Source organism: candidate division TA06 bacterium B3_TA06 (genome assembly GCA_005223075.1).
Taxonomy (GTDB): Bacteria; Hydrothermota; Tepidihabitantia; order B3-TA06; family B3-TA06; genus B3-TA06.
Window position 1 is genome coordinate 1 of the sequence record NJBO01000002.1, and the last position, 115343, is coordinate 115343.

Genomic DNA, 115343 nt, shown 5'->3' on the forward strand with positions numbered 1-115343 from the left:
TTACCCCCTGGCCGCGTTCGGCGGCTACCGAATAGATTCCGTCGCGTGTGTATGATGGTGAGATGTATTTTTCGTCTTTCTTGATAAGGGCCTCGAACTTTGGGCCGGGTAGCTTCTTTATCTCAGGCTTGGCCATAACGCCTCCGGGTTTTGTGAACTTCTGCGGAAAGTTTACGGATTAAAACCACACAGTCAAGAAGACAGGATTCTGAGGCGGGATAGTCGTCACGTCAGGGGATTTTTCGATACTAGAACTGTTCAATGATATTAAATGAATTTTATTCACTTTAGGTATTGACAAACTTATGGAATCTGTTTATAATCGGGCGGCGGCTCATGAAGAGCCTGCTTAAAAATAAAGGAGAAGAATCATGAAACGTAAGATCCTAACCCCTGTTGTCCTTGCAGTGGCACTCCTGCTGGTTGCCAGCGCGGTGTGGGCCGAGTCAAACTGGGAAGGCACATTCTGCGAAATAGATCCCTCCCAGTTCCCAGGGATATCAGGAACCTGGAAAGGAACATTCCACACCATCACCACCCCCTCGACTTTCCCTTATTTCTTAGGCACCTGGGACTCAGATGGACACAGTGGTGCTTGTGGTGGAATTGCTCTTCTAGGCACCGCCGCAGGCGACTACTGTGTCGTAAATGGCTGGGCTGAAGTAGACGGCGATACCCTCTACGACTGCTGGAAAGGTTCTTTTAACGAAAAAACCGGTCTAGCCCACGGCACCTGGAAAACAGAACTCTACTACGGCGAATGGGAAGGCAGGATGCTTGAATAAGCCCTTCGATACCCGGCGGGAGTTTAAACCTCCCGCCTTTTTCCTTCTGCCGGAAAGCTTCGTTATCAGAGGTCTAGCCATAAGACCTCCATGATTGCTCAGGTCTATACGTTACGGGTGTTACGGGCAGGTGTGTTACGGGGTCAAGCAGATCGAAACATAAGACACTTGACAACCCGGTGATAAAGGGTATTATAAATTAAGTGAGGGGCGCTCACAGGGGGCGTCCCGAGAGGCAAAAAGGAGGAACCATGAAAAACCCACCCGCAACACCCGTACCCATACGGGGCATTTTTACTATTACTCGGAGCCTGCGCTCCGGTCGCAAGGACATAACACCCGTAACACCCCTGATCTTAATCATAGCCGGATTGCTGGCAATCACTCCTCCACCTCTCCACGCAGGGTGGATACGTTACTACGGAGATAAGGATGCTGGTCTTTCCGTTCAACAGACTACTGATGGAGGTTACATCATCGTCGGCCTTAGAGACCACAATACTAATATTTGGTTGCTCAAGACCGACTCCGAAGGCGACACCTTGTGGACTCGCACCTACGGAGGAGAAGCGATGGATCAAGCCTACTGCGTGCAGCAAACCTCTGACGGCGGCTACATAATTGTTGGGATGACCAGGTCCTTCGCCCGTTTGGGTAACCAGGATCTTTGGCTTCTCAAGACCGACTCCGAAGGCGACACCTTGTGGACCCGAATCTATGGGGTGGATGGAGGTCTATATGATAATGATGAGGGGAGCTTCGTGCAAGAAACCCCGGATGGGGGCTACATCGTCATAGGGTCCCAGAATGATACTGATGGATTGGCCACCAACTTTTGGTTACTCAAGACTGACGAAGCAGGCGACACACTTTGGACGCGCATCTATGACTTGACGAAAAGAAGAGCCTGGAACTGGGGTTCATGCATTCGGCAAATCGCGGACGGCGGCTACATATTCACTGGATACTCAACCTACCCTGATAGTCTACATGTGGTTCTCTCTCTAGTCAAGACCGATCCAAACGGCGATACCTTGTGGACGCGTCTATATGGAGAAGAAGCTGGTGCGTTCGGCACCTCCGTTCAGCAAACCCCTGATGGCGGATACATAATCGCTGGGTTTAAGGCAATCCCCGAGCCGCCTGATCACTGGGTGAAGTATGATTTTTGGCTCCTCAAGACGGATGAGAATGGAGATACTTTGTGGACACGCATCTACGACTGGGAAGAATCGGATCAAGCCCAAAGCCTTGATCAAACAATGGACGGAGGATACATCATTGTCGGGTGGAAAGGTAACGCATCACCAACTGGTCTTGCCTATATGTGGTTGGCTAAAACCGACGAAGCAGGCGATACCCTTTGGACGCGCACCTTTGGGGAGCGCAATGGTTCAGGTCAATGCGTTCATCAGACCCTTGACGGTGGCTACATCATCACCGGGGTGCTGGATGGGAATCTTTGCCTGATCAAGACCGACTCTCTGGGCGATACCACCGAGGTCCCTACGGTTTCCGAGAGCCTACCTCTTGAAACTGAGACCAACTGGCATATCGTTTCCTCCATTGGCCGCAGCATCGTTCTTCAATACAAAGACCTGCCCCAAGGCTTCCACGCATCAGTATTCGACGCCACAGGCCGCAGGGTGGATGAGATACACTCAGGCCAAGCGTCCGGGATCATCGCCTGGGGCGGAGGATACGAGCCTGGTGTTTACTTCATCAAGGCGATTTCAGATAATCCAAGCACGACTCGAAAGGTAATTCTAATCCAGTAATAGGCGGGCCGACCTGAGGCGAAACGCGCGGTCAAGATCGCGAACGTCGGTCCCTACAGTTTCACTCTGCGATCTTTTACCCTAAAGGGCACAAGTGTCCGAAGGAGAAAAGAAGCATTTAACGGGGCGCTCACAGGGGACGTCATGGAAAGGTAGAATAGGAGGAATGATGAAAAGACTATCCGTGATTTTAACTCTCACGGCTGCGATGCTAGGTTTTATTCCTTCACACCTGGCCGCAGCAGACGATGTAGTAGATACCCTGGGGTTCATAGTGAAGACTCAAAACGCTGAAGCGCTAGAGGTGCTTGTTGAGGATAAAGGGCTGGAAATCGGCCCGCTGATTACGTATCCGAACCCTTCAGATGAAGTTCTTGAGGTGTTCGGGTGCTACTTCATCGTGACCATCCCCCAGGAATTACACTCGATTCAGAACAGCATCGTTGATGAGCTTGAAACCCTGCCAGGGGTTGAGTACGTGGAGCCGAACCTAAGTATACCGGTTGAACTTCATGTTGAGCAAGGAACTATGCAAGAGTCCTTTCAAAACCCATTCAACATGCCAGACACGTTCGACGACCCTTACACACCGAACGATCCTATGTTCCCGAACCAATACGGCCCACAGATTACCAAGGTAGATTGGGCGTGGAACCTCTCAACCGGCGAGGGTGTGAAGATAGCCATACTTGATGCCGGTTTCGATGTACATCATGAAGACTTGATTGATAACTTGGATCTAGAGAACGCTTACGACTTTACAGACGACGATACTATCGTTGATGGATTGCAACATGGAACTTGGGTTACAGGAATTGCAGGAGCAAAAATAGACAACGGTATCGGAATAGCCGGTGTTGCAGGTAACTCTTCTATTCTGCCTTTGCGTGTTATAGGGGGTAGCGGACAGTTGCATCCTTACCTTGTAAAAGCAATTATCTATGCGGCGGATAAAGAGGCAAGGGTGATTAGTATGAGTATAGGAACCATCGTCCCTTCCCAGACGACCGAGGATGCAATAGATTACGTCTGGGAGCGAGGGGTATTCGTATGTGCCAGCGCCGGCAACTCAAACAAAGATGAGCTTCCGTATCCCGCGAGCTACGGACACGTAATGTCGGTTGGAGGCACGGATTCGGAAGATGAAAGATGGGATGATGGTGATCATGGTTCAAATTTCGGATCAAACGTTGATGTCTATGCTCCGGCAGACTCGATCTTTACAACCGATCTGGACGATAGCTATGGATATCCATCATTCCCTTCCGGTACTTCCTTTTCAGCTCCTCACGTTGCGGGTTTAGCTGCCTTGATATGGGACGTACATCCTGATTGGACAAACCAGCAGGTCTGGGACAAGATAATTGAAAGTGCAGACACCATAACCATTGACAAGGGCAAGGTACTGCGCATGAACGCCTGCAAAGCGCTGGATATAGTTCCCGGAATCACCGAACACCCAGTGGCAGAAACGGCGGAATGGAAGGTACTCTCCTCGATTGGTCAGCGGATCGTCCTCAAGTACCATGATCTCCCTCAAGGTTTCCACGCCTCAATCTTCGACGCCACAGGACGTAAGGTTGACGAGATAGAATCCCCGGCTCAAAAAGGGGTTTTGACTTGGGGAGAAAATCACAGCCCTGGCGTTTACTTCATTGTGCTTGGCGACAAAGAGGTGTCAGTCCAAAAGGTTATCCTGATAGAGTAAGAGATCAGCGAGCTGTGACAAAAGGGCAGGGGTATCCTTGAGAATCCAGGCACGGGAGTAATTCCAGGTGTTAAAATATCATTATATTCCCGGAGACAAAAACTGTGAATCAGGATGCCTTAACGGTCTTGGACAGTCTGCATTATACTCTTAATACCCTTGACAGAATCTTTTATTGGACTATAATCCGTTACCAACCAAGGAGGAAGAATCGTGAAAAAATATCTTATCGCTCTAGCCCTTTTAATCCCCGTAATAGCCATGGCTGGCGAACTCAACATGGCTGTAACCGACGATTTCGTCAACTCGGTCAAGGCGGTTGAGGAGAATGTTGAGGAAGCCGGAGAGTTGTTGGACAACGCAGAGGAAACCTTCTACACCCTTGTCGACTTAATAGTAGAACTTCCCGAAATCAGCACTCCTAAAGAAGAAGTAATGGCGGTACTCGATAGCGCCACAAAGAAAAAGGACATAAAAGCCGCTGAGGAGCTTTACGAGAAGTACCTGGCGGAAACTGCGGCACGTGAAGAAGCATTCCTGGAACTGTGGAACAACAGCGAAACCAAACAAGGGATCGTAACCTACTTCAACAATCGCAAGGAGATAGCTCTTTCCATCAAGGAAGACGCACAGAAAGCCCTTGAGATAGATATACAGGCCTTCAAGGACCTCGCTGATCTACCAGAGAAATTCAAGGCTGCCTCAGAGGATATCGCCAACCAGGTCAAAGCAGATCCCACGGCCGCCTTTTCGGCCAAAAAGGTACTCTCTGCGATAAAAGAAGCCAATGAATCCCTCAAAGCCACCAAGGAAAAGGCTACGCAACAGAAGGAAACCGCTGGGAAACTTCTGAACTGGCTGAAGGACCTGGTGAAGACGGAAGAATAGGGCCTTATCCGTTGAGAAAATCGAAAAGAGCGGGACTTTGGTCCCGCTTCTTCTTTAAGGATCTCATTTAAGATCACCCCGCAGGGGGGCTATTGCTTGTTTCTAGGGTTTATGCGATCAAACCGCGCTCGCGCAGAAGCTTTGCAACCACCGCCTCAAGCTCGGGCAGCACCGCATCGTCGAGATCGTAGTAGACCCGGGTTGAAGGCTTGGCGATCTCAATCACCTTCCGCAGATCAATCGGCGTACCGATAACCACCGTATCAGCAGGGACGGCGTCTATTGATGCCTTCATGTCATGAAGCTGTTCAGGACCGTAACCCAGGGCAGGCAGCAAGGGTGCTGTCTGGTTGTAGCGCTCAATCGTTTCCTTAATCCGCCCCTTCGCGTAAGGGATGGGATCAACGATCTCAGCCGCCCCGAACTTCTTGGCGGCAATTGTTCCCGCACCTATCTTCATGCCGCCGTGGGTGAGCGTGGGGCCGTCCTCTACCACCACAACCCTCTTGCCGCGGATGAGACTCTCGTCCTCAACCTTAACCGGCGAGGCGGACCTGATGATTCTGGCCTTGGGGTTCAGGCGATTTGCCGCCTCTTCCACTTCCGCAATCTGTTCTGGTGTGGCGGAACCGATCTTGTTTATCAAAATCATATCAGCCATGCGGAAGTTCACCGCACCCGGATAGTAGGTCTGCTCGTGACCGGCGCGCAAGGGATCGGCAAGCACGATGGCGAGATCAGGCCGATAGAAGGGGATGTCGTTGTTCCCGCCGTCCCAGATCACCAGCTGGAACTCCTTCTCGCACTCTGAAAGGATCGCGCCGTAGTCCACCCCAGCAAAAACGGTGCTGCCTGCCCGGATGTGCGGCTCGTACTCCTCGCGCTCCTCTACGGTGCAGTTGTGGCGGTCCATGTCCTCAATTGTATCAAAGCGCTGCACCGCCTGAGCGGCCAGATCACCGTAAGGCATGGGATGGCGCACCGCAGCGTAGCGGATCTCGTACTTGACAAGGATTTTGGCGACCGCACGCGAGGTTTGGGACTTGCCCGCACCGGTGCGCACAGCACACACAGAGATCACCGGAAGCTTGGATGAGAGCATGGTGCTTTTCGGACCCATAAGCCTGAAGTCTGCACCTGCGGCAAGTACTGTAGATGCTCTATCCATCACATACTCGTGACTTACGTCGGAATAGGCAAACACAACCTCGTCCACATCATACTTCTTGATTAAATCAACCAACCTCTCCTCCGCCTCTATTCCTATCCCTTCAGGGTAAAGCGAACCTGCTAAACTCGAAGGATAACGACGGCCCTCGATCTCGGGAATCTGGGTTGCGGTGAACGCCACAACCTCGTAGTTCTCGTTGTTTCTGTAGCATACATTAAAGTTATGAAAGTCGCGTCCCGCAGCACCCATTATGATAACACGTTTGCGCATGAAAACTCCTTTTTGAAATTCCAGAGATTGCCTGCTCGGATTCCAAGCATACGGATTAGAACCTGTTTGTCAACTCCTTGAGGAATTGTGGCCGTTTTTCCATTTAAGGACTTGAAAAATTGCCAAAACCGAGTAAGATTGTTGCAAGGAGCAATTCAAAGCAAAGAGAGGTGGTAAATGGTATTATCGAGCCTTATACTGACATTAGTAGCAGGTGCAGGAAGCGGAGTGAGTTTCCATACTCAACTGCAGTATACACCTGCCCTACTGACCAAGGGGGAGGATTATGATCGAGACCCTTCCATTGAGGCGGTGATCAATCCCTACGACGCATACTACTTCTCTCACAGGGTTTCAGCTAAGGTCGGTCTGGAGGCTTTCGGCGGGTGGGAGCTGCGGGCAATCGGATGTATCTCGCAGTCTATCATACCTCATGCGTTTCATGTCGCGAGCTTTGACGATGGAACATACCCGCGGATTCCATACACGCTCTGGAGTTCCCGTGAGGTAAGCGTGGGCGGCGAGCTGGGACACGCCGTGCGATTCCGTAACGGAAAGGGGGATATTTACCTCGGCCTGGAGAGGGTTTGGACTGAGGTGCACGGCGAAGGGGTATTCTACCTGGATACAATAGTGGATACCTTCCCGATGTTTACCCACGGCAGCGGCATTCAAGGCCATATAGGCGTAAAGATCCCTCTGGTGACATTTGGTTGCTTTGCTCTTGGGATGAATGCCCTGTTAATGGGAGGCAACATCCCTCAGATACCGGACAGCATCCCGGAAGGCTCGGTGTGGACAGGTGCTCACGGCCTTCCCAGGTGGGGATTCGGTGTGGGCTTAAGCCTTGGTTATGATTCCCGCAAGAATTTGGATTACCTGCCCGATTTAAGATTGAGACCTCATCTCAAGGACTCTTCTCGCCTGGTCCTGAAACCGGCAAAGAGATGCTTTCTGCCTCCATGGATCATTCAGGGTGCTGCTTCCTGGGGCTGCGGGTTGGTGGGCGGCTCTCTGGCCAGCCTGGCTTCCCTGGCCTGGGGAGGAAACGGCATGGGGCTTGGGCTTAATATCTTCTCCTTGTGGACGGGCGACTATCCAGGCCAAAGGATCTCTGTTGCCGCCTGGAGCTACCTGGGGGTTCCTTGCGGGGCCATGCTGGGAACGGCCCTTGCCAGCAGAAGGGTTAAGCCGGGCGGCGACTGGCGGTGCGTTGCATTAGGAGCTCTAGCAGGTGACGTTCTCAGCTTTTCCATCGCCCAGGCCTATCTTCTTATCGCCGGCCCCCCTTGGCGCTACAGCCCTGAGGGAGCCCCTCCTCCCACAGGAAGAGGTAGTTCGACTTTCTACGGGGTGGTCTTGCCTTTGTGTTCTACCCTTCCGGCGATAGGCGCGGTTGTGGGTTATAACCTGAGTGTTCCCAAGGTCGAATCGCTGGAAGAAGACATGGGTTACCGACCCTCCTGGACCGAGCATTCAAGGGAGAGTTTTGTAAGTGAGTGGAATTCTTCACCTAGCAGCGAACCAACAATGAGGCTTACTTTACTGAGAGTGAGCTTCTAAAAACCATCAAAAGTAAGGGGGAAGTGATGCTCACAAAAGGGTGCATCTTGGGTTTGACAAGCTGTCAAAAATGTGTAGATTGTCATAAAGGGACATGACATGAATAGAAAGGTGTATATAGGAAGAGGTCCTCACACTCCCCGTTGTGATCTTTTAGTAGGATATACGTATAGGTGTATCGTGTTGGTGGGCAGTCCTTTGATAAAGAGTTTAACCCTAACCTGGAGGTGAACGGAACCTAAAACTGCAACTAAAAACCAATGTATAAACAAGCATGGAGGAGAAACAAAATGTTTAGGAATAAACACCTCACAATCCTGAAGGCGCTTTGCGCCTTCCTCGTGCTCACTTTTTTCGTACCCGCGACACTTTATGCCGCCGAAGGCGAGACCTGGATCGTCTTCGAGTGCAACCGACCCAACCCAGATGCGGAAGGCCGCACCTACTGGGATATCTGGAAGCTAGATCCGGATGGAGATGGTTTACAATCAGACGATGGTCTCTTTGGTTTTGCATTAACTAATGACCCTAGCAACGAGTGGGATCCCACCTACTCGGTTGAGAATCAGACAGTGGTCTTCGTTTCTGATAGGAACGGCTGGCCCCATCTTTACAAGGTCAGCATAGACGGTGGATACTGGGAGGGATTTCTATTCGGGCAGTACTGCGCCGTTGACCCATGTTACAGCTTTGACGGCACCAGGATAGCCTACGCCTCCAACCAGAACGGTAACTGGGATATATACACAATGGATACGGACGGATACAATAAAACGCAGATTACCACAGACGCGGCGGATGACCGCAGCCCGTGTTTTTCCACTAATGGAAACAAGATATACTTCATCAGCAACCGGGATGCAGGGGCTATAGGCGACTGGGAGATATACGTGGTGAACAGCAGCGGGGGCACCGCAACCAAGGCGATAGTGAATGCTCAGGGCCAGCCGTTGCTTCTGGATTACACCGAACACGATCCCTGCTGCAGCCCTAATGATCCTGACATCATCGTCTTTGCCACTAACAAAGCCACGACAACTTACACTGAACCGGTGAACCGCATCAACTTCGAGTTGTTTAAGTATTCAATTTCCGGCAAAACTTTGATCCGCCTCACGGAAAGTTGGAATGATCCGGCTGGAGTATCAAAACAACTTTGGAACAGCTCTATGCCGTGCTTTTCGCCTGACGGCCAGCGCATCGCCTGGTCGGCTGATAACTGGACGAGACAAGGGTGGCAAGGTAATCTTCCTGAAAACCGTCCTTATAACAACAGTTTCTGGAAACCTGATTTTGACCAAGGTTCTATTCACCAGATCTGGACATGCGAACTCGATCATATAAATAATGACCATTACTACTTTCCACCTTCATTTTGGGGGTGGGAAAACGGACCTGTCGGCGTTGGATATGGTGATCATAAAGGTCATCAGCACCACAAGCACTACAACCCTTCTTGGGATAACCAACCATAGGAGAAGAGATGGTCAAACGTTTATTCTCATATCTTGCTCTGCTTGCAGTTTCATTAACTCCCTCAATTAGTTATGCTTCTTGGGAAATTCTTGACTTACCTACCGACCGGGGTTTCGGCGCTATCTGGGCAATAGACGAGCAAACCATCTTTGTTTCGGGACATCAAGGACTCTGGAAGGCATTCGACGGCGCAACTTGGTCAATAGATAGCGGTTACCAGTCAAACATGATCTATTTTGTTGATGATACCTTGGGGTTCCTTAGTGGTAAGACCCTTACAACTGATGGCGGCAGAACATGGCAGAAAGGTGATACAGTTAATGGTCATGGAATCCAACAAATCTTTTTCCCACCGGGGCAAAGTTCTTTGGGGTACGGTGTCCCTTACTTAGGGAATATCCGGAAAACTGAAGATGGCGGCTGGCATTGGGAAGTCTTACCTACTTTTCCCGACATTTTTCCCACCAGCGATGAAGAAGTTCATACGTCACACATTTGTTTTCCAAGTGATCCCGATACCGGCTATTTAACCGCCGAGATATGGCAGATCATTTCTCTTGATCCATTTGAAGCAGAAACGTACCACAGCTACTTCAAAACCACGGACGGCGGGCAGAGCTGGGTTTTGAGCGGGGAAGGGCTTTGGAACGACGAATTCAAACCTTATCTCGTTGACTTTCCACAGAACCCAAGCACAGGCTATATGGCTGGCTATGGTAAAGTATTCAAGACCACCGACGGCGGTGAAACCTGGGATACGATTTTCATAACCTCTGAAAGTTACCCTAACATCTACGACATCTGCTTTCCTGAAACTGACCAGGTAGGCTATGTTCTGAACGACACGATGGTTCACAAAACCACTGATGGAGGTAAGGCCTGGCGAACGTTCGGGCTGGGCAAGGACACCGTTTTCCTGCGTTGTCATTTTCTCAACAACTTGGTAGGCTTCATCTCAGGCACCGGCACCACCGCCTACAATCTCCTTTACACCCCCGGCTTCGTCCTCAAGACCACCGATGGGCTTTTAGGGATAGCGGAAGAGGATTGGGTTGAGGTTGAACCTTCGGACATCAAGGTTATTTCCTCAATCGGTCACTCGATCGTCCTGTGTTACTCCAACTGTCCCCAGGGCTTCCACGCTTCCATCTACGACCCCTGTGGCCGCAAGGTTGACGAGTTGCACTCAAGTCTGACTGAGGGCACCCTCACCTGGGGGGAAGGTGCGCCTTCCGGGGTTTACTTCATCCAGGCCAGTAGTGGCAATCCTGCTGTTCGAGTAGTAATCGTGCGATAGGAGGAGGATATGCTTTGGAACAGTTCGATGCCGTGCTTTTCGCCTGACGGCCAGCGCATAGCATGGTCGGCTGATAACTGGACAAGACAAGGTTGGCAATATGAGAAAAATCCCGATGGTTCCTATCCCAAGAGTTACTGGAAACCTGATGGGGGGCAAGGTTCTGTTCATCAAATCTGGACTCGAAGGCTGGACCAGCCTGATCACCACTATTGGTTCCCGCCTTCTTACTGGGGATGGAACGACGACGAACAGGAACCATGGCCTTGGGGGCCACCAGGGCCGGGCCATCAGCACCACAAACATTACAACCCATCGTGGGATGAGCAGCCATAGGAGGAGATGATGAAACACTTGTACTTAATCGCTTTGATGCTTACAGGTATAGTGAGTCCTTCGCTCGTGCAAGCCTCCTGGGAAATCCTAGATTTGCCAACGGATCGTGGTTTTACCGCAATCTGGGCCATTAATGAACAAACAATTTTTGTTATAGGCCATCAAGGACTATGGACTACTTTTGATGGAAAGGAGTGGGTTTTAGACAGCACCTATCAACCAAGCTATATCTACTTTGCAGATGATACGCTGGGTTTTCTTTGGGGCAGCATTCTAACCATAGATGGAGGACACACATGGCGAAAGGGCGATACAGTAAACGGCAATGTGGTTCCTGTTCATTTTGCTAGAGGTCAGAGCCTTGTCGGTTACGGCTTGGGTTACGATTACGCATGTAAAACCACGGACGGTGGTTGGCATTGGGATCAACTTCCCCCTCTACCAGACGTATATCCAGGTTTCGATGAAATCATTTCGCCTGACGATATTTGTTTTCCAAAAGACCCTGACACAGGCTACCTGACTGTGACATGCATTAAGCAGTTATCTGATGGTGAGATAGAGTATCACAATAGCTACTTTAAGACCACGGACGGCGGCCAGACCTGGGTATTGAACGAGGAAGGACTTTGGAATGACGATTTCAACCCTCGCTATATCGATTTTCCTCAAAACGCTAGTGTAGGCTACATGGCAGGCGGAGGCGGTAAGGTTTACAAGACCACCGACGGCGGAGCTACATGGGATACGGTGCTCAAGGATCGCCCTTATATCGTCAGCATGTGCTTCCCGGAAAGCGACCAGGTTGGCTATGTATTTGGTGATTCAGTAGCCCACAAGACTACCGATGGAGGCAAGACCTGGAAAGAAGCTGTGATTACACACGATTCTACTTTCTACAAATGCCACTTTATCAACGATAGTGTAGGGTTCGTTACGGGTCATAAGAATATGACTCTCTGCATGCCCTACGACCCCGGCTTCGTTCTGAAGACCACTGACGGGCTGCTGGGGATAAGTGAGGATGACTGGGTAGATGTGGTGCCTGAGCTTGTGGAGCTAAGTGCCCCAGCCCTCTTCAGCCGCGAGCTTGCGTGTCGCTACCAGGCAAGGGAGTCGGGGCGTATACGATTGACACTTTTTGACGCCGCAGGCCGTGAGGTGCAATCTCTCGGCTGGTGCGAGGTAGGATGTGGAGAGGGTTCCTTAAGCTTTAACGGAGCCTTGCTCCCGACAGGAGTATATTTTATCCGGGTGGAGTTTAGTTCCGCTCAGGGAAGCCAAAATCAAAAACTGCGGGCCGTGAAGGTCCAATGATTTAAGGAGGGAAAGATGATACACAAAACCTGTAACTGGAAAACTGCATGGTTAATAGTGTCCATGTTTCTGCTTACTTTTACTAGCAAGGTCGCGGGTGAAGAGTTCGATAACCGTTTTCTATTAGGGGTCTATAGTGACAAAACCTATCACTCGTTAGATGAAACAAGACACGACGAACTACACTTGAATCTTCTTTTTGGGACGACCACAGGAGTTGGTACATACAGTAGTTACTGTAGTGAAGATCCTAGACCACAAAATGCTGTATTCTTTTATGCGGGTGAATCGGATCGTCTGGAACCGGCAGTAACCACACCAACAACTCTATCTGAATGGAAGAATGTAACTGTTGATGCTGCTTTGAGTAGATATCCGGGCAGTGGGACATTAATACACAGAATGTCTTGGCACTTGGGTGAGGAGCATCCTGAATTCTACGATCCCTTATTTTATGATGGCATGAATTTCCTAATCTCTGAGAAAATACCTGCTAATGAACTGGCCACTTTCTGTGCTACCTTTACTGTTCGGCCTGACATCTTTTTAGGTGTTGAGGGGCTGGACCTGGGTTGGTATTATTTCGAGCCATTCCTCACCATTTACAAAACAACGGACACTTACTATCAAGATTCCCTTCAGAAGTATTGTGTAGATGTGTACGACTTGGTTGCAAAAAAAGTAAAGAATTACCGACAATGGGGATTCTGCCCGAATCTGCAATTAGGAGTGATTCTGCAGGGTTTCTATGATAGCGATGAAAACGGTGACCCCAGTGACCCTGATGGACATCGCCTACCCACTCCTGAAGAAATGAGCTTTGAAGGATGGCTCACTTTATCTCGGGGAGCTAAAGCCATGCTGTATTATCTTTATCATTACTCGGATGAAGGTACTCCTAGTTCTCAAATAGGTTTGATAAATTCAGATCGTTCACCGAATAGCACTTTTGACCCAGCTGCTGATTTCTACGCGCAGATTAAAGCCATAGACGATAATCTAAAGGGCGCTCCCTACAACTACGCCAACGGACTCTACGAAGTTGAGCTTGCTAAGTACAAATCTATTCGTGGAGACATGTTGACCCCTGAGTTTTTCGTACGCGAAATCATTGTTGATCCGCCACCGGGTAAGACAAAAGATCACGTTTACACTGAACTTAGCTTGCACTACTCCCCATATGGGCACAATTTCTTCCTTTTGCTTAATCGTTCCCTCCACCTTAGCGAACCGGTTGAATACGACATAACACTGTTGTGGCAAGGGGAAGGAAGTCCCATCGTCATAGATCTTACTTCGGGAGAAACAATTACCCCTGGGGTTCCTGTGCAAGGTGATGAGTTTATGATTCACGTGACCCTTGATCCAGGAGAGGCCGGTTTCTACATAATAACCAATAGCAGTGGAGGTGGGACCGAAAGGGAGCTCTACCTTTGTGGCGAATGGAGAAATCGCGGGGTTGCTCCCTGGGAGCAAATGAATCCGCAAGATCCCTCTGATCACGGGTACGCGCATTGCAGATGGGAGTGGCTTAAAGGCAAACCTTTAAACCTGACTGGAATGAGCACATGGAAACACCCCTGTGGCGTGGAAGATTGGGAGCCTGGCCCCTACGATTTTATTCGGTCCATCAATCTGAATTGGGGCTATTTCTACGATAGGATGGACGCGGACTGCATGAACTATGTGAAGGTAGGCGAACATTCCTACGGAGACGATCTCAGTGATATCGAAGATGGCTTGGTCGGGACTAAATCGAACGAGATCACGATACAAGAACCCGAAGGTCCCGAGCCTGGATGTCCAGAAGTTTACACCTTCGTTGAGCAAGATACTGCAACCTGCACTTATTCGTTCATGGAAAACAACACAATATTGCCTTTTTCCGAAACGGCTGTGACTCTAGAAGAGATTCGTTTAGACCTCTTGAAGATTGATGTGCTTAATATCCATACAGGACATTACTACCTCAACATCCGAGAAAACGACGACGAAGAAACCTATCTTTATGGTGCGACACTGTGGGTGGTGGACCATCCCGAGGGTACGATAGTCGCTACCTCGTCAGATAGCAACATCTACGTCTACTCTGACGTAGCCAAGCCGCTCACGTGCGTGGATCAGAGTAGTATCGATCGCTATGAGGAGGTCGTCTATCGAGACGATCAGGCTTTCATCGGATCGGACAACTCTTATCTCACGGTTAGCTTCCCCAATACTAGCTGGATCAATAAAGGAATACTTATACTAACAGGTCTGCCTGACGGGATTGCGGAAATCGATTGGTCCAAGAACTACTACTGCCTGGTCCAAAAATCAAATGGTCAGGGCGGCTGGATTCCTTCAGGTGAGGCGTTTGCCCGCAAGAACCCGTCACTGTGGTTGGTAGATGTATCTGACGCTTCCGATACCACCTTCCGCATCGATTGCTTTGGTGATTCCTGCTGTATCAACTATGTAGCCCTGGTTAAACTGGAAGACAATGGCTGGACGCAAACCGAAGCCCCGATTGATTCCGCAATACTTTGGATTGTTGATCCGCCCGGTACAGCTCCTGTTGGAAGTAATGTTGAGGATTTAATTTCTGATCCCCAAACTGCTGGGATTATTTCACCATGCGGACAGTTGGCACTTTCCTTTACCGAGGTTCCGCCTGACACTACCTGTCAGCGCGATTTCGTCCTCCAAACATCCGGCTATTACATCCCAGGCATCGGTGGTGGAGATGGCGGCGAACAGAGTACCACACCATCTTTGTGTTTCGATCTGGAGGTCCAGACGCTTCACGGTTTAAGGAAGGTCATGCTGATAAACTACGAGGTTCCGGTAGCCACCGACGTAAAGATTGCTATCGTGGACGTTGCGGGGCGCGTGGTAGCAGAGCCTTTGAAAGAAGAGGTTACACCTGGCAGGCATCAACTGGAGTGGAACTGGTGCGACGACGCTGGGCGAAAGGTTGCTTCAGGGGTATACTTCGTCAAGATGGTTGCAGGTGAGTTCACGGAGGTGAACAAGGTTGTTTTGACAAAGTAAAACTGCTCTATTGACTTGGAGTATTTAAAAGATAGACTTGCGGGATGAGAGATAGCCTTTCTTTCCGTATTTAGTTAAGTAAAGAGGACATAATGGTGAATTTTGTTTTTTGGCTGAGTGCTATTTGTTTCGCCGCACAGCCTATTGTTTCTTGGCAGAAGGTGATTGATAATGGTGATGAAGATAGGTTCCATGGCTTGGACCTTTACAATGGGGACGTATATGCCGGTGGTGAAAGATACTTTGGTGAGAGCTTTGAGTACGATCTGTGCTTCTTTGTATTCGATAGCGAGGGTAGTGAAAAGCAGAGAACCTTCTATTGGGAACGCAATGGGCGAGATGAGTGGGGGAACGATGTTGCCGTGTTATTTTCGGGTAATGTCGTGGTTGTGGGAACTTATGAGACAACCGGACAACCCGGTTGGTATACGGTATGGTTCTCGCCTACAGGTGAATTTCTTCACTACGATTCAACTTATGCGGAAGCGAACTATTCATACAACGCAACGTGCATTGCAGTATCGTTGGACGATACTTGTTACGTAAGTGGCTGGAGTAGTAAGGACTTAAAAAATGTACGAATGGTTAAATACAGTCCCGAAGGAACCAGGATATGGCGAGAATACTTCCATGGACCAGATATAGGCGACGCTGTGAGTATCGCGCTTGACTCACGAGGATCGGTTTTCGCGTTGTGTAAATCTTTATGTTTGTGGGGCGGCTGGACAAAAAAAGGGGATTCCTTAGATTTCGTTAATAAATACAGCACCAACGCGGCAGAAGGAGCGGCTATACGGATTAACTCAGCGGATCACGTATTTATAGCCGGAGACGTGGAGGGTTCAGACAGGGACTTCATGCTTCTTAAGTATCGAACCGATGGAGAGCAGCTATGGTATACCCACAAGGCTTACGATCTTGGCGGAGAGGAAGAATGCCGGGACATGGCATTAGACCCCATATCCGACTGCTATCTTGCAGGTTGGCAGCTAAGAGGCGAGGATGAGGATATAGCCCTGGTCAAGACCGACTCGGCAGGCAAGATGCTGTGGTCATGGGTGGATACTGTCGAGGGTAAGCAGGAGATCGAGGCCATAGAGGTTGACGAAGAAGGCTACATCTACCTTGCAGGTTCGCATCACAACGGCGATAACTGGGACATGCTGGTTATGAAACTCCGCCAGCCCTTAACCATCTCCGGCAGAGTCACAGACTCGGCAGGCAAGCCCATGGAGGACATACCTGTCGCCCTCACCGGTGACACCACGGTTGAGGTCTTAACCGACACCGGGGGTTATTATACCATAGAGGTCTACAACGGCGGTGAATATACGGTATCTCCCAACCTCCCTGGCTGGACGTTTGAGCCCTCCTCCCATACTTACTCGCCGCTTGCGCACAGAGAATTCGATCAGGACTTTGCCGACGGCAAATGGACAGGGGTAGGTGAGCAGTCCATAGAGCGATCGCCTTCCTGGAAACTTATATCTTCCTGCGGAAAGGAGGTGGTTCTTAAGTATTCCAACTATCCGGAAGACTTCCGTGCTGGCATCTACGATGCTTCAGGCCGCAAGGTGGACGAAATTCACGCCTCCGCTGGCGCGTCGTCCGGTACTATCACGTGGGGTGAACATTACGGGCCAGGGGTGTATTTCATCTACGGCCAGTCTAAGCGTTCCTCAATCATCCAGAAGGTGATTCTGATCCGATAGACAAGGGCAAGGGGTTTAAACCCCTTGTCAACCCTATGCGCGTCCCAGGGGTATGTTATGGGTTGACATACCCCTAAAATCAGTTAAAATTAGTAAGGATTTTACTTGCCGAGTTATGGTTTTGGATAAGTAGAGAAAAATGTCCCTCAAGGAGGGAGAATGCAGAGATCGAGAGTTATCTTTGCCGTACTTATGCTGCTGGCGTTGCCGGGATTAGGAGTAAGTACAGCAGCCGCCGACAGCCTTGACATAACCCCTTACGAGATAATCTCGCCGGAGAGAGTCCAGCAAGATCCTTTCAGGCCTCGGGCGTGGTTCGCTGAACGCGGAGGCGTAGAAGTCCAGGAGCCGTCTTTGATTTGCCTTATTGTAGATCTGAGCTCTCAAGACTCGGTATACATAGACTCCATCCCTCTGTGGAGAGTGAAACCTTATGACACCATAAAAGCAACGTTTGACGAGACTGATCCCGCGCCCAACATCTACGAGATCACCTTCTGGGCGGAGAATGATTGGCCCACAAATATCAGCTACCCGCCGCTTGTGGACACCTTCTACTACAAAGTAGGTATAACGGAAACCCCTGTCCCCGGCGAGTTCAATCTGGACCCAGTCTCCCCCGATCCGACTACACGCTCTGTTACTGTGAGTTTCTCTCTAGGGCACCCTACCGAGATCACCCTTTCCGTCTATGACTTAACCGGTAAGATTGTAACCACGCTTGCGTCCGGAACATGGAACCAAGGCAGACACTCTGTGCGTTGGTATCCTTCGAACGCGCCGCCTGGCGTTTACTTTCTGCGACTTAGGACACCTGGGTTCTCAGCATCCCGCAAGGTGGTACTGCTGAACTAGATTTTTTACAACTCAGAATAAGTGTCTGCGCAGGGTTCAGGGTATAAAAAACTTGACGTGCACCTATAGATAATTATAATCGGGCAATCTGGTAAAAGGAGATCACAATGTTGCAGATAAATCTCTGGGCAAGGAGGACGCTTGCCGCTACGGTTTCCCTTTTTGTAATCTTGGCAGGCTGGCTTCCGGCTGCAACGGTTACCCCCCAGGAGGCTACAAAAGCGGCAATGACCCACATCCAATCCATGACCAACGTATGGAGCCAACTCCCATACCTTGAGAATCAAACCATCACCGTAGACAAACTCAAAGAGCTGTGTGAAACTGAATCAAACCAGCTTCTGGGTTACGTCGCCGAGCTAACACCAAGAGGATTCGTGGTACTTTCTGGAAATACCCAGCTCGCCCCGATAATTGCCTATTCGTATCGCTGCAACTTCCCATGGGAAGGGAATGCGGATAATATCCTGCGTTGTATGCTAAAAACCGACCTCGCTTTAAGAGAAAAAGCCGTCTCTATAACGGACGCAAACATCTTAAGTGCGAACAACTCTTCATGGGAGAACTACCTTGCGGGCGAAGTATTGCTTGAGCTAACCGGGCAGTGGCCCTCTCCAGGTTCCACCCACACGGGTGGATGGGTTGAAACCACCTGGCGTCAAACTTACCCTTACAATGCCTACTGCCCCAAAGATCCGGGAACAGGCAAGCGATGCGTGGTGGGGTGCGTTGCCACGGCGATGTCCCAGATCGTAGACTATCATTCCGATAGAAGAAACTACATGAGCGACATTCAACTCTACCGCTATGACAGATATGTCTCAATGATGACAAGTCCATATATACGCATTGACCAGGATTCCTCTACATACGACTTCCCCTCGTTCAACGCCCTGAATGGATACCTGGAAGATTTGAGGAATATTTACCTTGCAGATTCCACCCCGGGTTATTACGATGTTGCCGCGCTTGCCTTCACCTGCGGCATCTTTGTCAAGATGCACTACTCAAGCAGTGGGTCGGGAACCAACGTAGATCGCGTTTCATTCGCCTTGATGTTCAAATTTGGATACCCATCGGCGATGAATGTGGACAAAAACACAGCGTGGTTCTACGACACCTTAAGCCAGAACATGAAAGATGCCCTGCCTGCAGAGCTTGGTATACACTATCCGGACGGTTCATACGGCCATGCGATCGTCTGCGACGGACTGCGTGAGATTGAAGGCGAGGACGACCAGTACCATCTGAATTTTGGATGGGGACCCGACAGCCCTGGTCCGATCACAACCGCATGGTACGTCCTACCTCAAGGGATGCCTCTCGGATACAGGGTGATATCAGGCGGAGTACTATCCATCAGACCCCCTGAAGGCTCCTACGTAGCGGAGCGCGCAGAACCACATCCTTGCCGGTTCTTTATTGAACAACTCTCCCCTACCCTGCAGATCGCTCCGGCTGCACTCACCTTATCTTACGGACTCCCCTGCCCTGCAAGGGTGCGTTTGAAGATATACGACATCAACGGCCGGATGATCAAGACCCTCCTGGACGAAGATATGCCTGCCGGTTACCATCAAACAGAATGGGACACGCGAGACAGAGAGGGCCGCGAGGTCGCGTCCGGGATCTATTTCTGCGTGCTCGAAACAAAGGAAGGAATTTACAAGACAAAAGCCGTCGTAATACGATAAGAGCTTCTTCGGGCTAGGATAGTCACTAACTCCGCTGAGTTGGTGATGACGTAAACTGCTCCTTCCTCTCCATGGTTGATACATCTTCCAGCAGCACAGGCTCAGCGTGCCCCAGTCGGGTGCTCCAGTCTGTACTATTGTATCCGAACGGACGCTTCTATTTTCGACATCATAGGCCGCAAGGTTGATGAGATACGCGCCTTCGGCCAAAGCGAGACGGTAACTTGGGGCAAGAACCACAATCCGGGGGTCTACTTCATAGTGCCGAGTGAGGGTAAGGCGTCGGCACAGAAAGTCATCTTGATAAAATAACCCCCTTCCCCTAACCCCTACCCGACGGCCCCAGACGGTGGGATTAACAGGGCACACTGTCCCACCAGGGGAGGGGAATTAGATAGTAAGCGGGCCGACCTGATACCCTATGGGGCACTCAGTACCCCAAGGGGCACGCTGAGGTCGGCCCCTACATTCTCAGGCGAAAGGGAGCATTAAAGATCGCCACCATCCCTTCGGTCGCGATGACTAAGATGGTGTGTTACGGGTACGGGTGTGTTACGGGTGTTATTTCCTTGTGAACGGAGCGTAAGCTCCGAATAATTATGAGAATGCCCCGAAGGGGTACGGGTACGGGTTGACAGAGGGGTTATTTTCGGATAAGCTTACGGGCTAGAGCTATTGTAGGAGGAAGTCCATGTGGGAGAAAAAACCACGTTACGAACGACAGTTGATGCCGGGTGAAGTGCTTTTCCATGAAGGGGATACAGGCGAGGTGATGTACTTCATCCGCAAGGGCAAGATCAAAATCTCCGTAGGTGAGGAGGATCAGGAAAAGGTGTTTGCGGTGCTTAAGGAAGGTGATTTCTTCGGCGAGATGGCGGTGATTGACGGCAGCCCGCGATCCGCCAGCGCCACCGCAATAGAGGAAACGGACCTCATAATTATCGACAAGGAGTCGTTCATCTCCAAGATCAACGAGAATCCGTTGGTCGCTTACGTCATCGAAACACTTACAAAGCGGATTCGCATCCTTGATGAGCAACTCAAGTATCTTACCATCAAAAGCGACGAGGAGCGTATCATCCACTTCATCCTGGCTCGCGCCAAGCAACAGGGTACGCCGATGGATGAAGGGGTAAGCCTTGATGAGATCTCCACTGAGACTATCGCCCATATCACCGGCGTTGACATCAAAAAGGTAGCAGAATACCTGAAGCGCCTGGAAGATGTGGAGCTTATCAAGGTAGGCGACGATGAGATCATCGTGCGCAGCATCCCGGACCTGGATGAATACATCCGCTACCTCAAGCTGCGCGATAAGTTCAAGAAATAGCGAACGAGAAAAAGAAAGCCGATGACGAATGCTAAGATTTAATCATAGTGGTGTATCTCATTCACAGGTTCCCTCCTAGTTAAAGACCGCTTATGAGTAACGCAAACTCCGAGGCAAAAGGCAGGTCAAATGCATTAAGGCTTCTTGAGCGTCTTGCCCCTGTTGTTGAGGAGAAGAAAGAACTTGAGGCCAAGCTGGCCGATCAGGCAGTGATCTCCAATCCAAAAGAACTGAAAAACCTCTCCTACCGGTATAAGAGATGCGGGCAGATACTCTCCGTCGGAGAGCATCTGCAAAGCACCCTCAAGGAGCTAGCGGCCGCAGAGGAGATGCTTTCTGCAGGAGAAGAAGATGAAGGCTTTCTGGATACCATTCGGGCGGAGATTGCTAATCTTGAGAGAAAAAGGGATCGGCTGACAAGCGAGCTGCGTGCCTTGCTGATCCCGCCCGACGAGCGCTGGCAGCGCAACTGCATCATGGAGATACGAGCTGCCGCCGGTGGAGATGAGGCAGGTCTCTTTGCCGGTGACCTTTACCGCATGTACACACGTTATCTCGAACGCCGGAGATGGAGCCAAGAGGTGCTTTCTTCAAACACCACAGGGATAGGCGGCTTCAAGGAAATCGTCTTTCTTGTTAAAGGGGAAGAAGCCTTCCGTTACATGCGATTTGAATCCGGCGTGCACCGTGTTCAGCGCGTGCCTGAGACCGAGGCCTCGGGCCGCATCCATACATCAACCGTAACCGTGGCAGTGCTCCCTGAAGCCGAGGAGCAGGATCTGGCTATCGATCCCAAAGATCTTGTGATAGAAACCTTCCGCGCATCGGGCCGTGGCGGACAGCACGTGAACGTCACCGACTCGGCGGTACGCATCAGGCACAAACCAACAGGTCTGGTGGCAAGCTGCCAGGACGAGCGATCACAACATCAAAACCGCGCGAGGGCCATGCGCATCCTTCGGGCAAGGTTGCAGGATCTCATGCGCTCAAAGGAGGAGGCACGAGAGGGAGCCGAACGCAGGGGGCAGATCGGAACAGGCGAGAGGAGCGAGAAGATAAGAACCTATAACTTCCCTCAGAACCGGGTGACCGATCACCGCATCAAGGCGAGTCTCTACAAGCTTGGTGAGATACTTGCAGGCGACCTGGCAGAGTTTCACTCCCTCCTTCTTGAAGAGGAGGCACGGCGTTATGTCCAGAACGGCGATTGAGGAAGCCAGACAGGCTTCAGCAAAAATTCCCTGGCAGGAGAGGCTCTTGTTATTAGAACACGTCGCCGCAAGATCGCTGCCCGAGCTGGTGGTTGATCGAGCATACCTTACCCATGAACAGAAGGAGCAATTGATTGATCTGGTGAAGAGGCGGGAGGAGGGTACGCCTCTCGAGATTCTGGTTGGAACCGCCTCCTTCCTCGATTTCGAGTTGGAAGTCAGACCAGGGGTTTTCATACCAAGACCGGAGACGGCTGAGCTGGTAGAACGAACAGTGGATGAATTAGGCAAAGCTCCCAAGGTGATCCTCGAGCTTGGCACAGGCACCGGCGCAATCGCAATAGCCCTGGCGCGAAGCTTCCCAGAAGCCAGCCTGATCGCAACCGACATCTCCCCTATTGCCCTGAGGTTAGCTGAGCGAAACGCAGAAAGACTGAAGGAGCATATTCAATTCGTCATGGGCAATCTCTTTGAGTTTGAGGGTGCCTTAAAGCTTGAAGGAAGACTGGATCTTTTGATCTCCAATCCTCCCTATATACCCACCGATCTCCTTGCCTGGCTGCCTGGAGAGGTGCGCAACTTCGATCCTCTCATAGCGCTTGACGGAGGGTCTGACGGCTTCAGGGTAGTAGAAAGGATCCTTGATAAAGCGGAAAGGTTCCTTGCTCCTAAAGGGCTTGCAGCCATTGAGATAGACCCACTGCTTGAGGAGCCCCTTGAGCGCTACGCCGAAACCTCACCCCTGCAGTTTAAGAAGGTGGTTGACAGTTACGGGAATCTGCGTTTTCTATTTGTGAGGAGATCATGAAGATAGCGGTGGTTTACAACAAGAAAAAGCCCAACGCTACTGAGATCATCAAACGTATCGAGGGGTGGGCTAAAGAGAAGGGGCACAAACTTCTGATCTCCGCCCCACTTGATGAATCCGTAGATTTTCTTCTCGCGCTTGGAGGCGACGGAACGATGCTTCGGGCGGTCCGCGAGGCGGAAGAACTCCAGGTGCCCATAATGGGCATAAACCTGGGCGGCCTCGGTTTCCTTACCGCGTTCCCCTCCTCAGAACTGGAAACAGCCCTCGAGGACCTGGGGCAAAAGCGGGTTCGGATTGAGGAACGGATGCTTATTCGCGTGAGGTGGAGAAAAGAGGAGTTCTTCGCCCTCAACGACGCCACCTTCAACATGAGCTCGGACGCGCGCGTGATCGAGCTCTCGACCTACGTGAACGGTGAGTTCCTGACCCGCTTTACGGGCGACGGCTTGATTGTTTCTACGCCTACCGGTTCGACCGCCTACTCACTTGCCGCGGGCGGGCCTATACTCGATCCACGGCTTGAGGCGATGATCCTCACCCCTATCTGTCCACACGCCCTATCGGCAAGGCCGATGCTGGTCCCGCCCAACTACACGGTTACAGTAGAGGTAGGCTCCAAGAACCCTCCGGTGATCCTCACAATCGACGGACAGGAAAGACGCCAGTTAGAGACAGGCGAGAATGTTGCCTTCTGTAGGGCCGAACGTCACGCCCGGATCGTAATGCCCCAGGATGTTTCATTCTTCCAGATCCTTCGCCGAAAGATGCGCTGGGGAGGCATGCGCGATGCTTGAGCGGCTGCGTATCCGAAACTTCGCTTTAATCGATGCGGTGGAGCTCAATCTATCAAAGGGACTCAACGTACTCACAGGGGAAACCGGCACAGGAAAATCAATACTTCTAGGCGCGCTGTCGGTCGTGCTCGGTGAGCGTATAACGGATGAACTTTTTCGATCGGATAAAGACCCGCTTGAGGTGGAGGCGTCGTTCAGCGTCGATGATCTCAAGCTTCCCGACTGGGTAGGCGCCGATCAGGAAGGCGTGCTTCTTATCCTTCGCAGCGCCCTCAAAGGCAAGCGTGCTGCCAACTTCGTCAACCAGCGTCAGACCACCCAATCAGCACTCTCGAAACTGGGCGACGATCTCGTTGACATCCACGGCCAGCATCAGCACCAGCTTCTCCTGAAACCGGCCACCCACGGAAGATTCTTCGATGCCTACGGAGAGCTTGAAGAACTCAAGGAACGGTACGCCGCAAAGTTCAACGATTATCATAAGCTGCTTGATGGGATCAAGAGACTGAAACGCGATCTTGCCCAGCGCCGCGAGCAGCGTGACTTTCTTGCCTTCCAGCTTTCAGAGATCGCAAAGCTCGATCCCAAGCCTGGTGAGGTTGCAGAACTCAAGAGAGAGCAGGAGCTTTTGGCCTCGGCCGAACGCAGGGAAAAGATGGCAAGTCGGTTGATTGAACTCGTCTCCGAGAAGGAGGCTTCCATACTTGAAGGGCTGGCGCTTGCAACCCAGATGCTTAAGGATCTGGCAGCACTGGATCCATCACTTCAGGAGACGCTCAAAACCCTGACAGAGGCCGAGGTGGCAACAGACGAGGTGTGGCGAACACTGGTGCGCTACCGCTCCTCAATCGAGTACTCACCCCAGCGGCTGGAGGAGATAAACGAACGGTTGTTCGCCTTCGAGAAGCTCTGGCGCAAGCATAACGTCGACGAGCAGGGACTCGTCAGACTGAGGGCTGATCTGGAGACCAAGCTTTCCTCTATCGAGCTGGACGCCGAGGAGATTGCCGAACTTGAAAAGGAAGAAGCCAGGCTCCGCGCTGAGGTTGTGGGGCTTGCACGCGAACTCTCCGAGGCAAGAGAAAAGACCAGGGAGGAGTTCCAGCGTGCTGTGGAAAACCAGCTTGAAGGGTTCGCCATGCCCAAGGCCCGGCTGGCTGTTGAGTTTCCGCGGTCCAATGACCCCGACGGTTTGTATGAAGAGAATGGGGTTCGCTACCGGCTCGCTGAGAACGGCCTTGAGGAGACGCAGTTCCTGTTCTCCGCCAACCCGGGGGAGACGCCGAAGCCATTGGCGCGGATAGCCTCGGGCGGCGAGCTCTCGCGCATCATGCTCGCTTTAAAGACGGTCCTTGTAGACTCAGACCAAGTACCGGTGCTGGTCTTCGATGAGATTGACGTGGGGATAGGTGGAAGAACAGCGGAGACGGTGGGCAAACGCCTCAAGGAGCTCGGCAAGAGAAAACAGATCCTTCTCGTGACCCACCTTCCACAGATCGCGCGCTACGCCGATCGTCACTTCCGGGTGACCAAGGAGGTCAGGAAAGGAAGAACCCTCACCCGCATCAAAGCGCTGGACAGGAAAGGACGTGTGGAGGAACTTGCCCGGATGCTGGGTGGAGAGGAGATCACCGATACAGTGCGCGCGCACGCAAAAGAACTCATTGAGGGCACCGAATGACACGTACCCGTAACACCCCCCGTACCCCTTCGGGGCATTCTCATAATTATTCGGAGCTTACGCTCCGCTCACAAGGAAATAACACCCCCCGCAACACATCCCCTGACACCCTCCCGGATGCAATGCCACAGGTGGTTAAAAACCCATGGCGTTTCTGGACGGTCCCCAATATCCTTTCCCTTATTCGACTCGCTATGCTTGCACCAACGGTCTGGGCGCTGGTTACCCAACGCAACCTGTTGGCCTTCATCCTGTTCGTGGTCTCCTCTGCTACCGATGCAGTGGACGGGTGGATCGCCCGTCGCTTACATCAGGAAAGCGAGTGGGGAAAGGTACTCGATCCCCTCGCCGACAAACTCACCCTGAACACACTTGCCATGATCATGGCATTCCAGGGAAGGATACCGCTCTTTCTCGCTCTCATAGTACTGATAAGGGATGCAATTATCTTGGGAGGTGGCCTGGTGCTCTTGACCTCAAGAACCTTCGTGCCTCAATCCAACTGGCCGGGCAAGATCACCGGCGTTGCGTTCTTTGCTATGCTTTGCGCCGGCTTACTTGATGCCCGCTGGCTGCTTCGTGGATTCCTTGTCCCGCTGGTAACCGTCCTGGTGTTCATAACCGTTGTCGTATATACCCACACCTTTTTTCAACGCCTGAATCAAAAGTCCAAGGAGGGATAAGTATGCTGGTACTTGTCGTAAGCGATCTACATGGCCATTCTGTAGAGCCTTTAGTAGAGATTGAAGGTGTGGATCTTCTGTTGATGCTTGGAGATGTAACAACGGGTGCCGGTCTTGAAAAAACCAAGGAGCGGATTCAGACCCTGCGAGGAGCCTATCCCGCACTTTATGTGATCTCCGGGAACTGGGAACGGCCCCAATCCGCAGCGTGGTTTCAAGCCGAAGGCCTCAGCCTTGATGGACGTGCAGAAAGGTTTAATGGACTACTTCTCTTCGGTTTAGGTGGCTCAATTCCCACACCGTTCAACACCCCGAACGAGTTCACGGAGGATGAGTTGGCCGATAAACTGACATCCTGTCCTGAGCCAGAAGAGGATGAGCGGCTCGTGATCTGCTCGCACAATCCCCCATACGGGGCCTGCGACAGGGTGTTTTTAGGCAAGCGTGTGGGATCGAAATCCTTACGGGTTTTTATAGAGAAGCGTAAACCTGACCTCGTGTTATGCGGGCACATCCACGAGGCAAGAGGAATCGAAAACATAGAATCAACGATTGTTCTAAATCCAGGCAGCGCCCCAAAGCACTACGCCCTGATCCGAATAGAAAAAGATATCTCCGTCAACCTCTATTGAGAAAAACGAAGGTCGACCGGAATCACTCTGAATATCTTTTCTCTTGCGATCTTTTGCCTGCAGGGCAAAAGGAGCACTATTTATTCCGACAACGGATAAAGAAGGCTATCGACCGGTTGTAGGTTTTCTCCTCTTCCAGGGTGAAGTAACAAGCCGGCAGCTCTCCTTTGTCACGATGGTAGGCTACGCACTCGCAGCAGCGCCCCTTGCGCGGGCATGGCTCGTAGGTGCAGGTGCACTCAACATCATTATCGCACTCGCTCATCTGCTTCTTCCTTTGGCTTAGATCATATCCTTTAAGGAGGGTAGTGTCAACCCTTGAACTGACTCAAGACTTGCTTATACTCCGGCAATCATTGGAGGTCTTAGATGCATATTCTTTGTTTGCTAAGTGTATTCCTGCTTGGGGGAGTCGAACTTGACACCGAACCGGCGTGGAAATCCAACGACAACGACTACTCCACCGGCGGGATACTGGCCGATATTGACTCAGACGGTGATCTTGATCTGGTAACCGGCAACGGCAACGACATGGCCCGAAATCCAAATAAAGTTTATTACAATGAAGACAACATCCTTGAAGAAACGGCATCATGGATCTCAGCCGATTGGAGCTACAATGGACATATATCGCTTGGAGATATGGATGCCGATGGGGATCTTGACTTGGCGGTGGCAGGCTTTGCCTATTACATAAGTTGGCAATCCGATCCTTCGCGTGTTTATTTGAACGAAGAAGGTACATTTACTTCGAACCCTGTCTGGTTAGGCGGCAACACTTTGCAGGCGTTTTCCTGCGACTGGGGCGATGCGGACGCAGACGGCGACCTTGACCTTGCAGTGGCTGCAGGTAACAGTTATATCCCGAAGAAACAAAAGATAGTGATCTTCAAGAATACGGACGGCGTGCTCTCGGCTGAACCGATGTGGGAATCAGCGGATTCTGACTACAACATGGACGTATGCTGGGTTGACGTGGACGCAGACGGCGATCTTGACCTGGCTGTGGGAGGATATGAAACGAACCGGATATACTTCACCGAAGAGGGCACCCTTAACACAGAGGCTGAGTGGGTATCGGCTGATGCCCATCACACCATCCAGATCGCTTTTGGTGATTTCGACGCAGATGGTGACATGGATATGGCTACCGCAGACAACAACCAGATGATGGACGACGAAAGCCGGGTACGCATCTACCTTAACCATAACGGAACGCTGGATACACTGCCATTTTGGGAGTCGAAGCTGTGGCAATATCAATCCTGCGTGGCCTGGGGAGATGTTGATGCAGACGGCGATCTTGATCTGGCCGCAGGCGGCTGGTGGGAACCGGTAACGGTATACGAAAACAACGATAACTCATTCGATTCTCTGCCGAGCTGGTCGTGGAGCCCTTTCCCGAATGAGAATCTCGTCTGTGAGCAGGTAATCTGGGGCGAGGTCGACAACGACAACTGGAAGGAGACCACCGAGAACTTCGGGACTATATCTGCAGGTCATGCAATCTACCCCTCCCACTTCCCGGCGTTGGATATCGTTGAGGTTAAGATCAATGGATCGGCTGCATCTCCAGGTGGGTTTTGCTGGAATCCGGCCGACGGTTGGATTCAGATAAACCAAGAGGGTTGGGTAGAGGTAACCTACCGCTATTCTAAGTATCCTGATCTTCTGGTAACCAACTGGAATCCCCCTACAGGAAACTTCCTCTTCCTCAACACAGCCGAGGATACAAATGCAGTTGCCGAACTGCCTCCTCCTGAACTTCCTGTCCAGCTTGAAAAGACAATACTGATCCGAGGAGAACCCATCAGGCTTATGGCTTCCACTCCTCAAAGGATAGAAGAAATCTCCCTCTACGACGTGACAGGCAGATGGCTTTCCAGCTTTGCTCCAGGGGATTGTCGTGAGTTAATTGCCCTTCCCTTCGAGACCTCAAGACTTCCTCGCGGGGTGTATTTCCTCCACGTCCTAATCAGGCAGAAACCAATCACCCTGCGCTTCCAGATTGTGTGAGCATTAACAAGGCTGCCTTGTGATCAGCCATGTTCGCTTTTAGCCGAGATTACGTAAGAACCCTAAGGCTGTAACAAAGCGGCCTTGGTTATCCGCTGGGCCGTAGAAAATTCCTCTGATTCCTCGTCCGTTCGCCGCTCACGCCACCCCAGTGTGTAGATATAAACACCAGGCGCTGGACGGTGACCACTTTCCGTCAAACCGTCCCAGTGAGCCTCAAAGATGCCGCCGAACTCATAGAAAACCTCGTCTATCAGTGTACGGATGTGCTCGCCGGCTCGGTTGTAGATGCGAAGCGTCACCAGTCCCGCACGAGGGATGCTGAACGCAAACGTCGTTGAGCCGCTGAACGGGTTCGGGTAGTTGTGGATATCCAATACAGGCTCGAAGCGCGTCATGATAAGAACGCTGTCGTTCACCAGAGTAGGATCGTCGGTGTAGTAAGTCCGGATCCACACTATCCTGTGTTCGGTTACCGTGGTGTCGAACGCACCTGCTATACTGCCAAGCTCCTCGTGAGGCCTCACAACCAGACGCGCCACTACCATCTTGGCAGAATCCACAGATCCCAGATCAGGAACGCCGTCATTATCCTCGTCCAGGAGAGGGGTTCCGTCCTCAAAGCTCAGGGTATGGCTCCAACCCAGATCAGGTGCCGCGTAGCTGCCGATGTCGATAATGTCATACGTGCTGCCGAGATTGGTTACCCGAAGCAGGTATACCGCCTCCTCGCCAGGACCGATTATCGTGCCCGTGTCCGGCTCGATATCCAGCGCCACTATGTTTCGCGTGCGTGTTACCACTATCGCGCTGTCGTATACCGTATCGCTGATCGAGGAGCGAGCGTAGACTATGGTTGAATCGAAAAGACCCGGAAGCGCCCAGTAGGGCGGCGTCACGTCAAGATACAGCATATCAAATCCAGGAACACCCCCGACAAGACCGGCCAAGGTGTCCAGATCAGGGATGTCGTCACCATCGGTGTCCGCAAGATCGTTGATCCCGTCCTTGTCAACAAGCCGGTGAACCCAATCCGATTGACCAGGTTCAAAGGTAATGTCCGGAACGTCAGGACCGTTGCCGTAATTGGAAACCTTTAAAGGATAGCGAATCGTCTGACCTGAAGGAACCGAATCCAACGTGTCGGGGATGATAAGTAGATCTGGAACAGCGTTAACCGTCACGATCAGAACCGCGGTGTCGGCAACCAGCTCCACAGGGTAAAGACGCGAGGGGTAGTTCACTGAGGCCCCAGCGAGGTGGATAACAGCGCTGTCACCAGCCATAGCTGTATCAGGAACATCAACACGAACCTGGAAGGGAGCCGGTATCTCCTCAGGAAGAACATTCGGGACGTCAGGGTTGCCGTCACCATCACTATCACTAAGACCGACCAACTCAACCGGCCACGTAACAGGATCCTTGTTAGAGCTCCAGGTAAGATTGACCGTATCCTCGCGGTAAAGGCTCGTGTTTAGCGCATACACCGAGAATACCGCCGACTCATCAGGATAGGCGGACTCACGCACCGTATCCGGACCTACCTCAATACTCACCTCGAGGATAGTAGTCACAAGAAACGCTGTATCCAGTCTGGTAGTATCCCGCATGGATACGACGCTGAAGAAACAGGTATCCATAGCTCCGAAAGGCACGGTATCCGAGGGGGTCACGTCGGCTAGCACAAGAACGTTCCCGCCCTTAGGCAAGGTGTCGGTATCGGGGTTGCCGTCGCCGTCAACGTCAGGCAGGGTGCGGCCCAGCTCGTCGGAAAGGGAGGTGCTGAAGTTTAAAGAATCGCTGTTCTCTGTGAAGATGTTGATAACGTCCCATATGTTGCCGTTGTTCTCGACGTAGACCTCGTAGGCGCCGTCATCTGTTTGGCTGGTGGAAACCAGACATTCGGTATCCTTAAACTGATCCGGGTAGGCGGCAACAGCCGGGTGTATCGCAAACCAGAGAGGCAAGAAGTCTGACCCTTGACGATCAAGGCAGCTTCCCATAGTCGCCACCCCTTCAGAAGTAGTCACATGGTAGATTGCAACTGCATCGGCATCGTCCAGCGGACAGGAGTAACGGTAGAACTCGCCCCTGTCAAGGGTTCCCTCGTAGATGGTCGTCTCCTCGTTCCCTCCAGACTTTGGGGTTCTTGTTACCTTTACATCGGTACTGTCGGAGAATGCAATAACGTGAAGCCGGGAGTAAATAAGCCCAATATCAGACCATGAAACGGAGGCCTGAAGCGGAATATAGAACTCCTTTCCAAGCCCTAAACCGTCGCGGTCAATCCCTCGAACCATGTAAAAAGCAACGTGGTGTATTCCGAAGCTTGTCCATTCGGTCTGTGAAACAGAGATATCCTTGTCCGCGTGGATGTAAAGCGGCCTGCCCCCCGTAGGTAATGGAACTGCAAATCCCTTAATCTTGCCTCTCTTCTCACAGAATATCCTTCGAATTGTATCGGCAGGATTATTAAGATCAGTAACCGTTACCCATGTTTCGTCTTCCCAGGGAACGAATTGAATATCCTGGGGGGCAGTTCCCCACATATGTTGGTAGGTCATGAAATCCCGGCCAGTGAAAGTTCCGTTGAACGCAGGTACGTACATCCCGTTAACGCCGCAGGAGGTCATAGTTGATACAGGACGTGTGGCCTCTACTGAGTAAACTATGGGAGGAACATCTCCCCCCTCACGCAAGTAGTACTCGGCACTGTCAAGATCACCCTCCCAGATAACCGTTTGGTTTTCCATATTCCGGACAACCACATGGGTATTATTGTGATAGGCAAAAACAGCCAGGATCGCTTCATTAGCTGGGATCCCAGTCGACTTCGGACCTACGGACAACAACTTCGTACTGAGCGGACGACTATTCTGATCCACCGCATACCAGGTGCCTAACCCCCTCACGAAGGGATCGCCGCTGAGAACCGAGAACTCTTTGCTACCCAGAACCTCATATACTCCCCACGGTATGTCCTTGACAAGGACATATTCTTCGTTCATGAGAACGCCGGACCAAACTGAGTCGCCAGCGTCATTAAGAATCCTACAGTAGTTACTGTCCCCGTAGGAGAATATAACAATATCGCCGTAGGTGTAGGCAAAGGTAGCAAAGGTATCTTCCTCCTGGGGAATCATCGGAAGATCAAGTTTCCCTACGTAATGGGTTTGCTCCACAGTTCCCTCAAATAAAGGTGCTGGTCGGGTAGTATCCCTTTCCACATAGTCTTGCACCAATACATCGCTCGGCTCAACCGCCTGAGCCAGCCCGATTTGCACCCCCCCTAAGAGCAATATGCTCACTATTACAACAACACGCCGCATTGCTTCCTCCTAACTAAGGTTTAATTACCATAAGGATACCCCCCCAAAGGGAATTGTCAAGCCCCTTGACAGAATTCCAATCAGGCATAGAGTTGGGCATGCCCGCACCCGTAACACCCGTAACACCCGTAACACGCACACCCTTAACTCTCAGGAAGGATCGGGAAGGAATCCCAAGGATTTGTGTAAAAACCCACACCCTCTCCCCTGCTGACGAGATCGGCGAGGTGGTCGAGCGCTACGCGGCTAGGTATCTAAAGCCGGGCGACATCGTGGTGCTTGCCGAATCGCCTCTGGCCATCACCCAGGGCAGGGCGATACCAGTAAAGCAGATGCATCCCAGACTTTCGGCAAGGATACTGTGGCGGTTCGTGCGCAAGGTTCCCTACGGTGTGGGCCTACGCAATCCTTTCTCAATGGAAGCTGCAATTGAAGAGTGTGGTGTGTTACGGGTATGGTTCGCGGCGATCCTAGGTGGATTCTTGAGGATGCTGGGACGGAGAGGCGATTTCTACAGGATTGCGGGAATCCAGGCGCGGATGATTGATGCGGCAGGAACATCACCTGTCAAGCCCTACGACGAGTGCGTGCTCAAAGGGCCTAAAGAACCCTACGAGGTGGTCAAGGGATTAAAGAACCGCTTCGGGGTTGAGTTCGCGATAATGGACATAAACGACATCGGCGGCTCCTGGGCGGTTGCTGCGACTTCGAGGATCAACCGAGCGGCACTTGAGGAGCTGATGCGCGACAACCCCATGGGTCAGGGCACCCAGCTGACGCCGATTACGATCGTGAGAGCAAGAGGAACCGAGCTGCTCTTAGACTAGCGGATAATCACCTTCCTTCGCAGCCTTTGACTTCCTCCTTCCCGGACAGAAACGAAGTAGACCCCTTGAGACAGATGGGATAGATCGATCTCCGCACGAGGTTCCTCTATGATCTCGGACAGAACCCTGCGGCCAAGAGCGTCGAAGATGCTAATAGAAACATCATCTCCACTAGTATCACCAAACGATAGGTAAAGTGTGTTACAGGCAAAATTCGAGTGTAGCTCCAAGGCCCCTTCCTCCTCCAGATGCTCTTCAACAAAAGTCCCACGCACAATCGTAACTACAGTGGCCGAATCGTAAACCGTATCGTTGATCGAGGAGCGAGCGTAGACTATGGTTGAATCGAAAGAACCCGGAAGCGCCCAGTAGGGTGGAGTCACGTCAAGATAGAACGTATCAAATCCCGGAACGCCCTCAACAAGACCGGCCAGGGTGTCCAGATCAGGGATGCCGTCACCATCGGTGTCCGCGAGATCGCTGATGCCGTCCTTCGAAACAAGACGGTGAACCCAATCCGGTTCGCTTGAGGTAAAGGTGATGTCAGGTACATCGGGATCATCCCCAAAATTGAGAACCTCAAGAGGATAACGAATGGTTTGCCCCGCAGGAACCGAATCCAACGTGTCAGGAACGATAAGAAGCCCAGCAACAGGTAATGGCAACGCGTATATTCCGGAAGCCATTACTAATAAGCACACCCCCATCAACACAAAGCGCTTCATCGCTCCTCCTTTATACTCAGAGTTCTTTACTTACAAACGACCACCTTACGGGTGATGCGCCCGCTCTGCCCTCTCTTAGCTGAGATAAAGTAAACACCCCGGGGAAAGCCTGACACATCTATACTTGCCTGCGATTCCTGGATAGTCCTGGATAAAACCCTGCGGCCTGTTACATCGAATATATCAAGCTGGAGTTCTTCTCTAGCAGGATTCAAAACGTATACCACATCCTGCCCAAAGGCGAACCTAAGCTCGAAATGAGCCCCCACAAAAGGTTTCTCGCTCACGGAGCCGGGAATAATCCTGGTTATAAGAAATGCCGTATCACACTTGGTCGTATCACGGGAAGAGACCACTCTGAAGTAACAGGTATCAACAGTCCCAACCGGCACAGTATCCGAAGGGATGACGTCAACAAGCACAAGGGCGCTTCCGCGTCTAGGCAAGGTATCGGTGTCAGGATTGCCGTCGCCGTCAACGTCAGGCAGTGTGCGGCCCAGCTCGTCGGAAAGTTCGGTTACAAAATCAGGATCCAGGCTGTTCTCTGTGAAGATGTTGATAATGTCCCATACGTTGCCGTTGTTCTCGACACAGACTTCGTAGCAACCCTGGTCGGTCTCAGAAACAGGAACCCCGGGGTAAGTCTCTCTAAACTGATCAGGATAGGCGGCAACAGCCGGATGGATCCCAAACCAGAGAGGCAAGAAGTCGGAGCCCTGGCGATCAAGGCAGCTTCCCATAGTCGCCACCCCTTCAGAAGTAGTCACATGGTAGATTGCAACTGCATCCTCATCGTCCATCGGACAGGTATAACGATAGAATTCACCTCTGTCAAGGGTCCCTTCATAGATACCTGTTTCGTCCCCACCGTCTCTTGGAATCCTGGTCACTTTTATATCGGTGTTGTCAGAAAAAGCTATAACGTGAAGACGAGAATAAACGGGCCCAATAGCAGCCCATGAAACGGAGGCCTGAAGAGGGATATAGAACTCCTTTCCAAGTCCCAAACCATCGCGGTCAATCCCTCGAACCATGTAAAAAGAAACGTAGTCTGTGCCGAAGCTTATCCATTCGGTTTGGGAAACAGATATGTCCTTGTCCGCGTGGATGTAAAGTGGCCTGCCCCCCGTAGGTAATGGAACTGCAAATCCCTTAATTTCCCCTCTTTTCTCACAGAATACGTGCCAGATCGTATCTGTCGGATCACCCAGCCGGGTAACGGTCACCCGTGTTTCGTCTTCCCAGGGAACGAATTGAATATCCTGGGGGGTAGTTCCCCACATATGTTGGTAGGTCATGAAGTCCCGGCCAGTGAAAGTTCCGTTGAACGCAGGTACGTACATCCCGTTAACGCCGCAGGCGGTCATAGTTGATACAGGACGTGTGGCCTCTACTGAGTAAACTATGGGAGGAACATCTCCCCCCTCACTCAAGTAGTACTCGGCACTGTCAAGATCACCCTCCCAGATAACCACCTGGTTTTCCATATTCCGGACAACCACATGGGTATTATCATTATAGGCAAAAACAACCAGGATCGCCTCAAGATCTGGGCTAAAAGTTGACTTCGGACCTACGGACAACAACTTCGTACTGAGCGGGCGACTATTCTGATCCACCGCATACCAGCAGCCTAACCCTCTACCAAAAGGGTCACCGCTGAGAACCGAGAATTCTTTGCTGCCCAGAACCTCATATACTCCCCACGGTATGTCCTTGACAAGGACATATTCTTCGTTCATGAGAACGCCGGACCAAACTGAGTCGCCAGCGTCATTAAGAATCTCACAGTAGTTAATGTCTGAGTAAGAAAATATCACGATATCCCCAAAGGTATAGGCGTAGGTGGCAAAGGTATCTTCACTTTGAGCGGTATATCCCCATTGGGATACCTGGGGATTTGAAACCATCCCCAGGAGACTAAAGATGATAAAAAAGCACATCATCCCTCCTTGGTTTTGTTTATTGAAAATACTACGAGTTAATTGAGGATTGTCAAGCCTTGGACTAGTAGATTATGACCCTGCGTATGACGCGCTGGCTCTCCACTATCCGGGCGGAGAGGAAGTAAACGCCCGGTTGAAAATGCGAGACGTCAATCAGGGTCCGAGGACCGTCAAAAACCTCTTTATAGATACTGCATCCCAGGACGTCGAAAAGCTCCAGGTGAACCTCCCCCCCAAACGAATAGTTGAGCGCCACGAAAAGCACGTCGTGCGCAGGCTGCGGATAGACCTCCAGGCAATCTGCAAAAGTGGTGTCGCTTCCTTGAACATCTTCGTCAAAGACCTGCTCACTTGCCTCACTAACCCCAACCCACTCCTCGGAGGTAACCTCCCCTCCATCACCCCCTGAGATGTTAAGCATCGCCAAAAGGATCAAAAATTTCATCTCTACCTCCATACCCTTTTCATATACTAAGATAAGCAATAATCGTGCCAAGCCCTCCTGAAAAATAAGTTCAACAGATACTTGACTTATCGAAAAAGAGGATGTTACGATGTAGCACAGAATGTCACAGAATTACATAAAAAGATAATTCCTTCCTCGTTGACATAGACTTTCTTGCGACTAGAATCTCCCAATGGAGAAAGGATTCTTCGCCGACCTGGGCAGGATGCGGTATAAGCCAGCCTGGAATTTCCAGCTGAAGCTGTGGCAGATGCGTGCCGATGAGCAGATTCCCAACACCTTGATCTTTGTGGAGCATGAGCACGTGATAACCAGAGGCAAGTCGGCTGATGATAAGAATCTGCTGTATTCAGAGGAGGAGTTGGCAAAGCGTGGAGTTGATCTTCATTCAGTAGAACGCGGCGGCGACTTTACCTATCACGGCCCGGGTCAGCTTGTTGGATACCCTATTTTTCACATAAAAAAGGGCCTAGCCGGTATCCGGCCATTGGTGAGGAATGTTGAGAACGCCGTATCCCAGGCGATGGAGACGTTCGGGATCACCTCAAAGGGCTCGATGGAGATACCTGAGAAGTATCCGGTGGGCGTCTGGGTTGGCTGTGAGAAGCTGGCGGCGATCGGCATCGCGGTGAAGAAATGGGTTTCATTCCACGGATTTGCATTAAACGTATCCACCGATCTGGATATGTTTAAATTGATTATACCTTGCGGATTGACCAATAAAGTGGTCACCTCGATGGAGAAGATTTTAGGGCAAAAACCGGGCTTTAAAAGGGTCAAAAACGAGGTAAAAAAAGCGTTTTCCGAGACCTTCGAGATCGAATTTGAGGAAAGGAAGATGGAGGATTTTGCATGATGCGCAAACCAGACTGGCTCAGGGTGAAGCTGCCAGGCCATGGCGAGTACAGGGATGTTGATAAGATATTGAAAGATCTGGACTTACACACCGTTTGCCGCTCGGCGCGCTGCCCCAACATCGCCGACTGCTGGGGGAAAAGAACGGTAACGATTATGATCTTAGGGGATGTGTGTACCAGATCCTGCAGGTTCTGCGCGGTAACCCCAGGTAATCCAGGGGGTTATGTAGACGAAACCGAGCCTGGCCGCGTGGCCGAGGCGGTTAAACGAATGGGATTGCGGTATGTGGTGCTGACCTCGGTTGACCGGGACGATCTTGCCGATGGCGGCACGGAGCATTTTGCACGCACTATCCAGCTGATCAAGGAGCAGGACCCGAACGTTCTGGTGGAACCCTTGATCCCTGATTTCGGTGTAGGGGCACGGCATGCCGTGCCCTCCCGTCTCAAAAAGATAATTGACGCGAAACCTGACGTTATCGCCCACAACCTTGAGACAGTGGAGCGGTTGACGCCTCATGTAAGGGATCGCAGGTCAAGTTACACATTATCGTTAGATGTATTGAAAACCTTGAAAGAACTTGAACGTGGTACCATGACCAAATCAGGAATAATGGTAGGATTGGGCGAGACCGACGATGAAGTCTACCAGGCGCTTCAGGATATGCGGGGAGTAGGGGTAGAGATCGTAACCATCGGCCAGTACCTGCAGCCTACCAAGAGGCATCTGGAGGTTCAAAGATTCGTCACTCCGGAGCAGTTCGCCGAGTATGAGCGGAGAGCGTTGGAGATGGGCTTTTTATCTGCAGCCTGCGCGCCCCTGGTTCGTTCCTCCTATCATGCTGCAGAAGCTGCCTCAATCATACGAAATCGCAAGAGGATAAGGGATGAAAAACCTACTTAATTATTCTTCTTGGGGTCCCCGCGACGGTGCAAAGCAACGGCGTGGGGTGAATTCATCATATCATGCAGCGGATGTTGCCGTTCTTATAAGGAATCGTAGTTCTCGTAGGGGCCGGTCTTTAGACCGGCCCGGATATGGAGATTAATATAGCGGGCCGACCTGAAGGTCGGCCCCTACGTTCTCCACTCAGGTAGGTGGGTGATAACCGCATAACCACCACACTCAAGATTATGCCCCATATGAGATCGCCCCCCTCCCTTTGGTCGCTTGCACCCCCTTCGGGTGGTCGCGATGACAATTAGGCGGGCTTTCTTTTTCCCCTCCCCCTACCCCCTCCACCAAGGGAGGGGGATTTTATTCCTCCCCCTTGATGGCGTCAGTGCCCCCGTCGGGTAGGGAGGTGACCTCTGCGAAACAGAGGTCGGAGGAGGTGAATAAAATGCGGGCTACTCGCAATGACAAACAAAACGGGCCGACCTTCAGGTCGGCCCCTACGAGCTTGTACTCCTAGTCGGATTGACCTTTCCCAGGTGGACACAGCTCGTTAAATATCCAACCAAGGTCCATTACGTCAAGCTCTCCGCTCAGGTCAAGGTCGGTGCTGTCCAGGGTGCCTCGACATTCGTGGCATTCATAGACGAGCTTCAGGAACTTGCCCCCCACCAGTCGGGGAACCTCGTTTCGCCTTTCTTTACCATACCAAGTGAATACATCCCGGCCACCTTTAGCACTATTGCACCTTCGGCAACACAAAACAAGGTTATGTATTTCGTGAGTTCAATAATGAAGTGCAACACCTTGGAAAGCGAGAGGGATTTCGTTATTCTGAGGATGTATGCACTCAATCTACCGACATCTTGGACTGGAGGAGCGTGAGGTGACAGCGTGCCCCTTGAGCGCTTTATGCGCTCATAGGGTATAGAGAATATGCTTAGAGATGGGCGATCCATACGCGAGATGGCGCAGGTTTTAGGAAGGAACGCCTCCAGCATCTCGCGGGAGCTACGGCGCAACCGCTCACCAGTCCACGCGAGTTACCTTGATCATCGCGCCCAGGAGCGTGCGGATAGACGCAGGTCAAACGCAAGCCGCAGGATGCGATTGAAGAGTGATAAGATCAGGGATTACGTGGTGTCCAAGCTCAACCAAGACTCCTCGCCAGAGCAGATAGCTGGAAGGATCGAGATAGATTGGCCTGGTCTATCTATCAGCCACGAGGCTATCTATCAATACGTCTACCATCCTTCCACCCCCAACCGAGGAGAGCTCATCGGTTGTCTGAGGCGTTCTCACAAGAGACGCAAGAGGAAGGGTAGGGCACCAGACAAGCATAGGTCTAAGATAACGGGTAGGGTGGGCATAGAACAAAGACCATTTGAAGTCGAGACCAGAGCCAGGTTTGGGGACTGGGAGGCAGACACCTTGATCTCACGCCGGAGCAGGGCGGCTATATTAACCATGGTAGAACGCTCAAGCAGGTTGGTTCAGCTTGAAAAGTTGGATGCTAAGACCTCTACTCTGACATCTCAAGCTATCATCAGCCGCCTGCTGTGCTTTCCCAGAGACTCCAGGCATACTATCACCTTCGACAATGGCCCGGAGAATGCTGAGCATGAAGGAGTCTCCCAATCCACAGGCATAAGCTGCTTCTTCTGCGAACCTTACTCTTCGTGGCAGCGAGGAACCAATGAGCACACCAACGGACTGGTAAGGCAATACTTGCCAAAGAAGACCGACTTCGCTATAATCAGTAGTGAGGAAATCAAGTTGATAGAGTCAAGGTTAAACAACAGGCCCAGGAAATGCCTGGGCTTTAAAACCCCACTCGAAGTCGCTAACATATGTGTTGCACTTCAACGTTGAATGTAGGTTTCATTAATTTTGCAATCCGGAGGAGCATTAATCTTCTGTGGAATTATATGATCCCAAGTTAAATCCTCGGTGGCGTCGCAGTAAGAACACCTTTTTTCTTCAAACATCTTCTGATCTTCCCGAACGACATCCGACCACTTCTTCCGCCCCATTTGCAAGTCCTTGAATGTTTTCATGATAAACCCGTATTGCCCTTCCATCCCAGCAGATCGAGCGATCAACTTCGCATACTGCCAGAAGATAAGATCCCGGACAGTCTTTACAGCTTTAGGCGGCATAGATTCCTCCTCGTGACATACCACTATATCCGCAACCGCAAGCTTGTCAACTCTTCTTCTCCCCCCCTCTTCCCTGAAAGGCTTCAAGCACCTTGACCAATCCACACAAAGCCCTATAATTCAGAACGTGGGACAAGCTGAATCCCATGTAAGGAGGAGTTAAATGAGTAACACCTTTGGCTCAACCGATGAGCTGCTCGATTTTGCGATCGCTAAGGAAGAAGAGGCCAACCAATTCTATACCAACCTGGCGACACGGGTAGAGAAATCCCCCATGCGCGAGGTATTCGAACGCTTCGCCGCCGAAGAGCTCAAACACAAGGCCAGGCTGGAGGCGATCAAACATGGTAAGCTGCTCTTATCCGCAGAACAAAAGGTTGCCAATCTCAAGATCGCCGACTATCTTGTGGAGATCAAGCCAGAACCCGACGAAACCCTTGACTATCAGAAAACCCTGATGATCGCGATGCAACGCGAAAAGGCATCATTCAAACTCTATACCGACCTGGCCGCGATAACCGACAACGCGGAACTGCAGGAGACGCTCTTGGGCCTTGCGCAGGAGGAGGCAAAACATAAGTTGCGCTTTGAGATCGAATACGACGAGCACATCCTGACCGAGAACTAACGCTTCAGGTTATCTCTCGTATGTAGGAGACAGGAGGATAGGAGAGGCAAAAAACCTCAAATCCAAGGAGGATTTTGATGGCAGACAACGAAACGAAGGTAATTGAAGCCTTTAAGAAAGCAGGCGAACCCTTAAAGGCCGGACAGGTGGTAGAGGCCACAGACATCGATGCCAAGGAAGTGGGCAAGATCATCAAGAAACTCGCAAAGGAAGGCAAGCTTATCTCCCCGAAGCGCTGTTACTACGGACTCCCCTGATGCTGCTTGTAAAATTATCAGGCACGCTGAAGCGCCCTCTTTACCTTTTACTTCCCCAGACCCGCCGTTAAAGGAGTGGAAAGGAAAATAGAGCAAATGGCAAGCATAAATGGAACAAAAACCGAACGCAATCTCTTGACCGCGTTTGCCGGCGAGTCGCAGGCCCGCAACCGATACACCTACTTTGCGAGCAAGGCACGCAAGGAAGGCTATGTTCAGATAGCCGACATCTTTGCCGAAACCGCCAATCAGGAACGCGAACACGCCAAACGTCTCTTCAAGTTCCTCGAGGGCGGCGAGGTGGAGATAGCCGCAGCATTTCCCGCAGGCGTAATCGGGACGACGCCTGAGAACCTTAAGGCCGCAGCCGCAGGCGAGAACTACGAGTGGACCGAGATGTACCCCGGTTTCGCCAAGCTGGCCCGCGAGGAAGGCTTTGAGGGGATCGCAGCGGTTTTCGAGGCGATCTCGGTTGCCGAAAAACAGCACGAGAAGCGCTACAATGACCTTCTGGCCAACATCGAGGCGGGCAGGGTCTTCAAACGAGATAAACCGGTGATCTGGCGGTGCCGCAACTGCGGCTACCTGCACGAAGGCACCGAAGCCCCACAAGAATGTCCAGCCTGCGCCCATCCCCAGGCCCACTTCGAGATACTTGGTGAAAACTGGTAACCCGTAACACCGTAACACGCCTCCACTCCCACGGGGATTTCGCTTCTAACAAAACCATAGTATCAAGGGTGCATTGATGGTGCGCCCTTCCTTTTTGTTACCTTGACAACCCACCACTCTGAGGTTATCCTGAGCAAACAAGGAGGCAGCATGCGTAAGATAATTATTCTGATCCTTCTAGGAGCGGCTATAGCCGCCGCCGATCCATTCAACACCGTCACCGCCTACACCCTACCCCCTCAGATTGGCTACATCGGGCCGAACGTGCCGGTTACGATACCCCTAGAAGAAGGAGGAGACATCTCCATCGCCCCGGTCCTTTGGGCAGGCTATGGAATCTTCCCTCGGTTCGATATGACCTTGATGATCCCGGCCAGTATCTACGAGGGCGAGTTCAATCTGGGCGACGCAATGCTTGAGTGGCGTTACGAGCTGATCTCCTATGAGATGTTAAGCGTCTCGCCGGTGTTCGATGTATTCATACCCATGTATTCCGGTGGTTCGTTGAGCTTTGGCCCAGGGGTGATGGCAAGCGCTGGGTTTCCCGCCCTGCAGTTACATGCGAATCTCTTCTACACTACTGACTTCAAGGGTTCGGCAGGCGAACTGGCTTTTCTTACTGCTTCTGAATACTGGCTATACGAAAGCTTCTCACTCTATACAGAACTTAACCTCTATTACTCGCTGGACGCAAAGGAAGGCACAGTTGAGTTCTGGCCCGGTGTAAGCTGGTATCCTACCAACTGGTTGAACATAAATGCCGCCCTTGGTATCCCCACTACCCTGGGCTATCTCTCCCCCGGCCTGGCGGCGTACGTGAGTTTTTAAGAAAAACCTGAGATTAAAAGAGGTTTGTGTTACGAATCTTTGCAGACGTGCCACAAACTCGTCAGAGTTATATCGCACTCGTCACAAAAAAGCTGGTCAAAAGCTGGACAAAAGCTCCCCAAAAGCTGGTCAAAAAGTGGACAAATCAAGGACAATTTTCCCGGGTCCCCATAAAGCTACGAAGTAGATTTACGGGGTAAAAAAAGCTGGTCAAAACCCCGGGGTCCCCGCAAAAGCGCGAAGCGATTTTGTGGGGTAGAAAAAGGTGGACAGGGACGCGACTGCGTCGCGATTGCAAATATCAAATTGCAAAATGCAAATTTTAAAATGATGGTGCGGCTGCGGAGCAGACGTCTGGGGTTAAAAATTCGGGTAATTTCGGGTTGATTTATTATAGGGGAAGCGGTTTCCCCGCTCCCTTTATCCCCTTATTCATCTCAGCCCGCTTTTTTAATCGGGCCTTTTACCCTCACTCTTCAGAACACCTTGAGGAGATTCGTAGGGGCGTACCTTTAGGTGCGCCCGCATGATTTAATCGGGCCGACTTGACGCGTAGCGGCGTCTGATCGCCAAAGTCGGCCCCTACGAGCTTACTTATTCCTTTTGATCATCTTCTCCGAACGGTTTTCTTTCGGGTTCCGTGAGTATTTATGAACATCATCTCCATTAGGATTAGGTCTTGGAGTTGGCACGGGCTGTTTGTGTTTTTGAGAACCATTCTCAGATTTTTCTTTTTCTGGCATTTTAACCTTCTTTCGTATGGTTAGGTGTCGAAGAAGAGGATTGCTCAGATGGTGGCTCGGGACGTCTCGAAGTAGGATTATCAGCATCCGGATTGGGCTTAGGAGTTGGCAAAGGTTTATCCGGCTTACCTGATGGCTTTTTAGGCCTGTCTTGATCAGGCATTAAAACCTCCTACTAAAGAAAATACAATTAATACAAGATTCGTAGGGGCGTACCTTTAGGTGCGCCCGCATGATTTAATCGGGCCGACTTTCAAGTCGGCCCCTCTCTCCGTGCCAACGAAAAGCACGGCGGAAACCAAGGTCTTCGGCCTCTTTGATAGTCCATACATATGTCTCTCCTCTTTCCCTCTCAACCTTAGTCCTGTCGTATTGCTGATCAAAAGGAAGATGATAAATCTTTTCACCCGTCTGACGATTCACATTGCATTTGACTAAGGGATAATCCTCAAGTTTGAAATTTTCTATGACTTCCACTCCAAGAACCTCGGCAAACCTATGAGCTACAGGCGAAAGTTCGGTGGTTGTCATAAAAACAGACTTCACTTTTAACTTCTTTTGAAACAGCTCTAAATTCTGGGGACGTTGTTTTCGTTCTTGCTCTACTCTATACATCATGGTAGTCCCATATAGCTGAGCGATGTGCTTTTCATATATTGTTCGCCATCTAGCCCAACATTTGCATTGAACGATGTGAACCTCTTTGCCTTTCTGGGCAATAACATCCCGACCTAAATCTTCTTCTCTATACAAGACTCCAGATGGCAATACCTTATATCCTTTCTCCCAATACCACCATGCCACATATCTCTCGTAATCTCTTCCTATTTGCCACCTACTTTTATGAGGACGCCGACGCCAATTATCAAGAGCACGTTGAAGGCGCTCTTGATGGGAAAGTTCTTCCTTAACCGCCTCCCCCTGCCAAAAAACTGCCGGATCAACACCTTCTTCAATCTCCTCTTCTTCTGGAAGGTTCAAGGTAGTAGCAATCATTTCGTCAATTGTTTCGCCTTCAAAGTCGAAAAGATGCGGAAGGATACTCTGCCAGTAACGAAGTAAGTATTTAGCCCGACGCCATCTCTTTTCTGCCTCCCGTCGTTTATTTGCAATGTCTCGAATTTCTTCCGCAGCCCTAGGTGCCGGATGCGATTTGTTTTCTAAATAATCTGCTCTACGTAAATCTTGAAGGTAAAAATAATCTGCGAATACTTCCCCGAGCCAAGGCATCCCTCTTTTGCTTTCTTCAATTATCCTCTGAACTTCCTCTTGCTTCCTATTTATCTCTGCTTCCTTTTGTTCTATTGTCACTTTCATCCTAGACCTTCGCTCACTAATCTCCTTTTTCTCTTCCTCCATCATCTGTTTAATCTCCTCTTCTCTCTGCTCCATCATTTTTCCCATCCTAAACTTCTCATCGGCTACAAGTCTTTCCCTTTGTTCAATCTCCATCTTTAGCTTCTCCATATTCGAACGGAGTTCTTTAATCTCTGCCAATTTGCTTACCAGTTGTCTCCTCTGGCGATCTATAGTTGCAGAGAGTTCTCTATTTCGATTTTCCAAATCAGTAAGTCGCCTTTTTCGTCTTTTAACACTTCGGATTATCGATGATATACCCCATATCAAAAGACCTAAAGCAACTAAAATCAGTAAAACCCAACAAATTGGTCCCTCAAACATCTTTCGACTCCTGCTAGAATTCTTCTAGCCCAGAACTCCCACCTGAACATATCAGCCCTCTAATCATAAAATTATCTTATACTCGGATACATCTTTGTCAAGTGGATTTAAAGCCTCGCTGGCGAACCTTAAGGTTCGCACTACATGGATAGAGAGGGCCGAAGCCCTCTCTGCTTTTCTTAAAAGGCTCCTACCTTGTCCTTATGTTTCCTGAGTTCCTGTTGTCATGGCGATACTTGGGCCATGACGATGAAGCCAATCCCTTGGATTTGCTGGTAATCGCGTAGAGATTCTTGTCATCCGCCCCGAAGTAGATCGTTCCGTCGTCAGCGAGCGCGAGTGAAGAATATATCTCTCCGTCGGCTTCATATGTCCACTTAAGCTTACCTGAGGGATCAAGCGCATAGACGTTGTGATCGGGCGAGCCGAAGTAGATTGTCCCGTCCAAGCCGATTGTCGGGCCGATGTTTACGTCACCCTTTGTCTCGTATTGCCACTTGACTTCCCCCTCCGGGGTGAGCGCGTAGAGGTTGTTGTCAGCCGACCCGAAGTAGACGGTGCCGTCTTTGGCCACCGCACAGGAAGACCATATCTCATAGTCGGTCTTGAACTTCCACTTGAGCTCGCCTGAAGGGCTAAGTGCGTAAAGGTAGCCGTCCCTGGACCCGCAGTAGATGGTTCCGTCCATGCCAATCGCAGGGGAGGCCCGCACCCAGTTCCTGGTCCAGTATCTCCACTTACGCTTGCCGTCCGGGGTAAGGGCATAGATGCAATTGTCCTCCGAGCTGACGTAAATCGTCCCATCTACACCGATCGCAGGGGTAGTCGCTATGAAATCGCCGGTCCTGTACTTCCACTTGAGTTCGCCTTTGGGGGTAAGCGCATAAAGGTAACGGTCAAACGAGCCGAAGTAAATCGTCCCGTCTGAACCGAACGCAGGGGTTAACGCCCTTCCCTTGGTCTTGAACTTCCACTTTAGCTCGCCTTTGGAGGTAAACGCATATAGGTTCTTGTCGTTCGCCGCAACGTAGATCGTCCCCTTGGCATCGATTGCCGGTGCATGCACACCATACTCGATCTTGTATTTCCATTTGACCTTCCCTGAACGGGAGATGGCGTAAAGGAAGTTGTCTATAGCGGTAACGTAGATCGTCCCGTCTTTACCGATCACCGGGGTTCCTACCTCATCACCAAGCTCGCATTGCCACTTGAGCTTGCCCGGTCTCTGACAGGTAAGCAGCCCCAGAGCGAGCGCTGTGCCTAACAGAATAAGCAGTGCTTTTTTCATCTTTCCTCCTCATTGTGTTGGTGTTGAAGGATTTTTATCAAAGCCCTGGCAGGGCGGACTGCTAACGCAACCATCAAGTTTCCTCCTTGATACTGTCTTATGTTGAGTGTAATCGGAAACACGGACGTTGTCAAGTAAAAGGAAACAAATAGACTCTTATGAGAGAAAGCCCCAGCCGCGTATGTGAACTTCTCTTAAGAACACCTTGAGGAGATTCGTAGGGGCGTACCTCAGCGTGCCCCTTGGGATACCGTGTATCCCATAGGGTATTAGGTCCGCCCGCATGATTTAATCGGGCCGACTTTCAAGTCGGCCCCTACGAGCTTTAATCATAAAATTATCTTATACTCGGATACATCTTTGTCAAGTGGATTTAAAGCGTGTAGCGCGAGGCTTCAGCCTCGCTGGCGAACCTTAAGGTTCGCACTACATGAATAGCCCGTAACACAAGGCGCGCCCTTAATCTCTTCCGGGGTCCCCGCGACGTTGCAAGGCAACGGCGTGGGGTGCATCAGTGGGTGATGGTGATGCGGCGGATGGTGTCCGGAGGAATACCCTCGTCTTCATTACCGTTGCGCAACTGCATCACCACGTCCATGCCTTCGATCACTCGACCGAATACGCAGTAGTTGCCGTCAAGGTCAAGCGCCGGCTCAAGGCAGATGTAGAACTGACAAGACGCGGAGTTCCGGGCAGCGCCGCGTGCCATGCCAACCGCACCCTTAATATGCGATCGGCCGCTTTCCTCGTAGTCTATGGTGTAACCTGCGCTGCCCTGACCGGTGCCCAGAGGGTCGCCGCCCTGAATCACAAAGCCGCCGACGTAGCGATGCCAGATAAGGCCGTCGTAGAAGCCCGCATCTGCAAGCCTGATGAAGTTGCGCACAGTGTTCGGCGCCTCCATTGAATAGAGCTTGAACGTAAAGCTTCCCTTGTTGGTCTCAACCACAGCGCACTCGTTCCCGGTGAGCTTGACCGGATTGCTTTTCACGCGAAGCGCAAGCCCCACCCTCTCCTTGGCAGAAAGGTTGTAGGTATCGGGTATCGAAGGCTGAACCGCCTTAACACACGCAAGTCCTGCAAGCAGAACCAGGGACGTGAATCCGGCGAGGCGAACAAGCTTCATGACCTCAGTCCCTTGAGATCGTTATCTTTACGATCTTGTCGCCGCGGCGGAGTTCATTGACCACATCCATGCCTTCGACGGTCTTTGCGAAAACCACGTAGTTGCCGTCAAGCCCGGGCTGGGGTGCCAGGCAGAAGTAAAACTGACAACCTGCCGAGTTGAGGTCTTGACCGCGAGCCATACCCACGGCACCGAGTTCGTGCTTGCGGTTGTTGTGTTCGAAGGCAATATTGTACCCGGGGTTACCCGAACCACTGTTAAGCGGATCGCCGCCCTGCAGTACAAAACCCGGTTCGTAACGGAAAAAGATCAAACCATCATAGAATCCTGATTCGGACAGCCGGATGAAGTTGCGAACCGTGTTCGGGGCATCCTTCGAGTAAAGCTTAACCACAATCGTTCCCTTGTTCGTCTCGATAGTGGCCTTCTCATTACCCTGAAGCTCGATATCCTCATCCTTAACGGCAAGTGCAACCTTAATGCGATCCTGCGGGGTAGCCGTAGAATCCCACAGGTGGCGCGTGATCCCGAAAGGACCGGGCTCCGCTTTAGTAACGGTTGGTGGCGGCAACGGTTCCTGTTTGGGCTCCTCCTTTTTCTCCGCCTTGCTACAATAGATCATGGCAGCGGCAAGAATACCCATCAGTAAAACACCGATTGTCTTCTTCATAGAGCCTCCTTTGGTTTGGTGATGATACATAGGAACCCCAAAAGGTCAAGTCATTAAACCTCATTAGCTTGACACTCCAGAAGCACACTGTATAATTCGCGCAGGAGTTGACCTTGAAACAGGATCTCTTAAAGGAAATCCGCCAAGCTGAAAAGGAAGCGGCCAGGATGATTGCGGACGCAGAGGAGCAGGGGCAAAAGGAACTTGCAGAACTTGCCGCAAAGCACGAGAAGGAAAGCGCAAAGCTCGCTCTAAAGCGAGAAGAAACCCTGGCTCAAACGAGGGAGCGCGCTCGCGAGGAAGCACTTAAAGAAGCCAAGACAATAGGGGCTGAGGCAAAGAAACAAGCAGAGAGCTTGCGCAAAAAGGCAGCACCCAAGATTAACAAAGCGGCAGACCACGCCCGGAAGAAAGTCCTGGAACTGTGGGAACAGCAAGGGTAGAAAAAATACTCATAGCGACCCATCTTGATGAAAGGGATGAGTTGCTCCGCAGACTGCAGGAGGAGGGGATTCTTCACATCTCGAAGTTTGAAGAAGAAAGGCCAGATAAAAAACAACCCGAGACCGTTGTCCCTGATGCCGGCGAGGCAGAGCTCAAGCAAACCCTCGTTGGTCTGAATCAGGCTATAGGCTTCCTTTCAGGATACGCACAGAAGCGCAAGGGCGGAGTTTTTGCGGGCAAGCCTTCACTTCCTGCAGAAGAGTTCCGCCGCCGGGTTGATGAGTTGGATCTTCCGATCAAGCTGAAGCGAGCCTCCCAATTAAGCCAAGCCGCCTCCCGGCTGGAGACCGAGGAACGACAGCTCCACGCAGAGCTTGAAACTCTTACCCCATGGAGACCCATGAAGCACCCGCCTTGTGAATATACGAACCTGAAACAAACCCACGCTCGTTTCGTCTTCGTATCCAGCAAGGAGGAGAAAGAAGCGTTCGCTAAATCGCTTAAGCCTCTAACGGCAAACTATGAGACCGTAAGGCGGGAGGGCGAGACCGAGTACGCGGTGATACTTTTCCCAACCAACGAAGAAGAAGCCGTCGAGGATACGCTCAAGGCAACCGGCGTCAAGATGATCCAGCTTTCAGGGTTCGCAAAACCCCCGACCGAGGAAATCAAAGTAAGAAGGAAACTTCTGGCAAAGATAGGCTCAGATAGGGAAAAATTGACATCCCAGGCTCGCGAGATGAGCGCCGAGCTTTCAGGACTCCAAACAGCACTCGACCTCTACGGAAACGAGGGTTTGATACGCGAGCAGCACGAAAAGATGCTTGCCACCGAGAAGGCAGGGCTTATCGAAGGCTGGATACGCAGCTCTGATCGCAAGAGACTTAAAGAGATTGTGGCAGGTTTCGAGGCGAGTGAGGTTCGCAGCATCAAAGCGAGGAAGGGCGAGCGGGTGCCCGTAGCCCTGCGCAATCCGCCCTGGTTAAAACCCTTCGAGCTGATCTTAAACATGTACGGCACCCCTAACGGACGCGAAGCCGATCCCACACCACTCATGGCTCCATTCTTCGCCCTCTTCTTCGCTTTGTGCATTAGCGACGCAGGATACGGGATAGTAATAGCCGCGGTAACCGCGTGGCTTATCTGGGGTCGCAGGATTCGAAACAACCTTATCTGGATACTCTTCTACGGAGGGGTGCTGACAATATTTACCGGTGCGGCCATGGGTTCGTGGTTCGGCAACATGCCCGATATGCTCGAGATCCCATGGCTCGTGGGCTTCCGCGACGCGCTTACCTGGTTCGACCCCTTAAAGAACCCCATGCCGTTCTTCTACATATCGCTTGGACTTGGCTACTTCCAGATGATGTTCGGAATGGCGGTTGACGTAATAGACGGTCTGCGAACCGGTGAATACGGGTCGGCGTTGTTTGAGACCATGCCCTGGTTCCTTATCTATCTCGGCATCCCATTGATGATTGCGACCTCCATGAGCATCTTGCCCAAGATTCTTTTCACACCGCTATTGATCGTCGTGATTGCAAGTCTGGCTGTCTCGTTTGTTCTATCCAATCGTCCTGGCCCGACCTCTGTAACAAGCGCCATACTTCTGTGGGCGGCGATGACCGCAGCATTTCTTGCCGCAGCAAAGGTCTTCGGTTTGCTTGCGCTTCCGGGAATAATCCTCAAGGCGCTTCTCATTGGAACCATCGCCGCACTCTGGCTCTACACTGTCTTCAAGGGACTCTCGGAGAAGACCCTGCGCGCCGCAGGCGTTATATTCGGCGTGCTCGGACTCGCGGCAATTATTCTATACGTAGCCGGGGTGATTCAGGCTAACCTATTCCTGGCCGCTGTATTCGTCCTCAACCTGATCTTCACATTCTCAGTTCTCAAGGGCTGGGCATCGCGTATCGTATGGGGCGCTTACAGCCTCTACTCCAACACAACCGGTGTGCTGGGGATCATCCTCTCCTACGTTCGCCTAATGGCCTTGGGGATGGTAACCGCCGGAATCGCAATGGCCTTCAACCAGATCGCCTGGATGCTTGGGGGAATCCCTGTGGTATCTGTTATTCTCATGCTCATCGTGCTTGTTATCGGTCACGTCTACAACCTCGCGATAAGCGGCTTGAGCGGATTTGTGCATACCCTTCGTCTACAGTATGTGGAGTATTTCCCCCGCTTCTTTGCAGGCGGAGGGGCAAGATTTGAACCATTTGAGTTGAAAACCCGCTACGTAAAAGTTACAAGGAGGACTTAGATGGAAATGGGTCTTACATACGGAATTCTGGGAGCCGCAGCCGCGGCGATCCTTGCAGGGATCGGCTCAGCTATAGGAATTGGCTACGCTGCTCGCGTGGCCAACGGTGTTCTGGCCGAGGATCCGGACAAGTTCGGTTCACTGTTTATCCTTGTGGTGCTGCCCGGCACCCAGGGGTTCTACGGGTTCCTGGGAGCATTCCTGATCATCCTCAAGCTCGGGCTTCTGGGCGGCGGCGTTCCTGACACCCTGACCATGTGGGGAGGTCTCCAGCTCCTCTTCGCCTCCCTGCCTGTGGCGTTCGCCGGACTGCTCTCCGCTATTCACCAGGGTAAGGTCTGTGCCTCAGGCGTGGAGATGGCTGCAAAACGCCCCACGGAATCAACCAAGGCGGTGGTCTACGGTGCCATGGTCGAGACCTACGCGGTGCTTGGACTTCTAATCACCATCTTCCTTCTGCAGGGGATCAAGCTCTAGCCCATGCCTCGCGACAAGGTAAGCGCCAAGATAGAAGCTGACGCAAAGGCACGCGTTAAAGAGATCCAGGCCGAGTTTGCCGAACGCTGCAAGAAGCTGGAGACAGAGCATGAAGGACGCAAGAAGGCCTGTAGAGAAGAGACCAAAAGGCTTGCCGCGGCTGAAGAAGAACGTCTCAAGAGGGAGATACTCTCAGAGGCACGACTGACGGCAAGGAGGGAGATACTTGCAGCAAAGCACCAGCTGATAGAAGAGACCCTGAAGCGAGCGGCAGAAAAGTTCACCAAATCCAGGAACTATCCAGCCCTGCTTGCGAGGATCGTTGCAGAACAAGGCAGCCGAACCCAGGTGCTGCTCTCTGCGAGTGACTGCAAGCGTTTTGCAAAATCTGTCTGGGCAAAGAGGGCGGATGAGGCACCGATCAAGGGCGGCGTAATCCTGCGGACATCGGCAAGAGACCTGAACTTCAGCATAGATGCCGCGTTCGAAGCGCTGGGCGAGCAGCTCAGCCTTGAGGTATCCGATCTCCTGTTCCCGGATTCCGTCTGTAGCAAAAAACTCTCCAAAAAGAAATAGCCCCACTGAATGTTTAAAGGCCCCGCTCAGGCGGGGCCTTTTGATTTATGAGAATAGACTCTTAACGCTTACGCCTTTTGCGGAACCGCAGCCTGGAGCGAAGGGCCAGGCCGGCCACGAAGGCGAAAGGCAATATGGGGAAGATAATCAGGGCAGAATAGTACTGATTGTGACTTTCTGCATCGTCTTCAGCATAGGTGAAAACCAGATCCGAATCTATATCCCCCGGATCGTAGTAATAGGAACCCAGTCTGGTTATAAAATCGCCTTCCTTGCATACCTCGGCGACAAAAGGATAGTTCTCCTTTACCGCTTCGTACTCGCGACCGTTCAACTTGTTTGCGTAGTAATACTCGAGATTAATGCCGGCGTTCTGCTCCAGCTTGACACGGTGCTCGGCGATTACGTGGATGAGCAACCCGTAATCGTAACGGTAATCGTAATCCGGATTGACGCTCAGGGAGGTAATCCTCATCGGATAAACTATCTGCGACGAGGTAAAGGTAAACTTGACCGGCTGCACGTTTATGCTGTTGTCGCGAGGGATATCCTGAACGCTGAAGGCAACGAAAACCCAGTCCCGCTCTATATAGTCTCTAAACACCTCGCGAGCCTTAACCGTGTCCGAGGAGTCGGCAACCCAGTAGTCGTTTTCCGCAAGCCAGGTAAAAAGGGTGTCGGGATCGTCGGCCTTGATGATTTCGTATGAAAGCACCCCCACGCTTCCTTCCTCGATTATCCTAACGCCGTAACCGTCGTAGTAACCACCATCGTAGATAACACCGCAACCAAAACCTCCGTAACTGGGTCTGCACATCTCCTCGATCTGCTCAAAAACCGCGATCGTGTCTTCTTCAATCGCAGGCCTGGAGGGGAATGGAACTATCCATCCGAAAGAGCCCGCGTCGCTTGCAACATTGATCAGAAGGTGCAGAATCTCCTGACTCCCTTCATACTCAATTATAGCGTACTGGTAAGGCTCTCCGACATAAATCCCTGGGGGAGGAAAGATGCCCCCCATCCGCCCAAAGCGTCACTGCAAACGCACTGACCACCGAAAGAATCAAAACCCGTTTCATAACCTCTCCTTGGTTGAGTTTCTCTGACAATACTCAAAAACACCCTGCCTGTCAAGTCATCAACTTCCAATCGTTGGAAGAATACACCCACATAGTGGAACAGTTAGATTGCTGAGTTTAAGTATATTGAGGGAGAAAGTAGGGGCCGGCCTAAAGGTCTACCCCTGCTTAAAGAATCCATTAAATCCAGCAACGCATGTCTGGCAAAAGACGACGGCACTTCACGACTTGACATAAGTCTCAAAATAACTATAATTATATGTTCGTTGCCACAAATGGCAGCGAGACAGGAGAAAAACTACATGCGTTTATTCATAGGAAACCTTCCCCATTCTTATAATGAGGAGAAGGTACGTGAGATCTTTGCCGAGCATGGCGAAGTATCCAAAGTAGCGGTTCCAACGGATCGTTACACCAATGCGCCTCGCGGCTTTGCTTTTGTAGACATGCCGAATGACGAGGAAGCCAACGCGGCCATAAGTGCCGTTAATGGAACAGAGCACGATGGTCGTGAACTCAGAGTAGAAGAAGCCCGTCCCCCGCGCGAGGGTGGTGGTCGAGGTGGCTACAACCGCGGCGGCGGCGGAAACCGCAACCGCTGGTAAACCAACAAAATACCTTTCTCGTCATTCTTGACAGTTAGTTGATCGAGATCGAGGGAAAGTAAAAGCGCCAGTCTTTGGACTGGCGCTTTTCTTTTTTATTCAACTTCTTCTCACTCAACCTTCAGGAGGGTGTGGAGCAGATAATGACCCGAATATTTCAACTAATCTGGAATTCCTGAGCCAAAAATCCCCTGATTCCCTCAATCATTGATTTAACTTGTTTCTCATCGAAATCATTGAAATCTCCGTGAGCGGCAGAATTTCCAATAGCAAGCCATGATTGGATTTGACTCCTCATTGGTTCACCATACCGACCCATTTTTTTAAGCTCGTCGTTTATCTTTGAAGCTTTCTGCGAATCATCGATGGTTTCCTGTCTTGCAATTCGTCTCAAGGTATCCTCAAGCGCAACTCTTGCCAAAACTGCTGCTGGATCCTTGAATCCCTTTTCATTAAGGTATTGGGATTGATCCAACACAGAGCTAAAGATTTCGCCTGCCACAATGAACTCTTGTCTGATTAGAAACCCTCCTTTCAGATCACTCAAAGCCCCTTGAAGCACAGCTTCAACTGTTTCAAGTACATCGAATAATTTAAAATCACTATCTATAGGTTCATTTCGAGATAATCCTTCCAGTTCCTTATAATAATCACTAGCCTGCCCACATGTTATCTTAATAATATTTTTAGTTTTCAATTTCAAGGCATTTACTTTTGGAGTCTCAATGCCACCTCCTTTACGAGATTCCAATATCTGTTGAACTTCTTCTAAAAGTTGTTCCAACCTATTTACATAACGTTGGTGGTTAGGATTTAACATAGCCATTCCTCCATCTATCAATAATACCCTTGACCGAGTCTTTGTCAAATGGTTTCTTCCCCCGAAAAAAATCGTCATCGCGACCGATCGAAGGGAGGGTGGCGATCTCATGGCACTTTGTTGAAAACACAATGGAATGTGCTATGGGATTGCCACGCAAGCCTTCGGCTTGCTCGCAATGACAGTAATAGAAAGCCCGCGTTATCGATCTTATTCGGGCCGACCTAATACCCTACGGATGTATAAACATCCGAGGGGCACGCTGAGGTCGGCCCCTACGTTATTACAGGACACTACTTCTTTTTCTTTGCCCTCTTCTTCTTTGCCGGGCGGAAGCGGCCGATCTTCAAAATCTTGCCCAGGTTGGCGTTGGAATCAACCTTGGGGACGATCAGAGGCTTAGCGCACGAGATAAGGGTGGTCACTCCGGGTCCGTGGCCGGCAAGCAGACAGTCGGAATGGATCACGATGCCGACGGTCACCGCTCCCTTGCGCCAGCTGCGGCCGAAAACGTTGTCGTGATCCGTGATCGCAACGAAGTCGCCGAAACGAAGCTTGTCAAGACCGAGCTCGGCGATCTCTTCGCGGTCGGTGGTCATGATGTCGTAGTCGCCTGTTCCCATCGAGGTGGAACCCACACCTGAACCCATGAGATGGCCGGGCACTATCGCTACAACCGGGACCTGGATCTTGCCGCCTTTAAGTTCACGGATGCCCATCTTCTTCAAAAGACCGGGATCCAGGTTGGTAACGTGGATGTCAGGGTACTCCAAAAGCTTAAGTCCCTGCCCCCAGGCGCGGACAAGGAACTTGTCGTCCATGTTGAGCTTGGCAAGCACGTCGTCGGCAAAATCTATCATAACGTGCTCTGCCCCGCCGTGATGTCCGGTAACTATACCTTTTTTGCCCTTGGCGTCGCCTGAGACAACAATCGCCTCGTTGCCAACGCAGGAGTAGAAATGATATGAGGTGTTGGGAGGATCGTAGCGCTTCTCGGCGTCCACCAAGGTGGAGACGCCGGGTTCAATGTGGTCACCTGCCCAGCCGAAGGCCGTATCACCAATCTTCACGTTGTAGCTGATACCGCCGATACTGGGCAAAAGGAAGGCCTTCCCCTCCGCATCTACCGAGTGACCTCTTCTACCCGAAGGATAAGACACCTTACCCTGCACCGAGAGCTTAACCACACGATCCGCGTTCGTTCGCAGCATAAGTCCTCCTTGGAGTCTAGAGTTTAGATTGAGAATTATATTAATAACTCCGGGGAGGTCAAACCTGCCCTCACCCGAGGCAGCACTTTCCGGGGCACCTTATTATCACCCTAGTCAGAAGCCTTGCACGCGACCTCATGAGATGCTTGACAAACCCCGTTGTTTGCCGTAGACTTTGGTCTCAAAGTCATCTAAGGAGGATGCAAATGGCTCTTTTCGACGAAGTGAAAAACCTGATCGTGGAGCAGCTCCACGTACCGGCTGAGAAGGTAACACCTGAAGCCAAGTTCATCGACGATCTCGGTGCCGACTCCCTGGACACGGTCGAGCTTATCATGGCCTTTGAAGAGAAGTTCGAGATCGAGATACCTGACGAAGAGGCCCAGAAGCTGGAGACGGTCGGCAAGGTGATGGAATACCTGGAGTCCAAGCTCAAGGAAAAGTGATCCGGCGCCCCGGCGAAAGGATTTGCAATGGATCGCCGAGTCGTAGTAACGGGCGTCGGGCTTCTGACCTCACTGGGTCACGACGTCCCTGCCACCTGGGAGAAGTTGCTCGCGGGTGAAAACGGCATCCGCCGGATCAGAGGTTTTGATCCGTCGGACCTTGATGCCCAGATCGCGGCCGAAGTCTTGGACTTCGATCCTGTAAAACGCATAGATTTCAAGCAAGCCAGACGCATGGACCGATTCAGCCAGTTCGCCTTGTGGACAGCAAAGGAGGCGGTTCCCGATTCAGGGATAGAGTTCGGCAAGGAAAATCCTGAACGCTGCGGTGCACTCATCGGCGTCGGTATGGGTGGGATAATCGTGTGGGAAACCGAACACGAAAAGTTCCTGGAACGCGGTCCTAAACGAGTCTCCCCTTTTCTGATCCCAATGATGATCCCGGATATGGCCTCAGGGCTTATCTCCATAGAGTACGGCATCCGTGGCCCCAACTTCTGTACGGTATCGGCATGTGCATCAGGTGCACACGCGCTGGGTGAATCTTTCGAGCTAATCAAGCAAGACAAGGCCGAGGTGATGATCACAGGCGGCACAGAAGCAGCAATCACCCGATTCTCCGTCGCCGGCTTTACAAACATGAGGGCGATCTCCAGACGCAACGACGAACCTGAACGCGCCTCAAGACCATTTGATGCTGACCGTGACGGTTTCGTGATAGCAGAGGGAGCAGGAATCCTCGTGTTGGAGGAACTGGAGCATGCCCGCAAACGCAGCGCCAAGATCTATGCAGAACTTGCAGGATACGGGCTTTCAGGCGATGCCTTTCACATGACCGCCCCTGATCCTGAGGGCAAGGGACCGCAACTTGCGATGCGTATGGCCCTTGACGAAGCCGAGCTTAATCTTCAGGATGTAGACTACATCAACGCCCACGGAACCTCGACAGAATTAAACGACCGAATGGAAACCAGGGCAATTCGGAGTGTTTTCGGCAATCATGCGGACAAGCTATGGGTCTCCTCATCCAAGTCGATGATCGGACATCTTCTGGGCGGCGCAGGCGGAGCTGAAGCGGTGATAACTGCACTCACCGTAAAAGAAGGCAAGGTTCACCCTACCCGCAACCTTGAGAGACCGGGCGAGGGCTGTGATCTTGACTACATACCAAAACAAGCGCGGGAAAAGGAAATCAAGGTAGCCTTATCCAACTCGTTCGGTTTCGGGGGCCACAACGTAACGTTGGCGTTCAAGAAGTTCGAAGAATGAGATTCATAGTCTGCATCAAACAGGTGCCTGATACTACCGAAGTGCGGGTCAACCCTGAAACGAACACCCTGATCCGTGAAGGCGTTCCAGCAACAGTTAACCCCTTTGACCTGTACGCGGTCGAGGAAGCCTTGCTTCTAAAGGAGAAGTTCGGCGGTGAGGTTATTGCCATCTCCATGGGACCTCCTCAGGCCGAGGAAGCGTTGCGCGAGGTGATCTCCATGGGAGTTGACAAGACCATTCTGATCTCCGATTCCAAGTTCGCCGGGGCCGATACATGGGCAACCTCGCTGACCCTCGCCGCTGCCATCCGTAAGATCGGTGATTACAACATCATCTTCACAGGAAAGCAAGCCGCAGATGGCGACACCGCACAGGTAGGGCCGGGTATCGCAGAGTTCCTCGACATCCCTCAAGCTACGTTCGTAAGAAAGGTGGATGAGCTGAACCCTGATAAACAGACTATAAGATTGCAGTCGATGTGGGAGGAGGGATCTGAACGCTTAGAGCTTCCCCTCCCCTGCCTTATTACGACGGTCAAGGAACTTAACGAACCGCGTCTACCCAGCCTGCGCGGCAAACTTACGGCAAAGAAGGCCGAGATCCCGCTCTGGAGCTTTGATGAGCTTGCGGTTGAGAAAAAACACGTGGGCCTTGCAGGTTCTCCCACCCAGGTAATCAAGGTCTTCCCACCTCCACCTCGCGCTGAAGGAGAACTCTTCGCAGACGCAGACCCGGACGAAGCTGCACGCATCATTGCGGATAAATTAACCGAGAAGGGGCTGCTCTGATACCATTACGTATTGACTACGATCGCTGCACCCTTTGCGGCGAGTGCCTGCCCGCATGTCCGTTTGGTGCCCTGAGGATTCGAGATGATCGCCTATATGTGCTTGAGACCTGCAACTTGTGTGGGGCGTGCGTACCTGTCTGCCCGGAGGATGCCTTATCAATAGAGGAAGTTAAACGAACTAAAGAGATCGATCCCAGTGAGTGGCGCGGCGTGTGGGCCTTTGCAGAGCAGCGGCGGGGCGAGATTCAATCCTCGACTTACGAGCTTTTGGGATCGGCCAGGGGGCTGGCTGGAAAGCTCAACGTGCCGGTAACCGCAATATTGCTCGGAAACGAAGTGAAGGGACCTCGCTCGCTCCTTGCGGCCGGGGCCGACGAGGTGCTCTACGTTAAGAATGAGACCCTGGATCACTTCGGGGTTGAGCCTTACTCGAAGGCTATCGCCGACCTCATTTCCGAGCGCAAGCCAGAGATCGTTCTCGGTGCTGCGACCTTCATCGGGCGTTCGCTTCTTCCGCGCATCGCGGTGAGAGTGCATGCCGGGCTGACCGCGGACTGCACCGGGCTTGATGTCGACACCGAGAAGCGGCTCCTGCTTCAGACCCGCCCTGCGTTCGGCGGAAACATCATGGCCACCATCATCTGCCCCCAGCACCGACCACAGATGGCCACCGTGCGCCCTAAGGTAATGAAACCTCTGGAAGAACCCTACAACTCAAAGGGCAAAGTCTCTGAAATCTCGGTGGATTCGGCATCCAACCGTGTTCGCTTCCTTGAGTTCGTGGCCGACGACACCTCTCAGATCAACATCGCCGAGGCCGATATTATCGTCACCGGTGGAAGGGGGCTGCAGGATCCGAAGAACTTTGCCCTCATCGAGGAGCTTGCCGGTCTCCTCGGTAGTGCGGTTGGCGCATCACGTGCCGCAGTAGACGCGGGCTGGATCAACTACTCACACCAGGTCGGTCAGACAGGCCGCACCGTCTCGCCCAAACTCTACATCGCAGTAGGGGTGTCAGGCGCCATCCAGCACCTTGTGGGGATGCAGTCATCGGACTACATCATCGCTGTTAACAAGGACCCAAACGCACCTATCTTCAAGGTGGCTGACGTAGGCATAGTGGGCGATCTGTTCGAGGTCGTTCCGAAGCTGATCGAGGAGATCAAACGCCGCAAGGGGGAATAACATTCCCTAAAGCCACTATGCAGGGCACTATCTCAAAAGTAACCCTGAATCCGCTTGATTCCAGCGATGTTGTCTATCGAGAGGTGCTGTATCCTTATAACCGAAGCTATGGCTCCAGATAATGACAAGAATCCCCAGAAAGGATGTGGTGCGTGTTACGAGGTATTACGGGGTGTTACGGGGTGTTACGAGGTGTTACGGGGTGTTACGGGTAGGTGTAACCGGTCGGGCAGGCTCAGGCAAGTCAACCTTTGCCCGGATGCTTGCCGAAAACCGAGCCAGCATCCTGGATGCAGACAAGATCGCATGGAAACTATACTCCAATCCTACTGTCCGCAAGAACCTCGCCGAAGCGTTCGGCAGGAAGATCTTCAACAAAGAGGGGGCCGTTGATCGAAAAAGCCTGGGGGAAATCGTCTTCACGAACCCGGAAAAGCTAAAGCGACTGAACGCCATCATCCACCCTCTGCTTGTGGGCGAACTCAAACATCGGATAACCCGATCCTCTCAAAAAGTGGTAATCATAGACGCAGCCCTTCTACTTGACTGGCCTCTGGCTCGTGAATGCGATCTTCTGATAGCCGTCCTCGCCCAGGAAGATATCTCGGTTGCCAGATTAACAAAGAAAGGGACAAGCCCAAACCGAACCAGGGCAATACTGGCAACCCAACGCCCAGAGCAAGAGTTTCGCACACTCTGTCATGTGGTAGTAGAAAACAACAAGGATTTGAGTGAACTAAAACTCAAGGCCGATAAGATTTGGCAAGAAAGGATTAAACCTTTACTCGACACTTAGCGTCCCAGACGGAATCACAATTTGATATTAGGATAGTGTTCCGGATTACCTACATTCAACGTTGAAGTGCAACACCGAGGTTAGCGACTTCGAGGGAAGTTTTAAAGCCCAGGACACTTTGCTCCGTGTCCATCGCCCTTTGGTCTGAGTCTGTTGTTTAGCCTTGATTGCTCCGTATACGTCGCCCTCCGGTCTATCAACTTGATTTCCTCGCCACTGATTTTAGCGAAGTAGCGTAGGGGCCGACCTTCAGGTCGGCCCGCTTTTATGATTTGGATGACTCGCAGACAAAGGATTAATGAAGGTAACCATACAGTTCGTTAAGGAGGCTTAGACTCCTTGAGTGATATGACCACCTCCTTGCGAAGCCGTCATACGATACCTTCTTTCAAACATTTCGAGTAGATTTCCGGTAAGGCAATGCGAACACTTGACAAGTTACAGAAATCGGATAAACTTCTCCATCAAAGGAGGATGCATGAAAAAGTTGCTCTTGCTTATCCCTCTCGTTGCAATGATTGCGCTCAGCGGATGCGCGTGGCAAGCCGTTTCTAAGGTCCCCCCACCGAAAGACGTATTCATGACAACCGGCGACATGAAGGACGGCGACTACGAACCAGTAGGAATGGTTAGTGCGATGCGCATCGAACTGGCATTCAGCTGTCTCGGTATCCTGCCCCCTCTCTATCCCATGATAGGGCCACAGGCACAAGACTTGCTTTTTGAGCAGCTGGCCAAGGAAGCCAAGAGGATGGGTGCCAACGCCGTAATCAATATAAGAACCTCTGTCATACCTGCCCCGATCATCCCAGGGCTTATCTGGATACCTGTGGTTAACATGAGCGGCATGGCGATCAAGATGTAGGCTTTCAAAGATTCAAAGAGGGTGCCCAGGCACCCTCTTTTTTCTTACCCCACTCGGTCGCTTCACGACCGAGCGGGGACCCCTGAACTATTTAGACCTGGCAATCCGAAGATATAACCTTGCGAAATACAAGTTATGCATTATCAGGTCTTACAAGGATCAACATAACCTCCAGACCCGTTGACAATCCGCACTTTCTGATTAATATCAACGAATGGAGCTTTCGTTTGATCTCTCAAAATCCACTCGCAGGGCGTTCCGCTTCAGCGAACTGGATGTCCCTGAAAGGAAGATATCGGAGTTCATACCTGAGCGCTATATTCGCAAACAAGATGCCTTGCTACCCGAGGTTGCCGAACCCGAGCTGGCCAGACATTTTGTGCACCTTTCCACCCTCAACCACCATATGGACAAGGGCTTCTACCCCCTGGGCTCGTGCACCATGAAGTACAACCCAAAGATCAACGAGGATGTTGCCCGTCTTGCGGGATTCGCAGACCTTCATCCCCTGGCACCGGTGAGTATAACTCAGGGAGCGCTTCAGTTGATGTATGAGTTGGAGAAACTTCTTTCCGAGATCTCGGGATTCGATGCGGTAACCCTCCAGCCCTCGGCAGGCGCGCAGGGGGAGCTTTGCGCAAACCTTATCACCCGTGCCTACTTCAAACACAAGAACGAGAATCGAACCAAGGCCATTATACCCGACTCGGCACACGGCACCAACCCTGCAAGCGTAATACTTTCAGGCTTCGAGTCCGTAACCGTGCGTTCAAATCCTCAAGGCCTTATTGATCTTGAGGATCTTGAGAGCAAGCTCTCGCCGGATACAGCACTCATCATGATCACCAACCCCAACACCCTTGGACTCTTCGAGCCCGATATCTCCAAGGTGATCGAGAAGGTGCACTCGGCAGGTGCCCTTGCCTACCTTGATGGAGCCAACCTCAACGCACTCATGGGGATAGTCAAGCCGGTCGAGATGGGCTTTGATCTCATGCACTTCAATCTGCACAAGACCTTTTCCACGCCGCACGGCGGCGGAGGACCGGGATCAGGCCCGGTTGGAATGACCAAGGAGCTTGAGGCATTCCGACCCGTACCGGTAACGGAAAAGCATGGTGAAACCTACCGCCTGAACTATGAACGGCCGCTCTCCATCGGCAAACTACAGGCCTTCTACGGCAACTTTCTGGTGATGGTCAAAGCCTACACCTACATCCGGATACTCGGTGCTTCCGGGATAGCCGATGTGTCCAGAAACGCAATCCTCAACGCGAACTATGTAAAAAGCCTTATTGAGGATGTTCTAGAGGTGCCACATCCCCAACACTGCATGCACGAGTTTGTAGCATCGGGCAAGGCACTGCGCAAATTTAATTTAAAAACCACCGATCTGGCGAAGCGTCTTTTGGACTACGGCTATCATGCACCTACCATCTACTTCCCCCTGATCGTCTCCGAGGCGTTGATGGTTGAGCCGACCGAAACCGAGACCGTAGAAACCCTTGAGGGCTTTGCCGAGGCTATCCATCAGATAATGCAAGAATCCAAAATCAACCCCGAGATGCTGCGTCAAGCACCTCACACCACCCCGGTGGGACGACTTGATGAGGTGCGAGCAGTCAAGGAACTAGATGTTTGCTTCAGACCTGACCGAGAAACGCAAGGCTGAACTCTGCACGAAGATTGCCGAGAAGGTCGTGCGGTTTCGCCTTTCGCCCTTGGCGATTCTTATGATTGAGTCTGTCAAACCGCTGAGCTTTTTGGGGAACCAGCTCATGGTCTTCTTCGCGCCTATGGTGGGTGCATTTACATCCAGCCCTGTATATGAGGAGATGACCGCGTTCCTCGAGGAACGCTCAAACCTCGAGATGCTGATCCAGAAAATCGAAGAGATGGAGAACGAATGGGTGAAGAAAGAAAAAGAAACCAAGGAAGCGAGGAGGAAAGCAAGGAGGGAAAAGCGTGGCAAAAGCAAGTAAAAAATTTAAAGAAATAGAAACAATCCTGGCTACGGATTGTGGGTCTACCACCACCAAGGCTATTTTAATCAAGAAGCAAGGTGATGAATACCGGCTGGTGGTGCGGGGTGAGGCACCCACGACGGTAGAAGCTCCTTTTGAGGACGTAACCCGTGGGGCCTTAAACTCCATAAGGGAGGTGGAGGAGCTCACCGGGGAAAAGATACTCGACGGTGAAAGGATAATCAAGCCGGCCCGGTCGAAGAAGGAAGGGGTGGACGTTTATATCTCTACGTCATCGGCGGGCGGAGGCCTGCAGATGATGGTCGCAGGGGTTGTTCTGACCATGACCGGTGAGAGTGCGGCACGTGCTGCACTTGGAGCCGGCGCAATCGTGATGGACGTTATCGCCTCCAACGACGGCAGGCTGCCCCACCAGAAGATCGAACGCATCAGGCACCTTCGGCCTGACATGATACTCCTCTCAGGCGGCGTGGACGGCGGAACCATCTCACATGTGGCCGAGTTAGCAGAGTTGATCCGTGCAGCCGATCCGAGACCGCGTTTCGGCACCACCTACAGCCTGCCAGTGATATATGCGGGCAACAAGGACGCCCGTAAGATAATCCTCGATACACTTAAGGAAGCCACTGAGCTTGTGGTTGTCGAAAACCTACGACCCGTACTTGAACGTGAAAACCTGGGGCCGGCCCGCGACAAGATCCATGATCTCTTCATGGAACACGTGATGGCTCACGCACCCGGCTATAAGAAACTCATGGCCTGGACAGACGTACCCATCATGCCGACACCTGGTGCAGTGGGACTTCTTATCGAAAGAATAGGCAAGCGGCAGGGAATCGACGTGCTGGGCGTTGACATAGGGGGAGCGACAACGGACATATTCAGCGTATTTCAGGATAAGTCTACAGAGGTAGAAAACCCTGAGCGAGTCTTCAACCGCACGGTAAGCGCCAACCTTGGGATGAGCTACTCGATCTCCAACGTGCTGCTGGAGGCGGGGAACGAGAACATCCTGCGATGGATCCCTTTCGAGGTTGACGTTACTGAGCTTAGAAACCGCATCCGCAACAAGATGATCCGTCCAACCACCATCCCGGCGACACTCGAGGATTTAAAGATGGAACACGCGGTGGCCAGGGAAGCCTTAAGGCTGGCACTCAAACAGCATAGGAGCATGGCTGTAGGACTTAAGGGCATTCAGCAGGAACGCTCAATCGCCGACGCCTTCTCCCAGAAAATCTCAGGCGAGACGTTGGTCGACATGATGTCGCTTTCTCAGATTGTTGGATCAGGCGGCGCACTTTCTCACTCCCCGCGTCGAGCTCAGGCCGCGATACTGATGCTCGATGCCTTCCAGCCCGAAGGAATAACCCGCATGGCTGTGGACTCCATCTTTATGATGCCCCATCTCGGAGTCCTCACCGAGGTCAACGAAAAAGCGGCACAAGAGGTGTTTGAAAAAGACTGCCTTATCCCTCTGGGAACAGCCATCGCCCCTGCAGGAGAAGGCAAGAAAGGCGCTGCTTGCTTGAAGGTCATCTTCAAACCCCAAAAGGGGAAGCTTCAGGAACTAACCCTCAGGTATGGGGATCTTGTAAAGCTACCGGTGGGCGTGGACGAGAAAGCAAAAGTAGAACTCTATCCCGAACGCGGCTTCGACGTAGGAGAAGGCTCGGGCAAGAGCCTTGAGGCTCTGGTCACCGGCGGCCAGGTTGGAGTCATCATTGACTGCCGCGGCAGACCTCTCCGGCTGCCGGAGGATAAGAATGAACGCATAAATGCGCTTCGGCGATGGACCGAAGCTATGGAAATGTATCCTGCATGAACGTAATCATCCTTCTTCTTCTAACGCAGATAGGCAGACCGTTCCTAGCACGAACGGCGATTGAACCTTACGAGAACGCACATCTGGTGATGCTTCTTTCAGAAACCATAGATACCCGCACCACCCCCACCATAGCTGAGGGCTCCGGTAGTCGGTTCATCGTCAAGTTTGACAGCCCTCCTACCAACGCTGAGCGATCTCTTCTAAAAACAGCCGGATTCACCATCGAAGGCTACATTCCCCACTACGCGTATCTTGTAAGCGGGGAAACTCAAGCTGTCCAGGAGCTGTTGGACGCACAAACCATCTCCTGGGCTTCAACCTACGAGCCGAGATGGAAGCTGGCTCCAGGGCTTGCGTCAGGTGAAGATCACACCGATACCCTTCACGTTTTGTTGTTTGCCGACGCTGACCTTGCGGCCACTGTCCCTCTGGTGGAGGATTTAAGCGGGGTGGTTCACTCTGCCCACGACGGCGTCAACAAAACCCTTATGATCTCGGTAGATAAGGATCGCCTCCTGGAGATCGCGGCTCTTGACGCGGTACGCTGGATCGAGCCCTTCTACGCACCCCGCTTCCACAACAACCAGGCCCAGTGGGTTCTTCAGAGCTGGCAGGCGGAGATCCGCAGCCTTTGGGACAGGGGTCTGGACGGTGAAGGCGTGGTGCTAAGCACCGGTGATTCCGGTATAAACACCGGGCACGTGGCGTACCGTGACTCTACCATTGAGATTACCGACTGGGGGAATTTCCCCACCCACCGCAAGATCATCGCCTATCAGCCATCGGCCCCTGGGGCAACATTCGGTGATACACCCGCTACAGAATACCACGGGACCCATACCGGGTGCACGGTGTGCGGAGACGACTCCTACTGGGGCAAAGAGGCTCCTTACGACGGTATGGCTCCCAAAGCCAAACTCTACTTTGTAGATGTGGGAGGCCCATCGGGAGCACCAGCTTACCCCTCGGACTATAACGACATGTACGAACTGCCCTGGAGCGGCAACGAGGGAGGCAAAGCCAAACTCATGTCCAACAGCTGGGGCTCGGGCGGCGCTTTCAACACATACGACATCTCCTGCCGACAGACCGACGAGTTCGTGTGGGATCATCCCGATTTTCTTATCCTCTATTCTGCCGGCAACGTAGGCGCCTTAGGGGTAAGCCCCCCATCTACAGCGAAGAACGTTCTCTCAATCGGCGCAACCTTTAACGGCGCCTCTGCCAATACACCCTTTCTTATATCAAGCATGGGGCCTACCGACGACGGCCGCATCAAGCCTAACCTCACCGCCCCTGGAATTCTTATATCAGCTGACGGGGCCTCACAGGAAAACTATAAAGACGGAGCGGGTACAAGTATGTCCTCACCCGCGGTAGCCGGTACATGTGGCTTAATCGTCCAATATCTAAGGGAAGGCTGGTATCCTTCGGGTGCCCCATCTTCCGCCGACGGCATCGAACCATCCTCCGCCCTGCTCAGGGCGATGCTTGTGAGCTCAACCATTGCTGACTTCCCCGGCAATCCCATCCCTGATCCTACAGTGGGCTGGGGACGGGTCTGCCTGGACTCGGTTCTCTACTTTGCAGGGGAAGAAAACCGGCTCTATCTGGATGATGGAACCCTGGGGATAGAGACCGGCGATGAGGCTATCTACAACGTGGACGTTGAAGGCAAAGACTGGCCCTTGAGGGTGACGTTGGTTTGGACCGATCCGCCCGCTGATCTGGCGGCGGCGAAGAAGATCGTTAATGATCTTGATCTTGAAGCAATGTCCCCTTCCGGCGGTATATACAGGGGCAACGTCTTTGCAAATAACTTCTCACAGACAGGTGGTTCTGCGGATGCGACAAACCTCGAGGAGTGCCTTCGCATCAAAAACCCCGAAGAAGGAACCTGGACCGTGCGCGTGATAGGGACGAACGTCCCCGAAGGGGCTCAACCCTTTGCCCTGGTCATCACCGGCGATATGGCCAAAACAGGAATAGATGAGGGAGAAGATATCCAAACGTCTCTTGACCTTAATGTAGCCCCCTTCACAGATCAGCTGATTATTCGACTCTATACACCCCAGGCGGGAGCACTCACTTTAGAGATGTTCGACCAGACAGGACGCAAAGTCAGGACTTTGATAGATGAACGCGTGCATCCTGAGGGAGAGGCAACTTACTCATTTAGCCTGCGGGGTTCCTTGCCCAGCGGCGTCTACTTCCTGCGGTTGAAAACCGCTGGAAAACAAGTTACCACCAAGGCCCTGCACCTTAAATAAGAAGGGGGGTAACGAATGCTGGATTGCAGATTCATCAATTCAGCTGAGGAGGATGAAAGGTTTACTTGCATCCAAAAGAAGGACAGTGAGAAATATTAGAAGTAACCCTAGCCTAGGAGGCAACTTATGAGAAAAGCCTTTGCTTTACTCTTCTTACCGTTTCTGCTCCTGGCCGCGACAGGACCTTTGATAGACGGTCAGGTGCTACCGACGGCAACCCATCTTTACAGGGATCCTACGGTGATCCATCTCCCCTGCGGGATCGATCTTGATACCCGCGATGCGGAACCGACACTTCCTGCAAACCTCATGCTTTCAGCCGAGCAGGAAGGAATCGGCACCTACCTTGTTCAGTTTGACGGCCCTATCTACTCGCACGAACGCCGTGCCCTTGAACAGGCAGGGGTAATCATCGAGGGCTACCTGCCTAACTACACCTATATTGTTCGGATGGATCAGGCTACACGCGCCAAGGTAGAGATCCTACCAGGAGTGGGCTGGGTAGGTAACTACGAACCCGGTTACAAACTGTGCCCTGAGATTGACCTTGAAGGCGGCATCCCAGAGAAATTGGTGGTAACTCTTTATGCAGGCATCGATGGCGAAGTCATCCGCGATGCTGTTGAGGCCATCGGAGGAGAGATGCTTGAGTGGCAAGCCACCGACTTCCAGACATTCGTCCACATAATGCTTGCCCCCCAGAGGCTCCCCGTGCTTGTCCGCGAGCCGCAGATCAAGTGGATAGAACCTTTCTGTCAACTCTATCTCTACAACGGACAAGCCCAGTGGGTTATCCAAACCTGGGAAGAAGACAACCGCCGCATCTGGGATGAAGGAATAACCGGAGAAGGCCAGATCCTCGCCACCCTTGATACTGGGATTAAAACGACCCACAACTTCTTCCGCGACCCCTCTGTTGCTATCACCGACTTCGGGAATTACCCCACCCACCGCAAGATCATCGGATACCAGAAAACCGTGTTTGTCCCCGAGATAACATTTGGCGACGAGATCGGACACGGCACCCACACCGCCGGATCGGTCCTGGGCAACGATCAGCCGGTAGGAGGCTCAAGCGTTAATATCGGCATGGCTCCGGACGCCAGGATCTTCTTCCTCGATGGAGGCGGTGGAGGTGTAGGAATCATCACCTCGATAAGCCTTGAGTACAGCCTCAGTATTGCCTACAACGGCAACAGCGCAGGCGGTGCACGAATCATCTCAAACTCATGGGGGAGCCCAACCCGTGCCTACAACCAAAGATGCGTGGAGTCCGACCAGACCATGTGGAACCGCCCCGACTACCTGGTCATGTACTCCGGCGGTAACACCGATCAAAGTCAGTATACAGGCTCCCCGGCAAACGCCAAGAACGTCATAGCCGTAGGAGGATGCCTGAACGGCACCGCAGCTAACTTCCACTGGAGTGGAAGTGCGCAAGGACCTACTAACGACGGCCGCATCAGTCCTGACATAGTGGCACCAGGTAAAGATGTAACCTCCTCACATAACAGCGGCGATGCCGCCGAAGTTACATGGTCGGGAACCAGCATGGCCGCTCCAACAGCGGCAGGCAACGCTGGCCTTATCCGCCAGTACTTCACCGACGGCTGGTATCCCTCAGGTAGTCCCAGCTCTCAATCTGGATTTAACCCCTCGGCCGCTCTTCTCAAGGCAATGATGATCAACTCGGTAGAAACCGACTTCCCTTCAATCGAGGACAGGGTCCCTTCCAATAGGGTCGGCTGGGGAAGACCGAAACTGGACAACGTGCTTTACTTCCCCGGTGATTCTCGCAAACTTGCCATCGTGGACTTCGATGAAGGACTGGCGACAGGTTACCAGTTCCTTGGCAAAGTGGATGTATCCGGCAGCAGCGAACCTATTCGAATCACCCTGAACTGGACAGACTATCCGGGCCAGCTGTATGCCTTTCCAGCCCTGGTGAACGATCTTAATTTGGAAGTTATATCTCCGTCGGGCAAGGTCTATCGCGGCAATAACTTCAGTAATAACGTTTCTGTGGAAGGCGGCGATTTTGACACCAAAAACCCGGTCGAGAACGTCTTCGTTGATTCCTCTGAAACCGGGGAGTGGGAGATTCGCGTCCATGCAAACAACGTACCTGCAGGTCCTCAGCCGTTTGCCCTTGTCGTAACCGGCGAACTTGGCAACCTCATCACGTCAGCCTCAATCGAAGATGTGATGGTGGACGACGACGGCCAGTCCAACCCTGACGGCAACATGGATCCGGGCGAAAACGTAACCCTCTATGTCAAGCTTATAAACGCAGGCAGCGAAAGCCTTCACAACGTGACGGCAACGCTTTCGAGCGCATCCTCCGACGTCACCATCACCGACAACAGCACAAGCTACGGAACCATCAACGCCGGTTCTTCCGCTGAGGGCGATGGTTTCGGCGTGAGCGTTTCCTCATCCGCTGTCGTCGAGACATGGGTCGAGTTCGAGCTCAGCCTCTCCTCCACAGAACTCTCAGGCGATCTGGGAGGCTTCGAACTGATGATTGGTACGCCGACTTACGATTGGGTCAGCCATGATGTTGGTAATGTCAAACTCACCGTGACAAAACAGGGCGCGATCGGATACCTGGGTGATGAACCTAACGATATAGGCGACGGCTTTCGCTTCCCGAAAGACGCCTTCACCAGCTGGCTCTATCATGCAAGCTTTACAGCCGGTAACTCCGCCGACTATCTGAACGACCGGATGTTTAACGGAGCGGACTGGGAAGTAAACACTAATCCAGACGGTATGGTAATCATCGGCCGTCGCGAGTACTCCGACCAGGACAGCCGCGCGATCTACACCGATGCCGGCCACCCCAGTGCCAAGGGACTTAGAATCTGGCAGTACGGATACGCATGGAAAGGAACGGACTTCGTAATACTCAAGTTCGTCCTTGAAAACACAGGAGGCTACGATTTGAACGACATGTACGCGGGAATCGTGGCGGACTATGATATGGGATCAAACTCTGCAGACGACCTGGCCGGGACAGATCAGAGCCGTAATCTGGCTTACATGAAGGAATCCACCACTGACAATCCGCATGTCGGCATACAGCTGATGTATGGGAATAAATCCAACGTAAGCGTGATCTCCAATCCTGATTATGTCTGGGACACCTGGGACGACGATATCTGCTTCAGGTTCCTCAACGGTGACCTGCACTTCGAGTCCTCCTCAAATGATACCGACTGGTCGATTGTTGTTTCCGTCGGTCCTATCAACCTTGCACCCGGTGCAACCGATACAGTGGGATTTGCAATGATTGCCGGTGAAAGCCTTGCCGACCTACAGTGGAATACCTCAGACGCAATAGATAGATGGGAATCCCTGGCTATTGAAGAAGAACACCCCACTACACCTGTTACTCTGGATATGCACCTTTCTCCCAGTCTCTTTACCGGAGAAGGATCCATCCGATTCAGCCTGCCTGCCACTAGCAATGCCCGTCTTGACGTATTCGATCTTGCCGGTCGTAAGGTGATCACGCTGGTGGACGGCAATCTCACCGCTGGCCAGCACGAGATATACTGGAACGGGAGCGACCAGAAGGGTGCCACGCTATCCAACGGCGTCTACTTCATCTCGCTTACCACCGACGATGCAAAGATTGTCCAAAAAGCAGTCATCGTGAAGTAGCTATCGAGATAAAAGAGACTTCAACCCTGGAGGGGGCCTCGGCCCCCTCCTTCTTTCATATCCTTAAGAAGAGAAAGAGGTAGATCTTAACTTGACCGAGATTAGTGTTACGGGTTGACAATCCTTCATGCGAGCCTAGACTGAATCATGTCCGCCTCAAGATGGCAAACACGCAAGTATCTGCTCCTGGATACGAGCGTAATCGTAGACTACTATCTGCCTGAAACATCCACCTCTACAAGTACCCCGAAAAGGATAGCGAACATAATTGACTCGATCAGGAGCAAGATAGCCAACATACGGATATTTGTGCCTAACTTCTGTATCGTTGAAACCTATTCCGTATTTGCAAAGTGGCGTTTTGGCGAAAGAATCCTGCCCCATGGTAAGCCCATCTCAAAGAAGAGATACGATGAAGTCAGAAGAATGTTCCGCGAGGATACCCACAACGGAAAGATTATCGAACAGTATGAGTTGTCTCGATATCACGTTATAGCCGCGGATTTAATATCGGTTGTGGATTACCACTACCAGTATTTCCGTCGAACGAAGGGCTCTTCTAAGAAATCGAAGTTTACATCCATTAATGTCGCCGATACCTTAATAGGCGCTATGGGCATATGGCTTGTAAAGCAACACGGGCAAGGGAATGTTGCAGTAGTTACTGCAGATCAAAGAATAGACGCTATCATCGGAAAAGCCCAAAGGGTATCGGCAACTGCCCTGAAAAAGCTCCGGCTACGCGAGCTTGCCGCTTCCATAGATCTGGAATACACTCCGGAGATATTCCCCAAGGTTTTTTACCTCGAGGAAGCTTCAGACAACGAGTTAAGGGAGTTCTTCGGCAAGTGGCCTCTGCCTGTAAGACAAACCGAACTCCCAGTCTAACCGCCAAAACAGTTGACGACCTGTGCTCTGCAAATATACTAACGCAATGAGTAGAGGCAGAGGAGATATATGCCGGCAAATCTAACCCCGCAGTATAAGGAGGCAGAGCAGCGCTACAAGGAGGCCATCACCAACGAGGAGAAGCACGTCGCGTTGAAGGAGATGATCGCACTTCTGCCAAAGCATAAGGGAACCGAGAAGATCTACGCCGACCTGAAGAAGCGACTATCTCAACTTGAAAAGGAGATGAAACGCAAGCCCAAGACTCCTACCTCAAGGCGAGAGCGGATGTTCAACATACCCAAGCAGGGCGCGGGTCAGATAGGCCTTCTTGGAGCGGCTAACGTGGGTAAATCCTCTCTCTTCTACGCGCTCACCGGTGCGGAATCGGTCATCGCCTCCTGGCCATACTCCACCCCCCATCCGGTGGTGGGCATGATTGCCTTCGAGAACATCCAGTTCCAGCTCGTGGACATGCCACCCATGATCGCAGAGCACACCGAACCATGGCAGTGGGGGATACTCCGCAACGCGGACATAGTGCTGGTGCTCTTCTCTGTAGTCGACGATCCGGAAAAACAGATCGCAGAACTTAAACAGGAGATCGAAAGATACCATCTGCGCAGGGTGATCTGGGTGTCCACCAAGATCGATGCGCTTCCTGACGGGCAGATGCTTCACTACCCGGTGGATGCCCTTTATACCGCTGCGGAGCAGCTTATGGGCATTGAGGAACTTACCCGCGAGATCTTCGATCGGTTGGAGATTGTCCGCGTCTACACCAAGCACCCGGGCGGTGAGCCGGATATGAACGATCCAGTTATCCTCAAGAAGGGTGCGGTTCTTTTAGACGCGGCAGCGCACCTACACAAGGACTTTGCAGAAAAACTCACCTATGCGCGGCTGTGGAATGCAGAAAACGAAGGCATCCGCGTGGCCCGCGACCACGTGTTGGCCGACGGCGACATCGTCGAGTTCCACATTCGCTAATCCGTAACACACCTCAGATGCCAAAAGAGCGAAAGCAACCAACTTGCCAGGCTCACAGCTGACGACTAAGGGCTGTCAGCCGTCAGCTAAACACCAAGACAAACGTAAACCCCTAATCGGTTCGGGATGCCCTCGATTACCTAGGATTTAACCTCTTGAAGGAATCAAGCGTCTGCAGATCTTCCAAAATGTCGTTCATCATGTCATGACCTGTGAGGTCCAGATGCATGGGTGTCACCGAGATATAACCCGCCTCAAACGCCTCAGTATCCGAGCCCTCTACCGAGATGCTTGATAGCTCGCCCGAAAGGATAAGGTGCCACTCGCCGTTTTCATCCTGGGTGCGGCGCACCACATCCTTGTAAACTCGCTTGCCAAGACGGGTAACGCGCACACCCCTCGGCTCACCGGGCGGAACGTTGATGTTCACAAACGTGGGTCGGGCGCAGTCAAGAACCATCTGACAAAACTCGCGCATGAACTCAAGGGAGGAGGCAGTGAGTTTTTCAACCTCCCGGTCTGTCGATATCGCTACCGCAGGATAGCGAAGAAGCCTTCCCTCCATGGCGGCGGCAACCGTGCCTGAGTAGAGCACGTCGTCGGCAAGGTTGTATCCCATGTTGATGCCCGAGACCACAAGATCTATCCGCTTCTGCATGAGCGAGTGGTGGGCCAGAAGCACACAGTCGGTTGGCGTGCCTGCGATGGAGACGTGATGCGGGTCGCGCTCTATGATGCGCACCGGTTTGCCGATAGTCAGGCTGTGGCTTGATCCTGACTGCTCCTGGGACGGAGCGATCACGAAAAGCTCACCCAACCCCTCCAGGGTTCTCTCAAGCAGCTTGATGCCTTGCGCGTCTATGCCGTCGTCGTTGGTAATAAGGATGCGTTTCTGCGACATGCTTGATTTTAGCGACAATCGAGGCAACGTCAACGTCATATTCTATCCACAGATTACGCAGATGTTGCAGATTTAGATTTTTGAATCCGTGTAATCTGCGAAATCTGTGGATAGACAATTCTGGTTTGAGGATTAAGTAGGGACCAACCTCAGCGTGCCACAGTTGGGTATAAGGTCGGCCCTTACTTACCTCCACCCCACGCGGATACTTCACCCGACTGGGGCGCAGCGGCGGTTGATGTCGTCCGTGCCTGTCCAGCTAATAGTATGTACTCCAGGCGCAACCTCACCGTCTACAAGCTTGGAGACCAAACGCCCGCTCACGTCGTAAACATCAAGGTTGACGCGAGAAAGATAAGGAATCGAGTAGGTAATAAGCGCCTCCTTGCCGACCGTCACGGCATCAAACGCAAAGACAAGTGAGTCATACTTAGCCACGCTGAATTCGCCCGACTGGCACACAACCGCGTTGCCCAGGGTATTGCGCGCCATCAACATACCCTTTCTTTCAAGCTGACTTAGGATTCCAGCTGCAACCCGGTTCAGCTAAAATCCGTCTAAAACTCATGAAGGATCGTAGGTATTGACAACGCGCCCCTGAACCGTATCATAAGCGCCGATGGAAGATAAGCTTGGAGTCCGTGAGTTTCAAGATTTGATAAAGGAAGAGTTCTTCCACAAGGACTCTCGCCGGGGGCTGCCGCGAACCTTTATCTGGTTCACTGAGGAGGTAGGTGAGCTGGCAAGGGCAATCAGGTACGCAGACAGAAAGGCTGTAAAGGAGGAGTTTGCCGACGTCCTCGCCTGGCTGTGCACCCTGGCAAATCTTGCCGGGATAGACCTTGAGGAAGAAGCTAGAGAAAGATACGGAAAAGGCTGCCCGCGGTGCGGGTCAAAGCCATGCAAATGTAAAGAAGCCTTCAAATAGGAGGGGCATTTGATCTTACTTATGCTCATTCCCCTTCTCCTTTCGCAGACGGAGGATATAGAGGAGCCTGCCCAAGACACCCTGATACCCTCTATCCAACCTCCCACAGGAGTCGTGGCAATTGACGTTCCCAACGACGAAGGTCATCAGATCGTAGTGCGCTGGGAGCTCTCTCCGGATGATGCCAAGCTCGCCTCCTACGTTGTCTACCGTGCTGAGGAAGGAGGAGAGTTCAGTCAGGTGGCGGTTCTGGCACCTGGTACTGACAGCATGGTCAACAACAACGATATACTGGACAGAGTAGTTGACTTCTACTCCGCCGAACTGAGATCGCTCAAACGAGACCTACGTAAGGCGCAAAGGAAAGCGGATACGGATGCAGTCCGAGAGCTTGAGGCATCCATTAAAGGGATAGAGTCTGAACTCGAAGCCACCCGAAAACAACTGCTGCGGAACATGGTTCCCTATATCTACAAGGTTGCCGCATCATATAAGGGTTACGAGTTCATCTCCGAGGTTTCAGAACCGGCACAGGCCAGAGGACAATGGTTCCACCTGGGCCGTATAAACGTTCTGGTTGCTATGATCTTCTTCTTCTTCCTGGTCACGTTCTTCATCTCACAGGCCAAGAGAGGCAAAAATCTCTTCCTGCGCAAGATCGCCGGTCTGGAGGCCATTGACGAGGCGGTCGGCCGTGCTACAGAGATGGGACGACCTATACTGTTCGTCCCCGGACTCTCATACATAGGTGACATCGCCACCATCGCTGCGCTTAACATCCTTCAAGGAATAGCCAAGAAAGCGGCCCAGTATGATACCCCGATCATCGTGCCAAACCGCGACCCTATCGTCTACACCGTTGCGCGTGAGATTGTCAAGGAGGCTTACTCCGACGCCGGACGCCCTGACGCCTTCAACCCGGACAGTGTATTCTTCATAACCCAGAGCCAGTTCGCTTACGTGGCCGCAGTCAACGGTATCATGCTCCGCGAGAAACCTGCCGCCAACTTCTTCCTCGGCATGTTCTGGGCTGAGTCGCTGCTTCTTGCAGAAACAGGTAACATCTCTGGCGCTATTCAGATCGCGGGCACCGACGCCTCTGCACAGCTGCCATTCTTCATCACCGCATGCGACTACACCATCATCGGAGAGGAGCTCTACGCGGCCTCGGCATACCTTTCCAGGGAACCCAACCTTGTGGGGACAATCAAGGCTCAGGACTGGGGCAAAGCCACCATCGCTGGATTGCTTATAGTGCTCACTGTGCTTGCTATGTTTGGGATCGAGTTCGCTGTGAAACTCCTCACCACGGTCTAAGGAGGCAGCATGAAACGCAGAATACCACTTACTATAACCCTGGTGCTTGGTATCGTGATGATGATCCAGTTCTTCATCCCTCACCAGTTCTCCCAGGATTTCAAGAACACCGCATTGGAGTGGCTGAGGGTCATCGGCGGCTTCGCATTCATCATTGGACTCGCAAGCTTCGTCAGCCATCACGCGACCAAGATCAAGCATAAGAAGGAAGGCTGGGTTTACAGCCCCATAGCACTTGGTGCCCTCGTGGTTATGGCTGTGGTTGGATTAATCGGACGTTCTCCAAACATGAACTGGCTTCCCATCACCGTCCAGGGGCAGCAGGTCTCGATCTTCACCTATCTTTTTTCCAACTTCTTCACCCACATGATGATCCCTCTCGGCGCCACCATGTTCTCTGTGCTTGCGTTCTACATCGCCTCTGCAGCCTACCGTTCGTTCCGTGCAAAGTCGCTCGTTTCCATCCTTCTTCTGGTCGCCGCCTTCGTGATAATGCTCGCGATTATCTTCTATAACGTGCTTCCCCTTGGCGACTTAGGAGAGTGGTTGCTATCAGTACCTAACATGGCAGCTAAACGCGGGATCCTACTCGGTGCAAGCCTGGGTGCAATCGCTACATCATTAAAGATCATCCTCGGGATTGAACGCGGCTACCTTGGAGGTACGAGATGAAGTTCTGGGAACGTCTAGGCAAGATCGACCGCCGCATTATTTACATAGTTCTGGCCGTTGTAGTAATCATTCCCCTTATCCTTACGGTTAAGCTTCCGGGGAAGGTCCGTGCAATGCCTCGCACCAAGGATGTCTTTGATCACATCGAGAACATAGACCCAAACGGTAAACGCAGGGCTATCCTGATATCGGTTGATTTCGACCCTCAGACCGAACCCGAGCTTAAGCCCCAGCTTGAAGCGGTTGTCCGACACGGATTCGCTCGGAATATCCCGCTGCTGGTTATGGCCCTTCCCATCCAGGGAACCGATATTGGCATCGAGGTTTTCACAAGACTCGCCGAGGAGCATAACAAGGAATACGGTATAGACTACGTTATCCTGGGCTGGAAACCCAGTCCGGTGGCGGTAATCCTTGGTATGGGTAACTTTATCGAACAGGTATTCCCTACCGACTACTTCGGCACCCAGCTGGCTGAACTGCCTGTGATGGAAGGCATACGGAACTACGACGATGTAGGATTGGTTATTGATTTCACCGGATCAAGCTTATACGTTTACTGGGTCTACTACGCTCATACCCCTTACGATGTCCCGGTGGCTACAGGCGTAACCTCGGTCTCGGTAGCAGATATCTATCCCTTCCTTGGTTCCAGACAGTTCATCGGGATGCTTGCCGGGATGAAAGCAGGTGCCGAATACGAACGCCTGGCGAAGGATCGTTACTACCCCAACGTGGTGGTCAAATACCTTGGAAAGGACTCCTACAATGTAACCATAGAAAAGCAGAGCTACGACGCTGATTCAAACGACATAGCCAGTCTTGCTAGTCGGTTCGATCTCAATCTGGATGAGTTGTATAACACTTTGGATTCTCAGGGCAAGTTCGAAAAAACCCTTGTCTTGCTGGAGTTCCCTGATACCACCACCTACTCCCGTGACTTGATCGTGAGGCTGAAGGGAAAGCGAGCCTACACAATAACCTCAGAGGGTCAAAAGCTTACCGTGGATAAGGATAAGATGCTGGCGATTGCCAATCTTTACGACGTATCCGAGTTAGAAGTAAACAAGTTACTCAAGAGAGAAGACAATCCACAAGACCCTAAGATGACCGATGTAAAACGCAGCATCTTCCTGCGAGGCACACAGGCTCTACCCGCTCTCTCGGCCTCACTTCTCGTAATCATCCTGTTTGTGATCCTCGGCAACATAAGCTACTTTGCAACCAGGAGAAAGTCATGAAGAAATGGGTACCTACAGTAATTTTCCTGGCAGTCGCGGTGGTACTGATCGTTCTGGCTATCGTATTTCTTCCCGTCTCAAAAAGCGTCTGGGTCTGGATAGCAGCGCTTCTCACACTTGCCATCTTCAGCATACTCTACCGTGACAACCCGATCTACAGGATAGCAGAACACATATTTGTAGGACTCTCACTCGGCTACAGTTTAGCCATAATCTGGTGGCTGGCCCTGTGGCAGATCGCGCTGCGCCCCCTGTTCGTGGAAGGACGATTCATCCTCATAATCCCCATCGCCATAGGACTGTTGTACTTCACACGACTCATACCCAAGGTCTCCTGGCTGGTGCGAATCCCCATCTCAATCGCTCTGGGTCTAGGATCGGGTATTGCAATCCCACTCATCTTCCAGGCCACCATCTTCGAGCAGACCAAGGCCTCGCTGGTGCTTCCTGAGATGTTCGCCCCAGGAAATCCCTGGCCAGGCATCTGGGCGATTATACTGATTATAGGAATAGTCACCACCCTCGCATACTTCTTCTTCTCACGAAAAGAAAAGAGTGTCCTCTCCCCTGTCTCCAAGGTCGGTATCATCTTCATCATGCTTGGGTTCGGAGCCACGTTTGGTCTTACGGTCATGTCGCGTGTCTCCCTACTTATCGGACGCCTTCAGTTCCTTCTAAGGGAGTGGCTGGGTATAATCACACAATAAGGAAGCAAGTTGGTATAGATCAACATAAGCGAAACCCGCAAGGTAACAAGGAGATGTAGATGGGGGATGTAAATCCTTTAATCTTCCGTGCCTATGACATCCGCGGTGTTGCTGATCGGGATTTCACCCCACAGGTGGTAGGAGCACTCGGACGCGCACTCGCATCACGGGCGAAAGAACGCGGGGTTATGCGGATCGCTGTGGGACGTGACATCCGGTTGAGCTCGCCGAGGCTGTTTGACAATCTCTCAGAAGGAATCAATAGAGCAGGCGTTAACGTAGTGGATCTGGGCGTTATACCCACCCCTTTGCTCTACTTCGCCCTGCACCATTTTGATTTGGATACCGGGGCGATGATCACCGGCAGCCACAACCCCGCCGATCAGAACGGGTTCAAGATCTGCGAGGCAAAACAAAGCCTGTACGGTGAAGCAATACAGGAGCTAAAAAAACGCATCGAGGATGAACGCTTCGCCGAAGGACAAGGAAGTATAGAAAAACTTGACCCGATCCCGGCCTACCTTGAGTTCATGCATAAGGCCTTCGAGTTCAAGGAGCCGAGGCGGATAATTATTGACCCAGGCAACGGCACCACCGGCGTGCTGCTTGAGCGGCTTTTTGCAGGGTTTCCCGAACTTGATGTATCCTACATAAATCTTGAACCGGATGGGCGCTTTCCTGTTCATCTTGCCGATCCCACTGTTCCAGAGTATATGGAAGAGCTTGGCAGGCTAGTGCGGGAGCACGGAGCCGATCTGGGTCTGGGCTTCGACGGTGACGGCGACCGGATCGGTGCGATGGACGAGAAAGGCCGGCTGATCTTCGGTGACAGGCTTCTGGCTATCCTGGCCTCGGAGGTGCTTGAGCGTCAACCCGGTGCTAAGATAATCTTCGACGTGAAGTGCTCCCAGGGCATAGTGGAGTATATCAGGGAGCGAGGCGGCAACCCTATTATGTATAAGACAGGCCACTCACTTATCAAGGCAAAGCTTCGTGATGAGAAGGCTCCGTTGGCGGGCGAGATGTCCGGACATCTTTTCTTCGCAGATCGCTTCTTCGGTTACGACGACGCCCTGTATGGGGCACTCAGGGTTCTTCAGCTCCTTGAGCTTCGCAAAAGACCACTTTCAGAACTTGTTGCCGAAGTCCCCTCCTACATCAACACCCCGGAGATCCACGTTCCCTGTCCTGACGAGCGCAAGTTCGAGGTCATCAAGGCGCTACAGGACGAGTTCTCACGTGAGTACGAAACCATAACCATAGACGGAGCCCGTGTCCTCTTTGAAGAGGGCTGGGGACTTGTTCGAGCCTCAAACACCCAGCCGGTGCTTGTCCTGCGCTTTGAGGCAAAAACCACCGATGAGCTCAAGCGTATACGTGAAATTTTTTCCCGCAAGCTTAGAGAACAAAACGTAGAACCCGGGGAGGTTCTTTGATTCCGACAACCCGGGTTAAAACCGGTAACTGCATCGTTGTGGACGGCGATCCGCACGTGGTCCTTGATCGCCGACACATCACTCTCGCTCGCAAATCAGGCAAGATACAGCTCAAACTGCGCAACCTACGCACAGGACTCTCCACCGAACGACGGTTCGCCTCGGATGAGAAAGTGGAGATAGCCACCATTGAGGAGACCCGGATGCAGTACCTCTACGAGGACGGCGAACTATACTACTTCATGAACACGGAAAACTACGAGCAGATTGCCATCAACGCGGAGTTAATCGGCGATAACCGCCACTACCTTACCGAAGGTCTTGTAATCTCGGTTTCCTTCTTTGAAGGCAAAGCGATAGGCGTGAGGTCCCCCAAAGCGGTTGTGCTGGAGGTTGTAGAAACCGAGCCCGCTCTGAAGCACGCCACAGCCCAGGCACAACTCAAACCGGCGGTAACCAACACAGGTCTTAAGGTAAACGTGCCGCCATTCATCGAGCCAGGCGACAAGATAAAGGTCAACACGGAAACCGGCGAGTATCTGGAAAGGGCGTGAATATAAAGTCATAACTGGATGCAAAAGGATGCGGAGGGGGGATGTTTATCTTTACAAACAGGAGCGTAGCTGAGGTTGTCCTGCTCAACCAGAAGATCTCAGTTTATCGGCACAAGACGTAACACCCTGATCGTCCCATCGGCCTTGACGGTGTATTCCATATCGAAACGTCCGTTAGGCTGAGGAAGAGGACGTAGGGCAAACGGGAGATAAATGGGGATCCCATCGGCGCGGTATCCCTCTCCGGCTTCTTCGATATGGACCCCTCGCGCCAACAGTCTGGGGGAGCAATTCCCCTCACCGAACGGAGCGAGAAGGGCCCAATCCTTAAGGTCTTTCTCAATCCCCAGCTCGAACACGATCTCCTCTTTATCCTGTGATTGGGGCAGTTGTATGGGATTTGCTTCGAGGGCCCTGAGAAACTCCTCCAAGTTCTCGGGTCTGAGGGTGAAGCCGCAGGCCTTACGATGACCACCAAAGGTCAAGAAGATGCTTTCAAACTGCGAGAGATACCACAGAAGATCGGTTTGCTCGAGACCTCGGCACTCCGCGTGCCACAGGTTTCCTTTTGGAACGAGAACAATCGCCGGTCGGTTATAGCGTTCACGCAAAGCGTGAGTTGTAGTGCCCAGATAGGCCTCGCCGATCTCCTCGGAAACCGAGATGACCATCCCGCCTATATGAAGCGCTGAACGCTCCGCCTCCTCGATCATCCATTGCTTGCCGCGCTGCCACTTCATTGCACGTTCTTTAAGCTCGGCGTATCGGGCCCGAAGCCACCCCCGATCCCTGGAGAGCAAAATCCTCACCCCTTCCTCAGGATCGGCGGCGTAGAAGACCGAGATAGCCCTACTGTAAAGGTCGAACACGGTCAATCTCTCCGCCTCAAAACCCATCTCTTCAAGCCAGATCTCAAGTGAAGGCCACTCGCCAGCCCGAATGTGGTCCAGACCTACCCGAACGATCAGACGGTTTTCGTCAAGAAGGGGACAGCGATCGGAGATAGTTCCCAGGGCGGCAAACATCCAGTAATGAGGCCGCAGACGCGCAAGTTCCTCAACCGACATACCTACCATATATTGATATAACGCACAAACGAGCTTCAGCACGACACCCGCACCTGCAAGCTGAGGCCACGGATACCCGCTCTGCGGAAGCTTCGGGTTTATGAGTATCGTGTCCGGCGCTTTACCTATCAACTCGTGATGGTCGGTGATGATCAAACCAAGGCCCAGCTCACGAGCCAGTGCCGCCTCGGCAACGTTAGTAACCCCTATATCTACCGTAACTACAAGATCCACCCCAGATGCCTTGAGCTCCCGCAGTTCATCAGGGATCAGCCCGAACCACTCCACCTCTCGTGAAGGGATGCGTACCCCAACCTTCTCTGCCCCCAAATCTTCGAGCGCAAATTTGAACATCGCAGCAGAGGCGATCCCGTCAAGATCAGCGTGCCCCCATACAAATATCTTATGATGCTCCTTCACCGCCCCTCTCAACCCCTCTACCGTCTCCCGCATTCCCTTCATTGAAAACGGATCGTAGTGATCTGTAAGTCGCGGAAGGAGAAACAGACGTTGATCATCAGGGTCGGTAATCCCTTTAAGGGAAAGGTAATGCAGTAACTCGTTCGAGATCTTCATGAGCTAGATCTTTGAGTAAAAGTCGCGCGATCAAAGGCAGAAGCATCTAAGGTGCTCTCACCAAACGCCTCGTATCGCGCTCTGCCTGCCGCGGCGACCATCGCTGCGTTGTCGGTGCATAATTCTGGCAAAGGGAAGTAAAGCTTAAATCCTACCTCATCCCCGGCAGCCGAAAGCTTGGACCGCAATCTCTTATTAACAGCTACCCCTCCGCACAAACCCACCTGATAAACACCAGACTTCTTTACTGCACGCACAACTCGATCTACAAGATGATCGAAGGCCGCCTCCTCGAGTCCTTTGGCCATGTCAGCTGGCGAGGTGTCGGGGTGAGCCGCAAGGTAGTTTCGGGCCGCGGTCTTAAGCCCTGAGTAACTAAAATCGAGTCCTTTCGGATCGGGTCGAGGAAGAGGTATGGGGCTTCGGGATTTCTGGGCCAACCTCTCCACTCCCGGGCCTGCAGGATACCCCAGCCCCATGAGTTTACCTACCTTATCCAACGCCTCTCCGCATGCATCGTCCAGCGTAGCACCAACCTCGACGTAATCAAATGGGGCCTTCACTAGAAGCAACTCGGTATGTCCCCCTGAAACAAGAAGCACCAGGAATTCAGGCTCAAGTTGAGGATGAGCCAAAAGAACGCTGTAGATATGACCCTCAAGATGGTTTACGGCTACGAACGGCTTACCTGAGGCCTGTGCCAGACCCTTGGCAAAGGAGAGACCGCACAGAAGCGAGCCCTTAAGTCCAGGCCCTGCTGTCGCAGCCACCAGATCCACTTGATTAAGCAAGATGCCTGCCGTCTTTAAAGCGAAATTTACCAAAGGGTAAAGCAGTATTGTATGTGCACGGGAAGCGAACTCCGGAACCACCCCTCCGTATTCTGCATGTATTAGATGCGAGGAAACAAGATTTGCACGAATCCACTCATCCCCTACAACTGCGACGCTGGTATCGTCGCAGCTCGTATCTATCCCAAGGGTTATCATCTAATTAGCAAACGGAATACTGCAGGTTTGCTGTTCTCCACTTTGATACCCGGAGCCAGCGAAACATCTGCAGGCACCCTGTAGTCCCCGGGCGTCATGTAAGAAACCGAGATACTAACCTCGACCTCATCCTTGCTGAAGCCCCGCAGAAGGCTAACAGGTCCCCTTAGGGTCAGCTTCGCTTCCTTGTTCAATAGATAAGCCTGTCCCTGAAGAGGTACCCCCTTAAGGCTCACAGGCACATTCGTAAGCACCACGGTCGTCTCAGGCTCGACCTTTACTTTCACCAAGACAGATGATGGCTCGGTAACCAGCCCAGCGGTGTCCGGAACCTGAATCGCAAGCAAAGTGGAGAAACTTTCAGAAACTCCCTCCACGTTCAAAGGTTCTGAAAAAAGATGGCTAAAAGTCGAAACCACCTCCTTAGTTCCGTATAGATCAACCGTTTTATCATAATCTATATCCGAGATCGCGAATCCCTCTGCCGGGATACCATCCGAACGAACGATAACCGCTACCTTGCGTTTGGCCCGGCGCTCTATCACGAGCTCAATCTGGTATGGGTCAAGCGACCGCACCTGGATCTGTTCAGGCAGATTCACGTTTTCAGGGCCGATCCTCAATCGCTCTCTACCCTCCCTCATGGATACGAGGGGCAAAACAATCTTGGGGTTGAACCTACCCAGTCGGACGAGATATCTGCCCTTGCCCCGTATCTCCACGCTCACCGAATCCACGTTTTGCTCGACCACCACGTATTCGGTGGGAAGAAGGGACATGTCCAGACCGAGCTTCAACTCACGCGTATACTCCCGCTCAAGCCTGGCAAAAAGCCACAAAACAACGGCGGCAACAAGCGCTATCAGCTTAAGCCACCAGTCCTTGACTATCCAGCGAACCAAACGCGGTTTAGCCATCAAGGATTATAGAAGAGATAGTCCACCAAGTCAAGCGCTCAGGGGAACGTATGCACAGACTCCTAGGGCTTGACAAAGTCTGGTTTTATCTCTATAATTACATAACAAAGGAGACAGATATGAAAAAGTTAGGGGTTATATTAATCCTGCTTCTCTTCTTTTCCGTTCCAGCTCAGGCATGGGAGAGGACCTACGGCGGCAGCGAAGTGGAGGAGGGCTATTCTGTTCGAGAGACCCTAGATGGAGGCTATATCATCGCCGGGGGGACATACTCCTTTGGCAACCCTGGTGGTGATGTCTACCTTATCAAGACCGATGCTTCGGGTGACACCATCTGGACAAGGACCTACGGCGGCAGCCGCTGGGAGGTGGGCCGGTCTGTTCAACAGACCTCGGATGAAGGCTATATCATCGCCGGACAGAGAGGCAACATTGCCGACACTCTCATTGATGTCTACCTTATCAAGACCGATGCTTCGGGTGACACCATCTGGACCAGGACCTACGGCGGTAGCGACTCTGATGTGGGCCGGTCTGTTCAAGAGACCTCGGATGGATGCTATATCATCGCCGGGTCCTGCGCCGCTGGCAATGCTGTCTACCTTATCAAGACCGATGCTTCGGGTGATTCCATCTGGACCAGGACCTACGGCGGCAACGACGCTGATGGGAGCAATTCTGTTTGCGAGACCTCGGATGGAGGCTATATCATCGCCGGATATACACGCTCCTTTGGCGCTGACGAAGCGGATGTCTACCTTATCAAGACCGATGCCGATGGGAACTCCGCCGGCATAGAAGAGGATAAGGAAACGAGGTACGCTCCCGGGCTCCTGCTTGAGGTTCAATCGCTCAGTGAAGGCGAGCTCGATCTTTCCTACTTCCTGCCCGGCTCCGGCCTTGCCAGGGTGGAGCTGTATGACGCAGCCGGAAAGAGGGTCGGTGTTATTGAGGATGGTGAGAGACAAGCTGGTTGGCATCACATAACCCGGCCGCTCTCACTGCCTTGTGGCATTTACTTTGTGCGGCTTTCCGCCACTCTCGAAGAGGGATGTAAACTTGAGAGATTGAACATCACCGAGAAGGTTATACTATTGGGGAAATAGCTGTGTGCTAGGTTTCCCTCCCCCTGGTGGGGAGGGATTAAGGGAGAGGGGACGTCATTTCGCACTCCTCGCAACGACACCCCAACCCTTCCCTATCAAGGGGATTTAAAGGAAGCAGTATGCCAGTGGTTCCTCCAGGAGGGGATTATCAGCCTTGACTGATAACGATTTTGGACTTAAAATTAGGGCTACGCTATGGAACAGGATATCTTCATCAAGGGTGCGCGGGAACATAACTTAAAGAACATAGACGTAAGTATCCCGCGTAACAAACTCGTAGTGATCACCGGGATCTCGGGTTCGGGCAAGTCATCCCTTGCCTTCGACACCCTTTATGCCGAGGGTCAGCGTCGCTACATGGAGTCCTTATCGACCTACGCCCGCCAGTTCATGGGTGTGATGCAGAAGCCGGACGTGGACTTCATCGAGGGGCTTTCACCGGCGATAGCCATCGAGCCGCGCACCGCGGCTCGCAATCCCCGCTCAACCGTGGCAACCGTAACTGAGATCTACGACTACCTGCGTGTGCTGTTTGCACGCGTAGGCAAACCTTACTGTCCCAACTGTAACGTACCCATATCCAAGATGAGCACCGACCAGATAATCGATGCACTCCTTGCCTATCCTGATAAGACAAAGCTGGTGATCCTTGCTCCCAAGATTCGAGGGAGAAAGGGGGAGTATCGGGATCTTTGGGGTAAGCTGGCGCGCAAGGGTTTCGTGCGGGCACGGGTGGATGGAGAAATAATTGAACTGGATAGTCCGCCTATCCTTGAGAAGTACAAACAGCACACCATCGAGGTGGTGATAGACAGGATAGTGCTAAAACCCAACATCCGAAAGAGGCTGGCCGACTCGGTAGAACTGGCTCTATCCGAGGGTGAGGGGCTTTGCACAGTGCTTATAGACGGAAAGAATGAACGCATCTTCAGCCAGTCATTAGCGTGCACCCAATGCGGATTTTCCTATCCTGAGCTCTCACCCCGGCTTTTCTCGTTCAACTCTCCTTACGGGGCCTGCCCTGTATGCCACGGATTGGGAACAAAGATGGAGATCGATCCTGACAGGCTTATCGCCAACCCCAGGCTTTCCATACTTGAGGGCACGCTTACGCCCTGGGGTGAACCACAGGGGTGGGCATTGGCCCTGCTCAGGTCGGTCGCAAAACACTACAAATTCGATCTTGCCGCGCCCTGGGCCGAGCTGTCAGAAGAGACACGTAACATAGTGCTATACGGCTCTCCCGCCTCGGTTGAGGTCAAATACGTGGGTCGCTCAGGCCATCGTTATGAGGGCTACGAACGCTTCGAGGGTATCGCCAACAACCTGATGCGGTTGCACAGGGAGACTGAATCAGACTACCGCAGGCGGTATATCGAGGGGTTTATGTCCATCCTGCCCTGTCCAAAGTGTGGGGGCGACCGTCTCAAACCCGAGGCGCTCTCTGTACGAATCGGTGAGGCAAACATCCGCGAGATAACCAGGTTCTCGGTACGCGAGGCGACCGAGTTCTTTGCAAATCTCAAGCTCTCAAAACACAATCGCACCATCGTCAAGGAGGTCATCAAGGAGATCTCCGAACGCCTTCGCTTCCTGGTTGAGGTAGGTGTTGCCTACCTTACTCTGGATCGAACCGCGGATACCCTGGCAGGCGGCGAGGAGCAGCGTGTTCGCCTTGCCACCCAGATCGGCTCAAGGCTTGTGGGCGTAATCTACATACTCGATGAACCGACCATCGGTCTGCATCCAAGGGATAACAGGCGACTGCTGTCCACGCTCGCTAAGCTGCGTGATCTTGGAAACACGGTAGTCGTTGTTGAACACGACAGGGATACGATAGAGTCGGCAGATCACGTGATAGATCTTGGTCCGGGTGCGGGTGCCGCGGGTGGGCGGATCGTAGCGCAGGGCACTCCTGAGGAAATCAAATCCTCTAAACGTTCCCTTACAGGTCGCTACCTTACCGGTAAGTGTAAGATAGAGGTTCCATCCCACAGACGTTCCCCAAATCTCGATAAACTGGTGGTAAAAGGAGCGCGCCACAACAACCTCAAGAACATGGACGTAGAGTTTCCGCTTGGCCTCTTTATCTGCGTCACCGGCGTATCAGGATCCGGCAAGTCCTCCCTGGTCGCCGATATCCTCTACAGGGCGCTTGCCCGCCGCTTCTACCGCTCCCGCTCCAAGCCAGGGGCTCACGACCGCATTGAAGGTCTTGAGTATATAGATAAGGTCATTAACATCGACCAGTCGCCCATAGGCCGCACCCCGCGTTCTAATCCGGCCACCTACACCCAGGCGTTCGGCCCGATCCGTGAGCTCTTTGCCAAGACCAAGGAGGCGCGCATCCGCGGGTACAAGCCGGGCCGGTTCAGCTTTAATGTTCGAGGAGGTCGCTGTGAACGCTGCTCAGGCGAGGGCACATTAAGGATCGAGATGCATTTCTTGCCAGATGTTTATGTTCCATGCGAGGTCTGTCGCAGCAAGCGCTACAACCGCGAGACCATGGAGGTGCGCTTCAAGGGCCGAAATATCGCGGAGGTGCTTGATATGACCGTGGATGAGGCGCTTGAGTTCTTCCGAGACATCCCCCCAGTGGCTCGTAAGCTGCGACTTCTCAAGGACGTGGGCTTAGGATATATAAAGCTCGGGCAGTCCGCTCCGTCGCTTTCAGGAGGTGAGGCGCAGCGTATCAAGCTGGCAAAGGAACTGTCAAAAATCCCAAAGGGACATACGGTCTACCTCCTGGATGAGCCTACTACCGGGCTCCATTTTGAGGACGTAAAGATGCTTCTTTCGGTTCTGCAGCGCCTGGTGGAGAAACGCAACACGGTGATAGTGATTGAACACAATCCAGATGTGATCAAGTGTGCGGACTGGATAATAGACCTGGGGCCTGAGGGTGGTGATGAAGGCGGCCACATAGTGGCCCAGGGCCCGCCTGAGAAGATCGCAAAATCCGCAAAATCCTACACCGGTCGGTTCCTTAAGGGGATATTGTGAGATTCAAGCTCTCAGGATTGAAACCTCATACCGATATCCTCAAACAGATAGCAGGATTGACTGGAGACAAAGAACTGTACCTGGTGGGAGGTGCGGTGCGCGATCTGTTTCTTGAGCGAAAGACCCTGGACCTTGACTTCGCAGTTCAGGGCTCGGGTATGAAGTTCGCTTCACGGGTCGCTCGCAAGATGAAAGGCGCGTTTGTCACGCTCTCAGAGGAGGAGGATGAGGCAAGGGTCGTGATCCGCAAGGAACTGATCCTTGATTTCCGCGGCTTCAAGCGCTCGATCATGGATGATCTGGCATCGCGCGACTTCACCATAAACGCCATGGCACTGCCGGTCAAAGCGCTCCTTGAAGGTCAAGACCTCTCCCCCATCGATCCCTTCGGCGGTATCAACGATATAGAAAAAGGCCTGGTGTGTGCTGTAGACCCTGGTTCGATAAAGGCCGATCCACTGCGGATCCTGAGGGCATACCGCTTCGCCGCCCAGCTCAGATTCCGCATCGACTCTGCGCTTGAGCACGAGGCGGAGAGTACATCCCTTGAGGGTGTGGCACGCGAGCGCATAGCCTACGAACTCATGCTGATCCTGGGTTTTCCGCGCGTCTATCCACTGATCAATCGTATGATCGTTGCCGGGCTGATGCAGCAGATCTTCCCATTCGATGAGTTCTGGGCTGATTATGCTGTGCGGTCGCACTCGCTTGCAGTCCTAGGGACACTGGAGCGTATGCTTGAGGAGAGACGTTTCCCGCCCCTTATACGTGAAAGGATCGAGGAGATCGCCGCCGACCCTCACCGCACCGCACTTCTCAAATTGGCAACCCTGTTTCACGACGTTTCAAAACCCGAAACCAAGGTAAGGACCGATAACGGCAGAATGCACTTCTACGGGCACGACACCAAGGGAGCCAGAAAGATGCGCCGGACGCTTCAGAAGGAGCTGCGATTCTCCAGGGCCGATGCCGAATACGTGGAGCAGGTTATCGCAAGACACATGCATCTGCATCTTATCGCCACCGGACCCCAGCTTACCGAACGCGCGATGCGTCGATTTAGCAGGATGTGCGCGGACGTGGCCTCGGAGGTCATGCTGCTCGATCTTGCAGACGGCTTTGCCACCGCTGGCCGGACCAGACATCTGGAGTACACCATCGTCAAGATACTGGAACTGGCCATCCAGGACGCAAAGCGCGCAGCGTTTGTGCCATTGGTCAACGGGCATGATCTCATCGCCCTCGGTCTTGAGCCCGGCCCGATCTTCAAGGTTATCCTTGGGGAGTTGGAGGAGCTCCAGTGGGAACGCAAGATCACCACCAAGGAGGAGGGGCTGGCGATAGTAAAGGAAAGACTGAAGGAGGGCGAATACAACCTGCCCGACCGGGGTCCGACAAGTTCTTCACAATAAAACATCACACTTGACAATTCAAGAAATCTTTGCATACTAGAATTATGGAGGTGGCACCCTTTGTACCATTTAAGGGGACGTTTCTAAACAAACTAAACAACCAAAAGGAGGATGGCATGAAATCATCAGACAAGGTCAGGCATCAAACGCGGAGAGTCTGTCTTCTTCTACTATCTTTCGTGTTCTTTCTGTCCTGTGGAATCCCGGTCGGCCCGGAAGGCGCTCTTAAGTGGCGGTATCAGACCGGGGATTATGTGACCTCTTCCCCTGCCGTCGGTGCGGACGGCACGGTATACGTGGGGTCTCTTGACAACTACCTTTACGCAATCAAGCCGAACGGCTCCCTTAAATGGCGTTACCAGACCGTGTCTGAGGTGTGGTCTTCACCGGCCATCGGCTCTGACGGTATCATTTACGTGGGGTCTTGGAACTACCTTTACGCCATCAACCCTGATGGCTCCCTAAAATGGCAATATCAGATCTGTCAGACCGAGGATTGGGTGTTGTCTTCCCCGGCTATCGGCACGGACGGCACCATATACGTGGGGTCAAGGGACAACTACCTTTACGCAATCAACCCTGACGGCTCCCTAAAATGGCGCTACCAGACCGGGGATTATGTATGCTCTTCCCCTGCCATCGACACGTACGGCACCATATACGTGGGGTCAAGGGACAACTACCTTTACGCAATCAACCCTGACGGCTCCCTAAAATGGCAATACCAGACCGGGGATTGGGTGCACTACTCTTCCCCTGCCATTGGCGAAGACGGTACCGTATACGTGGGGTCTTGTGACGACTACCTTTACGCAATCAACCCTGACGGCTCCCTAAAATGGCAATACCAGACCGGGAGTATGGTGCGCTCTTCCCCTGCCATTGGCGAAGACGGTACCGTATACGTGGGGTCAGAGGACACCTACCTTTACGCCATCAACCCTGACGGTAGTCTCAAGTGGAGATACGAGACGGATCATATTGTGCACTCTTCCCCGGCCATCGGCACGAACGGCACCATATACGTAGGGTCAGATGATGATTACCTTTACGCAATCAACCCTGACGGTAGCCTCAAGTGGCGGTATCAGACCGGGGATTATGTGACCTCTTCCCCTGCCATCGGCACGGACGGCACCATATACGTGGGGTCTTATGACTACTATCTCTACGCAATCTACAGTTCCTCTCAGGGGCTTGCCCCATCCCCGTGGCCGAAGTTCCACCACGATAACATGAACACCGGAAGGGTAGGAGGACCGTAAAGGCAGCTTGAGGAAACCTTAGAAGGCAAGGGTATCCGGGAAGCACCAGAGGTGCTACCCCACGGCGTCTACTTCGTGCGGGTTTACACCGATAACCACTCCACTCAAACCAAACTGGTTCTGTTGCGATAAAAGATCAGTCCTTGAACAAAGGCTGCGCCATAGACGGGTGCAGTGCCGAGGGTTGACATAGCGGTCTTTTCCCCGTATCATTTCAATTAGCAAGGGCCTATAGCTCAGTTGGTTAGAGCGCACGCCTGATAAGCGTGAGGTCGGTAGTTCGACTCTACCTAGGCCCATTTTATTGCCTGAATGGACGAGCCAGCCCATCAAGCTTAAAAGGAGGTCAGTATGGGCCGTTTTATCCTGAAAAAACTCCCTTTTTTGATGTTTTCCGCGGTGTTTGTCTTAGGGTGTAAGGGCGGGCTGGGGCTTGTGGAGATAGAAGGTCCCATTGTTTCCTCGGAAGAGATCGTCAAGGACCTTAAGCGCTTCGAAGAAAACCCTGCAATAAAGGGCGTGCTTGTGGTGGTCAACTCACCAGGCGGAGGCGTGGGGGCAAGCCAGGAGATCTGCGAAGCCATTAAGCGTCTCAAGAAAGCCGACAAAAAGGTCGTGGTATCCATGTCCTCGATTGCGGCATCTGGCGGTTACTACGTCTCAGCACCCGCCGACAGAATAGTGGCCCTGCCAGGCACGCTCACCGGCTCCATCGGGGTGATACTGAACTTTCCCGTCTACGAGGAGCTCTTGGACAAGGTGGGTATTCAGCTCTATACCGTTAAGTCGCGCGAGCACAAGGACATAGGTTCGGGGTTCCGGCAGCCCACCGAGCAGGACACGCTTCTTTTGAAGGTAATGATAGACGACGTCTACGATCAGTTTCTGGAAGAGGTTGTGGCCGGACGCGGTCTGCCGTTTGACAGTGTTTATGCAATCGCCGACGGCAGGATCATCACAGGGCGTCAGGCATACTTCTACGGCCTGGTAGATACGCTGGGCACGCGTGATGACGCCCACCGGATACTGGCTGAACTCTGCGGCCTGGAGGGCACGCCCAAACTTGCCAAGATTCCAAAGAGGAAATCGTTCCTCGAGAGGTTTCTGGAATCTAAGTTCAATCAGCTTTTCCAGCCCTCACTACGATACGAACTCGATTTGAGGTAGAAGGAGAGAGGCTTGGCCGAGGAGGTACTTCTTCCACAGGTTCCTCTGCATGTGCTTGCGCGGATCGCACGCGACGAAAGGGTTACTCATGGAATCACCAAAACGAGATCCGTGCTGCTTTACACCGATATCTCGGGTTTTACGCCGCTTACCGATGCGTTGACCGCCGCAGGTAAGGAGGGGATCGAGTGGGTCACGGAGATACTCAACGACCACTTCTGGCGACTCTCTCGAATACTTGCAGACTACAATGGCATTCTCCTAAAACTGGGCGGCGACTCGCTGCTTGCCCGTTTCGACGGTGTGGATGCCGTTGACCGCGCAACCGATGCGGCATGGGAGATGCTTGACTGGTTCAAGGGGCATCCCGAGGTTAAGACTCGTAAAGGGGACTTCCCCCTCTCGATAAAGGCGATCGTGGGAGGCGGGGCATACTTTGAGGCGATCCTGGGCGATGAGGAAAAGAGCAACTGGTTTCCGCTGGGTGAGGTGGTTGAAGAACTGGCCCGCGCAGAAAAGGCGGTAGGAGCAGGTGAATTTATCGTAAAAAAGGGCTTGCAGGAGGAGATGTTTCCTTCTGAACCCTACCCTGTGATTGAGGATGCCGAGCGTGCAAAACTTGCCGGGGTGACGCGCTCGTTCCTGCCGGTAGGTAAGAGCGGAAAACCGGCACTCTCATCGGGTGGGGAATACCGGGTGGTAGCGCCTATCTTCCTGAATATGCACGGTTACGATCCGGCAAACCCTCGCTTCGACACACTCAACGAGTTCTATCTCGACCTTTACAGACTTCTTAGTGGATACCATGGGACAATCAACAAGGTTAACATCGCGCCTCAGGGAAGCACGTTTCTGATACTATTCGGTGCTCCTTTAAGCCATAAAGAGGATCGTGCCAATTCCGCCGCCTTCTTCGCTGAACTGGCGAAACTTACCACGCCCTTCAAGCTCAAGGCGGGGCTTGCATACGGAGCGTGCTTTGCCGGATTTATAGGTGGACCCCAGAAGGAGTACACGGTCATCGGCCAGCGGGTGAACGCCGCCGCAAAGCTCATGAGCGCCTCTGAGCCGGGCGAGTTTGTAATCACAGCAGAGGCCGCACAGAAGTTTGCCGACCTTTATGAAAGCAAGTCCCTCTCCCCTGCCGTGATCAGCGGGGTAGGCTACCAGCGATTTGAACTTGGCAAGGCCAGGAAAGTTCCAACCAAAGTGCCTGGCGAGTGGACGACGCACGAGCCAGAGCTCGATCGTGCGGTTGAACTTGCCTCGGGGGAAAGTATGGTGGTGGGGATCGCAGGCGATCACGGAATGGGCAAGAGCCGATTCCTGCGCCGCTTAGCCGAAAGGCTTGCTCCAACGCACGAGGTGCTTGAGGTTTCGCTCGATGAAAGAGGAGCCCCTTATCAGGTCTTTCGACGCATCCTCATGAGCCAGGCCTCTATCAAGGAAGATGACTCGGCAGACCTAAAGCATAAAAAACTTACAGACCATCTGAGTGATGTGGTAAGGAATGCTGGAGAGAGCCTCGAAGTGGACGAATTGCTGAGGCGTTTTGCATTCATCGCAGGGATGCTTTTCGGCCTGGGGCAGGCACAGGAAGAGATAGCCGCGTATTCCCCAGAGCTGAGGGTTGAAAACTTGATGGATGCTTTCCGCAGCTACATCCTGCGACGTGCTGCAGGGCGTCCTTTAGCGCTTCTGGTTGACGATCCTGCAAGAGGCGAGGTAGGTTCGCTTGAGATGCTTGCATTCGCCACACGAACAATACCTCGCCTTAGGCCCCAAGGGATAACCTTCTTCTTTACATACAACCCGGAGTTCGAAGAGACGTTCTGTAAAGGATTGGAGATACCACAAGAGAGTCTACAAAATGTTACCCTTGAACCGCTCTCCGCATCGGATTCAAGGGAACTTGCAGAGCGAATACTGGGTGCTGGGGCCGACGACGCGGTTCATCAATTCCTTTATGAACGCTCACTCGGCAATCCGTCGGTTCTTGAACAGTGGGCCGGCTATCTCCTGGATAAGAACTTGATCACCGAGATGGACGGCAAGTGGGTAATGGGCGAGGGGGTGGATGCGGCGGAGATACCGGATGACCTCTACAGCCTTGTCTTCTCCAGGCTAGACAGACTTCCCGAGGAGGTCCGCCAGACACTCAGACTGGGTGCTGTATACGGGATGCACTTCCCGTCTACGATTATTGCGCACATTATGAAAAAGGTTGATGTGGCGGGACTTATGTCCCCTGCGACAGCCTCCGGACTTATCTATCCCATAGAGGCGGGTGAGACAGAGTACGTATTCAGGCAAACGCTCGTGCGTGATGTTTGCTACGACTCGATCCTTCGAGGTGATCGTGAACGTCTGCACCGGGAGGTTACAAGGGCGATCGAGGTCCTTTACGTCGAATCGCTGGAGCGCTATTTTACGATGCTTGCCCATCACTCGGCCGAATCCGGCGACTGGGAACAGACGTTCAATTACAGCCTTCGCTCGGCCAAAGAGAACCGCCGGTTATTCCGCAACGAGGCGGCCAAGGTGTTGATCTCTTCACTCTCGCCTGAAAATGCAAAAGCTATAACCGATCTCTTCGTCCAGAAGTGGCTTGATAAGAAGCGAATATCTCCAGAGGTTAAGGAGGAAACCAGCAAAGTAGAAAAAACGGATGTAGGGGAGGAAGTGGCAGCCCGCGTAAAGGAGAAGGAAGACTTAAGTCACGGAGAAGGCTCCGGCGACCTCCCTAATAGACCTGAATAAACATCCGAGAGAATACATACCTGGAAGGCGGTTGAGAGTCCAAACACTGCGTAAGGATTTAAAAAAACAAAAGAAAACCCCGCGCCGAAACGCCGGCACGGGGCAAAAAGATCTTATCCGCTCCAAAAAATCAGTAGTGTCCTATGTGCTGGGCGGTCTGGAACGCGTAGCGAAGGTAGACTTTAAGGGCATCGCCCTCGCCTAACATAACAACAGGCGCGGTGGTAATATCTCCAACTACCGCGAACTTGCCGAAGTAACCATCAGCGGTCATGAAGTAGTAAACCTGATCCTTTTCAAGCATCACTGTGTCAGAGTAGGTAGCAGATGAATCCTTTACATCCAGCCAGTTCTGTATATGAACTTCTGCAGGCTCGACACCGTTTCTATTCTCGCTTCCAAGCGTCATCGTATTGGTAATGTAGAGATTTTCGCCTCCAGCATCTGTAAATAAAAAGAAATCCGCCTCACCGTTCGCTGTCAGATTTTCCTCAGGGTGACCAGTCGCACGATCAAAGCGAAGTGCGTTGTTTATACCCTCTTCAGGAGGGGTAGCATCAGGATTATAGCCTAGATAGGAGCCCGAGCCCCACGGGCGGGGATAGAACATGCCGCCGAAACCCAGGGTCGAAACCGTGTCGCCTACCATCTCGCCGCGGCCTTCAAAATAGTACTGCTTACCGTTCTTTAATCCGCCTTGCTCGATTATCGTGCTATCCGTGATGCCGGAGGCAACCGGCGTTCCAAGTTCACTACCAGGTAGATTACTCATATCAAAGGTGTCCACGTAAACGCTTACACCTTCAAGCCCTTCAGGCAGCTCGGCTGGAAAACCTTTGATCTCTATTCTAACGCTGTCGTCACCCGGAGTGGCGATTACCTTCAACTCCTCGGTGAGCAGTTTCTCTATCCCTTCAACGTCCGGGGGCTTGGGAATCAATCCACAACCAACGATAAGGATAGCTAAAGGTAGGGTTATCAAGATTTTCTTCATCTTACCTCCTTTGGCATCGGTTCAAGGTGAACCGGTTTTAGGCTCCGTAGTGGCGAATAACGCCCAACACCATAGCATAACTAATGTTTGGGTTGTGTCAAGGGAGACAACCAATCTTAAGGATCAGTAGTTTCCCACGCCCACTTGCGGTCTGCAAGAGGCATATCAAACATACCTGATCCTGGCTAAAGCACTATCTATCAGGGCAAAACAACCAGCTCTACGCGGCGATTCTGGGCGCGCCCGGCTTCGGTGTCGTTAGATTCCACAGGCATACTCTCGCCGTATCCACGAGCCAGGAGTCGTCCCGCAGGTATCCCGTGTGCACGGATCAAGTAGCCGCGCACCGCCTCGGCTCGGCGCTGGGAGAGCAAAAAGTTTCCCTCAGCCGAACCCTGGGAGTCGGTATGACCCTGGATCTCGATGCAGATATCCGGGTTTCCCTGGAGCACGCGCACCGCCTCATCTATGGCTGGATAGGATGAAGCCGGAATTACGGCGCTTCCTGATGGAAAGTAGATGCCGCTGATGCGGATACGCGCGTCGCTTCTCAGCATCGAGATCGTTACTGCAAGCGGCATACCCGCAGAAACCAGAACGGTCTCCCTCTGGGGCAGGTAACCTGGGGCAACTGCCTCGATCGTGTAGGAACCAGGCGGAAGGCTGAAGTGGGTCTCTCCAACCTCATCTGTAGCCAGAGTGATGGCTGCCACAGAAACCGAGACACCAGGTATGACACCTCCGGTTTGGCGATCGACAGTTTTTACTATAAGGTGTGCGCCGGTGCGATCCGGTTCAAGCTCTACCTCAAGCAACGCGGGCCGACGAGGGGTAAAGTTCAGGGTATAGGTCTGAGGCGTATATCCGGGCGCACTTACGGTTACCTTATACCGACCGTTCTGCACATCTAAAACACGCTCGCCGCTTAGGCCGATTACAAAAACGCCCGGATAATGATCCGCGATTGTAACCTGGGCGGCGAGGGGCTCGCCGGTAGAAGCATCCCTTACCCTGACGAGAAGCAAAGCCTTGCGTCTTACGATCTGCGGAACCGGCGAGTAAGCCAGGCCTACTGAGATCTGATTCACATACTCCCCGCCTTCAAGATCGATACTGCGGGCGTCAGGGGTAAGCCCAAAGTCAGCCGCATAAAATAAACTTATCCCGATATCGGTGAGGATCCTCACCCCGGGCGTCAGCCTCACGGGGAAGGAATCAGCAAACACCTCAGCCGTAAGCTCGATGTAGGGATTGAAGAAGTCGTAGCGTAACTCCGCACCCGCCCCTAGAAGGACACCGGCTTTCTCACGCAGAAGTCCTCCAAGATTGAGATGAGTTGTGAAAATCTCAGTTTCTCTGGTGGCAAGCACGCGGACGGAGCCGCCGAATACCCCGGGATCGAAGAAAGAAGAGCGCGTTGGCAGAAAGGTACGTGCGTCAATCCCCACGCTCCAGAACTCAAGCGGCCACGTGTACTTCGCCCCCAGCTCAAAATCCCAGAGAGCCAGGGTAGGTGAAACACCGCTTATAAGTTGCGGGTAGGAGTATCCCAGCCCCAAGGCAGCGCTTACTTCCAAGGGCTCAAATGGAACCCAGGAGCCGAACAGGCGAAAAACGGAGTTCTCCCACGTCCTGATGTCGGCGTCAAACATATGTTCGGCACCATGATCATCCCCGGCAAACGAGGCCCCTACAGTCCAGGCATACAACCCCTGGTTGCGGGCATCAACGACACGTGCCAGTCCTTCACCTCCTGAAACAACAGGTGCACCTTCAAGAAATACCAGCGATGCTGATATAAAAATTACCAAAGCTATGCGCTTCACAAACTCCTCCTTAAGTTCATACCTTCAACACTTAGCACTGCGATCTTCCAGATCGCGTTCACCTATATAAATGATAGGGAAGAAAGCACACTAAGTCAAGGGGTACGTGAGGTATAAATATCCCTCCTCTAACTATCCGATATCTAGTTTTTTTAAGTTAACGTATCGCTTCTGATAACCGTATACCGATCGTGCCGGGTGCAAGTTTGATAATCATACGAGTACCGTCCCTCAGGATAATCATCGTGATCTCTTTCCTATCGGGCTTGACCGAATCTATCGCTTCCCGGAGGTCTGTATAAACCCTGATCTTCTTGCGGTTATAGCTTATGATAACGTCCCCCGGCTCAAGTCCAAGGGAATCGGCCTGGGTTCCGGGCACGACCTCCTTGATCACCACCAGCTTTTTGACCCCTTTGATAGCTTGCCATGCGGTTTCGGTACCAACTTTGATTAACGCTGAGTAGGCGGCCTGACGCAGGGGCTGAGGTTCGCTTTCGTCTGCAAGTATCTGATCCAACAGGGCTTCTGAACCGATGCAACGGCGCGCTCCCAGAAGGTAGATGATTTGTTCCCTTAGTTCTGTGGATTCTTCCTCTCGGTACAGCTCAAGCAGCCCGGCCTCGATATCGGCTAGGGGTTCATCAACACACAGAATCTGCCTCAAGAGCCCGGCATGTGCAGCAGGTTCAAGCTCTTCATCCGGCCAAAGGAGTGCGGGAAGTGGAAGGGGCTTCTCCTCGTTGAGCTGGCAGTAGACGAAATCACGCGCGTCTTCAACCATCTCCATGGTTATCTGATGCTTACAAGGATAACGCAGGATCTCGGCGGGCACCCCGTGTTCGGCAAGGGTATCGACAGCCGCTTTGCCGTCGGCAAAATCCACGACATTGTCATACGCCCCGTGAAGAGCGCGGACAGCAAGACTCGATGCCGCACTGTCCAGAGGATGAATGGAATCTATCTCGACCTCAAACCATCCACCGACAGGAATAAGGCCGCGGAACAGTTCGGGGTAGCGGATTCCGACCTCGTAGGTCATCATACCTCCCTGGGAGAAGCCGTAGAGGAAGACCTTGCGAGGATCAACCGGATAGTCCTCTTTGACCTGCTGGATGCACTGAAGCACCCAGCGCGTGCTCTGCTCGACGGTAGCCTTGTGGAATTCAGGCGTTCCCCACATATACCATGCCCAGCCAAGCTCGCCGTCGTCTCGCTCAAATGGGAAAGGCGTCTCAGGGTAGAGGCCGATGGCATCTGCGGGATAGAACGACCGGGCGGTGCCCACGTAGCTCGACATGCGGTCGCCGAACCCGTGCAGAGCAACTATCAAGGGGTAGGTCCTGCTGGTATCGAAATCATCGGGCAACTCGATCGTGTAACCCAGTTCGATGTCGAAAAACGCGGTGTCGACTATCACCTCAGCCGCAGCCGGTGCAACTATTATGAGGGGTAAAACAAAAACTCTCTTCACTAATGCCTCCAGGTTGTAGGGGAATATACGCATTAACTTAATGATGTCAATTAAAACGGGGTGTCATTGCGAATCCTCGTAGGGGCTGACCTTCAGGTCAGCCCGATTATTAAAGAACGGGCCGACTTAAAAGTCGGCCATACGTTACTTTCACACGAAACTATATCTAAAAATATAAGCTTGTCAATGTGAATTAGCGGTGATGGAGGACAGGTTCTCAGCCTGTCCGGACACCTACGCTTCAGGGCGCGTTTGAGGGTGTCCTCCACCCCCACCCTACCCTCCCCCATTGAGGGGGAGGTAGATATGCTTCAAGCGGTTTGCCCCAGTACCCTCCCCTCACTTGACGGGACAGTGTGCCCCTTGAGTGCCTGGTGCACTCATAGGGTAGGGGGTAGGGGGAGGGTGAAATCCTTGACACAAGGCCTGATTCCCCTATCCTTCACCCTAATGGATGATCGATTCCCCGTAGTCAGGGTTGGAGAGGAGTATCTGAGCTATCAGAAGACAGGTAAGGGTAAGCCGCTATTCTGCCTGCACGGCTGGGCAGGGCACGAGCGGACGTTCGATGGTATCCTGCCCTTTTTCAACCCGCACTTTCGAATCTACCAGCTTGCCTGGCCCGGTTTCGGCTCGGCAAGATTGAGGAGAGGCCGATATAGTCTGGACGATATGGTGCGCTGGGTGGATAGGTTTCGTGAGCACTTCGGGTTCCGTAAGATATATCTCATGGGCAACTGCATAGGCGCGAACGTTGCCCTTGAGTACGCCTACCAGCACCGTGAGCGGCTCAAAGCACTTATCATTAACGAACCGCACGGCTTCATGCCCGCCTACTTCTACCTGCTAATCTATCCGGTAATTGGGGATGTTCTACTCAGGGCACTCTTCAAGATACCTCCAGGCCGCTCGCTTATTATGAGTATGTTTCCCCTGGAGGATGAGGAAGGCACGGGTTACACCGAGAGGCGGCTGGCCGAGGTCCCCACCTCTTCGATGGCTGCATTCCTGCGTGCCATGTACCTTTATGCACGAGAGACCAACGCCTATGCCCGTCCCAAGATCAAGGTCCCAACTATATTCCCTCTCCCCCAGAAGACATTCGTGCAGGTGGCGGTCTTTGAGAGGCTCTACGGACGCTGTTTTACCAATCTTGAGGTGGCTCCCGTCGAGGGAGAGGTTCACAACCCGGTGGTCGAGGATCCCCACGCCTTTGCCAGGGCGGTGCTGCCGCATCTAGGGATAAGGAAGTGAGCAAAACACATGGATGCGATAACCCGCGATGAAGCAAGAAAGCTGATACGACAAGCTGGACTGAGTGATAGTCTTATAAGACACTCCGAAGGCGTTGCCAGACGCGCCGAGTCGGTGTGCCAGCTTCTTGAAGCTACCGGCCACACCGTATATACGGAAAAGGTCGTCCTTGCCTCGCTTATTCATGATATCGGACTCAGCCGTCCTCACGGTCTGGATCACGGAGCAGCGAGTGCAGAGGTTCTTGAGGAGCTTGGCCTTACTGAACTGGCAAGAATCACACGCGTCCATGTCTTTACACAAACGACTGAGATATCTCTGGAAGCCAAAATCCTTATATACGCTAACCTCACCACAGGCCCTGAGGGGGAGTCGATTGATCCGGAGAAAAAACTTAAGTTCCTGCACCACCTGGCTTATAACTGGAAAGACAAAAACGAGAGACGGCTTGCACTGAGGGCGCTGGGGGTAAAACGCAGGATCGTCTCAGAGATAGAGGAGCTTATCAGGAGGGCGATAACGGTTTCTTGACCCCAATTAAGATAAAACCCTAGATGTTTGATCATATCATCGGAAGTAGAATAGGGGTTGACAAATTAAAGAATTCGAGGAAACTATAAATAAATCCTGGAGGGTACATGAGCGTAATTACACGTGATGACGCCCGCAGGATACTATGGGAGGCCGGGCTTGATGAAAAGATGATCAATCACGCGGAGGGCGTGGCCCACCGGGCTGAGGTGGTATGTAATATCCTCCAGGCAGCCAATTATAAGATAGATACGGAAAAGGTTATCCTCGCCGCTTTGCTGCATGATTTGGGACACAGCCGCCCACACGGCCTGGATCACGCTGCGGTGAGCGCAGAGATCCTTGCTGAACGAGGGCTTAAAGAAGTGGCTGAAATAGTGCAGGTCCATGCCCTTCCGCAAACGGGTAAGCTTACTCTGGAAGCCAAGATACTTATCTATGCCGACACCACAACCGGCCCGGACGGCGAGGCTATCGATCCCATGAATAAGCTTGAGTTTCTGCGCCGTTTGGGTGAGGAGTGGAAGAACGAGGATGAGCGCTTGTTGGCAAAGGAGGCCTACGAGGTCAAGCGCCGGGTTGTCTCGGAGATTGACTTATTGATCAAACAAGCCATGGCCAAGACTTGATCTCGCCCACTTACAATCTTCAAAGTTGACCTTTATGAGCGCAAGCGGCCCTTAGTGCACCCTCAACCTTTTCAACTACTTGACAGCGGTCCGCGAGTTGCTATAATCGTTTAAGTAACCGCTTAAATAGTGAGAAAGATGCGCAGGATAGTCTTGGAAGAGCGCGCCCGTATATTACGTGCGCTGGGCACAGGCAGCAGGATGCAGATACTTGAGATACTCAAGGCCGGACCACTGGAGGTAGGCGCGTTGGCCCAGCAGATAGACATAAGCCAGAGTGCGGTCTCCCAGCATCTGAAGGTGCTCAAAGAGCTGAACCTCGTATCAGACCGGCGCCGCAGCTACTTCATATACTATTCCTTAAACCCCCAGGAGTTTGCGAGACTTGAGGAGATGATGATGGCGGTGTGTCGTATCTCGTCCGAACGCTCCCTTCGTCGCGTGCGCCGCGAGCGGCTGTCTGCACTTCGCGATCAGCTCAAGGCAGAGCTTGAGCGAGTCCAACAGGCGCTTTCCATGTTGAAAGAAGAGGAAGAAGCCTAGAATGTATGCCTTTGATTCACACCTTCGTCATCGCCAAGGAGACGCAGGCGACCGCGGCGATCTCAATATGAGATTACTCCTTTGCCGTCGTCGCTTCGCGTGCCACGCAAGGCTTCGCCTTGCTCGCAATGACACCAGGTGTCTTTATGTGGAATGCAACGACCGCGTCGTTGCCGCAATAACCTTGACCATCGGTCAAGGTTGGGTATCATCCTCTCATGGAAGTAATCCTTGCCGGGTTCAACCTGGATACCGATACGATCAGGAACCTCAAAGAGGGCAAGAAGGACGTACCGCTGACACCAGAGACCATTTCCGCGGCATACGCTCGGATCAGCCGATCACCCAAAAGGGTGGACGAGTTAAGGAAGCAGGCCAGGGAAGAAGTCGAACGCACGCGCCGCTCAAATAGAACCATCATCTTCGAGATGGGTCACCACTCGGTGGCCGAGCACGCCTGCTTCAACTTCGACGTGATCGGTATCTCGAGACTGGCGGTGGAGGCCTTGCAGGGCTTTCGACTAGCGTCGTATACGGAGAAGTCACAGCGCTACATCACGTTGAGCGACGACTTCGTATTACCCGAAGAGATTGTGGAACTGGGCAAGGAGAAGGGGTTCCGCGAGACCATTGCCGCTCAGAATGAACTTTACCATTCCCTGTTTGAGGACTTAAAGGCATATCACGCAGAGCACGATCCTGTTTTAGCCGAGAACAAACGTGATTCAGCCAATCGCGCCAAGGAGGACGCCCGCTACGTGGCCGCTCTGGCTACCCAGAGCCAGCTTGGGATGACCGTCAATGCCCGCGAGCTCGAGCTTATGGTTCGTCGCTTTGCATCCCATCGTCTGGCTGAGCTAAGGGAGCTTGGAGGCAAGTTGTACGATGAGGCCAGGCGCATAGCGCCATCGCTTCTTCTATTCTGCGAACCCAATCGGTTCGATCAGGAGACATATCCCGCTTTGGCCGGGTTCGAAAAAAAACTTGAGTCCGAGAATCCTCCTCAAGCCGATGTGACACTTATCGAATCAACGGAAGACGCCGACCTCAGACTACTTGCCGCTCTTCTGCACCGAGTCAGCTCGGCCTCCTTCGAGTCATGCAGGCAGGCTGTCGAGAAGATGACAGACCAACAGCGGTTGGATTTAATAAAGATTGCTTTTGAGAGAGCCGAATTGTATGATTCGATGCTGCGTGAGTTCGAACACGTGGTTCTGACCTACGAGGTGATCTGCTCGGCATCCTGCTTTGCCCAGCTCAAGCGGCACCGGATGGCCTCCATCTCTGCCCAGTCTTACGACCCGGAGCTCGGATTCACCGTTCCTGAACCTATCGAGGAGATCGGCCGTGCCGATGAGTTCAAGCACATCATGGAACGAAGCCTTACACTTTATCATGAGATAGCGCAAGATGATCTAAACGCCGCCCCATATATCCTTACCAATGCTCACCGCAGAAGGATGCTTATCACATTAAACGCTCGAGAACTCTACCACTTCTCAAGGCTGCGGTCGGATTCTCATGCACAGGCCGAGATTCAGGGGATCTCTAACCAGATGGTCCATCTGGGTAATATGGTTATGCCTCTGGCCCTCCTGCTTGCCGGTGGCAAGGACGCATATTCTGAAATGTATGCTAGGATTTTTGGACATCCCCCCAAGGTCATCGAGGCCGAACTCCCCGGCGAGCGGACCATAGACCCGTAACACACCAAATAAACGAAAATAACTACCAGGAACCTCCTGCACTAAAACCCGTCTCTCATTCCTCGTCCCTGCGCATAGGGGATGAGAAACTGCCTCGCTCCACAATGCTTGATTTCTGGAAGTGGGCGTTCAGCGATATGCGAATGAATGACTTTCGGAATCAAGATCGAAGTTAAAGCATCCGCTTACCTGCAAGGCTGGCCTCTCGAGGCATCGAATCGTAAAATTGTGCCGGGGAGCTAACTCTATCAGCCTATCTGCACTCAAGAACTCCGATGTTAAATGCTTCTCTGCGGAAGAGATGAAGGCGGGTGGAGAAAAGCTCTTAGAAGATATATGTTAGCACCCTGGCTTCTCTCTGATTGACCATCGGGGTCCCCCCAGACTTTTGCAACGCAAAAGTCTGGGGTAATACTAGTCTATAAAAAGTATGTCTATGGATGCATCACCCTTAGCGATGGCCTCGTCAATCTCCTCGTGCATCATAAGGGGATAGGTGGCCTCGTTAATCAGGGCACGGGAGGTCCGGGTCTCGCGTTCGTTGCCGTCCGGCATGGTGTACTGAAAGTCCCAGGCTAAAAGGAGTGCCCTTGTTCCGATACCGTTGAGTTTGCGCACCAGAGGCACGTAGTCACCGTCACAGCCCAATAGAGCCACCACATCAAGCTTCTTGTGTACAGCAAGATCGAACGCCTCAAGCGAGAGCCAGACGTCTATGCCCTTCTCCTGAGGCCTGAAGGAGCGTTCATCTACCGGAAGGTAGTGCTGAACAACCCCTGCACGGATAAGAACGTCGTCAAACATCCTCTCCGCCTTAAGCTTGCCCGCCTGATCCGCGGCCTCGGCGCTGAAGCGCCCGCGGAAGTAGTGGGCCTCTACAATATGCACACGGGCTGCATCAACACCCTCCTTCTCGGCGACCCTTTGGCGGATGAACTCATGAATCCCGTGTATCGATATTCGCGATTGCCTTTGGTGATAAAATTTGTAGTAGTTACTTACCTCGTTGAGATAGCCGCCGTCGTAAAACACCGCCACTCTTACCATCTCCTTCTTTCCACTACGTTCAAGCATCATCTCTCCTTAAGCTAAACATCTTGTTGTATCCTTTCAACTAACGCTAAATGCCGGTCCGGTTCTACTCGCCGCCGAAACGACACTCTACCATCAATTATTATCGAAATTCAGCACACGTCAACCCCTGTCCAACCAAAAAGAAAGCAACCCCACAGCATTTGAGGACCGCCTATCGGATGGAGGTTTTACTGTCTTACTTCTTCTTTTCGGCCTCGGGCGCTATCTTTTTGTCCTTGAACAGCTCGGCTATACCTGCAATAGAGGCCATCACGCTCGAGACCTCGTAGGGAAGGAATACCTTATTCGCCTTACCCTGCGCTATGATCTGCAGGGCTTCAATATACTTGATAGCTATGAGGTCGTTGGTGGGATCGCCTTCATGAATGGCCGAAAAGACGTTCTTGACCGCCTGTGCCTCACCCTCGGCGATGGCGATCTTCTTGAACCGTTCCGCCTTAGCAACCCGTTCGATGGCCTCTGCCTCACCCTCGGCGCGAAGGATGGCGCTCTGCTTCTCACCCTCGGCCTTCAGGATACGGGCTTGCCTATCACCCTCGGCCTTGTTGATTGTCGCTTCCTTGATACCCTGCGCCTCCAGAACCATGGCGCGGCGCTCACGCTCCGCACGCATCTGCTTGTGCATGGCGTCGGTAACATCGCGCGGCGGCTCGATGCGCTGTAGCTCAACACGGGTTACCTTGATTCCCCACTTGTCGGTAGCGTCGTCAAGAACCTGACGCAGCTTGGTGTTGATGGACTCGCGGGATGTAAGAGACTTGTCGAGCGTAAAATCACCAATCACATTTCTCAGGTTGGTCTGAGCAAGCTTGACTGCCGCCAAACGGAAGTCTTTAACGTTATAGACAACCTTTACAGGATCGGTTACCTCGTAGTAGATAACCGCATCCACGGTAACAACCACGTTGTCCGCGGTGATTACCTCCTGGGGCGGGACGTCCACCACCTGCTCGCGCATATCCACCCGGGTAAGCCTTTCGATGAACGGAACAAGCATCGTCAGACCGGAATCGGCCGTCCGTTGATAACGGCCCAGACGTTCGACAAGCGCCTTCTGCCAGGGACGGATGATGCGCAAAGAGGCCAGGATTACGATAAACAGGAAGACCCCTACGATTATAAGCAAGACTACAGCCCATACACCCATTTTAATCCTCCTTTGGTTTTACTACCAGATGAACGCCTTCAAGGCGGACTACCTCAACCACGGTGCCCGCCTCGATGGACGCATCGTTTTCACTATCCGCGCGCCACTCCTCCTTGGCTACACGAACAAGCCCCCTGGCTGTCAAGGGATCAATACGCTCTACCACTACGCCGGTCTTACCTATCATGCGGTCCGCGGCCACACCCTGCTGGGAAGCGCGCCGCGTTACCCCCTTGAAGAACACCCGTGAGAGGGCGAAAAGGACGCTTGCGACCACAAGGGCGGCAAGGATCTGCAGCCAGAACGGAAGCTTGAGGAAAGCAAGCACCGCACCAACGGCCGCTCCTATACCGAACCACATCAGGGCAAAGCCCTCGGTGAAGATCTCACCCACAAGGAACAAGACCGCCAGCCCCACCCAAACAAAAGGAACTATCTTATACGCAAGCTCCATCAGCAAACCTCCGAGGTGTTTTCGGGAAGCTCCATACTATTCAGATTACAACGTTCCCTACGAGTTTATTCAACATCCAAGGATAAGCACTTCAAGGTACGTTGTCAAGCAAAATAATATGCTCCTTTTCGCTTAAGGCGAAAAGATCGCAGGAAAAAAAGGAGCGAAGCCTTTCGCTTCGCTCCAATATTGTGATGGATCTCCACTACCTGACGATCAGAACCCGTTCGGTGCAGGAGAAGCCACAAGCAGAAAGCCGAACAAAGTAGACGCCCGCAGGGGCAGCCGATGCGTTCCAGGTGATCTCGCCTGATCCTGCAGGGGTATGTCCTTGCTTTAAGGTTTCGATCCTGCGTCCCATGGCGTCGAAGACAGCAATATTGATGTCTGAGGCATGGGGCAGGGAGTAGCGAAGACCAATCAAGCCATCCGAGATGTTTGCGGTGGTAAGGTTCAGTTTAAGAGGATCGGTAGGACTTGTGGTTTTTTGCTCTTCTATCCCGACCCAGGGGAAGCCCTCTGCAAACGCCGCACGTGCCGAATCAGCCTTTTCCAGCAGCTCGTTCAGGGTTGCTCCTATCGCTACGGCAAAGGTAAAGTCATACTCGTCGCCAGGCGCCATATCCGGGTAAGGACCGGAGTTGAGAAGCATCCTCACGTCGCTCGGATCATCTAAGGTATTGAATTCGGTGGAAATCATGCGTTCATACTTAAGGGTGTCGGTACCGTCGGAGTCGACTACGAGAGTGGTATCATTTTCCCATGTTTCAAGGCCGGTAACTCCCACATCACCTGGAGTTTCAATAAGAAAGATTCCTATGTATCCTGGAGGACTGCTCCACCCGCTCTCCGAACCGTTATTATCGTAGGCGTATCCGACATTATGGGAGCCGGCATACCCGATCTTATCGTCCCAGAAACCGTCGTCACCGGGCTCTTCCCCCCCTGTTCCTATGTCCGGATCCATGAAATAACTGAAGTAGGGTGCCTTGAGCAGGTGCTCATTCATGTTGCGTATCTTGTAGTTAAGAACGATCACATTGGCAAGAGCGCCCCTTGACCACGAGTAGGTTCTCTGTTCCGCACGTATCCCAAGTCCCCACATGTCGTATGGGCCGTAATCGCGGTTTATCCAAATCATCGTCGCCGAGTCTGCCGGAATCCAGTCTCCACCTACAGCGTAGGTATCCTGGTGGGAAACCATATCCCCTGCTGCAGGATCAAGCTGGTCTTCTGGTGGGCGATTCTTGTTAAGCACTGTGTCGGCAAAAGGCCAAAGGGCTTGATACGGCTTTGGGGTTTCTCCTGGGCGGGCAAAGAGGCGATTCCCTTCGCCCTCAAGACCCCAGCCTTCAGGGATTCTCATGTCGCTGAAGTAAAGCCCTACGCTATCGATATTGGCTTCCTCCATCTCGGGCACGGCCATCGCTCCCATATCCGAATTGTAAGCTGCCTTCGAAACGTTGGCGATCCAGGTGGTGTCTCCGGTTAGTGTATCTACATAAGGGTAAATCGCCCCGAACCAGAATCCTGCGGCGTAGACGTAGTACTGCTCCGACCCAGCAGGATACTCAGCCGTATGCCCGTTTTGCTGTGGGGACTGTAAGGGTAATCCTTCATATGGATGATAGTCTTGCCACGAACGTCCGAACATACCGCCCTGCATGGTGTTAGCTACGAGAAAGTCCTGCAAGTTACCTACACCGGTCCACCACGCCAGCCAGAACCATGCCGGTTCGTCGGTGATCTCGCCCAGTAGTCGGTATCCCGATGACGGCTGGGGAACCGTCATACCCGCAGGTGGCGCGGCCAAAAGGGCTACGCTTGTTAGTACGAGGATAAGACTTAACTTACGCATCATGTGCCTCCTTTTTGGTAGCGTCCGCCTCCAAGATGGCGGACAGCCACAAAGGGTTAACGTATAAAACTACTCCCAAAACAGCATTTGTCAAGCCCCCGGAGTAGAAAAGGGACGAAGCCAAAACGCTTCAAGCGTCACTTCGCCCCAGGATTATGAGTTTCCGGTTATCTGATGATCAGAACACGCTCGGTGCAGGATTGGCCCGATGCCGAAAGCCTCACAAAGTAGACGCCTGAGGGGACAGTTGATGCATCCCAGATAATCTTACCTTCTCCGGCGGAAGCATATCCTTGCTTCAAGGTTTCAACTCTGCGACCTGAAGCGTCGAAGAGAGCCAGATCAATACCCGATGCGTTAGGTAGAGAGTAGCGGAGCTTCAGTAAATCGCTAAATACAATAGGATCGCTCAGGGTCAATCCAAGAGAAGCAGATACAGATTCCTCTTCAACATCCACTTTCTCTGAGAAACCTCGGTCAAAAGCCGCACGGACCGAATCAACGTTCGCCTGCAGCTCCGCCAACGTTTGACCTACCACCACCGTCAGGGTGAAGTCGTACTCATTGCCGGGTGCCAGGTCAGGGTAAGGACCAGAGTTGAGAAGCATACGGACGTCATCGGGGTTCTCCCGTGTAACAAAATCGGTAGAAGTCATGTAAGCATACTTAAGGCTATCTTGTCCCAGCTTGTCGATATCATGTCCGTTTGGCCAGGTCTCGAATCCAGTAAGACCCTCATCTCCTGGAGTTTCTAGTAGAACGGCACCTATGTAACCTACAGGTGTGCTCCAACCAGGCTCCGAGCCGTTGGCATCGTAGGCGTAACCAAGGTTCCGGTCTCGATCAAACCCGATCATATCATCCCAGAAGCCTTCATCACCCGGGACACTCCCCCCTTCTCCGATGTCAGGGTCGGCAAAGTAGCTGAAGTAAGGTGCCTTGAGGGAAAAGTCATTCATGTTGCGTATCTTGTAGTTAAGAACGATAGCGTTAGCCAGCACCCCCCTATTCCAGGAGTAGGTTCTTTGTTCTGCTCGTATACCTAACCCTAAGCCGTCATAGGATCCGGTCGTAAGGATCCAGATAGTAGTTGCTGAGTCAACTGGTATCCAATCGCCGCCTACAGCATAGGTATCTTCGTCGGAAACTATATCTCCTTTTGAAGGATCAAGCTGCTCGTCAGGCGGTCGGTTCTTGTTTAGCATCGTGTCGGCAAAGGGCCAGAGCACTTGATAGGGCTCAGGGGTTTCCCCAGGCTGAACGAATAGGTTATCGCCTACGCCTTCGAATTCATCTCCCTCTGGAATGAGCATATCGCTGAAGTAAAGGCCGCGGTTGGAGATATCATTATACCCACCGGCGTCTCTCATCTCAGGCACAGCCATCGCTCCAATATCCGATTCATAGGCCGCCTTCGAAACGTTGGCGATCCAGGTGGTGTCTCCGGTTAGTGTATCTACATAAGGGTAAATAGCTCCAAACCAGAACCCCATTGCATAGAGGTAAAACTGTTCGGAGTTTGCGGGATACTCGGCATTTCTACCCCTGGTAACAGGATACCAACCTGTATAAGCTGGCAAACCTTGGTATTCGTGTTCATCATCGGGATGGCGGGCGAAGACACCACCCTGCATGGCGTTGGAGACCAGGAAGTCGGAGACGTTACCTACCCCTGTCCACCAGACCAGCCACCACGCCGCCGGCTCATCGGTAACCTCGCCTGACAACGACTTGCTTAATGATGGTTCTCGAGTCAGCTCACCGGACGGGGCTGCTGCTAACATTAAGCTCGTGAGTATAAGAATAAGACTGAGTTGACGCATTGGGCACCTCCTTTGTGATTTGTGTCATACTCTGTAGTCTTAGGATGGACCACAAAGGGTTAACGTATAAAACTACTCCCAAAACAGCATTTGTCAAGCCCCATGAACTTGACACCAACAGTTTAACCTGTATAGTCAGGGAAAAGAATAACTACCCGGAGGTCTCAGTGCTCAAGACTCGCCCCTCGCTCGAACGCATCCAGCCCTATAAGCCGGGCAAGCCGATCGAGCAACTGGTACGGGAGTACGGGATCACAGGGGAGATCATAAAACTCGCTTCGAATGAGAACCCTCTTGGCCCCTCCCCAAACGCGCTCGCTGCCCTTTCACATGCATTGACTGAAGTTCATTTATACCCTGATAACTCCTGTTATGCACTCATTAACCGCCTCTCCGAAATCCACGAGACCCCGCCGGATTATATCACCGTGGGCAACGGTTCGGTGGAGATCATCCTCCAGGCGGCACTTGCCTGCCTTGAACCGAATGACGAAACCATCATGAGTGAGGTAAGCTTCATCATGTACCCTATCGCCACTCACATCGCAGGGGCGGTGCCGGTTAAGATACCCGTAAAGGATTACAAGCACGACCTGGAGGCGATACTTGCAGCTATTACGGATAAAACGAAGATCATCTTCATAGATAACCCTAACAACCCGCTTGGCTCGGTTATCTCGCGCAGCCAGATGGATGCCTTCATCGAGCGCGTGCCTGATCATGTGCTCGTGGTCCTTGATGAAGCTTATTATGAGTACATCGGCAGCATGGACTACCCCCGGTCTCTCCACTACGTCCACGCGGGCCGCAACGTTCTGGTGCTGCGCACCTTCTCGAAGATATACGGGCTTGCCGGGCTCCGAGTCGGCTACGGCTTCGCAAATCCTGAGATCATCCATGCAACCTCAAAGGTTCGCTTGCCCTTCTCGGTCAACCGTCCGGCTCAGATAGCGGCTCTGGCGGCGTTGGATGATGAGAAACACGTGGACGAAAGCCGGGCGCTCAACGAAAAAGGCAAGATGTATCTGGCCAAGGAGTTTGAACGGCTGGGGCTCGAGTATATCCCACCTTACGGGAACTTTGTCTTCGTGCGCTTTCCATGCGAGACCGGACCCATCTACAAGGCGCTTGAGCATCGTGGGATCATCGTGAGACCAGTCGGAGATAAGAATGCATTGCGCATCACCATCGGCACACCCGAGCAGAACAAGCGTTTGATCGCATCCTTGGAGAAGATTCTAAAAGGCAAAGACCCGTAACACACCATAACATACCATACGGATACTCAGCAGCCTATGTGAAAATCTAAAGTAGCAAATTGTAAGAGCGAACATAAAAAGTAGGTGGCCGCGAGGCCACCTTTTCTTACAGTATAGAAAGTTTCTCGGATTAGTGCAGGAGCACAACCTTGGCGGTTTTGGTGAAGCCGGGTGCGGCTATGCGGATAAAGTAAAGACCGCCTGCAAGCTCCGCGCCATCGTCGTCGGTGCCGTCCCAGTAAAGGGAACCGGAGCCGGAAAGCTCACCCTCGTGAAGGGTGTGAACCACCTGACCTGTTACGTCGTAGACCCGAATCGTAGTTGAGATAGGATAGCCAACCGCGTAGCTCACAAGGGTGCCTGAAATGAACGGATTGGGACAGGTAACCTCTATACGAAGCGCATCCGCGGACTCGGCAATGCCGACTAACGGCGTGCCCTGGAACACTACGAACAATTTTCTACCGAGCAGGGTGTGGGTCGCACCAGGAATCGCGGCAAAGAACGTCGCTTCGTAGAATGCGTAGTCGTCGCAGGTCCACTTGGCGAACTTGACGTTCTTCACCTCTTCCGGATCAAGATTGGCCACCGGCACGCTGTCGAGGTAGTCGGCGGTGTGATAGCCCTGAGATACGATCTCGCAGTAGCAGTAGAAGTTTTCAGCCGCCTCTGTGCCTACGTTCTTGAAGTTGGCGTCAGGCGTCATGCTGTCCACCACGCTGCCTTCCTCAGGCTTTACGACCTCTATCGCATCAACCTGGACCGCACTCTGGATTGTGGCATACTCGACCCTGGTGTTGTTTGTAGGGTCGTCGTCCTTGGTCGTCTTCTCGGGCCAGAGGTAGACCGTTACTTCGACCTTGTAGCGGTCGCCGGGCCAGCCAGAGGGTGTCCAGGACGGGAAGGAGACGGCGTCCTCTTCGCCTGCCTCAAGATAGACGATCCCCTCAAGGTTGCCTTTGTCGTAGTTGACGCCCGGACCGGTAATCCGGCACATGGCGTAGCCGGAGTCAACATCACCGCCGAAGTTGGTGATCACCGCCTCGGGCGTTACCGGCACCTTATCGACCTTGCCCAGCGGTTTAAGGATGCGAACTACCGCAAGATCACGCCCCGATGGCGGAATAGTGTCCGTGATGGTGTCGCCCAGGAACCAGTTGTAGTAGATCTCGAAGTTGCCATCGTCGCGGCTGTCAGTCCAGATGATGTGCACGTTGCCATTTTCATCGGCTGCAAAGTTGGCGTAACGCGAGTATCTGCCGTCGTTAAGGGTCAAGGCCTGGTCGTATCCCCATGAGCCGGATACGGCATCATACTTGTTGTAGTGAGTCTCCGTGATGGAACCGGAACCCCAGCGGGAGTCCCAGGAAATCCAGACGTTATTGAAGGTGTCGCAGCAGATCGAGGGCCAGTAGGAGTAGTTGCCGGTATACTCGCTTACCTGTGTGGAGACCCAGCTTCCGCTTGCATTGGTGGCAACGTAGACCTGACACGCACTGCCGGGGTCCGCGTAGGCGATATAGAGGTTGTCGTCACTATCATGGCAGATCGAGGTGCCACGTTTGTAGCGAGCGAAGTTTGTTCCGCCGATGGTCTCGTTATTCCAGGTCGCCCCGCCGTCGGTGCTCCATACATGCTTGAGAAGGTTGCCGTTGTTGTGTGCAACGGATACGTGAAGGGCGTCGTCGGACGTCACGCAGATCGAGGGGTAGTAGGCGAAGTATTCGGTAGAGGATGAACCCCCGTCCGAGTGGGGATCGAAGGCCATGATCGGGGAGGAGTAGGAGCTGGCGCCCGAATTCTTTCTCTGGTAGTATACGCTGCGGCCTTTGGCATCGCCAGTGGTTGAACTGTAGTGGTTGAACACGTTGTGCAGGTTGCCGTCGGAATCAAAGGCGATGGCAGGGCAGCAGCAATCAACGTCTACCCCGTGCTCGATTATTGAACCCCAGGAACCGTTCTTCTCGCGGGTGTAGAGATGGGAGAGGGGATGGGAATACCAGCTGATGTCCACTGTGCCGTCGTGGATGGCGATTGGGAGGGAGTTGTGGTGGCCGCCGTCGTCGGCGCCTATCATTTCGCCGTTGGATGTTTCCGCAGGGCTTCCGATTGGGAAGGTGAAGTAGCGGACGTAGTAGTTTAGGACATTGGTGTTGTCCTTATATGCGATATGGACGTTTGCGTCGTCAGCTGCGATGACCCAGCCTCCGTAAGAGGCAGTGTATGTTCCGCCGGGGTTGTTGGTGACCCTGAAGTCGCCCTGCCACTGGCCGAACAGCGGCACCGCGGCCAATGCCAGCACCCCAAGGATCAGTAGTGTCTTAGACACTATGCTTTTACACATAATACCCTCCTTGGCTTGTTTTTGAATTTTTCCAGGAATCTCGATATACACCTTCCCCTTGTTTTCTCTCTTCCTCTCCCCTGTGCTGAGCAGGTCACTCAAGCTCTCTCCTTAGCGCCCTTCTCCACCTGGACTTCAACCCGCAACCGGTTCCCCGAACCGCTATCTTAGAACTATAGACAAAGAAAGGGTTTTGTCAAGAGGTAAAGCAATTATCCGTTTTTTTATCCCAAAAACCCAAAAAATCCCCCAAAAATGACCACCTTTTGACCAGCTTTTGACCACCTTTTGACCAGCTTTTTGGTGACGAGTGCCACTCAAACCTGACGAGTTGGCGCCGCGCTTGTTTTTGTTCTCTACGGTTAGTTTCAGATAACCTCACCGCACATCTCACCTCCACCAACACCAGTTGAGTGCTCCAACCACTCAAGGGCCACATGCTTCTGAGAGAAGAACTGGGCATCCGCATACCTCCCCAGGTACTCCCTAAGTATAATACCCACCATCTTTGCCTCAGGTCGGCTACATACAAGAGCCACCCTCTCTACCCCCGCCCGGCGAAGCTGCCCGACGAGTTGGGAGCATAGCTCCTCGTCCGGAAAGGACTCGATCTCCGAGAGATCGATGACCACTTTGCGTGAGGCATGACCCTTCAGAAAGTCTTGGCAACGATCGCACAACTCGTTGACATTTGAAGCGTTACAATACCCTACGAAACGAACCCAAAGGATCTGCTTTGCCTCATCGAGCCACACACGGTGCTTCATATTCGAACCCCATGAAAGGGCCGCCCGGCGAACTCGCCAAATACAGCCGGCGTCCGATAAATCATAAACACCGGGCGGCAGCAAATCACACTAGAAGAAAAACGACCTCTTGCACATGTTCTCTCCGGAATCATGCATGTATTTTGCGTTAAACTAGCCAAAGGTCAATCGGACAGATGACCTACCCTCGCAACTAAGCAAAAAACCTTAGTGAACATTGGTGGTCAACTATGCCATGTGGGGGATGAAAGGCACCTCGATGGTTTAGTTGAACTTATCCGCTTGCAACCCGTCAAATTGAGCAGACATCATGGATAGCGGCCTAAAACTAGACGATCCCCTTGGTAACAGCATACCGGGTCAGTTCAGCCGTAGAGTGAACACCCAGCTTCTCCATGATGTGAGCCCGGTGCGTCTGAACCGTCTTAAAGCTGATCTTAAGAATCTCGGAGATCTGTCGGCTGGTATATCCGTCTGCTATAAGCTTGAGAATCTGGCGCTCCCTTGCCGTAAGCTTGGCAGGGCCATAACGAGAGGAACGAGGAGGTCCCTCCTGGAGCTGGCGACGCAGCTTCTCCGATACAGAGGGTGAAAGGAAGGTAGATCCACGGTAAACGCTGCGCAGAGCAGCTACAAGATCGGATACTACCACATCCTTGAGTATATATCCCGATACCCCCACCTTGAAGGAATCCATAATATACTCCTCATCATCATACATGGAGAGGATAAGTATGCGGGTTTCGGGAAGCTTCTCGCGGATCTTGCGGGCCACCTCCACACCGGAAAGCAGGGGCAATGCCATATCAAGAATCACCACGTCCGGCGCATACTCTATGCAAGCCTGGACGCCCTTCAGTCCATCCTCAGCCTCCCCTACCACCTCTATGTCTTTCTCCTGCTCAAGAAGGGCACGGATACCCTTGCGAACCACGGTATGATCGTCAATCAAGAGTACTCTAATCTTTTCCGCCATTACTCCTCCACAAAGAGTTTATCTGAATTACGAGGTATTTCAACCTCTATCA

General features: G+C 52.4%; 99 protein-coding genes and 1 tRNA gene (1 of these 100 running past the window's edge). 69 read left to right on the forward strand and 31 right to left on the reverse strand.

The annotated features are described in order from the left end of the window. Positions 1-371 precede the first annotated feature (371 nt). The 4 genes from CEE36_01525 to CEE36_01540 all read left to right on the forward strand — a co-directional run bounded on the left by CEE36_01525 (position 372) and on the right by CEE36_01540 (position 5159). Positions 372-785, forward strand: a complete 414-nt coding sequence (locus CEE36_01525; protein ID TKJ43824.1) for a hypothetical protein — start codon at positions 372-374, stop codon at positions 783-785. Positions 786-1036: 251 nt separating this feature from the next. After that, positions 1037-2563, forward strand: coding sequence for a hypothetical protein (locus CEE36_01530; GenBank protein ID TKJ43825.1), 1527 nt, complete (start codon positions 1037-1039; stop codon positions 2561-2563). Positions 2564-2729: 166 nt separating this feature from the next. Then, positions 2730-4271 carry a hypothetical protein gene (locus tag CEE36_01535; GenBank protein TKJ43826.1) on the forward strand — a complete coding sequence of 514 codons (1542 nt, stop codon included), beginning with the start codon at positions 2730-2732 and terminating at the stop codon, positions 4269-4271. Between the two features lie 213 nt (positions 4272-4484). Continuing rightward, complete coding sequence (locus CEE36_01540; protein ID TKJ43827.1) at positions 4485-5159, forward strand: hypothetical protein; 675 nt, start codon at positions 4485-4487, stop codon at positions 5157-5159. 109 nt (positions 5160-5268) lie between these two features. Here CEE36_01540 and CEE36_01545 read toward each other — a convergent pair whose 3' ends face one another. Further along, positions 5269-6600 (reverse strand): GTPase, encoded by a 1332-nt coding sequence (locus CEE36_01545; protein TKJ43828.1) that lies wholly within the window; start codon positions 6598-6600, stop codon positions 5269-5271. A 228-nt stretch (positions 6601-6828) separates the two neighbouring features. On the opposite strand from CEE36_01545, the gene CEE36_01550 reads away from it, so the two are divergent. The 17 genes from CEE36_01550 (at position 6829) to CEE36_01630 (ending at position 27025) form a co-directional block, all read left to right on the forward strand. Further along, positions 6829-8163, forward strand: a complete 1335-nt coding sequence (locus CEE36_01550) for a hypothetical protein (GenBank protein TKJ43829.1) — start codon at positions 6829-6831, stop codon at positions 8161-8163. Positions 8164-8423: 260 nt separating this feature from the next. Beyond that, on the forward strand, positions 8424-9638 hold the full coding sequence (locus tag CEE36_01555) for a hypothetical protein (GenBank protein ID TKJ43830.1): 1215 nt from the start codon (positions 8424-8426) through the stop codon (positions 9636-9638). An 8-nt stretch (positions 9639-9646) separates the two neighbouring features. After that, positions 9647-10936, forward strand: a complete 1290-nt coding sequence (locus tag CEE36_01560; protein ID TKJ43831.1) for a hypothetical protein — start codon at positions 9647-9649, stop codon at positions 10934-10936. 115 nt (positions 10937-11051) lie between these two features. Then, on the forward strand, positions 11052-11282 hold the full coding sequence (locus CEE36_01565) for a hypothetical protein (GenBank protein ID TKJ43832.1): 231 nt from the start codon (positions 11052-11054) through the stop codon (positions 11280-11282). After that, positions 11282-12589, forward strand: coding sequence for a hypothetical protein (locus CEE36_01570; GenBank protein ID TKJ43833.1), 1308 nt, complete (start codon positions 11282-11284; stop codon positions 12587-12589). The genes CEE36_01565 and CEE36_01570 overlap by 1 nt, the downstream gene beginning before the upstream one ends. A gap of 402 nt (positions 12590-12991) precedes the next feature. Further along, a complete protein-coding gene (locus CEE36_01575; protein TKJ43834.1) occupies positions 12992-15622 on the forward strand; it encodes a hypothetical protein in 2631 nt (876 codons plus the stop codon). 92 nt (positions 15623-15714) lie between these two features. Beyond that, complete coding sequence (locus tag CEE36_01580) at positions 15715-17334, forward strand: hypothetical protein (protein TKJ43835.1); 1620 nt, start codon at positions 15715-15717, stop codon at positions 17332-17334. A gap of 159 nt (positions 17335-17493) precedes the next feature. After that, positions 17494-18189, forward strand: a complete 696-nt coding sequence (locus tag CEE36_01585) for a hypothetical protein (GenBank protein TKJ43836.1) — start codon at positions 17494-17496, stop codon at positions 18187-18189. A gap of 107 nt (positions 18190-18296) precedes the next feature. Then, complete coding sequence (locus CEE36_01590) at positions 18297-19883, forward strand: hypothetical protein (GenBank protein ID TKJ43837.1); 1587 nt, start codon at positions 18297-18299, stop codon at positions 19881-19883. A gap of 75 nt (positions 19884-19958) precedes the next feature. Continuing rightward, the gene (locus CEE36_01595) at positions 19959-20195 is read left to right on the forward strand and encodes a hypothetical protein (GenBank protein TKJ43838.1); all 237 of its coding nucleotides are present in this window, start codon (positions 19959-19961) and stop codon (positions 20193-20195) included. 379 nt (positions 20196-20574) lie between these two features. Next, on the forward strand, positions 20575-21213 hold the full coding sequence (locus CEE36_01600; protein ID TKJ43839.1) for a hypothetical protein: 639 nt from the start codon (positions 20575-20577) through the stop codon (positions 21211-21213). 92 nt (positions 21214-21305) lie between these two features. Next, positions 21306-22424, forward strand: coding sequence for a peptide chain release factor 1 (locus tag CEE36_01605; protein TKJ43840.1), 1119 nt, complete (start codon positions 21306-21308; stop codon positions 22422-22424). After that, positions 22405-23232, forward strand: coding sequence for a protein-(glutamine-N5) methyltransferase, release factor-specific (gene prmC / locus CEE36_01610; protein TKJ43841.1), 828 nt, complete (start codon positions 22405-22407; stop codon positions 23230-23232). Before CEE36_01605 ends, prmC begins: the two co-directional genes overlap by 20 nt. Then, entirely contained in the window at positions 23229-24029 is an 801-nt protein-coding gene (locus tag CEE36_01615) for an NAD(+) kinase (GenBank protein TKJ43842.1), read from the forward strand. The genes prmC and CEE36_01615 overlap by 4 nt, the downstream gene beginning before the upstream one ends. Then, entirely contained in the window at positions 23968-25710 is a 1743-nt protein-coding gene (gene recN / locus CEE36_01620) for a DNA repair protein RecN (protein ID TKJ43843.1), read from the forward strand. Before CEE36_01615 ends, recN begins: the two co-directional genes overlap by 62 nt. Then, positions 25707-26393, forward strand: coding sequence for a hypothetical protein (locus CEE36_01625; GenBank protein ID TKJ43844.1), 687 nt, complete (start codon positions 25707-25709; stop codon positions 26391-26393). Before recN ends, CEE36_01625 begins: the two co-directional genes overlap by 4 nt. Before the next feature lie 2 nt (positions 26394-26395). Then, on the forward strand, positions 26396-27025 hold the full coding sequence (locus CEE36_01630) for a hypothetical protein (protein ID TKJ43845.1): 630 nt from the start codon (positions 26396-26398) through the stop codon (positions 27023-27025). Between the two features lie 76 nt (positions 27026-27101). Here CEE36_01630 and CEE36_01635 read toward each other — a convergent pair whose 3' ends face one another. Next, the gene (locus tag CEE36_01635; GenBank protein TKJ43846.1) at positions 27102-27290 is read right to left on the reverse strand and encodes a hypothetical protein; all 189 of its coding nucleotides are present in this window, start codon (positions 27288-27290) and stop codon (positions 27102-27104) included. Positions 27291-27394: 104 nt separating this feature from the next. Between CEE36_01635 and CEE36_01640 the strand changes: the two genes are divergently transcribed. Continuing rightward, entirely contained in the window at positions 27395-29041 is a 1647-nt protein-coding gene (locus CEE36_01640; GenBank protein ID TKJ43847.1) for a hypothetical protein, read from the forward strand. Between the two features lie 62 nt (positions 29042-29103). On the opposite strand, the gene CEE36_01645 is transcribed toward CEE36_01640, so the two are convergent. Further along, positions 29104-32370 (reverse strand): hypothetical protein, encoded by a 3267-nt coding sequence (locus CEE36_01645; GenBank protein TKJ43848.1) that lies wholly within the window; start codon positions 32368-32370, stop codon positions 29104-29106. Positions 32371-32540: 170 nt separating this feature from the next. Between CEE36_01645 and CEE36_01650 the strand changes: the two genes are divergently transcribed. Continuing rightward, positions 32541-33197: a hypothetical protein gene (locus tag CEE36_01650; GenBank protein ID TKJ44044.1), complete on the forward strand. Its 657-nt coding sequence runs from the start codon at positions 32541-32543 to the stop codon at positions 33195-33197. Here CEE36_01650 and CEE36_01655 read toward each other — a convergent pair. The 3 genes from CEE36_01655 to CEE36_01665 form a co-directional block, all read right to left on the reverse strand. After that, positions 33194-33922, reverse strand: a complete 729-nt coding sequence (locus CEE36_01655) for a hypothetical protein (protein TKJ43849.1) — start codon at positions 33920-33922, stop codon at positions 33194-33196. The two genes, CEE36_01650 and CEE36_01655, sit on opposite strands and share 4 nt — an antisense overlap. 26 nt (positions 33923-33948) lie before the next feature. Continuing rightward, the gene (locus tag CEE36_01660) at positions 33949-35868 is read right to left on the reverse strand and encodes a hypothetical protein (GenBank protein ID TKJ43850.1); all 1920 of its coding nucleotides are present in this window, start codon (positions 35866-35868) and stop codon (positions 33949-33951) included. Positions 35869-35929: 61 nt separating this feature from the next. Next, positions 35930-36352, reverse strand: coding sequence for a hypothetical protein (locus CEE36_01665; GenBank protein ID TKJ43851.1), 423 nt, complete (start codon positions 36350-36352; stop codon positions 35930-35932). A 154-nt stretch (positions 36353-36506) separates the two neighbouring features. Between CEE36_01665 and lipB the strand changes: the two genes are divergently transcribed. The 4 genes from lipB to CEE36_01685 all read left to right on the forward strand — a co-directional run bounded on the left by lipB (position 36507) and on the right by CEE36_01685 (position 39958). Further along, on the forward strand, positions 36507-37190 hold the full coding sequence (gene lipB / locus CEE36_01670) for a lipoyl(octanoyl) transferase (protein TKJ43852.1): 684 nt from the start codon (positions 36507-36509) through the stop codon (positions 37188-37190). Continuing rightward, entirely contained in the window at positions 37190-38095 is a 906-nt protein-coding gene (gene lipA, locus CEE36_01675; protein ID TKJ44045.1) for a lipoyl synthase, read from the forward strand. Before lipB ends, lipA begins: the two co-directional genes overlap by 1 nt. Positions 38096-38611: 516 nt before the next feature. Next, a complete protein-coding gene (locus tag CEE36_01680) occupies positions 38612-38971 on the forward strand; it encodes a hypothetical protein (protein ID TKJ43853.1) in 360 nt (119 codons plus the stop codon). A 51-nt stretch (positions 38972-39022) separates the two neighbouring features. Continuing rightward, entirely contained in the window at positions 39023-39958 is a 936-nt protein-coding gene (locus CEE36_01685) for an IS30 family transposase (GenBank protein TKJ44046.1), read from the forward strand. Here the strand turns inward: CEE36_01685 and CEE36_01690 are convergent. Continuing rightward, positions 39949-40245 carry a hypothetical protein gene (locus tag CEE36_01690; GenBank protein TKJ43854.1) on the reverse strand — a complete coding sequence of 99 codons (297 nt, stop codon included), beginning with the start codon at positions 40243-40245 and terminating at the stop codon, positions 39949-39951. The two genes, CEE36_01685 and CEE36_01690, sit on opposite strands and share 10 nt — an antisense overlap. Positions 40246-40408: 163 nt before the next feature. Between CEE36_01690 and CEE36_01695 the strand changes: the two genes are divergently transcribed. The 4 genes from CEE36_01695 to CEE36_01710 all read left to right on the forward strand — a co-directional run bounded on the left by CEE36_01695 (position 40409) and on the right by CEE36_01710 (position 42630). Beyond that, on the forward strand, positions 40409-40873 hold the full coding sequence (locus CEE36_01695) for a rubrerythrin (GenBank protein TKJ43855.1): 465 nt from the start codon (positions 40409-40411) through the stop codon (positions 40871-40873). Between the two features lie 77 nt (positions 40874-40950). Beyond that, entirely contained in the window at positions 40951-41130 is a 180-nt protein-coding gene (locus tag CEE36_01700) for a transcriptional regulator (protein TKJ43856.1), read from the forward strand. Positions 41131-41226: 96 nt separating this feature from the next. Next, complete coding sequence (locus CEE36_01705; protein ID TKJ43857.1) at positions 41227-41802, forward strand: rubrerythrin family protein; 576 nt, start codon at positions 41227-41229, stop codon at positions 41800-41802. Between the two features lie 150 nt (positions 41803-41952). Further along, on the forward strand, positions 41953-42630 hold the full coding sequence (locus tag CEE36_01710) for a hypothetical protein (GenBank protein TKJ43858.1): 678 nt from the start codon (positions 41953-41955) through the stop codon (positions 42628-42630). A 980-nt stretch (positions 42631-43610) separates the two neighbouring features. On the opposite strand, the gene CEE36_01715 is transcribed toward CEE36_01710, so the two are convergent. From CEE36_01715 to CEE36_01730, 4 genes are all read right to left on the reverse strand, one after another. After that, positions 43611-45053 carry a hypothetical protein gene (locus CEE36_01715; protein TKJ43859.1) on the reverse strand — a complete coding sequence of 481 codons (1443 nt, stop codon included), beginning with the start codon at positions 45051-45053 and terminating at the stop codon, positions 43611-43613. Positions 45054-45243: 190 nt separating this feature from the next. Then, complete coding sequence (locus CEE36_01720; protein ID TKJ43860.1) at positions 45244-46341, reverse strand: cell surface protein; 1098 nt, start codon at positions 46339-46341, stop codon at positions 45244-45246. Between the two features lie 511 nt (positions 46342-46852). Next, the gene (locus CEE36_01725) at positions 46853-47467 is read right to left on the reverse strand and encodes a peptidyl-prolyl cis-trans isomerase (protein ID TKJ43861.1); all 615 of its coding nucleotides are present in this window, start codon (positions 47465-47467) and stop codon (positions 46853-46855) included. 4 nt (positions 47468-47471) lie between these two features. Then, entirely contained in the window at positions 47472-48089 is a 618-nt protein-coding gene (locus tag CEE36_01730; GenBank protein ID TKJ44047.1) for a peptidyl-prolyl cis-trans isomerase, read from the reverse strand. A gap of 161 nt (positions 48090-48250) precedes the next feature. Between CEE36_01730 and CEE36_01735 the strand changes: the two genes are divergently transcribed. Genes CEE36_01735 through CEE36_01750 form a run of 4 tightly spaced genes read left to right on the forward strand, consistent with a single transcriptional unit; the run spans position 48251 to position 51897 of the window. Then, positions 48251-48580, forward strand: a complete 330-nt coding sequence (locus CEE36_01735) for a hypothetical protein (protein TKJ43862.1) — start codon at positions 48251-48253, stop codon at positions 48578-48580. Further along, positions 48562-50844 carry a hypothetical protein gene (locus tag CEE36_01740; GenBank protein ID TKJ43863.1) on the forward strand — a complete coding sequence of 761 codons (2283 nt, stop codon included), beginning with the start codon at positions 48562-48564 and terminating at the stop codon, positions 50842-50844. The genes CEE36_01735 and CEE36_01740 overlap by 19 nt, the downstream gene beginning before the upstream one ends. Beyond that, positions 50845-51321, forward strand: a complete 477-nt coding sequence (locus tag CEE36_01745; protein TKJ43864.1) for a permease — start codon at positions 50845-50847, stop codon at positions 51319-51321. A gap of 3 nt (positions 51322-51324) precedes the next feature. Next, complete coding sequence (locus CEE36_01750) at positions 51325-51897, forward strand: hypothetical protein (protein TKJ43865.1); 573 nt, start codon at positions 51325-51327, stop codon at positions 51895-51897. Positions 51898-51958: 61 nt separating this feature from the next. On the opposite strand, the gene CEE36_01755 is transcribed toward CEE36_01750, so the two are convergent. Continuing rightward, entirely contained in the window at positions 51959-52918 is a 960-nt protein-coding gene (locus CEE36_01755) for a hypothetical protein (GenBank protein TKJ43866.1), read from the reverse strand. A 360-nt stretch (positions 52919-53278) separates the two neighbouring features. Here CEE36_01755 and CEE36_01760 point away from each other — a divergent pair, with 360 nt between their 5' ends. Further along, positions 53279-53581, forward strand: a complete 303-nt coding sequence (locus CEE36_01760; protein TKJ43867.1) for an RNA-binding protein — start codon at positions 53279-53281, stop codon at positions 53579-53581. Positions 53582-53738: 157 nt separating this feature from the next. Here the strand turns inward: CEE36_01760 and CEE36_01765 are convergent, their stop codons facing one another. Then, positions 53739-54479: a hypothetical protein gene (locus CEE36_01765; GenBank protein TKJ43868.1), complete on the reverse strand. Its 741-nt coding sequence runs from the start codon at positions 54477-54479 to the stop codon at positions 53739-53741. 215 nt (positions 54480-54694) lie between these two features. Next, positions 54695-55612: a DUF4438 domain-containing protein gene (locus tag CEE36_01770; protein TKJ43869.1), complete on the reverse strand. Its 918-nt coding sequence runs from the start codon at positions 55610-55612 to the stop codon at positions 54695-54697. Between the two features lie 206 nt (positions 55613-55818). Between CEE36_01770 and acpP the strand changes: the two genes are divergently transcribed. The 13 genes from acpP (at position 55819) to CEE36_01835 (ending at position 72593) form a co-directional block, all read left to right on the forward strand. Further along, on the forward strand, positions 55819-56058 hold the full coding sequence (acpP, locus tag CEE36_01775; protein ID TKJ43870.1) for an acyl carrier protein: 240 nt from the start codon (positions 55819-55821) through the stop codon (positions 56056-56058). A 27-nt stretch (positions 56059-56085) separates the two neighbouring features. Next, on the forward strand, positions 56086-57327 hold the full coding sequence (fabF, locus tag CEE36_01780) for a beta-ketoacyl-[acyl-carrier-protein] synthase II (GenBank protein TKJ43871.1): 1242 nt from the start codon (positions 56086-56088) through the stop codon (positions 57325-57327). Continuing rightward, positions 57324-58118: an electron transfer flavoprotein subunit beta gene (locus CEE36_01785; GenBank protein TKJ43872.1), complete on the forward strand. Its 795-nt coding sequence runs from the start codon at positions 57324-57326 to the stop codon at positions 58116-58118. Before fabF ends, CEE36_01785 begins: the two co-directional genes overlap by 4 nt. Beyond that, positions 58118-59305, forward strand: a complete 1188-nt coding sequence (locus CEE36_01790; GenBank protein ID TKJ43873.1) for an electron transfer flavoprotein subunit alpha — start codon at positions 58118-58120, stop codon at positions 59303-59305. Before CEE36_01785 ends, CEE36_01790 begins: the two co-directional genes overlap by 1 nt. Positions 59306-59426: 121 nt before the next feature. Beyond that, positions 59427-60101: a dephospho-CoA kinase gene (locus CEE36_01795; protein ID TKJ43874.1), complete on the forward strand. Its 675-nt coding sequence runs from the start codon at positions 59427-59429 to the stop codon at positions 60099-60101. A 478-nt stretch (positions 60102-60579) separates the two neighbouring features. After that, a complete protein-coding gene (locus CEE36_01800; protein ID TKJ43875.1) occupies positions 60580-60966 on the forward strand; it encodes a hypothetical protein in 387 nt (128 codons plus the stop codon). Between the two features lie 214 nt (positions 60967-61180). Continuing rightward, positions 61181-62638, forward strand: coding sequence for a glycine dehydrogenase (aminomethyl-transferring) (locus CEE36_01805; GenBank protein ID TKJ43876.1), 1458 nt, complete (start codon positions 61181-61183; stop codon positions 62636-62638). Beyond that, positions 62601-62948: a hypothetical protein gene (locus CEE36_01810; protein TKJ43877.1), complete on the forward strand. Its 348-nt coding sequence runs from the start codon at positions 62601-62603 to the stop codon at positions 62946-62948. The genes CEE36_01805 and CEE36_01810 overlap by 38 nt, the downstream gene beginning before the upstream one ends. A gap of 13 nt (positions 62949-62961) precedes the next feature. After that, a complete protein-coding gene (locus CEE36_01815; GenBank protein TKJ44048.1) occupies positions 62962-64776 on the forward strand; it encodes a methylaspartate mutase in 1815 nt (604 codons plus the stop codon). Beyond that, positions 64743-67049, forward strand: a complete 2307-nt coding sequence (locus tag CEE36_01820) for a hypothetical protein (GenBank protein TKJ43878.1) — start codon at positions 64743-64745, stop codon at positions 67047-67049. Before CEE36_01815 ends, CEE36_01820 begins: the two co-directional genes overlap by 34 nt. Positions 67050-67175: 126 nt before the next feature. Next, positions 67176-70715: a hypothetical protein gene (locus CEE36_01825; GenBank protein ID TKJ43879.1), complete on the forward strand. Its 3540-nt coding sequence runs from the start codon at positions 67176-67178 to the stop codon at positions 70713-70715. 147 nt (positions 70716-70862) lie between these two features. Beyond that, positions 70863-71603, forward strand: a complete 741-nt coding sequence (locus CEE36_01830; protein ID TKJ43880.1) for a hypothetical protein — start codon at positions 70863-70865, stop codon at positions 71601-71603. A 69-nt stretch (positions 71604-71672) separates the two neighbouring features. After that, positions 71673-72593 (forward strand): GTP-binding protein HSR1, encoded by a 921-nt coding sequence (locus CEE36_01835; protein TKJ43881.1) that lies wholly within the window; start codon positions 71673-71675, stop codon positions 72591-72593. A gap of 136 nt (positions 72594-72729) precedes the next feature. Here the strand turns inward: CEE36_01835 and CEE36_01840 are convergent, their stop codons facing one another. Next, on the reverse strand, positions 72730-73533 hold the full coding sequence (locus tag CEE36_01840) for a 5'/3'-nucleotidase SurE (protein TKJ43882.1): 804 nt from the start codon (positions 73531-73533) through the stop codon (positions 72730-72732). 171 nt (positions 73534-73704) lie between these two features. Further along, positions 73705-73992 (reverse strand): hypothetical protein, encoded by a 288-nt coding sequence (locus CEE36_01845; protein ID TKJ43883.1) that lies wholly within the window; start codon positions 73990-73992, stop codon positions 73705-73707. A 121-nt stretch (positions 73993-74113) separates the two neighbouring features. Between CEE36_01845 and CEE36_01850 the strand changes: the two genes are divergently transcribed. The 7 genes from CEE36_01850 to efp are packed head-to-tail and all read left to right on the forward strand — an operon-like array spanning position 74114 to position 80349. Next, complete coding sequence (locus tag CEE36_01850; GenBank protein TKJ43884.1) at positions 74114-74422, forward strand: nucleotide pyrophosphohydrolase; 309 nt, start codon at positions 74114-74116, stop codon at positions 74420-74422. 9 nt (positions 74423-74431) lie between these two features. Further along, complete coding sequence (locus CEE36_01855) at positions 74432-75739, forward strand: hypothetical protein (protein ID TKJ43885.1); 1308 nt, start codon at positions 74432-74434, stop codon at positions 75737-75739. 9 nt (positions 75740-75748) lie between these two features. After that, positions 75749-76411, forward strand: coding sequence for a hypothetical protein (locus tag CEE36_01860; GenBank protein ID TKJ43886.1), 663 nt, complete (start codon positions 75749-75751; stop codon positions 76409-76411). After that, positions 76408-77652, forward strand: coding sequence for a hypothetical protein (locus tag CEE36_01865; protein TKJ43887.1), 1245 nt, complete (start codon positions 76408-76410; stop codon positions 77650-77652). The genes CEE36_01860 and CEE36_01865 overlap by 4 nt, the downstream gene beginning before the upstream one ends. Further along, positions 77649-78359, forward strand: a complete 711-nt coding sequence (locus tag CEE36_01870; protein ID TKJ43888.1) for a hypothetical protein — start codon at positions 77649-77651, stop codon at positions 78357-78359. The genes CEE36_01865 and CEE36_01870 overlap by 4 nt, the downstream gene beginning before the upstream one ends. A gap of 59 nt (positions 78360-78418) precedes the next feature. Next, on the forward strand, positions 78419-79795 hold the full coding sequence (locus CEE36_01875) for a phosphomannomutase (protein ID TKJ43889.1): 1377 nt from the start codon (positions 78419-78421) through the stop codon (positions 79793-79795). Next, positions 79792-80349 carry an elongation factor P gene (efp, locus tag CEE36_01880; GenBank protein TKJ43890.1) on the forward strand — a complete coding sequence of 186 codons (558 nt, stop codon included), beginning with the start codon at positions 79792-79794 and terminating at the stop codon, positions 80347-80349. The genes CEE36_01875 and efp overlap by 4 nt, the downstream gene beginning before the upstream one ends. A 98-nt stretch (positions 80350-80447) precedes the next feature. Here the strand turns inward: efp and CEE36_01885 are convergent, their stop codons facing one another. Genes CEE36_01885 through CEE36_01895 form a run of 3 tightly spaced genes read right to left on the reverse strand, consistent with a single transcriptional unit; the run spans position 80448 to position 83898 of the window. After that, positions 80448-81992: a hypothetical protein gene (locus tag CEE36_01885; GenBank protein TKJ43891.1), complete on the reverse strand. Its 1545-nt coding sequence runs from the start codon at positions 81990-81992 to the stop codon at positions 80448-80450. Then, positions 81989-82981, reverse strand: coding sequence for a tRNA (adenosine(37)-N6)-threonylcarbamoyltransferase complex transferase subunit TsaD (tsaD, locus tag CEE36_01890; GenBank protein ID TKJ43892.1), 993 nt, complete (start codon positions 82979-82981; stop codon positions 81989-81991). Before tsaD ends, CEE36_01885 begins: the two co-directional genes overlap by 4 nt. Next, positions 82978-83898: a hypothetical protein gene (locus CEE36_01895; protein ID TKJ43893.1), complete on the reverse strand. Its 921-nt coding sequence runs from the start codon at positions 83896-83898 to the stop codon at positions 82978-82980. The genes tsaD and CEE36_01895 overlap by 4 nt, the downstream gene beginning before the upstream one ends. A 50-nt stretch (positions 83899-83948) precedes the next feature. Between CEE36_01895 and CEE36_01900 the strand changes: the two genes are divergently transcribed. The 7 genes from CEE36_01900 (at position 83949) to CEE36_01930 (ending at position 94611) form a co-directional block, all read left to right on the forward strand. Further along, entirely contained in the window at positions 83949-85004 is a 1056-nt protein-coding gene (locus tag CEE36_01900; GenBank protein TKJ43894.1) for a hypothetical protein, read from the forward strand. Between the two features lie 195 nt (positions 85005-85199). Further along, positions 85200-88007 (forward strand): excinuclease ABC subunit A, encoded by a 2808-nt coding sequence (locus CEE36_01905; protein ID TKJ43895.1) that lies wholly within the window; start codon positions 85200-85202, stop codon positions 88005-88007. Next, entirely contained in the window at positions 88004-89419 is a 1416-nt protein-coding gene (locus CEE36_01910; GenBank protein TKJ43896.1) for a hypothetical protein, read from the forward strand. The genes CEE36_01905 and CEE36_01910 overlap by 4 nt, the downstream gene beginning before the upstream one ends. Before the next feature lie 116 nt (positions 89420-89535). Continuing rightward, the gene (locus tag CEE36_01915; GenBank protein ID TKJ43897.1) at positions 89536-90684 is read left to right on the forward strand and encodes a cell surface protein; all 1149 of its coding nucleotides are present in this window, start codon (positions 89536-89538) and stop codon (positions 90682-90684) included. Positions 90685-90909: 225 nt separating this feature from the next. Next, positions 90910-90983 (forward strand) — tRNA-Ile (locus tag CEE36_01920). Positions 90984-91035: 52 nt separating this feature from the next. After that, complete coding sequence (gene sppA / locus CEE36_01925) at positions 91036-91851, forward strand: signal peptide peptidase SppA (protein TKJ43898.1); 816 nt, start codon at positions 91036-91038, stop codon at positions 91849-91851. Positions 91852-91863: 12 nt separating this feature from the next. Then, complete coding sequence (locus CEE36_01930) at positions 91864-94611, forward strand: hypothetical protein (GenBank protein TKJ43899.1); 2748 nt, start codon at positions 91864-91866, stop codon at positions 94609-94611. A 130-nt stretch (positions 94612-94741) separates the two neighbouring features. On the opposite strand, the gene CEE36_01935 is transcribed toward CEE36_01930, so the two are convergent. The 3 genes from CEE36_01935 to CEE36_01945 form a co-directional block, all read right to left on the reverse strand. Continuing rightward, entirely contained in the window at positions 94742-95605 is an 864-nt protein-coding gene (locus CEE36_01935) for a hypothetical protein (protein TKJ43900.1), read from the reverse strand. Between the two features lie 200 nt (positions 95606-95805). Next, positions 95806-96186 carry a hypothetical protein gene (locus CEE36_01940; GenBank protein ID TKJ44049.1) on the reverse strand — a complete coding sequence of 127 codons (381 nt, stop codon included), beginning with the start codon at positions 96184-96186 and terminating at the stop codon, positions 95806-95808. 1402 nt (positions 96187-97588) lie between these two features. After that, positions 97589-98938 (reverse strand): hypothetical protein, encoded by a 1350-nt coding sequence (locus CEE36_01945; GenBank protein ID TKJ43901.1) that lies wholly within the window; start codon positions 98936-98938, stop codon positions 97589-97591. 273 nt (positions 98939-99211) lie between these two features. On the opposite strand from CEE36_01945, the gene CEE36_01950 reads away from it, so the two are divergent. From CEE36_01950 to CEE36_01970, 5 genes are all read left to right on the forward strand, one after another. Then, positions 99212-100159: a hypothetical protein gene (locus CEE36_01950; protein TKJ43902.1), complete on the forward strand. Its 948-nt coding sequence runs from the start codon at positions 99212-99214 to the stop codon at positions 100157-100159. A 9-nt stretch (positions 100160-100168) separates the two neighbouring features. After that, positions 100169-100690: a hypothetical protein gene (locus CEE36_01955; protein ID TKJ43903.1), complete on the forward strand. Its 522-nt coding sequence runs from the start codon at positions 100169-100171 to the stop codon at positions 100688-100690. Between the two features lie 107 nt (positions 100691-100797). Continuing rightward, positions 100798-101319, forward strand: coding sequence for a hypothetical protein (locus tag CEE36_01960; protein TKJ43904.1), 522 nt, complete (start codon positions 100798-100800; stop codon positions 101317-101319). A 138-nt stretch (positions 101320-101457) separates the two neighbouring features. Then, positions 101458-101862 carry a hypothetical protein gene (locus tag CEE36_01965; protein ID TKJ43905.1) on the forward strand — a complete coding sequence of 135 codons (405 nt, stop codon included), beginning with the start codon at positions 101458-101460 and terminating at the stop codon, positions 101860-101862. A 218-nt stretch (positions 101863-102080) separates the two neighbouring features. Then, the gene (locus CEE36_01970; GenBank protein ID TKJ43906.1) at positions 102081-103568 is read left to right on the forward strand and encodes a thymidylate synthase (FAD); all 1488 of its coding nucleotides are present in this window, start codon (positions 102081-102083) and stop codon (positions 103566-103568) included. A 414-nt stretch (positions 103569-103982) separates the two neighbouring features. On the opposite strand, the gene CEE36_01975 is transcribed toward CEE36_01970, so the two are convergent. From CEE36_01975 to CEE36_01995, 5 genes are all read right to left on the reverse strand, one after another. Next, on the reverse strand, positions 103983-104645 hold the full coding sequence (locus CEE36_01975) for a hypothetical protein (protein TKJ43907.1): 663 nt from the start codon (positions 104643-104645) through the stop codon (positions 103983-103985). Between the two features lie 193 nt (positions 104646-104838). Further along, complete coding sequence (locus CEE36_01980; GenBank protein ID TKJ43908.1) at positions 104839-105810, reverse strand: hypothetical protein; 972 nt, start codon at positions 105808-105810, stop codon at positions 104839-104841. Position 105811: 1 nt separating this feature from the next. Further along, positions 105812-106264, reverse strand: a complete 453-nt coding sequence (locus CEE36_01985) for a hypothetical protein (protein TKJ43909.1) — start codon at positions 106262-106264, stop codon at positions 105812-105814. Between the two features lie 205 nt (positions 106265-106469). Continuing rightward, positions 106470-108122, reverse strand: a complete 1653-nt coding sequence (locus CEE36_01990) for a hypothetical protein (GenBank protein ID TKJ43910.1) — start codon at positions 108120-108122, stop codon at positions 106470-106472. Positions 108123-108289: 167 nt separating this feature from the next. Next, a complete protein-coding gene (locus CEE36_01995; protein TKJ43911.1) occupies positions 108290-109945 on the reverse strand; it encodes a hypothetical protein in 1656 nt (551 codons plus the stop codon). Between the two features lie 44 nt (positions 109946-109989). Here CEE36_01995 and CEE36_02000 point away from each other — a divergent pair, with 44 nt between their 5' ends. Next, complete coding sequence (locus tag CEE36_02000; protein TKJ43912.1) at positions 109990-111204, forward strand: histidinol-phosphate transaminase; 1215 nt, start codon at positions 109990-109992, stop codon at positions 111202-111204. A 130-nt stretch (positions 111205-111334) separates the two neighbouring features. Here CEE36_02000 and CEE36_02005 read toward each other — a convergent pair whose 3' ends face one another. From CEE36_02005 to CEE36_02020, 4 genes are all read right to left on the reverse strand, one after another. Continuing rightward, a complete protein-coding gene (locus CEE36_02005) occupies positions 111335-113650 on the reverse strand; it encodes a hypothetical protein (GenBank protein TKJ43913.1) in 2316 nt (771 codons plus the stop codon). 266 nt (positions 113651-113916) lie between these two features. Beyond that, positions 113917-114315, reverse strand: a complete 399-nt coding sequence (locus CEE36_02010; protein ID TKJ43914.1) for a hypothetical protein — start codon at positions 114313-114315, stop codon at positions 113917-113919. Between the two features lie 328 nt (positions 114316-114643). Continuing rightward, positions 114644-115291 carry a DNA-binding response regulator gene (locus CEE36_02015; protein ID TKJ43915.1) on the reverse strand — a complete coding sequence of 216 codons (648 nt, stop codon included), beginning with the start codon at positions 115289-115291 and terminating at the stop codon, positions 114644-114646. Continuing rightward, a protein-coding gene (locus CEE36_02020; GenBank protein TKJ43916.1) for a hypothetical protein crosses the window boundary here: on the reverse strand, positions 115291-115343 show its final stretch. Its footprint extends 5338 nt past the window's final position; the window shows 53 of its 5391 coding nt (coding positions 5339-5391); its start codon lies off the right edge, out of view; its stop codon occupies positions 115291-115293. Before CEE36_02020 ends, CEE36_02015 begins: the two co-directional genes overlap by 1 nt.

Bases quoted from the DNA above. Each gene is read 5' to 3' on its own strand.
- lipB (TKJ43852.1), top strand. From the start codon at position 36,507: ATGGAGAAAGGATTCTTCGCCGACCTGGGCAGGATGCGGTATAAGCCA.
- CEE36_01770 (TKJ43869.1), bottom strand. From the start codon at position 55,612: ATGCTGCGAACGAACGCGGATCGTGTGGTTAAGCTCTCGGTGCAGGGT.
- CEE36_01705 (TKJ43857.1), top strand. From the start codon at position 41,227: ATGGCAAGCATAAATGGAACAAAAACCGAACGCAATCTCTTGACCGCG.
- CEE36_01695 (TKJ43855.1), top strand. From the start codon at position 40,409: ATGAGTAACACCTTTGGCTCAACCGATGAGCTGCTCGATTTTGCGATC.
- CEE36_01760 (TKJ43867.1), top strand. From the start codon at position 53,279: ATGCGTTTATTCATAGGAAACCTTCCCCATTCTTATAATGAGGAGAAG.
- CEE36_01605 (TKJ43840.1), top strand. From the start codon at position 21,306: ATGAGTAACGCAAACTCCGAGGCAAAAGGCAGGTCAAATGCATTAAGG.
- lipA (TKJ44045.1), top strand. From the start codon at position 37,190: ATGCGCAAACCAGACTGGCTCAGGGTGAAGCTGCCAGGCCATGGCGAG.
- acpP (TKJ43870.1), top strand. From the start codon at position 55,819: ATGGCTCTTTTCGACGAAGTGAAAAACCTGATCGTGGAGCAGCTCCAC.
- CEE36_01945 (TKJ43901.1), bottom strand. From the start codon at position 98,938: ATGCGTATATTCCCCTACAACCTGGAGGCATTAGTGAAGAGAGTTTTT.
- CEE36_01860 (TKJ43886.1), top strand. From the start codon at position 75,749: ATGAAACGCAGAATACCACTTACTATAACCCTGGTGCTTGGTATCGTG.
- CEE36_01685 (TKJ44046.1), top strand. From the start codon at position 39,023: ATGCTTAGAGATGGGCGATCCATACGCGAGATGGCGCAGGTTTTAGGA.
- CEE36_01955 (TKJ43903.1), top strand. From the start codon at position 100,169: ATGGATGCGATAACCCGCGATGAAGCAAGAAAGCTGATACGACAAGCT.
- CEE36_01990 (TKJ43910.1), bottom strand. From the start codon at position 108,122: ATGCGTAAGTTAAGTCTTATCCTCGTACTAACAAGCGTAGCCCTTTTG.
- CEE36_01830 (TKJ43880.1), top strand. From the start codon at position 70,863: ATGTCCGCCTCAAGATGGCAAACACGCAAGTATCTGCTCCTGGATACG.
- CEE36_01950 (TKJ43902.1), top strand. From the start codon at position 99,212: ATGCTTCAAGCGGTTTGCCCCAGTACCCTCCCCTCACTTGACGGGACA.
- CEE36_01970 (TKJ43906.1), top strand. From the start codon at position 102,081: ATGGAAGTAATCCTTGCCGGGTTCAACCTGGATACCGATACGATCAGG.
- CEE36_01900 (TKJ43894.1), top strand. From the start codon at position 83,949: ATGCACAGACTCCTAGGGCTTGACAAAGTCTGGTTTTATCTCTATAAT.
- CEE36_01975 (TKJ43907.1), bottom strand. From the start codon at position 104,645: ATGATGCTTGAACGTAGTGGAAAGAAGGAGATGGTAAGAGTGGCGGTG.
- CEE36_01765 (TKJ43868.1), bottom strand. From the start codon at position 54,479: ATGACGATTTTTTTCGGGGGAAGAAACCATTTGACAAAGACTCGGTCA.
- CEE36_01725 (TKJ43861.1), bottom strand. From the start codon at position 47,467: ATGAAGCTTGTTCGCCTCGCCGGATTCACGTCCCTGGTTCTGCTTGCA.
- CEE36_01545 (TKJ43828.1), bottom strand. From the start codon at position 6,600: ATGCGCAAACGTGTTATCATAATGGGTGCTGCGGGACGCGACTTTCAT.
- CEE36_02015 (TKJ43915.1), bottom strand. From the start codon at position 115,291: ATGGCGGAAAAGATTAGAGTACTCTTGATTGACGATCATACCGTGGTT.
- CEE36_01575 (TKJ43834.1), top strand. From the start codon at position 12,992: ATGTCTTGGCACTTGGGTGAGGAGCATCCTGAATTCTACGATCCCTTA.
- CEE36_01525 (TKJ43824.1), top strand. From the start codon at position 372: ATGAAACGTAAGATCCTAACCCCTGTTGTCCTTGCAGTGGCACTCCTG.
- CEE36_01980 (TKJ43908.1), bottom strand. From the start codon at position 105,810: ATGGGTGTATGGGCTGTAGTCTTGCTTATAATCGTAGGGGTCTTCCTG.
- tsaD (TKJ43892.1), bottom strand. From the start codon at position 82,981: ATGATAACCCTTGGGATAGATACGAGCTGCGACGATACCAGCGTCGCA.
- CEE36_01810 (TKJ43877.1), top strand. From the start codon at position 62,601: ATGTTTGCTTCAGACCTGACCGAGAAACGCAAGGCTGAACTCTGCACG.
- CEE36_01870 (TKJ43888.1), top strand. From the start codon at position 77,649: ATGAAGAAATGGGTACCTACAGTAATTTTCCTGGCAGTCGCGGTGGTA.
- CEE36_01600 (TKJ43839.1), top strand. From the start codon at position 20,575: ATGTGGGAGAAAAAACCACGTTACGAACGACAGTTGATGCCGGGTGAA.
- CEE36_01570 (TKJ43833.1), top strand. From the start codon at position 11,282: ATGAAACACTTGTACTTAATCGCTTTGATGCTTACAGGTATAGTGAGT.
- CEE36_01700 (TKJ43856.1), top strand. From the start codon at position 40,951: ATGGCAGACAACGAAACGAAGGTAATTGAAGCCTTTAAGAAAGCAGGC.
- CEE36_01635 (TKJ43846.1), bottom strand. From the start codon at position 27,290: ATGAGCGAGTGCGATAATGATGTTGAGTGCACCTGCACCTACGAGCCA.
- CEE36_01965 (TKJ43905.1), top strand. From the start codon at position 101,458: ATGCGCAGGATAGTCTTGGAAGAGCGCGCCCGTATATTACGTGCGCTG.
- fabF (TKJ43871.1), top strand. From the start codon at position 56,086: ATGGATCGCCGAGTCGTAGTAACGGGCGTCGGGCTTCTGACCTCACTG.
- recN (TKJ43843.1), top strand. From the start codon at position 23,968: ATGTTTCATTCTTCCAGATCCTTCGCCGAAAGATGCGCTGGGGAGGCA.
- CEE36_01960 (TKJ43904.1), top strand. From the start codon at position 100,798: ATGAGCGTAATTACACGTGATGACGCCCGCAGGATACTATGGGAGGCC.
- CEE36_01660 (TKJ43850.1), bottom strand. From the start codon at position 35,868: ATGATGTGCTTTTTTATCATCTTTAGTCTCCTGGGGATGGTTTCAAAT.
- prmC (TKJ43841.1), top strand. From the start codon at position 22,405: ATGTCCAGAACGGCGATTGAGGAAGCCAGACAGGCTTCAGCAAAAATT.
- CEE36_01755 (TKJ43866.1), bottom strand. From the start codon at position 52,918: ATGGGGGGCATCTTTCCTCCCCCAGGGATTTATGTCGGAGAGCCTTAC.
- CEE36_01580 (TKJ43835.1), top strand. From the start codon at position 15,715: ATGGTGAATTTTGTTTTTTGGCTGAGTGCTATTTGTTTCGCCGCACAG.
- CEE36_01645 (TKJ43848.1), bottom strand. From the start codon at position 32,370: ATGCGGCGTGTTGTTGTAATAGTGAGCATATTGCTCTTAGGGGGGGTG.
- CEE36_01895 (TKJ43893.1), bottom strand. From the start codon at position 83,898: ATGGCTAAACCGCGTTTGGTTCGCTGGATAGTCAAGGACTGGTGGCTT.
- CEE36_01865 (TKJ43887.1), top strand. From the start codon at position 76,408: ATGAAGTTCTGGGAACGTCTAGGCAAGATCGACCGCCGCATTATTTAC.
- CEE36_01615 (TKJ43842.1), top strand. From the start codon at position 23,229: ATGAAGATAGCGGTGGTTTACAACAAGAAAAAGCCCAACGCTACTGAG.
- CEE36_01840 (TKJ43882.1), bottom strand. From the start codon at position 73,533: ATGACGTTGACGTTGCCTCGATTGTCGCTAAAATCAAGCATGTCGCAG.
- CEE36_01800 (TKJ43875.1), top strand. From the start codon at position 60,580: ATGAAAAAGTTGCTCTTGCTTATCCCTCTCGTTGCAATGATTGCGCTC.
- CEE36_02000 (TKJ43912.1), top strand. From the start codon at position 109,990: ATGGACCACAAAGGGTTAACGTATAAAACTACTCCCAAAACAGCATTT.
- CEE36_01845 (TKJ43883.1), bottom strand. From the start codon at position 73,992: ATGTTGATGGCGCGCAATACCCTGGGCAACGCGGTTGTGTGCCAGTCG.
- CEE36_01745 (TKJ43864.1), top strand. From the start codon at position 50,845: ATGGAAATGGGTCTTACATACGGAATTCTGGGAGCCGCAGCCGCGGCG.
- sppA (TKJ43898.1), top strand. From the start codon at position 91,036: ATGGGCCGTTTTATCCTGAAAAAACTCCCTTTTTTGATGTTTTCCGCG.
- CEE36_01655 (TKJ43849.1), bottom strand. From the start codon at position 33,922: ATGAAGCGCTTTGTGTTGATGGGGGTGTGCTTATTAGTAATGGCTTCC.
- CEE36_01905 (TKJ43895.1), top strand. From the start codon at position 85,200: ATGGAACAGGATATCTTCATCAAGGGTGCGCGGGAACATAACTTAAAG.
- CEE36_01995 (TKJ43911.1), bottom strand. From the start codon at position 109,945: ATGCGTCAACTCAGTCTTATTCTTATACTCACGAGCTTAATGTTAGCA.
- CEE36_01730 (TKJ44047.1), bottom strand. From the start codon at position 48,089: ATGATCTATTGTAGCAAGGCGGAGAAAAAGGAGGAGCCCAAACAGGAA.
- CEE36_01835 (TKJ43881.1), top strand. From the start codon at position 71,673: ATGCCGGCAAATCTAACCCCGCAGTATAAGGAGGCAGAGCAGCGCTAC.
- CEE36_01710 (TKJ43858.1), top strand. From the start codon at position 41,953: ATGCGTAAGATAATTATTCTGATCCTTCTAGGAGCGGCTATAGCCGCC.
- CEE36_01535 (TKJ43826.1), top strand. From the start codon at position 2,730: ATGATGAAAAGACTATCCGTGATTTTAACTCTCACGGCTGCGATGCTA.
- CEE36_01750 (TKJ43865.1), top strand. From the start codon at position 51,325: ATGCCTCGCGACAAGGTAAGCGCCAAGATAGAAGCTGACGCAAAGGCA.
- CEE36_01555 (TKJ43830.1), top strand. From the start codon at position 8,424: ATGTATAAACAAGCATGGAGGAGAAACAAAATGTTTAGGAATAAACAC.
- CEE36_02010 (TKJ43914.1), bottom strand. From the start codon at position 114,315: ATGAAGCACCGTGTGTGGCTCGATGAGGCAAAGCAGATCCTTTGGGTT.
- CEE36_01875 (TKJ43889.1), top strand. From the start codon at position 78,419: ATGGGGGATGTAAATCCTTTAATCTTCCGTGCCTATGACATCCGCGGT.
- CEE36_01985 (TKJ43909.1), bottom strand. From the start codon at position 106,264: ATGGAGCTTGCGTATAAGATAGTTCCTTTTGTTTGGGTGGGGCTGGCG.
- CEE36_01720 (TKJ43860.1), bottom strand. From the start codon at position 46,341: ATGAAAAAAGCACTGCTTATTCTGTTAGGCACAGCGCTCGCTCTGGGG.
- CEE36_01935 (TKJ43900.1), bottom strand. From the start codon at position 95,605: ATGAAGAAAATCTTGATAACCCTACCTTTAGCTATCCTTATCGTTGGT.
- CEE36_01915 (TKJ43897.1), top strand. From the start codon at position 89,536: ATGAAATCATCAGACAAGGTCAGGCATCAAACGCGGAGAGTCTGTCTT.
- CEE36_01850 (TKJ43884.1), top strand. From the start codon at position 74,114: ATGGAAGATAAGCTTGGAGTCCGTGAGTTTCAAGATTTGATAAAGGAA.
- CEE36_01785 (TKJ43872.1), top strand. From the start codon at position 57,324: ATGAGATTCATAGTCTGCATCAAACAGGTGCCTGATACTACCGAAGTG.
- CEE36_01625 (TKJ43844.1), top strand. From the start codon at position 25,707: ATGACACGTACCCGTAACACCCCCCGTACCCCTTCGGGGCATTCTCAT.
- CEE36_01690 (TKJ43854.1), bottom strand. From the start codon at position 40,245: ATGCCGCCTAAAGCTGTAAAGACTGTCCGGGATCTTATCTTCTGGCAG.
- CEE36_01805 (TKJ43876.1), top strand. From the start codon at position 61,181: ATGGAGCTTTCGTTTGATCTCTCAAAATCCACTCGCAGGGCGTTCCGC.
- CEE36_01560 (TKJ43831.1), top strand. From the start codon at position 9,647: ATGGTCAAACGTTTATTCTCATATCTTGCTCTGCTTGCAGTTTCATTA.
- CEE36_01820 (TKJ43878.1), top strand. From the start codon at position 64,743: ATGGACCGAAGCTATGGAAATGTATCCTGCATGAACGTAATCATCCTT.
- CEE36_01940 (TKJ44049.1), bottom strand. From the start codon at position 96,186: ATGCCGCTTGCAGTAACGATCTCGATGCTGAGAAGCGACGCGCGTATC.
- CEE36_01640 (TKJ43847.1), top strand. From the start codon at position 27,395: ATGCATATTCTTTGTTTGCTAAGTGTATTCCTGCTTGGGGGAGTCGAA.
- CEE36_01590 (TKJ43837.1), top strand. From the start codon at position 18,297: ATGTTGCAGATAAATCTCTGGGCAAGGAGGACGCTTGCCGCTACGGTT.
- CEE36_01825 (TKJ43879.1), top strand. From the start codon at position 67,176: ATGAGAAAAGCCTTTGCTTTACTCTTCTTACCGTTTCTGCTCCTGGCC.
- CEE36_01885 (TKJ43891.1), bottom strand. From the start codon at position 81,992: ATGAAGATCTCGAACGAGTTACTGCATTACCTTTCCCTTAAAGGGATT.
- CEE36_01565 (TKJ43832.1), top strand. From the start codon at position 11,052: ATGGTTCCTATCCCAAGAGTTACTGGAAACCTGATGGGGGGCAAGGTT.
- CEE36_01630 (TKJ43845.1), top strand. From the start codon at position 26,396: ATGCTGGTACTTGTCGTAAGCGATCTACATGGCCATTCTGTAGAGCCT.
- CEE36_01795 (TKJ43874.1), top strand. From the start codon at position 59,427: ATGACAAGAATCCCCAGAAAGGATGTGGTGCGTGTTACGAGGTATTAC.
- CEE36_01530 (TKJ43825.1), top strand. From the start codon at position 1,037: ATGAAAAACCCACCCGCAACACCCGTACCCATACGGGGCATTTTTACT.
- CEE36_01715 (TKJ43859.1), bottom strand. From the start codon at position 45,053: ATGTTTGAGGGACCAATTTGTTGGGTTTTACTGATTTTAGTTGCTTTA.
- CEE36_01585 (TKJ43836.1), top strand. From the start codon at position 17,494: ATGCAGAGATCGAGAGTTATCTTTGCCGTACTTATGCTGCTGGCGTTG.